The sequence below is a fragment of the Desulfobaculum senezii genome (assembly GCF_054657395.1).
Genome location: NZ_BAAHYU010000003.1, coordinates 922,745 through 1,037,345 on the forward strand (window position 1 = coordinate 922,745; position 114,601 = coordinate 1,037,345).

At 62.0% G+C, this 114,601-nt stretch carries 96 protein-coding genes and 1 tRNA gene; 50 read left to right on the top strand and 47 right to left on the bottom strand.

Going from position 1 to position 114,601, the window contains the following annotated elements:
* Window positions 1-16: 16 nt before the first annotated feature.
* From ACYQ2T_RS13075 to ACYQ2T_RS13085, 3 genes are read left to right on the top strand one after another with little or no spacing between them, the layout of a single operon-like run.
* Window positions 17-2,002 (top strand): TonB-dependent receptor plug domain-containing protein, encoded by a 1,986-nt coding sequence (locus ACYQ2T_RS13075; RefSeq protein WP_459901142.1) that lies wholly within the window; start codon window positions 17-19, stop codon window positions 2,000-2,002.
* 13 nt (window positions 2,003-2,015) lie between these two features.
* Window positions 2,016-3,374: an ABC transporter ATP-binding protein gene (locus ACYQ2T_RS13080; RefSeq protein ID WP_459901144.1), complete on the top strand. Its 1,359-nt coding sequence runs from the start codon at window positions 2,016-2,018 to the stop codon at window positions 3,372-3,374.
* On the top strand, window positions 3,364-4,023 hold the full coding sequence (locus ACYQ2T_RS13085) for an energy-coupling factor transporter transmembrane component T family protein (protein ID WP_459901146.1): 660 nt from the start codon (window positions 3,364-3,366) through the stop codon (window positions 4,021-4,023). Before ACYQ2T_RS13080 ends, ACYQ2T_RS13085 begins: the two co-directional genes overlap by 11 nt.
* Window positions 4,024-4,050: 27 nt before the next feature.
* On the opposite strand, the gene ACYQ2T_RS13090 is transcribed toward ACYQ2T_RS13085, so the two are convergent.
* A complete protein-coding gene (locus ACYQ2T_RS13090) occupies window positions 4,051-4,773 on the bottom strand; it encodes a hypothetical protein (protein WP_459901147.1) in 723 nt (240 codons plus the stop codon).
* Between the two features lie 142 nt (window positions 4,774-4,915).
* Here ACYQ2T_RS13090 and ACYQ2T_RS13095 point away from each other — a divergent pair, with 142 nt between their 5' ends.
* Window positions 4,916-5,485, top strand: coding sequence for a hypothetical protein (locus ACYQ2T_RS13095; protein WP_459901148.1), 570 nt, complete (start codon window positions 4,916-4,918; stop codon window positions 5,483-5,485).
* 67 nt (window positions 5,486-5,552) lie between these two features.
* Here the strand turns inward: ACYQ2T_RS13095 and ACYQ2T_RS13100 are convergent, their stop codons facing one another.
* The gene (locus tag ACYQ2T_RS13100) at window positions 5,553-6,536 is read right to left on the bottom strand and encodes a hypothetical protein (protein WP_459901150.1); all 984 of its coding nucleotides are present in this window, start codon (window positions 6,534-6,536) and stop codon (window positions 5,553-5,555) included.
* Window positions 6,537-6,659: 123 nt separating this feature from the next.
* Window positions 6,660-7,583: an ADP-ribosylglycohydrolase family protein gene (locus ACYQ2T_RS13105; RefSeq protein WP_459901151.1), complete on the bottom strand. Its 924-nt coding sequence runs from the start codon at window positions 7,581-7,583 to the stop codon at window positions 6,660-6,662.
* 400 nt (window positions 7,584-7,983) lie between these two features.
* On the opposite strand from ACYQ2T_RS13105, the gene ACYQ2T_RS13110 reads away from it, so the two are divergent.
* The gene (locus ACYQ2T_RS13110; protein WP_459901153.1) at window positions 7,984-8,361 is read left to right on the top strand and encodes a response regulator; all 378 of its coding nucleotides are present in this window, start codon (window positions 7,984-7,986) and stop codon (window positions 8,359-8,361) included.
* A 95-nt stretch (window positions 8,362-8,456) separates the two neighbouring features.
* Here ACYQ2T_RS13110 and ACYQ2T_RS13115 read toward each other — a convergent pair whose 3' ends face one another.
* Window positions 8,457-8,864 (bottom strand): response regulator, encoded by a 408-nt coding sequence (locus ACYQ2T_RS13115; protein WP_459901154.1) that lies wholly within the window; start codon window positions 8,862-8,864, stop codon window positions 8,457-8,459.
* A 202-nt stretch (window positions 8,865-9,066) separates the two neighbouring features.
* Here ACYQ2T_RS13115 and ACYQ2T_RS13120 point away from each other — a divergent pair, with 202 nt between their 5' ends.
* The 3 genes from ACYQ2T_RS13120 to ACYQ2T_RS13130 all read left to right on the top strand — a co-directional run bounded on the left by ACYQ2T_RS13120 (window position 9,067) and on the right by ACYQ2T_RS13130 (window position 12,035).
* Window positions 9,067-10,284 carry a cation diffusion facilitator family transporter gene (locus tag ACYQ2T_RS13120; RefSeq protein WP_459901156.1) on the top strand — a complete coding sequence of 406 codons (1,218 nt, stop codon included), beginning with the start codon at window positions 9,067-9,069 and terminating at the stop codon, window positions 10,282-10,284.
* Between the two features lie 87 nt (window positions 10,285-10,371).
* Window positions 10,372-11,214 (top strand): metal ABC transporter ATP-binding protein, encoded by an 843-nt coding sequence (locus ACYQ2T_RS13125; RefSeq protein WP_404843350.1) that lies wholly within the window; start codon window positions 10,372-10,374, stop codon window positions 11,212-11,214.
* Complete coding sequence (locus ACYQ2T_RS13130; RefSeq protein WP_459901158.1) at window positions 11,211-12,035, top strand: metal ABC transporter permease; 825 nt, start codon at window positions 11,211-11,213, stop codon at window positions 12,033-12,035. The genes ACYQ2T_RS13125 and ACYQ2T_RS13130 overlap by 4 nt, the downstream gene beginning before the upstream one ends.
* 85 nt (window positions 12,036-12,120) lie before the next feature.
* Here the strand turns inward: ACYQ2T_RS13130 and ACYQ2T_RS13135 are convergent, their stop codons facing one another.
* Both ACYQ2T_RS13135 and ACYQ2T_RS13140 read right to left on the bottom strand, forming a co-directional pair.
* On the bottom strand, window positions 12,121-13,299 hold the full coding sequence (locus tag ACYQ2T_RS13135; RefSeq protein ID WP_459901160.1) for a histidine kinase dimerization/phosphoacceptor domain -containing protein: 1,179 nt from the start codon (window positions 13,297-13,299) through the stop codon (window positions 12,121-12,123).
* Between the two features lie 149 nt (window positions 13,300-13,448).
* Complete coding sequence (locus ACYQ2T_RS13140; protein WP_459901161.1) at window positions 13,449-14,063, bottom strand: class I SAM-dependent methyltransferase; 615 nt, start codon at window positions 14,061-14,063, stop codon at window positions 13,449-13,451.
* A gap of 249 nt (window positions 14,064-14,312) precedes the next feature.
* Here ACYQ2T_RS13140 and ACYQ2T_RS13145 point away from each other — a divergent pair, with 249 nt between their 5' ends.
* From ACYQ2T_RS13145 to ACYQ2T_RS13160, 4 genes are all read left to right on the top strand, one after another.
* On the top strand, window positions 14,313-15,923 hold the full coding sequence (locus tag ACYQ2T_RS13145) for an alpha/beta hydrolase family protein (RefSeq protein ID WP_459901162.1): 1,611 nt from the start codon (window positions 14,313-14,315) through the stop codon (window positions 15,921-15,923).
* Between the two features lie 207 nt (window positions 15,924-16,130).
* Complete coding sequence (locus tag ACYQ2T_RS13150) at window positions 16,131-16,427, top strand: DUF5320 domain-containing protein (protein ID WP_459901164.1); 297 nt, start codon at window positions 16,131-16,133, stop codon at window positions 16,425-16,427.
* A 92-nt stretch (window positions 16,428-16,519) separates the two neighbouring features.
* Window positions 16,520-16,768 (top strand): FmdB family zinc ribbon protein, encoded by a 249-nt coding sequence (locus ACYQ2T_RS13155; protein WP_459901165.1) that lies wholly within the window; start codon window positions 16,520-16,522, stop codon window positions 16,766-16,768.
* A gap of 215 nt (window positions 16,769-16,983) precedes the next feature.
* Window positions 16,984-17,622, top strand: a complete 639-nt coding sequence (locus ACYQ2T_RS13160) for a nitrite/sulfite reductase domain-containing protein (RefSeq protein WP_459901166.1) — start codon at window positions 16,984-16,986, stop codon at window positions 17,620-17,622.
* An 83-nt stretch (window positions 17,623-17,705) separates the two neighbouring features.
* Here the strand turns inward: ACYQ2T_RS13160 and ACYQ2T_RS13165 are convergent, their stop codons facing one another.
* A complete protein-coding gene (locus ACYQ2T_RS13165; protein ID WP_459901167.1) occupies window positions 17,706-18,425 on the bottom strand; it encodes a methyltransferase domain-containing protein in 720 nt (239 codons plus the stop codon).
* Between the two features lie 373 nt (window positions 18,426-18,798).
* Window positions 18,799-19,380, bottom strand: coding sequence for a pentapeptide repeat-containing protein (locus tag ACYQ2T_RS13170; RefSeq protein ID WP_459901169.1), 582 nt, complete (start codon window positions 19,378-19,380; stop codon window positions 18,799-18,801).
* Between the two features lie 449 nt (window positions 19,381-19,829).
* On the opposite strand from ACYQ2T_RS13170, the gene ACYQ2T_RS13175 reads away from it, so the two are divergent.
* Window positions 19,830-20,465, top strand: a complete 636-nt coding sequence (locus ACYQ2T_RS13175; protein ID WP_459901170.1) for a nitrite/sulfite reductase domain-containing protein — start codon at window positions 19,830-19,832, stop codon at window positions 20,463-20,465.
* A 236-nt stretch (window positions 20,466-20,701) separates the two neighbouring features.
* Here ACYQ2T_RS13175 and ACYQ2T_RS13180 read toward each other — a convergent pair.
* A tRNA-Ala gene (locus ACYQ2T_RS13180) sits at window positions 20,702-20,777 on the bottom strand.
* A gap of 86 nt (window positions 20,778-20,863) precedes the next feature.
* Window positions 20,864-22,363: a glycosyltransferase family protein gene (locus tag ACYQ2T_RS13185; RefSeq protein WP_459901172.1), complete on the bottom strand. Its 1,500-nt coding sequence runs from the start codon at window positions 22,361-22,363 to the stop codon at window positions 20,864-20,866.
* Window positions 22,364-22,488: 125 nt separating this feature from the next.
* On the opposite strand from ACYQ2T_RS13185, the gene ACYQ2T_RS13190 reads away from it, so the two are divergent.
* The 8 genes from ACYQ2T_RS13190 (at window position 22,489) to dnaA (ending at window position 29,074) form a co-directional block, all read left to right on the top strand.
* Window positions 22,489-23,088 carry an RlmE family RNA methyltransferase gene (locus ACYQ2T_RS13190; RefSeq protein ID WP_459901173.1) on the top strand — a complete coding sequence of 200 codons (600 nt, stop codon included), beginning with the start codon at window positions 22,489-22,491 and terminating at the stop codon, window positions 23,086-23,088.
* A gap of 88 nt (window positions 23,089-23,176) precedes the next feature.
* Window positions 23,177-23,926, top strand: a complete 750-nt coding sequence (locus ACYQ2T_RS13195) for a YebC/PmpR family DNA-binding transcriptional regulator (RefSeq protein WP_459901175.1) — start codon at window positions 23,177-23,179, stop codon at window positions 23,924-23,926.
* 13 nt (window positions 23,927-23,939) lie between these two features.
* Window positions 23,940-24,452: a crossover junction endodeoxyribonuclease RuvC gene (gene ruvC, locus ACYQ2T_RS13200; RefSeq protein ID WP_459901176.1), complete on the top strand. Its 513-nt coding sequence runs from the start codon at window positions 23,940-23,942 to the stop codon at window positions 24,450-24,452.
* Between the two features lies 1 nt (window position 24,453).
* Complete coding sequence (gene ruvA, locus ACYQ2T_RS13205; protein WP_459901178.1) at window positions 24,454-25,068, top strand: Holliday junction branch migration protein RuvA; 615 nt, start codon at window positions 24,454-24,456, stop codon at window positions 25,066-25,068.
* Window positions 25,069-26,037 (top strand): Holliday junction branch migration DNA helicase RuvB, encoded by a 969-nt coding sequence (gene ruvB / locus ACYQ2T_RS13210; RefSeq protein WP_459901180.1) that lies wholly within the window; start codon window positions 25,069-25,071, stop codon window positions 26,035-26,037.
* A gap of 34 nt (window positions 26,038-26,071) precedes the next feature.
* The gene (gene thyX, locus ACYQ2T_RS13215; protein ID WP_459901181.1) at window positions 26,072-26,746 is read left to right on the top strand and encodes an FAD-dependent thymidylate synthase; all 675 of its coding nucleotides are present in this window, start codon (window positions 26,072-26,074) and stop codon (window positions 26,744-26,746) included.
* A gap of 8 nt (window positions 26,747-26,754) precedes the next feature.
* Window positions 26,755-26,982, top strand: coding sequence for a hypothetical protein (locus tag ACYQ2T_RS13220; protein ID WP_459901182.1), 228 nt, complete (start codon window positions 26,755-26,757; stop codon window positions 26,980-26,982).
* A gap of 559 nt (window positions 26,983-27,541) precedes the next feature.
* Window positions 27,542-29,074 carry a chromosomal replication initiator protein DnaA gene (dnaA, locus tag ACYQ2T_RS13225; RefSeq protein ID WP_459901184.1) on the top strand — a complete coding sequence of 511 codons (1,533 nt, stop codon included), beginning with the start codon at window positions 27,542-27,544 and terminating at the stop codon, window positions 29,072-29,074.
* 852 nt (window positions 29,075-29,926) lie between these two features.
* Here the strand turns inward: dnaA and rfaE2 are convergent.
* Both rfaE2 and ACYQ2T_RS13235 read right to left on the bottom strand, forming a co-directional pair.
* On the bottom strand, window positions 29,927-30,433 hold the full coding sequence (rfaE2, locus tag ACYQ2T_RS13230; protein WP_459901185.1) for a D-glycero-beta-D-manno-heptose 1-phosphate adenylyltransferase: 507 nt from the start codon (window positions 30,431-30,433) through the stop codon (window positions 29,927-29,929).
* A complete protein-coding gene (locus tag ACYQ2T_RS13235) occupies window positions 30,433-31,203 on the bottom strand; it encodes a YkgJ family cysteine cluster protein (protein ID WP_459901187.1) in 771 nt (256 codons plus the stop codon). The genes rfaE2 and ACYQ2T_RS13235 overlap by 1 nt, the downstream gene beginning before the upstream one ends.
* Before the next feature lie 131 nt (window positions 31,204-31,334).
* Between ACYQ2T_RS13235 and ACYQ2T_RS13240 the strand changes: the two genes are divergently transcribed.
* The 3 genes from ACYQ2T_RS13240 (at window position 31,335) to ACYQ2T_RS13250 (ending at window position 35,363) form a co-directional block, all read left to right on the top strand.
* Window positions 31,335-31,895, top strand: coding sequence for a hypothetical protein (locus ACYQ2T_RS13240; RefSeq protein WP_459901189.1), 561 nt, complete (start codon window positions 31,335-31,337; stop codon window positions 31,893-31,895).
* 304 nt (window positions 31,896-32,199) lie between these two features.
* Entirely contained in the window at window positions 32,200-34,704 is a 2,505-nt protein-coding gene (locus ACYQ2T_RS13245) for a glycogen/starch/alpha-glucan phosphorylase (protein ID WP_459901191.1), read from the top strand.
* Window positions 34,705-34,754: 50 nt separating this feature from the next.
* Window positions 34,755-35,363 (top strand): chemotaxis protein CheW, encoded by a 609-nt coding sequence (locus tag ACYQ2T_RS13250; RefSeq protein ID WP_404843327.1) that lies wholly within the window; start codon window positions 34,755-34,757, stop codon window positions 35,361-35,363.
* Window positions 35,364-35,372: 9 nt separating this feature from the next.
* Here the strand turns inward: ACYQ2T_RS13250 and ACYQ2T_RS13255 are convergent, their stop codons facing one another.
* From ACYQ2T_RS13255 to ACYQ2T_RS13265, 3 genes are read right to left on the bottom strand one after another with little or no spacing between them, the layout of a single operon-like run.
* Entirely contained in the window at window positions 35,373-36,344 is a 972-nt protein-coding gene (locus ACYQ2T_RS13255; protein WP_459901192.1) for a 4Fe-4S binding protein, read from the bottom strand.
* On the bottom strand, window positions 36,344-37,087 hold the full coding sequence (locus ACYQ2T_RS13260; RefSeq protein ID WP_459901193.1) for a DUF429 domain-containing protein: 744 nt from the start codon (window positions 37,085-37,087) through the stop codon (window positions 36,344-36,346). Before ACYQ2T_RS13260 ends, ACYQ2T_RS13255 begins: the two co-directional genes overlap by 1 nt.
* Window positions 37,084-37,578 (bottom strand): MarR family winged helix-turn-helix transcriptional regulator, encoded by a 495-nt coding sequence (locus ACYQ2T_RS13265; protein ID WP_459901195.1) that lies wholly within the window; start codon window positions 37,576-37,578, stop codon window positions 37,084-37,086. Before ACYQ2T_RS13265 ends, ACYQ2T_RS13260 begins: the two co-directional genes overlap by 4 nt.
* A 152-nt stretch (window positions 37,579-37,730) precedes the next feature.
* Here ACYQ2T_RS13265 and ACYQ2T_RS13270 point away from each other — a divergent pair, with 152 nt between their 5' ends.
* Both ACYQ2T_RS13270 and sucD read left to right on the top strand, forming a co-directional pair.
* Window positions 37,731-40,724: an NAD-glutamate dehydrogenase domain-containing protein gene (locus ACYQ2T_RS13270; protein ID WP_459901197.1), complete on the top strand. Its 2,994-nt coding sequence runs from the start codon at window positions 37,731-37,733 to the stop codon at window positions 40,722-40,724.
* A 248-nt stretch (window positions 40,725-40,972) separates the two neighbouring features.
* Window positions 40,973-43,063 (top strand): succinate--CoA ligase subunit alpha, encoded by a 2,091-nt coding sequence (sucD, locus tag ACYQ2T_RS13275; protein ID WP_459901198.1) that lies wholly within the window; start codon window positions 40,973-40,975, stop codon window positions 43,061-43,063.
* Window positions 43,064-43,781: 718 nt separating this feature from the next.
* On the opposite strand, the gene ACYQ2T_RS13280 is transcribed toward sucD, so the two are convergent.
* The 20 genes from ACYQ2T_RS13280 to ACYQ2T_RS13375 all read right to left on the bottom strand — a co-directional run bounded on the left by ACYQ2T_RS13280 (window position 43,782) and on the right by ACYQ2T_RS13375 (window position 63,198).
* Window positions 43,782-44,201: an acyl-CoA thioesterase gene (locus ACYQ2T_RS13280; RefSeq protein WP_459901200.1), complete on the bottom strand. Its 420-nt coding sequence runs from the start codon at window positions 44,199-44,201 to the stop codon at window positions 43,782-43,784.
* Window positions 44,198-45,400: a 2,3-bisphosphoglycerate-independent phosphoglycerate mutase gene (apgM, locus tag ACYQ2T_RS13285; protein ID WP_459901202.1), complete on the bottom strand. Its 1,203-nt coding sequence runs from the start codon at window positions 45,398-45,400 to the stop codon at window positions 44,198-44,200. Before apgM ends, ACYQ2T_RS13280 begins: the two co-directional genes overlap by 4 nt.
* Before the next feature lie 207 nt (window positions 45,401-45,607).
* Window positions 45,608-46,894: a homoserine dehydrogenase gene (locus ACYQ2T_RS13290; protein WP_404843319.1), complete on the bottom strand. Its 1,287-nt coding sequence runs from the start codon at window positions 46,892-46,894 to the stop codon at window positions 45,608-45,610.
* Complete coding sequence (locus tag ACYQ2T_RS13295) at window positions 46,888-48,075, bottom strand: aminotransferase class I/II-fold pyridoxal phosphate-dependent enzyme (RefSeq protein WP_404843318.1); 1,188 nt, start codon at window positions 48,073-48,075, stop codon at window positions 46,888-46,890. The genes ACYQ2T_RS13290 and ACYQ2T_RS13295 overlap by 7 nt, the downstream gene beginning before the upstream one ends.
* A gap of 192 nt (window positions 48,076-48,267) precedes the next feature.
* Window positions 48,268-48,753, bottom strand: a complete 486-nt coding sequence (locus ACYQ2T_RS13300; RefSeq protein WP_459901203.1) for a hypothetical protein — start codon at window positions 48,751-48,753, stop codon at window positions 48,268-48,270.
* Between the two features lie 52 nt (window positions 48,754-48,805).
* Entirely contained in the window at window positions 48,806-49,285 is a 480-nt protein-coding gene (locus ACYQ2T_RS13305) for a hypothetical protein (protein ID WP_404843316.1), read from the bottom strand.
* 75 nt (window positions 49,286-49,360) lie between these two features.
* Window positions 49,361-49,669 carry a late competence development ComFB family protein gene (locus ACYQ2T_RS13310; RefSeq protein WP_459901205.1) on the bottom strand — a complete coding sequence of 103 codons (309 nt, stop codon included), beginning with the start codon at window positions 49,667-49,669 and terminating at the stop codon, window positions 49,361-49,363.
* Between the two features lie 285 nt (window positions 49,670-49,954).
* Window positions 49,955-50,746: a tetratricopeptide repeat protein gene (locus tag ACYQ2T_RS13315; RefSeq protein ID WP_459901207.1), complete on the bottom strand. Its 792-nt coding sequence runs from the start codon at window positions 50,744-50,746 to the stop codon at window positions 49,955-49,957.
* Between the two features lie 185 nt (window positions 50,747-50,931).
* The gene (locus ACYQ2T_RS13320; RefSeq protein WP_459901208.1) at window positions 50,932-51,651 is read right to left on the bottom strand and encodes a hypothetical protein; all 720 of its coding nucleotides are present in this window, start codon (window positions 51,649-51,651) and stop codon (window positions 50,932-50,934) included.
* 71 nt (window positions 51,652-51,722) lie between these two features.
* Window positions 51,723-52,436, bottom strand: a complete 714-nt coding sequence (locus ACYQ2T_RS13325; RefSeq protein WP_459901210.1) for a phosphoribosylanthranilate isomerase — start codon at window positions 52,434-52,436, stop codon at window positions 51,723-51,725.
* A gap of 17 nt (window positions 52,437-52,453) precedes the next feature.
* Window positions 52,454-54,022 carry a hypothetical protein gene (locus ACYQ2T_RS13330; protein ID WP_459901212.1) on the bottom strand — a complete coding sequence of 523 codons (1,569 nt, stop codon included), beginning with the start codon at window positions 54,020-54,022 and terminating at the stop codon, window positions 52,454-52,456.
* 54 nt (window positions 54,023-54,076) lie between these two features.
* Window positions 54,077-55,588 carry an ATP-binding cassette domain-containing protein gene (locus ACYQ2T_RS13335; protein WP_459901214.1) on the bottom strand — a complete coding sequence of 504 codons (1,512 nt, stop codon included), beginning with the start codon at window positions 55,586-55,588 and terminating at the stop codon, window positions 54,077-54,079.
* Between the two features lie 111 nt (window positions 55,589-55,699).
* On the bottom strand, window positions 55,700-56,686 hold the full coding sequence (locus tag ACYQ2T_RS13340; protein ID WP_459901216.1) for a 4Fe-4S binding protein: 987 nt from the start codon (window positions 56,684-56,686) through the stop codon (window positions 55,700-55,702).
* A 195-nt stretch (window positions 56,687-56,881) separates the two neighbouring features.
* On the bottom strand, window positions 56,882-57,622 hold the full coding sequence (locus ACYQ2T_RS13345; protein ID WP_459901218.1) for an amino acid ABC transporter ATP-binding protein: 741 nt from the start codon (window positions 57,620-57,622) through the stop codon (window positions 56,882-56,884).
* Window positions 57,609-58,406 (bottom strand): amino acid ABC transporter permease, encoded by a 798-nt coding sequence (locus tag ACYQ2T_RS13350; RefSeq protein ID WP_459901220.1) that lies wholly within the window; start codon window positions 58,404-58,406, stop codon window positions 57,609-57,611. The genes ACYQ2T_RS13345 and ACYQ2T_RS13350 overlap by 14 nt, the downstream gene beginning before the upstream one ends.
* Before the next feature lie 80 nt (window positions 58,407-58,486).
* The gene (locus tag ACYQ2T_RS13355; protein ID WP_404843306.1) at window positions 58,487-59,227 is read right to left on the bottom strand and encodes a basic amino acid ABC transporter substrate-binding protein; all 741 of its coding nucleotides are present in this window, start codon (window positions 59,225-59,227) and stop codon (window positions 58,487-58,489) included.
* Window positions 59,228-59,533: 306 nt separating this feature from the next.
* Window positions 59,534-60,382, bottom strand: coding sequence for a TatD family hydrolase (locus ACYQ2T_RS13360; protein WP_459901222.1), 849 nt, complete (start codon window positions 60,380-60,382; stop codon window positions 59,534-59,536).
* An 81-nt stretch (window positions 60,383-60,463) separates the two neighbouring features.
* Entirely contained in the window at window positions 60,464-61,564 is a 1,101-nt protein-coding gene (locus tag ACYQ2T_RS13365) for a nicotinate phosphoribosyltransferase (protein ID WP_459901223.1), read from the bottom strand.
* Window positions 61,565-61,645: 81 nt separating this feature from the next.
* Window positions 61,646-62,668 (bottom strand): glycosyltransferase, encoded by a 1,023-nt coding sequence (locus ACYQ2T_RS13370; protein ID WP_459901225.1) that lies wholly within the window; start codon window positions 62,666-62,668, stop codon window positions 61,646-61,648.
* Entirely contained in the window at window positions 62,665-63,198 is a 534-nt protein-coding gene (locus ACYQ2T_RS13375) for a hypothetical protein (protein ID WP_459901227.1), read from the bottom strand. The genes ACYQ2T_RS13370 and ACYQ2T_RS13375 overlap by 4 nt, the downstream gene beginning before the upstream one ends.
* Window positions 63,199-63,589: 391 nt before the next feature.
* Between ACYQ2T_RS13375 and ACYQ2T_RS13380 the strand changes: the two genes are divergently transcribed.
* Window positions 63,590-64,765, top strand: a complete 1,176-nt coding sequence (locus tag ACYQ2T_RS13380; protein ID WP_459901229.1) for an amino acid permease — start codon at window positions 63,590-63,592, stop codon at window positions 64,763-64,765.
* A gap of 580 nt (window positions 64,766-65,345) precedes the next feature.
* On the top strand, window positions 65,346-66,521 hold the full coding sequence (locus ACYQ2T_RS13385; RefSeq protein ID WP_459901231.1) for an amino acid permease: 1,176 nt from the start codon (window positions 65,346-65,348) through the stop codon (window positions 66,519-66,521).
* 852 nt (window positions 66,522-67,373) lie between these two features.
* Here the strand turns inward: ACYQ2T_RS13385 and sat are convergent.
* A complete protein-coding gene (gene sat, locus ACYQ2T_RS13390) occupies window positions 67,374-68,657 on the bottom strand; it encodes a sulfate adenylyltransferase (protein WP_404843299.1) in 1,284 nt (427 codons plus the stop codon).
* Between the two features lie 897 nt (window positions 68,658-69,554).
* On the opposite strand from sat, the gene aprB reads away from it, so the two are divergent.
* The 11 genes from aprB to ACYQ2T_RS13445 all read left to right on the top strand — a co-directional run bounded on the left by aprB (window position 69,555) and on the right by ACYQ2T_RS13445 (window position 87,455).
* Window positions 69,555-70,040 (top strand): adenylyl-sulfate reductase subunit beta, encoded by a 486-nt coding sequence (gene aprB / locus ACYQ2T_RS13395; protein WP_404843298.1) that lies wholly within the window; start codon window positions 69,555-69,557, stop codon window positions 70,038-70,040.
* Window positions 70,041-70,103: 63 nt separating this feature from the next.
* Window positions 70,104-72,098 (top strand): adenylyl-sulfate reductase subunit alpha, encoded by a 1,995-nt coding sequence (gene aprA / locus ACYQ2T_RS13400; RefSeq protein WP_459901233.1) that lies wholly within the window; start codon window positions 70,104-70,106, stop codon window positions 72,096-72,098.
* A gap of 148 nt (window positions 72,099-72,246) precedes the next feature.
* Window positions 72,247-73,485 carry a CoB--CoM heterodisulfide reductase iron-sulfur subunit A family protein gene (locus tag ACYQ2T_RS13405; RefSeq protein ID WP_404843296.1) on the top strand — a complete coding sequence of 413 codons (1,239 nt, stop codon included), beginning with the start codon at window positions 72,247-72,249 and terminating at the stop codon, window positions 73,483-73,485.
* Window positions 73,486-73,491: 6 nt separating this feature from the next.
* The gene (locus tag ACYQ2T_RS13410; protein WP_459901235.1) at window positions 73,492-75,756 is read left to right on the top strand and encodes an FAD-dependent oxidoreductase; all 2,265 of its coding nucleotides are present in this window, start codon (window positions 73,492-73,494) and stop codon (window positions 75,754-75,756) included.
* A gap of 12 nt (window positions 75,757-75,768) precedes the next feature.
* A complete protein-coding gene (gene qmoC / locus ACYQ2T_RS13415; RefSeq protein ID WP_404843294.1) occupies window positions 75,769-76,944 on the top strand; it encodes a quinone-interacting membrane-bound oxidoreductase complex subunit QmoC in 1,176 nt (391 codons plus the stop codon).
* Window positions 76,945-77,004: 60 nt separating this feature from the next.
* On the top strand, window positions 77,005-77,682 hold the full coding sequence (locus ACYQ2T_RS13420; RefSeq protein ID WP_404843293.1) for a hypothetical protein: 678 nt from the start codon (window positions 77,005-77,007) through the stop codon (window positions 77,680-77,682).
* A 1,434-nt stretch (window positions 77,683-79,116) separates the two neighbouring features.
* The gene (locus ACYQ2T_RS13425) at window positions 79,117-80,241 is read left to right on the top strand and encodes an integrase core domain-containing protein (protein WP_459897495.1); all 1,125 of its coding nucleotides are present in this window, start codon (window positions 79,117-79,119) and stop codon (window positions 80,239-80,241) included.
* A gap of 1,389 nt (window positions 80,242-81,630) precedes the next feature.
* Entirely contained in the window at window positions 81,631-83,301 is a 1,671-nt protein-coding gene (locus ACYQ2T_RS13430; RefSeq protein ID WP_459901237.1) for a chorismate mutase, read from the top strand.
* The gene (locus ACYQ2T_RS13435) at window positions 83,264-83,533 is read left to right on the top strand and encodes a hypothetical protein (protein ID WP_404843291.1); all 270 of its coding nucleotides are present in this window, start codon (window positions 83,264-83,266) and stop codon (window positions 83,531-83,533) included. The genes ACYQ2T_RS13430 and ACYQ2T_RS13435 overlap by 38 nt, the downstream gene beginning before the upstream one ends.
* Window positions 83,534-83,589: 56 nt before the next feature.
* The gene (locus tag ACYQ2T_RS13440; RefSeq protein WP_459901238.1) at window positions 83,590-85,515 is read left to right on the top strand and encodes an aconitate hydratase; all 1,926 of its coding nucleotides are present in this window, start codon (window positions 83,590-83,592) and stop codon (window positions 85,513-85,515) included.
* 32 nt (window positions 85,516-85,547) lie between these two features.
* A complete protein-coding gene (locus tag ACYQ2T_RS13445) occupies window positions 85,548-87,455 on the top strand; it encodes a SurA N-terminal domain-containing protein (protein WP_459901240.1) in 1,908 nt (635 codons plus the stop codon).
* 719 nt (window positions 87,456-88,174) lie between these two features.
* Here ACYQ2T_RS13445 and ACYQ2T_RS13450 read toward each other — a convergent pair.
* The 9 genes from ACYQ2T_RS13450 to ACYQ2T_RS13490 all read right to left on the bottom strand — a co-directional run bounded on the left by ACYQ2T_RS13450 (window position 88,175) and on the right by ACYQ2T_RS13490 (window position 98,386).
* A complete protein-coding gene (locus tag ACYQ2T_RS13450; protein WP_459901241.1) occupies window positions 88,175-88,966 on the bottom strand; it encodes a DUF169 domain-containing protein in 792 nt (263 codons plus the stop codon).
* Window positions 88,967-89,439: 473 nt separating this feature from the next.
* Window positions 89,440-89,796, bottom strand: a complete 357-nt coding sequence (locus ACYQ2T_RS13455) for a hypothetical protein (protein WP_459901243.1) — start codon at window positions 89,794-89,796, stop codon at window positions 89,440-89,442.
* 84 nt (window positions 89,797-89,880) lie between these two features.
* Window positions 89,881-90,771 (bottom strand): DMT family transporter, encoded by an 891-nt coding sequence (locus ACYQ2T_RS13460; protein WP_459901245.1) that lies wholly within the window; start codon window positions 90,769-90,771, stop codon window positions 89,881-89,883.
* A gap of 129 nt (window positions 90,772-90,900) precedes the next feature.
* Window positions 90,901-91,989, bottom strand: coding sequence for a lytic transglycosylase domain-containing protein (locus ACYQ2T_RS13465; protein WP_459901247.1), 1,089 nt, complete (start codon window positions 91,987-91,989; stop codon window positions 90,901-90,903).
* A 115-nt stretch (window positions 91,990-92,104) separates the two neighbouring features.
* A complete protein-coding gene (hypF, locus tag ACYQ2T_RS13470; protein ID WP_459901248.1) occupies window positions 92,105-94,468 on the bottom strand; it encodes a carbamoyltransferase HypF in 2,364 nt (787 codons plus the stop codon).
* Between the two features lie 26 nt (window positions 94,469-94,494).
* Complete coding sequence (locus ACYQ2T_RS13475; RefSeq protein WP_459901249.1) at window positions 94,495-95,424, bottom strand: DUF362 domain-containing protein; 930 nt, start codon at window positions 95,422-95,424, stop codon at window positions 94,495-94,497.
* A 140-nt stretch (window positions 95,425-95,564) separates the two neighbouring features.
* Window positions 95,565-96,230 (bottom strand): LutC/YkgG family protein, encoded by a 666-nt coding sequence (locus ACYQ2T_RS13480; protein ID WP_459901250.1) that lies wholly within the window; start codon window positions 96,228-96,230, stop codon window positions 95,565-95,567.
* Window positions 96,223-97,644 (bottom strand): LutB/LldF family L-lactate oxidation iron-sulfur protein, encoded by a 1,422-nt coding sequence (locus ACYQ2T_RS13485; protein ID WP_459901251.1) that lies wholly within the window; start codon window positions 97,642-97,644, stop codon window positions 96,223-96,225. Before ACYQ2T_RS13485 ends, ACYQ2T_RS13480 begins: the two co-directional genes overlap by 8 nt.
* Window positions 97,637-98,386, bottom strand: a complete 750-nt coding sequence (locus ACYQ2T_RS13490; RefSeq protein ID WP_459901252.1) for a (Fe-S)-binding protein — start codon at window positions 98,384-98,386, stop codon at window positions 97,637-97,639. The genes ACYQ2T_RS13485 and ACYQ2T_RS13490 overlap by 8 nt, the downstream gene beginning before the upstream one ends.
* 739 nt (window positions 98,387-99,125) lie before the next feature.
* On the opposite strand from ACYQ2T_RS13490, the gene ACYQ2T_RS13495 reads away from it, so the two are divergent.
* The 3 genes from ACYQ2T_RS13495 (at window position 99,126) to ACYQ2T_RS13505 (ending at window position 100,984) form a co-directional block, all read left to right on the top strand.
* A complete protein-coding gene (locus tag ACYQ2T_RS13495) occupies window positions 99,126-99,665 on the top strand; it encodes a class I SAM-dependent methyltransferase (protein ID WP_459901254.1) in 540 nt (179 codons plus the stop codon).
* Window positions 99,662-100,291 carry a TetR/AcrR family transcriptional regulator gene (locus ACYQ2T_RS13500; RefSeq protein ID WP_459901255.1) on the top strand — a complete coding sequence of 210 codons (630 nt, stop codon included), beginning with the start codon at window positions 99,662-99,664 and terminating at the stop codon, window positions 100,289-100,291. Before ACYQ2T_RS13495 ends, ACYQ2T_RS13500 begins: the two co-directional genes overlap by 4 nt.
* Before the next feature lie 177 nt (window positions 100,292-100,468).
* Entirely contained in the window at window positions 100,469-100,984 is a 516-nt protein-coding gene (locus ACYQ2T_RS13505) for a hypothetical protein (RefSeq protein WP_459901257.1), read from the top strand.
* A gap of 67 nt (window positions 100,985-101,051) precedes the next feature.
* Here the strand turns inward: ACYQ2T_RS13505 and ACYQ2T_RS13510 are convergent, their stop codons facing one another.
* Together ACYQ2T_RS13510 and ACYQ2T_RS13515 are read right to left on the bottom strand one after the other, a co-directional pair.
* Window positions 101,052-102,362: a Y-family DNA polymerase gene (locus tag ACYQ2T_RS13510; protein WP_459901259.1), complete on the bottom strand. Its 1,311-nt coding sequence runs from the start codon at window positions 102,360-102,362 to the stop codon at window positions 101,052-101,054.
* Window positions 102,363-102,372: 10 nt separating this feature from the next.
* Window positions 102,373-102,849, bottom strand: coding sequence for a LexA family protein (locus tag ACYQ2T_RS13515; RefSeq protein ID WP_459901261.1), 477 nt, complete (start codon window positions 102,847-102,849; stop codon window positions 102,373-102,375).
* Window positions 102,850-103,070: 221 nt separating this feature from the next.
* On the opposite strand from ACYQ2T_RS13515, the gene ACYQ2T_RS13520 reads away from it, so the two are divergent.
* The 8 genes from ACYQ2T_RS13520 (at window position 103,071) to ACYQ2T_RS13555 (ending at window position 114,241) form a co-directional block, all read left to right on the top strand.
* A complete protein-coding gene (locus ACYQ2T_RS13520) occupies window positions 103,071-104,558 on the top strand; it encodes a sensor histidine kinase (RefSeq protein WP_459901263.1) in 1,488 nt (495 codons plus the stop codon).
* Window positions 104,540-105,973, top strand: a complete 1,434-nt coding sequence (locus ACYQ2T_RS13525; RefSeq protein ID WP_459901265.1) for a sigma-54-dependent transcriptional regulator — start codon at window positions 104,540-104,542, stop codon at window positions 105,971-105,973. Before ACYQ2T_RS13520 ends, ACYQ2T_RS13525 begins: the two co-directional genes overlap by 19 nt.
* Before the next feature lie 564 nt (window positions 105,974-106,537).
* Window positions 106,538-108,322 carry a sensor histidine kinase gene (locus tag ACYQ2T_RS13530; RefSeq protein WP_459901267.1) on the top strand — a complete coding sequence of 595 codons (1,785 nt, stop codon included), beginning with the start codon at window positions 106,538-106,540 and terminating at the stop codon, window positions 108,320-108,322.
* A 46-nt stretch (window positions 108,323-108,368) separates the two neighbouring features.
* The gene (locus ACYQ2T_RS13535; RefSeq protein WP_404843272.1) at window positions 108,369-108,809 is read left to right on the top strand and encodes a response regulator; all 441 of its coding nucleotides are present in this window, start codon (window positions 108,369-108,371) and stop codon (window positions 108,807-108,809) included.
* A gap of 9 nt (window positions 108,810-108,818) precedes the next feature.
* A complete protein-coding gene (locus tag ACYQ2T_RS13540; protein ID WP_459901268.1) occupies window positions 108,819-109,229 on the top strand; it encodes a response regulator in 411 nt (136 codons plus the stop codon).
* Window positions 109,230-109,377: 148 nt separating this feature from the next.
* Complete coding sequence (locus ACYQ2T_RS13545) at window positions 109,378-110,661, top strand: sulfite exporter TauE/SafE family protein (RefSeq protein WP_459901270.1); 1,284 nt, start codon at window positions 109,378-109,380, stop codon at window positions 110,659-110,661.
* A 2-nt stretch (window positions 110,662-110,663) separates the two neighbouring features.
* Entirely contained in the window at window positions 110,664-111,416 is a 753-nt protein-coding gene (locus ACYQ2T_RS13550) for a hypothetical protein (protein ID WP_459901272.1), read from the top strand.
* A 152-nt stretch (window positions 111,417-111,568) separates the two neighbouring features.
* Window positions 111,569-114,241, top strand: coding sequence for a PEP/pyruvate-binding domain-containing protein (locus ACYQ2T_RS13555; protein ID WP_459901274.1), 2,673 nt, complete (start codon window positions 111,569-111,571; stop codon window positions 114,239-114,241).
* The last annotated feature ends 360 nt before the right edge of the window (window positions 114,242-114,601 follow it).

The following is a 114,601-nucleotide window of genomic DNA, read 5'->3' on the forward strand; positions in this document are numbered from 1 at the left end:
AAGAGGGAGAGGACAGATGAGCGTAAGAAGAGCTGTGCTGTGCGCTGGGTTGTGCGCGCTGCTGGCGTGGTGTCCTGCCGCCTTTGCCGCAGATGATGCCGACACGCCGGTCTTTGAACTGGGCGAGGTTGTCGTCAGCGCCAAGGGACCCACTGGCGTGGAAAAGGTTACCAACGTCAGCGAAGTGACCGCGCAGGAAATCAAGGCCGCGGGCGTGACGTCCCTCACCGGAGCCATGCGCCTGTTGCCGGGGGTCTACATCCGTACCAGCACCGATGGCGCGGCGCGCGTTGATATGCGCGGCATGCGTACGCGGCAGGTCATCCTGCTGCTGAACGGCGTGCCCATGAACTCCACCTTTGACAATCAGTTCGACCCCGGCTTTGTTCCGGTGGAGAACATTGCCCGCATCAAGGTGACCAAGGGCGCAAGCTCCGTGTTGTATGGCTCCGGTGGCAATGCTGGCGTTATCAACATCATCACCAAGCGCGGCGGGAAAGACGCCGAGGGCAGCGTGACCGCCCGCATCGGCGATGGCAACGAGCGCTACGGGCAGGCCACCTTTGGCGGCAGCAATGACAACGTGAGCGTGTTCGCCTCCGGCAGTATCTATGACCGCGATGGCTACAACACGTCGGATTCCTTCGACGCCACGGACGAGTCGCTGGAAGACGGCGGCAGGCGCGAGAACTCCGACCGCAGCCGCCGCACCATGTTTGTGAACACCGTCATCACCCCGGAAGAGGGCACTTCCATCGGCCTCGCCCTCAACATGCATCAAGGCTCCTATGGCAAGCCCAATGTCGCCGACGCCAGTGGCGATTTTGCCAAAAAGGCGAAGTTCGAGCGCATGGACGATTCCGAGGGCTTTGGCGCACAGCTTGGGGTGACGCATGAGTTTGATATGCCCCTCACCGTCAAGGGCTGGGTGTATGCCAATATGCTGTCTGAGCTGGAAAAACGCTACGATGATTCGGATTACGACACGCAGGCAGGCAAAAAGGCCTACGATGCGGAGTCCGAGACCAAGCGTGTTGGCGGCGCTGTGCAGGCGCGGTACGACTTTGGCGCGCCCGGCGCGCTGACGGCGGCGCTGTCGGCGGAGCGGACGTCGTGGGATACCACCCTGACGGAGCGTCCTGATGACGCCTCCAAAAAGACCGTCACCGAAGACGACCGCGCCGTGGGGTACTGGAACGCCGCGCTGGAATACGAGGTCAGCCCCTTTGACCGCTTTGGCGTGGTGCTGGGCGCGGGCATGCATGGGCAAAACCGCTCCGACGAGACGGACTCCGACGACTGGAGCTGGCTTGTCGGCACGCATTATGACCTCTTCGACACCACCTCCCTGCGCGCCTCCGTGTCGCGCAAGGTGCGCTTTCCTTCCGTGAAGCAGCTGTACGACGTGGACTCCGGCAACAGCGACCTCGACGCGGAAAGCACCATGCACTACGAGGTTGGTGTGGATCAGGCCATCCCGGCCATCCAGACGGACCTGAGCCTCAGCCTGTTCCGCATCGACGCCGAAGACTTCATCGAAAAGGTCGGCACGGCCGATATCTACGAGAACAACGACAAGTACCGCTTTACGGGCGTGGAGGTCGCTGGCGAAAATACCACCATCGAGAATCTGCGTCTGCGTGCGGCCTACACCTACCTCGACGCGGAAAACCGCTCCGACGAGGCCGCGTTGGACGAGCTTCAGCACCGCCCCGAGCACAAGGTGACGGTGGAGGGCTGGTACGATCTGCCCATGGACTTCTCGGTCTATGCCTCGTGGATGTACGTGGGCCGGAGCTGGGCCTTCAATGGCGACGCAACGGAAAAGACGGCCATGAACATCTACAACGTGGTGGACCTGCGCGTGTCCAAGGGCTTCATGGACAATACCCTTGAGGTCTTTGCCGGTGCGGACAACCTCTTTGATGAGGATTACGAGGAGGGCTACGCCCTGCCGCGTCCCGGCCGTCAGGTCTATACGGGAGTGACATGGAACTTCTAACCGCAGCCCCGCGATGAGCGGGCAGCGGACTGTGCTGGAGGTGCGCGGCTACGCGCACCTCTTGCCGCACGGTGGCGGCAAGGCAGGGCGCCTTCCTGACTTTTCGGTGAAGTCGGGGGAGTGCGTTTTGCTGTGTGGGCCGTCCGGGTGCGGCAAAACCACCTTTTTGCTGGCGGCGGCCGGACTGATGGAGTCCGGCCGCGTCTGCGGCGAGATGAGGCGCTTTCCGTCCGCTCCGGAGCAGAATACGGCTCCGGGCCGGACGGGAATCGTGCTCCAGAATCCTGAAACGCAGCTTCTATGCGCCACGGTGCAGGAGGAGGCCGCCTTTGGCCCTCGCAACATGGGCCGAAGCGCCGCTGAGGCGTCGGCCGACGCCATGGCCGCCCTTGAGGCCGTGGGCCTAGCCGCCTGCGCCGAGCGGCCTGTGGAGGCGCTGTCCATGGGGCAGAAGCACCGCCTTGCCCTTGCGGCCACGCTGGCCCTGCGTCCGAACCTGCTCCTCTTGGATGAACCGTTCACCCAGCTGGACCCCGCCGGGCGAGAGCGCCTGACGGATATCGTCAGGAGCGTTATGGCGCGTGGCGGCGCTGTGGTGGTGAGCGAACATGTGCCGGGCTGGCTGGACGGTCTTGCCACCCGCCGTGTGGATTTTCCCGCTGATGACGCTCCGTGTGCGTGCGGGGGCTTTCCTGCCACAGCGCGCGGGGAGAGCGGCAATGACCCCGTGGTGGCCGTCAGCGCACTGGAAACCGGCTATAGCGCGCGCCCGGAGATTTTGCGCGGGGTGGATTTGGCGGTCCGTCCCGGTCGCAAGGTGCTGGTCAGCGGTGACAATGGCGGGGGCAAATCGACGCTGTTGGCCTGCCTTGTAGGCGCACTCACGCCGCGCGCCGGGTCGGTGCGCATTTGCGGGCTGGAGGCCCCGCGCCCGGCGGCCCTGTGCGGGCTGGTGGGGTACCTTGGGCAGAACCCGGAGCAACAGCTTTTTGAGGATACGGTGCTGGATGAGGTGGGCTTTTCCCTGCGCCGCCTTGGCAGGGACCGCGCCGCCGTGCAGGAGCAGGCCCGCGCCGTGCTGCGGTCGGTGGGGCTGGAGCACTTGGCCCCGGACGCGCCGCTGGCCTTGAGCTTTGGGCAGAAGCACCTTGTGGCGCTGGCGTCGGTGCTTGCGGCGGGGCCGCGCGTGGTGCTGCTTGATGAACCGTTTACCGGCCTTGCCGAAGGGGTGCGGGCTACTGTTTTGCACCTGCTGGACGACTACGTGCGCGCGACAGGCGCGGCGGTGGTGATGGTTTCGCACGACCCGCGTTGCCCCGGCTGGGCCGATGAGCATTATGTGATGCGCGGGGGGCGGTGCCATGCGGTCTAGATTGTTCGATATGGCCGACGGCTACCCCGGGCAGTATACGCCGGGCGACTCCCCGGTGCACGCCTGCCCGCCGGGCGTGAAGCTCCTTGCGGCCTTGGCGCTGTCCACCTGCGCCCTGTTTGCCCGCGACGGGCTGAGCGTTGGCGTCCTTGGCGCCGTGCATGTGGCGGCGTACCACGTTGCGGGGTTTCGCCTGCGCGATGTGTGGCGCGACGTGCGCCCGCTGCTGCTCCAGTTCCCTGTGGTGCTCGGGCTGTACCTGTTGCGCTTTGCGCCGGAGGTGGCGGCCTCGCGCGCGGTGGTGGTCAGCCTGCAACTGGCCTTTGCCCTGCTGCCGACACTGCTCCTACAGCGCACCACGCGTCCGGAACAGCTTATGCGAGGGCTTCGCGGCGTGCTGCCGGAGCGGCTGTCCTTCGTCCTTTTCACGTCCCTGCGTTTTGTGCCGCTGGTCATGCGCGAGACCAAGAGTATTTATCTGCATCAAGTCCTGCGCGGGGCGCGCATTACGCCAAAGCACCTCGCCAATCCTCTCAACTGGCGCGACCTTGTACGCTGTGTGATTGTACCGCTCATCATCCGCATGATGGCCGTGGCGCGCGATATTGCCGTCTCCGCCGCCTCTCGCGGTATGGGCGGCGGGGTGTGAAAAGGCCGCCCGGAGGCGGCCTTGTGCTTATTTTTTGTTTTTGGTGTGCATGGTGGTCCAGTGCCCCGGCGCGGTGGCGACCACGGGCAGGACCGGGCCATGGCCCCAGAGTTGCGGACGTATCCAGTCGTTATGGTGCAGCATGTGTTCCGGGGCGGGGACTGTGGCGTTGCGGTCCGTGGAGACCACGCGCACCCCGCGCGAGTGCAGCTTACTCACCGGGCACGGGTCGGGAAAGCCCCGCAGGTTGCCGAATTCAATAAACCGGCCGCACCAGCCCGCCACGGTCAGGCCGATGGCGGCGGTGGCGCCGATGATGCCGTCGTTGGTGCCGCCGAGGCCCACAAGAAAGACGCCGGAGGCCGCGTCCATGGCGTCCTGCTGGGTGACCGGGGTCACGGTGCAGCGCTGGCCAAAGGGGACAAGGGCGGAGAGGTCGTCGCGCTCGTCCGCGATGCACACGCCCGGGTCGCTGCCGTCGCTCATGTACTGGCGTACGTGGTCAACGGCGCGCTCCGTCATCAGGGCGCGGGTATCGTCCACGGCGTCGCCCGGCACGTCCACCACCACGCAGGCGGAACTGTTTTGCGAAGTGTAGGGGATGCCCTCGGCCACAAGTTGCTGGTGGCGCAGCACGCCCCAGATGGAGCAGTGCTCCGGCAGGGTGGCGGCGTACATCCGGGCCAGACGCCCCGTGCCGATGGGTGCGCCTGCAATGTCCGTATCGTCGAAGCTGGCGTAGATGCGCATGAATGGCTCCTTGTCGGTCTGGCGGCGGACGCCGGGCCGGGTGCGGTGTGAAAAACAGGTGGAATCTAAGCGATTTTTCGGCAAAAGTCATGGCGCGGGCGAAGCGGCGTCCGCCGGACCAGAATTCAAGGGAGAAACGCGCATGACTCGCGGTGACAAAACATTTTGGGGCGGGCTGGACCTGCGTGAAGGCATGCTGGCAGGGCTGTGCGCCGTGCTTATTGTGGTGTCCAAGCTGGCGTTTCGGATGCATCTGAAGATTCCGGGGCATTCCATGTTCTTTGTGATATTTTTTCTGCTGGTGGCGCGGGGGCTTATTGACCGCCGCTTCGTGGCCACGGCCACGGCGCTGCTGGCGGGGCTACTGGCCATCGCCCTTGCCGCTGGCAAGGGCGGCCCGCTAATGCTGGTCAAGTTCGTGCTGCCCGGGCTGGTCATTGACTGCGCGGTGCTGCTGGCTGGCGACGTGACGCGCTCCATGCTGCTGTGCGGTGGCGTTGGCGGACTGGCCGCGATGTGCCGCTTTCCGGGCGTGCTGCTTGTGGACTGGCTGGTGGGGATGGAGCTGGATGTGGCGCTGCCGCATGTGGCGCTGAAGTCTTTGGCCGGCGCGGCCTTTGGCTGCGCCGGGGCGCTGTTTGTGCCGGGGCTGGTGCGGCGGGTGCGCCGCGCCGGCGTGGTACGCGGCGGTCCTGCCTCACCAGCGGATTGAATGGTTGCGCTAAAAATGAAGCGGCGCGCTCCGGAACCTCCGGGGCGCGCCGCTTTGTTGTGTGCGGTTAGGCGGGCTGTTTATTTGGTGAGGAGTGCATGAACAGTTGCATAAAGCGCGAGTTGGACATGCGCGAGACAACCTGCACCAGTATCGCCATAAACAGCAGGCAGAAGACGAGGCGCCCCCAGAAGATGCCCGAAATATGCGCCCCCACCATCGTCATGAGCAAGGTATCCTCGATAAGGGCGTGCGCCATGCCCATGAGGGTCAGGGAATAGAACACGTCGCGGTCCGAGACCTTGCCGGAGCGGCTTTCGTGGATGATGAGGCCGCTGCCGTAGGCCATGCCGAGGGTGAGGCCCACAACGGTCAGCGTGGCGGCGGAGGGACCAATGCCAATGCGCCGCAGGATGGGGCGCAGCACCCAGTTGATGGCGTGGGTGATGCGCAGCTTGTCCAGAATCTTCATCATGAACATCAGCCCCACCACCAAACAGTAGATGGAGAAGAGGTTGCGCGCCTGATCAATGGCCCATTCAAGATGCGTTTCCGGCGGCGCGCCGGGCGTCCAGAAGATTTGCGCCGTTTCCTGCAGGGTGCCCGTGTTGGAATAGATGAGATGCAGCAGAAAACCGCACAGCAGGGCCGCCACAACGCGCAGCACCATCTGCCCGGTCAGGGACGGCCCGCATTTTTGGGCCACCTTGCACTCAATGGGCAGACCATGGGCGATGAGCAGCATGGTGCTGAGGGTGGTAATCTGCGCCACGGTCATGTGAACGTCCGCCGCGATGGAGACATACACAATAAGCGCGGAGTAGATATTGACCACAATGCCCGTGGCCCACACAAGGCCCATGCTGGCCGGCAGGCCCACCATCTCCATAATCGGGGACAGCGAAATGGCGAGGTAGCCTACAAGTTCAAGCTCCTGAAGAATCTTGACGGCGATGATGATGGGAACCATCACCTTGAACAGGTCAATGCTGGCGCGCGTGGCGTCGCGAAATGTTGCGCCTACGGAGCGCAGGAAGGGTGTCGTCGTCATGGCGTCCTGATGCGGTTAGCGGTGTGTGTGATGGGCACAGGGCTGGCACCCCTGCGAAAAGGCTAGCGCAGGTATACCAAGGCCGGTGGTGGTTGAAAACCCTACTTTAGTGGAAGGAAAAAGCTACGCGGTTATCGCGTCAAGGTGCCGCGCTATTTCCGGGCCGTGCGTGAGGCCGTCGCGCCAGTCAGCCGGGATGGCGTCCGGCGCGCCGCTGGCGCCAAGGATGGCCCCGGCCAGCATGCCGCGCGCGGCGCTGTCGCCGCCCGCCATTACGTTGGCGATAAGGGCCTCGCGCGGGTCATCGGCGTGGTGGAGCAGAATCTGCACCGTGGCGCGGAAGGCGCCTTCCACATTGCAGCTTTGCCCAAAGCGGGCCACAGCGGCTACAACATCCTGCGAGGCGTACTGGCGGGCTTCGTCGGTCCACGCGGCAATGGGCGCGCTGATGTAGTCAAACCCGGCGGCGTGGTCTACCGCGTCGGCAATGCTTGCTCCGCCAAGGGCGCAAAATGCCGCGCGGGCGAAGAATTCCGCCGCGTCCAGCACCTGCGCGGAGTTGTGGGTGACCTTGGTCTGTAGCCGCGCGGCCTGCACGAGGCCTTCCTCGTCATCCGGGAAAAGCGGCAGCAAGACGGGCAGGCGCGAGGCACCGGCAAGGTCCGTGGAGTTGGACCCCGACGTGTCCGGGCCTTCGCCAAAGTCGATGCGGGCGAGGGTGTTGCGCGTGGCGCCGTCCACATAGCCGTCGTAGTCCGCAAACAGCGCCTTCCAGCGCTCAAAGAAATCCAAAATGCTCAGCCCCTTCTCCGCCGCCACAGAGCGCAGCAGCACGAGGGCTTGGTCGCCGTAGTGCGTGAATTCCCCCGCTTTGCGGTTGGGATGAAAACGCGAAATAACGGGCGCGGCGAGGTTCTCCGGCCGTCCGATCTCTTTGGCGATGGCGGCGGTGTCGTACATCCAGTGGGCGGTGAGGGCCAGTGAATCTGCGGCGAACATGCCCCAAACGGCGTGTACGGCGCGCTGTGTGGCGGTGATGGACGACATGCGAACCCTCCGGCGTGTTGCAAGGACTGGCGGACAGGATGGACCGTCTTCTGCACTGGCAGTGTATGTGTTCGTCGATGCGAACGCAAGACAGAGCATGGGAGGAGTGCTGGCGCGGACGATGCGGGGCGCAGACGCGCGCTGAAGGCGGCGCAGTGTCATGGAACACCGGAGTATTGCAGGTGGGCGCGGCGGGCTACGATGCTGGTGCGCAATAAAAGCGTTCTTGTATCGATTCAGCTTTTCCGTGTATCGTACATGGGCGTGGCGGACGCGCCATGCTGTGGGGGATGCGACATACTGCTGTCACAAGACGTGAACACGCGACGGGCCGGATAGGACACTTCGGAAGACCGGAGAAAGTGAGAATGCTGTGGGACAGAGCGTGAAGGGGGAGCCAATGTGCCGAGTGCTGGTCGTGGAGGATGAAACCATTATCGCCATGGAGCTGACGTACAAGCTGCGGGCCATGGGCATCACGGCTGTGGATGTGGCGGACTGCGCGGGCAGTGCACTGAACTGCGTCCGGCAGCGGCCTGTGGATGTGGTGTTTATGGACGTTTACCTTGCCGGACGGCGCGACGGCATTGAGGCCGCGCAGGCCATTCGCGGCATTTGCCCGGTGCCTGTAGTCTTCGTGTCGGCCTCGTCGGATACGGTAACGGCGCAGCGCGCCAGCGAGGTCGGCGGGGTTGCCTTTTTGACCAAACCCGTGGAGGACGCGGACCTGCGCGAAGTGCTCAACCGCTTCTGCGCCAGCGTGTGTGTTTCGGCCTGATTTGCAGGGGGCGAGAGGGCCGGCGCACCGGCAGACACGTGCCACGCGCACGTCACGTCGCATCTGCTGATGCAGCGCGGCAGTGCGCCGCGTGGCTAGTCCGCGCGGGAGATGTGCCCGTGCCGGACAAGGGCGGAGATGAACGCCTTTTTGAAGGTGTCCGGGGTGAAGGGCTTGGTCACATAGGCGGAGACGCCAAACTTGCGCGCCTGCGCAAGGAATTCCGCGCCGCCCTTGGCAGTGACCATGATGAACGGGATGTTGCGGGTCCGGTTCATCCCGCGCAGATTGCGCAGAATGTCTATGCCCTTGATCTTGGGCAGATCCCAGCAGCAGACAATGCAGTCCACGTGCGAGGCCTTGAGCTGGTCTATAACCTCAAGGCCCGTGTCCGCGGTCACAACGTTTGGGTAGCCGTCGTCCTGCAGGATGCGGCGGATGTATTTTTGCATCAGCTCGGACCTGTCGGCCACAAGGATGCGTATATTTTTTTTATGCAGCATGGCGGAAACCGTCTTTTCTTGTGACGTCCGGAGGCCGACCCATCACAGCGGTGCGCCCTTCCGGCAGTGCGTGCATGCACGATTTGTCCCCCGTGGTCAACGCAGAAAGAGTGGTCCCGGCATTGACTCGGGGCGATTGGTCTGTAACGTGTCAGGAATATTATCGCATTGAATGCCCTTTGTGGGAAGTGGAGGAAATTTCGTGGAGATACAGGATGTTGCCCGCATGGAAATCAGCGCCGCACGGCGGCGCGCCCTTGCATCCGTTGCGCTGAACCTCGCTCTTGCCGTGGTCAAGGGCGTGGCGGGCGTGGCCTCCGGCAGTGCCGCCCTCATGGGCGACGCGCTGCATTCGGCCACGGATGTTTTGGCCTCCGCCGCCGCGTGGGTCGGGCTGTGGCTGGCGGGCAGGCGGCATCCGTCCTTCCCCTATGGGCTGTACAAGGCCGAAACCGTGGCGACCCTTGTTATTAGCATCGCCGTTATTCTTGCCGCCTATGAGATTGGGCGCTGGGTGATTTTTGGGACGCCGGGCGTGCCTGATGTGCAGGTGGCCCTGCCTGTTGCGGTGGGGTCCTTTGTGGTGGCGCTGGCCTTTGGTCTGTATCAGCTTGGGCAGGGCAAACGCCTTGGGTCCACTGCGCTGGTGGCGGATGCCCGGGACTATCTGGCGGACAGTCTGTCCACCCTTGTGGTTGTGGGCAGCCTTGTGGGGCAGGCCTATGGCCTGCATCTGGAGCGCTACGCCGCCGGGGCGGTGTCCCTGTTTGTTTTTTGGGCTGGCGGCTCACTCCTTTTCCGGACGCTCAAGGACCTGATGGACGCGGGCATGGACCCGTCCGTGCGCCGCGAGGTGGTGGACTTTGTGGAACGCCATCCGCAAGTGCGCTATGTTGAACGGTGTATCGGCAGGACCGCTGGCGGGCGCTTTATCATCAATTTGGATGTGGTGCTGCGCACGGCGTCGCACACCGTGGCGGACCGCGTGGCCGACCGGCTGGAGGAAGACCTGTACCGGCAATTTCCGCGCGTGGTCATGGCGCACATCCGTACCCACCATGACCATGGCAGCACCTTCCGCCGTATGACGCCCATGCCCGGTCCGGACCCGGAGGCGCCGGTGCACTTTGCTTCGGCCCCGTCCTTTTGCATTGAGGTGGTCGACGCGGAAACCGGCGAGGTGCAGGAGTCCGAAGTGGTGGAGAACCCCCACGCCGGGGCGGAGCGCGGCAAGGGGCTGCTTGTGGGGCGCTGGCTGTTGTCGTTTCGGCCCGACGAGGTTGTGGTGGCGCACGGCGCGGGGCGCACGGCCGCCTTTGTGCTGCGCGAGGCGGGCGTCCGGCTGGTGGACGCCAATGGCAGTGTGTGCGAGGCCGAACCCGAGGCGGAAGGCGCCCCGGAGGACACCGCAGGTGCTTGACAGAATTTGGACCGGGATTACAACACGTTCTTCCGTTGAATGATGATGGAGCGGTGCGTCCGCTCTTTTTTTCGCCGGAGGCGAACTGTGAACGATACTGTGATTGCAATGCAAGGCGTCAGCTTTGCCTATGACGGGGGCGGCCGTATTCTCGACGGCGTGGACCTTTCGGTCCAGCGTGGGGACTATTTGGCGGTGCTTGGTCCCAATGGCGGGGGCAAGAGCACGCTCCTGAAACTGCTGCTTGGCGCGTTGACGCCGGTCAGCGGCACCGTGCGCGTGCTGGGCGAAAGGCCGGGCCGCGTGGTTTCGCGCATTGGCTATATGCCGCAGCTGAATGAGGCCGCGCGCGACTTTCCCATCAATGTGGAGCGGGTGGCGCTCATGGGCCTTATCGGCCAGACCGGACGCGGGTGGTTCTTCTCGCGCGAGGAAAAGCGCCGCGCGCATGAGGCGCTGGACCGTGTGGGCATGCTGGAATACCGCACCCGGCGCATAGACCGCCTCTCCGGTGGCCAGCGCCAGCGCGTGTACATCGCCCGCGCCCTTGTGTCCGACCCGGAACTGCTCCTGCTTGATGAACCTACAGCCAGCGTGGACGCCGCGGGCCGCTCCGGCCTGCTGGAACTGTTGTCGGAGCTGAATGCGGATATGACCATCGTCCATGTGAGCCACGACCTCAGCATCGTAGCCGCAGGGGCGCATACCGTGGCCTGCGTGAACCGCACCCTGCATTTCCATGACCGGCCCGAGATTACGCGCGACATGCTCATGATGATGTATGGCAGTGAACCCGAGGGCTCGTGCCCGGTGGAGGTCTTTGCCCATGGGGACGTGCCGCACCGCGTTGTTGCGCCCTGCGAACACAGCGAGAACTGGGGCGTCACCGTGCCCGGCTCAGCCACAAAGGATGCCGGAGGCCGTGGATGATAGAAGCGCTGCAGTTTGAATTTATGCAAAACGCCCTGATGGCGGCCATGCTGGCCAGCATCGCTTGCGGGGTTATTGGCTCGCTTGTGGTGGTGAACCGCATTGTGTTTCTGTCCGGCGCTGTGGCCCATGCGGCATACGGCGGGCTGGGGCTTGCGTCGTTCATGGGCTGGCCCGTGTTGCCCTGCGCGGTGGGTTTTTCCGTGGCGGCCAGCGGGGCCATGGCCTCGGTGACTGCGCGCAATATGCAGCAGGCGGATAGCATCATTGGCGTGATGTGGGCCGGGGGCATGGCGCTGGGCATGATTTTGCTCGACTTCACCCCCGGGTACAACGTGGACCTGATGAGCTTTCTGTTCGGCAGCATCCTTGCCGTGCCCACGCAGGATTTATGGCTGATGGCGGGGCTGGACGTGCTGATTCTGTGCGTGACGCTGACGCTGTATAAGGACTTTGAGGCCATGTCCTATGATGGCGCGTTTGCGGGCGTTCGCGGCGTGCCGGTGGTGGCGCTGCATTTTGTTCTGCTGGCGATGATTGGCGCATCCGTGGTGATGGTCATCCGCGTGGTGGGGCTTATTCTTGTCATTGCGCTGTTGTCCATTCCGCCGGGCATTGTTGTGCACCGCGCGCCGTCGCTGTTCTCCATGATGTGGCGGGCGGCGCTGCTTGCGGCGGGCTTTTGCGTGGCGGGGCTGGCGCTGGCGTATGTGTTTGACCTGACCTCCGGCGCGGCGATTATTGCCGTGGCGGTGGTTGTCTACGCCGTGTGCGGCCTTGGCGCGCGCGTGCAAAAGCGCCGCGCCATGAAGCGCCTGTAGCGGGCGGCGGTACTGAAACGATGCGAAACGGGCCGGGAGGCAATGCCTCCCGGCCCGTTTTACGTTCTGTGGCGGAAGTGGCGGGCTACACGCCAAAGCTGATGATAAAGGCGGTTCCGCTCTCTGTGCGGACCGCAAACTCGCCGTGCAGCTGGGTGACGAGGTTGACCACCAGTTGCATGCCGAGGGTTTCGGAGTCCTCGGGCACAAAGCCGCTTGGCAGCCCCGCCCCGTCGTCGCTGACGCGCAGTTCCACGCGCGAGCCGTTGGAGGCCAGCGACACGGTAAGGGTGCCGGATTCATCCTCACCCCATGCGTACTTGAGGGCATTGGTGACCAGCTCATTGATGATGAGGCTGGTGGGGATGGCGCTGTCCACGGGCAAATAGACGTCGTCGACTTGCAGGTCCAGCTGAATGGTGCGCTGGGGCGAGTGGTAGGTCTGCATCAGGTAGCCGACGAAATTGACGAGATACTCGTGGTAGTCGATGCGGGCGAGGTCCTGCGACTGGTAGAGCTTTTCATGCACGAGGGCCATGGATTTCACGCGGCTGCGGCTTTCCGTAAACACGGCGCGGGCGTGGTCGTCCTCAATGTGCTGGGATTGCAGGTAGAGCAGGCTGGAGATGATTTGCAGGTTGTTTTTGACGCGGTGGTGGATTTCCTTGAGCAGGACTTCCTTTTCGCGCAGGGAATCGATGAGGCGCTGCTCGGCGCGTTCACGCTCGCGCATTTGTTCGTTGAGGCGGTGGTTGGCTTCCAGCAGTTCGCGGGTGCGCAGTTCCACGTCGCGCTCCAGCTCCTCGCGGTAGCGCACGCGGCGGTGCAGGTTTTTGGCACGGGTGAGCGCCTTGGTGACGGACCGCTCCAGAATGGACATGTCCTGAATGGGTTTGGTCACATAGTCCCACGCGCCAAGGCGCAGGGCTTCGATGGCGTCGTGCAGAATGCCCGTTCCGGAGACGACGATGACGGGCGTTAGCGGCGATTCACGCGTGACGCTGGCCAGCACGTCCAGTCCATCCACCTCCGGCATGCGCAGGTCCACCAAAATGAGGTCCGGCTGTTTATTGCGGAAGACGTCCAGACCAACGCGGCCGTTTTCGGCTTGCAGGACCTTGTATCCACAGTCCTCCAGAAAAGCCTGAATGCTTTCCCGGATCATGGCCTCGTCGTCAATGGTCAAAATGGTGATGCCCGCGGCCTGTTCAGGGGGGAAAATGTCGCTTGCGGGCGTGGTGGACGTCATATCGGAGTCGCTCATCCTGTGTGCTCCTTGCGCGGTTGAAGACGAAGAACCTCAAGCCGGACCACGGAGTTATATGCGCCAGAGTCTACTGCATAGTGAAGAATGGAGTCAAAGCGTTTGTGGATGGCGGGCCTTCTGGGGCGCGGCCGGGAGCATGCGGCGCCTTACGGCTCTACGCGCGTGATAAGGGCGTGCAGCCAGCGCTGGTGGCTGCGGCCGGGGCGCGTATCGGGCGTGGTCCACACCCGGTCAAGGCGCAGGGTGGGCTGGTCCTCCACAAGGCGGCGCATTCTGTCCTCGTCGCAGCGGGAGAAAAACAGCGTTCCGCCACGGGCCATGCCTTCGTCCGCGCCATATTTGAAGGAGACATACAGCGTGCCGCCAACAATAAGGGCGCGTCCCAGCCGCTCCAAGGCGGTGGGCAGGTCCGCATGGGGCACATGCAGCAACGAGGCATTGGCCCACACGCCGTCAAAGGCCTGCTGCCACGGAATGTCGTGAAAGGCGATGTGGTGCACCGGCAGGCCCGTGTGCGCGCGGGCTTCGGCCACCATGCGGGCGGAGGCGTCGCAGGCCGTGACATCATGTCCGCGCCGCAGGAAGACGAGGGCGTCGCGCCCGGAGCCGCATCCGGCGTCCAGTATGCGCGCTGGGCTTGGCAGGGCGGCGAGAAACGGCTCCCACGCGTGGGAGAGGTCAAGGTCTTTGGTCTCGGCCGTGAAGGTCTTGGCGTTGGCGTCGTAGTAGTCTGTGACGTTTTTGTGGATGCGGTGGTTCATTGGCGTCTCCTGCGGGTCAGCATAGTGGCCCGGATTTGGGGAGGCAAGGGCTGACTATGGCGTGCGCGGCGGCTGGGGAAGCTGGGCGCGGGTGGCCGCGAAGGGGCAGGATTTTCGCGGCGCGTGGCGCAACGGCGTGCAACATATGAAGATACTGCGCTTTATGCCGCTCTGGAACTGGTGTAGACTGGAGGGACCCGCGCCGGGTGCGGCATACCGCCGCGCCGCGCGCCGTGAAGGAGCGGCTGGATGCGTTGGCTTCGGATACTCTGCGCCGTGGCGTCCACGGCCCTGCATGTGACGGTGCTTGCCGCCGCCATCTGGCTCGCTGGCGTGGAGTTGCGGCTTATTCCCATGCGTCCGGACGTCTACACCGTGGACATTGTGGACCGCGTGCCGCCGCTGGTGGCCGAGGTCCAGCACCCTGCGACGCCGCCCGTTCCGCCGCCGCCAGAACCGCCTCAGGAGCAGACCACCGCCCATCCGGCGAAAAAACCCGTGACGGCGACGCCGCCACAGCCCCAGACACCGCCGCCCGCGCCGCGTCCGGCGGCGTCTTCCGAGCCCTCTGCGCCGCCATCCGCTCCGGCATCTGATCCCCCATCTGGCCCTCCAGCTGTTCTGCCGGATACGGGGCCGCCGCAGCCCAGCGCTCCCAAGGCCGTGAGCAGCCATGGCGCCGCGTCTGCACCTCCGCCACCAAAGCCCGCCCCTTCACAGCCCGCACCAGATGACGGGCCCGCCATGCCCGGCGCCTACACCGACGAGGATGGAACCGTGCATGTAGGCGGCCTGCGCGGGTTTGCGGGATTCGCCCAAACCTTTGCGCTGGAGCGCTGCGGCGCGGATACCTTTGTGCCCGGCGATTATTTCGGCCACTACCACATGGGCGGCGAGCGTTTCGTCAGCATCATTGACGGCCGCGACGCCTTTGACGCCTTCTTGTTCTACGACTCGCAAACCGGGCTCTTCAAGGCGCTGCGGCGCGATGGGGAAATGGTTTTTGCCTACGGGGCCGACTTTTTGCCCGAGGAACCTGTGGAAGGCGTCGTGACCATCCTGCCCAAGAAGGACAGGTACAACAATCCGCTCATCAAAAAGCCCGCCCAGCTGATGTGGATGCCGCCGGATCCGCCCATGGAATACGGCACACGCATTACCTTTACGGAGGAGCCAATCACCATCACCAATGAGGGAGTGCGGCTTCAGGGCACCATCGTGCGCAGGCCGGATGTGCCCATTCGCGCGGCGTTTGTGCTGGTGCACTGTGAGCATTGCACCCCGCAGGAATCGGCCCTGTCCATGGCGCGTCTGCTGGCCCTGCGTGGGTGCGCGGTGCTGGTGTACGACGGGCGTGGATGCGGCGGGTCGGACGTGGTGACGGGTCCGCTGACCCGGGCGCATCAGGTGAGCGACGCCCTCGCGGCGCACAGCGCCCTGCGCGCGGCGATGGAGTTGTCCGAATCCCGCGTCGGGCTGTGGGGTGACGAGGGCGGGGCCGAGCTGGCCCTGCTGGCGGCGAAGAAACTGGAGCAGGGCTTTTTGGTCTGCTCCCTTGTGACGCGCGGCCCAGCCCGCCGCACCGGGCAGGTGACATTGGCGCCGGAGGGGCTGAAGGTGCCGTCTTTGTGGCTTTGCGCCGGGCCGGACCCAGCGCAGTCGTGGCGGGAGTTGCGGCGGCGCCTTGGCGCGGTGGATGGGGCGTCGAGCCGTTTTGTTGCCCTTGGGGGGCTGCAGGATGCGGCGGCCCATCCGGAGACCGTGCTTCCTTTGCCCCTCCGGTATGGCGCGGCGTTTACCGGCTGGAGCGATAAGCAGGGCCTGCCGCGGCCCGTGTCGCGCCGGGTGCGCACCAAGTAAGGGGAGGGGCGCAGAGTACGCCGCCTTGAGGCTGGTGTAGGGCGAAAAATGCGCCTTGTCCTCGGGGTGAGGTGACTGTTGCTGCGCATAGTCGCCTTATATAATAGGAAAACATCCTGTGGCATGCCTTGTGCTGTGGAGACAGGAAGAAGAAGCGCATGGACGCGTTTCTTCCCCATGCAGTCACAACAGCAAAGGAGGAACGCTATGCCTGGGTTCGATGGAACAGGTCCTCTTGGTCAGGGACCGCGCACTGGCGGCGGTTTCGGGCGCTGTGGCTCGGCGGGGCCTGCTGGCCCTACGGGCGGCGCGCCTCGCGGTATGGGACGCGGCTGTGGCCGTGGTTTTCGTGGTGGCATGGGCGGCGGCCGCGCCATGGGGCGCGGGAGCGGTTGGGGCGGCGCTCCGGCAGGCTCGCGCGCCGCGCTGGAGCAGCGCCTGAGCGCGCTGGAAACCGAGGCCGCCACCCTGCGTCAGGCCCTGCGCCGCGAGGGCGACGACTAGCCCCCATCCCGCGCCGACGCGCGCGGGGAAACGTCTACACAATTCGCCCGGAAGCAGGTCCGCTTCCGGGCGCAGAGTTCAGGAGGGAAAGAATGCCGATTTATGAATACAAGTGCCCGTCGTGTGGCAAGGTCTATGAGGCATTGCAGATTGGGGACGCCCCGGTCCAGCCGTGCGAATTCTGCGGCGCTGAAGGCGGCGAGCGTCTGCTGTCCACCAGTGCCTCAAGCGTTGGGCGCAGCACATCCCGCACGCCGGATGCCGGCGGGCACGGGTGCTGTGGCAGTCGTCCTTCGGACAAGGGCTGCGTGCCCGGTTCCTGCTGCGGCAAGGTCCACTGACCAGCGGCGGCCATCATCTTTTGCGGCCCGGAGTCCTGCGGACTTCGGGCCGTTTGTGCGTCTGGATAGCCCTGTGCGAGGGGGGATTTGCGGTTGCAGTGCGCCGCGGTTTTGGGCAGAGTGCACAGCTCGGCGCGGCACTGCCGCGCCTTGGCAATTTCCCAGAACTCCATGCCCGCAAGCCCTGCGGGACACATATTTCAAGGAGAATCCAGATGTCTAACCTCCCCGCGAGCTGCATTGCGCAGCGCGATAAGGAGACCTACGCCGTGCGCATCACCCCGCGTTCCGGCGTGGTGACCCCCGATGAACTGGAAGCCGTGGCCAAGGTTGCCCGCGAGCATAATGTGCCGCTGGTGAAAATCACCTCTGGCCAGCGCTTTGCACTCATCGGCCTGAAGGAAGAAGCCGTTAATCCTGCCTGCGAGGCCCTGCCCTACAAGCTGGCGGGCCACTACGTGCAGGCTTGCCCCGGCAATGCATGGTGCAAGTTCGGCACGCAGGATTCCCTCGCCATGTCCGACGCCATCGACCAGCGCTTCTCCAGCGCCGCAGTGCCCGCCAAAATTAAGTTTGGCGTGTCCGGTTGCCCCATCTGCTGCGCCGAAAGCTATGTCCGTGACATTGGCCTTGTTGGCAGCCGTAAGGGCTGGACCATCGTCCTCGGTGGCAACTCCGGCAGCCGTGCCCGCATCGCCGACGTCCTCACCGAGGGCCTCAGCACCGAAGAGGCGCTGGACTGTATCGACCGTTTCCTCGACTACTACCGCGAGAACGGCAAAAAGAAGCAGCGCGTCGCCCGCTTCGTGGAAGCCCACGGCATTGACGCCATCCGCGAGGCCCTCGGCCTCTAGTCAGCCCCGCGCTGACCACCCCCGTATGAAAAAGGCGGGACCGCTCCTGAGCGGTCCCGCCTTTTGTTGTTGTGGTGGGGATGTTACGAATTGAAAGTCCCGCATGCTACAATACGAGAGCGTAACATTGGATGAAAACGACGAATGTACCACGAAATGTTATGAACAGTTTTGAATGAGTTGTCTTGAGTGCAGACAATCTCGTCAATAGATATGTTCGCGCGAGTCATGACTTTGGCAAGTGTGAATGGGGTGAACCAATACCTATGGTCTGTATTTATAGCTTCTGTACCTTTCCATGCGTTTCTAAAATTTTTATAGTGAAACGCATTAGGAACTGTAATGATGATTTTCTCTGCAATTGGGCCAATGCGATTTTTGAGTCGAGTCAAGAAAGACACGGGATCGTCGACATGCTCCAGGATTTCGCCAAGGATGATGTAGTCCCATTCCTCTTCAAAAAGAGCAGGAAAGTCATCAGTGAAAATGTCACCCGCATATATGTCTGAAATATTGTACTGGTCTTTGACAAATTCTGTCGCTTCTTCATTGATGTCGATTCCAATGCATCGGGTAGATACTTCGCATATATTTTTGTGAAGCCAGTTCCCTTTCTCCATTTTTTCTGTGATGACTTCTGCATTGTGGTCCGCAAAGCCTAAATGGATAACTTTTTTTCCTTTGGACTTTGAAAGAATATATCCGATACGAGTCTCTTTGCCTGCAGGAGAAGAATAAGCGAATTTTCGATGTGTTGCGAATTTCTCACCGCAAAGGTATTTAAAATCTTCTATAGAAAACATTGGTGTGTCCATTTGGTTTGGCAACGATGAATTGCGCGTTGTGAATTGGTAAAACGTGAAATATGTTGCGATGTTCAAGTATGGATTAGTTGTACAGAAAGCTTTCAATGGAAAGGGTCGTGGATGAGTTTTGTGCAGTGAGGCTAGAGCGTTTGAGTGAAAAGTGTAAAATTATAGCAAAAAAAAATAATAGGCGAGATGCGTTTTACTCGTCAAGCGCAATGGTCAAAAGCTAAATCAAATTTGTCTAGCAAATAGCCGTTGGTTGAAACTGTACGATGCAAATTCGTATGCTAGGGGAAGGAAGGTGTTTGTATAAAATTGAGAATGATTCACCGGGAGGAGTGAGAAAATGTTGCACATCAGGCCAAATCTACACAAGCGTAATGTCAAAGTTGCGCAGCAGAGAGACGGCCTCGGGGAGGGAGAATTTGGCTTTGGTGATGGTGTTGTCCTCGGCGCTGATGAAGTAGTTTCGGGCCGTGGTGAAGTCGGTTTTGTAGAGGTTGGCGTTACTAAAGCGGCAGCCCTCAAGGTCGCAGTCTTCGAAGCTGGCGAGGGAGAGGTTGGTATTGGAGAAGGTGCCGCCCCGGAAGGTTGAGCCTGTAAAGCGCATGCGTTGCAGGTTCATATTGGCGAAGGAGGCCTCGTCCAGCAGGCAGTCCGTAAAGCTGGCCCGGAAGAATCCGCCGCATTCCCCCCAGTTGATGCCAAGGAGCTTGCAGTCCTTGAACACGCCGTCCACCATCCGCGCCCCGCGAAATTCCGCCAGCGTCATGTTGCACCGCTCAAAGCGGCACTTCTCAAAAAAGCTGAACCGAAGGCTGGCCGTCTGGAGGACGCAGTCCGTAAAGGTGCAGTTGTAGAATTCGATTTCAGAAAGGTCCGCATCAGCGAAATCCTCACCCTTGAAGCGGGTGCCAACGTATTCGCCTTCGGGAAGTGCTGCGGGCATGCTGTGCTCCATGGCGCTGAGTGTCTGTGGGCGTGGCGAGTGAGGATACGTCCGCCGTCCGGGAAACTCAAGAGGCCACGGCGAAGTGGCGTGACGCCAGCGGCAGGTGGCGCGGCGGGGGAGTTGCCGGCGTTGGCGGCTGGGGATTGGCTGGTTGGTCTGCGTTGGTGGCCCGCAGGGCGAGGCCTGTAGGGCAAGCGCGGGAGGGCGATTTCGTATGTTTGGCTGTGGGCGCAGGGAGGCGCTAGGTCGCGTCGTTCCGGGCTCAGGGGGGGGGCGAAGCGAAAGGAATGTGTCTACTTTTTTACAGTTATTTAAGTGATATAGCCGTTGCTCTGATGCCTTGCCTTGGGCAGACTGTGTGGTCTGAGTGGAGAAGTCAGTGGGTGCCGAGAGGCATAACGTCCTATCCGCAGAAGGCTGCGGCAGACTGTTTCAAGGAGGCCAAAATGTTCGAACTCCCGAGCGGTTGTGTCAAACAGCGAGACAAGAAGACCTACGGTGTGCGGGTAACGCCGCCAGCGGGAATGCTCACCCCCGACGATTTGGAGACCGTGGCGCGGGTGGCCCGCAAGTATGCCGTCCCTGTCCTCAAAATTACCTCCGGCCAGCGCCTGACGCTTATCGGCCTCAAGGAGGACGACGTCGGCCCCGTGTGCGACGAGTTGCCCTTCAAGGTCGCAGGGCACTACGTTCAGGCCTGCCCCGGCAACCAGTGGTGCCAGTATGGCGTGCAGGACGCGCTGGAGATGGCGGCAGAAGTCGAAAAGCGTTTCTCCTGCGCCACGGTCCCGGCAAAGCTGAAGCTGGGCGTGTCCGGATGCTTTATCTGCTGCGCGGAAAGCTACGTCCGGGACCTTGGGCTGGTGGGCACCCGCAAGGGCTGGACCGTGCTCGTTGGCGGAAGCTCAGGATGCAGCGCGCGGGTTGCCGACGTGCTGGCGGAGGAACAATCCGCCGAGCAAGCCCTCGACCTCATCGCCCGATTCCTCGACTACTACCGCGAAAACGCCCTCACCATGCAGCGCGTGCCGCACTTCTTGGAGGAGCGCGGCATTGAAGCCGTCCGCCGGGCGCTGGTGTGATGGGGCCTGTGTTCGGTGCGTTGGCCGGTTCCCCAGACACGCGGGAGGGGATTCCATAAGTGCTGATGTCCGAACGCTACCACCTTGATCTGCAACTGCGAATGGTCAACGACGAAGGCATGGGTATTGCGATGTGTGACGGCTTGAAGGCGGTGAGCCTCGTGTAGTCGTACAGCGCATGTGCCCCAAAAAAGAAAAAGGGCCTAGAGGCATTGCCTCTAGGCCCTTGTCATTTCTGGTGGAGATGATGAGACTTGAACTCACGACCTACGCGTTGCGAACGCGCCGCTCTCCCAACTGAGCTACATCCCCATGTGGTGTTCCGTGGAACGGAAATGGATTTACGCTCCTTCGCAGCGGGATGCAAGGGGAAATTTTGTGTGGTGGTGGGGGCGGGGTTAGGGAATTGGGCTTGGGGTGGGGCTGGAATCGATGCCGAGGATATCCAGCACGCGGCGCACGCGGTGGCCGTAGGTGTGCTGGTCGAGGATATGGCGGTGCCATGCGGCGGTAAGGTCTTTGCGCAGGGTGGAGCCCGGGGCGAGGCGTTTGGCGAGCTTCGTGATGTCGCCGGGCGCGGCAAAGGTGATTTCGCGCGTGAGCTCCTCCGGGAAGATGTCCAGCCCCGGCGTGTCGTCCGTGAGCAGGAATCCGCCAGCCGCCCAGACGTCAAAGTGCCGCTGGGTCAGGCCTGCGGGCAGGAGCAGGCTTGTCACATTGAGGTTCCATGCGCTTTGGCGGTAAATGCCGGGGAGCTCCGTGTAATAGTCCACACCGGAGCGGATATCCGTGCCCTGCGGGAGGTGCTCCTTCCACGCGCTGTCGCCAAAGACCACGAGCGGTAGCCCCGTGGCCGCGTGTTGCAGGCTCATGATGCGCCGCTGGCGGCTGGCGGCTTCTGCGCCGAATCCGGCGTTTCGCACGGCGTTGCCGGGCCAGAGGGGTGAGGTTTTCGTCTGCTCAACCCACCATGAGAAATCTGGACGCTGGCCCGCGCAGAGCATGGCCTGCGCTGCGGCGCGGAGGTCGTCATCCACCCTGCATCCGGCGAAGAATTTGCCCTTGTTAGGGAACGCCGAGCGTCCCACAAAGGTGAGCCGGCCCTCTACGGCAAAGTTCGGGGCGGCGTCAGCGGTTGGGGCGGCGTGCTCCGGCCACGCCGCAAGGGGCAGGTGGAAGACCTGCTGCGCGCCGTGATCGTGCAGCAGCGGGATGAAGGAGGCGTCGGTGACAAAGATGGGCATCACGCGCCAGAAAGGCGAGCGCAGGCTGCTTATCAGGTGGAAGGGATTGTCCACGCACCATGTGGCGACAGGCACGTCCGCCGCGCGCAGCAGGTCATACAGCTCGCCGTACGGATCAAATCCGCTGAAATTGACGCTGAAGAACAGCGCCGGGCGCTCGCGTTGGAGCAGGTGGGGCATGAGCGAGCCCGCCTGCTTGGGGTGCACGCGCCGCGTTTTCAGGCCCGTACGCTCAAAGGCGTCAAGAAGTTCGGGGATGAGCAGGCTGTCTTCATTGCCGGGCAGGATGGCGTAGCGCCGCAGTTCCGGAATGCCGGAGTCCAAGGTCTTGAGCCAGCGGCACCGGGCGACAAGCGGGCCAAAAAAGGATGGAAAATGCCGCAAACCGGGGCGATAAAGAAAAATATCCGCGTCCCGCAGGGCGTCGTCGGTAAGCGAATCGGGAGCAATCTCCCGCCAGTGCGGGGGGATGGAGCGTTTTAGGTCCCCGGACATCTGCGACTTGAACAGATGGGCCTCAATGACGTATACGGCCTTTCCCGCCGGGAGCATCCCCGCAACAGTTGCCGGGTCCGGTCCGGCCCCGAGAATGAGCACGTCGCCCTTTCCGGGCAAGTGCGCGATATGCCGCGCCCCGTCAGGTGGCGTCTGCATTTTGCCGAGTTCCGTCTGGATGCGAGGACGCTTGGGGCGATGCGGCATGGGACTGTCGGCACTCCGTCGGCTTGTGCAGGGGCGCTGCCCCTGATAAAAGATGACACACTTCAGGCGATACCATCATGAAAAAGTACCGCGACCATTATTTCCTTAAAGCAAAAAAGGACAACTATCCCGCGCGCTCAGTCTATAAGCTCAAGGAGCTGGACAAGCGCTTTAAGCTGTTCAAACCCGGGCAGAAGGTCATGGACCTTGGCGCTGCCCCGGGGTCGTGGACGCTCTTCGCCGCCGAAAAGGTGGGGGAGAAGGGATACGTTCTTTCCGCCGACATTCAGAACACGGAAACGGCCTTCCCGCCCAATGTGGCCTTCCATCAGGAAGACGTTTTTGAACGCACGCCGGAGTTCGAAGCCGAGATTGAGGCCGTTGGCCCCTTCGATATGGTGATCTCCGACATGGCCCCGAAAACCACGGGGCATAAGTTCACCGACCAGGCGCGGTCCATGAATCTGGCTGAAGAAGCCCTTGCCGTGGCCTGTAAAACCTTGGTAAAGGGCGGGCACTTCGTGGTCAAGGTGTTTCAGGGGCCGGACGAAGCCGCCTACGGCAAGACGCTCCGCCTTTATTTTGACACCATGAAGACCTTCAAGCCCAAAAGCTCCCGTGCCGAATCCAAGGAAATCTTCTTCGTCGGCATGGGCTTCAAAGGACTGACCGAGTAAGGGACGCGCCGCCCGGCTCCTGCACGGGGTGGGCGGGTCGTGTCGTTTTTTCAAGACTACAATTTGGACAAAGGAGCCGGAGGACAATATGGCTGGACATAGTAAATGGCATAATATCATGCATCGCAAGGGCCGTCAGGACGCCAAGCGCGGCAAGGCCTTCACCAAGGCCGCCAAGGAAATCATCATCGCCGCCAAGGATGGCGGTGGCGACATTGAAACCAACGCCCGCCTCCGTGCTGCCGTGCAGGCCGCCAAGTCCGTGAACCTGCCCAAGGACAAGATCGAAAACGCCATCAAGAAGGGTACCGGCGAGCTTGATGGCGGCGAAATGTTTGAAGTGATGTACGAGGGCTACGGTCCCGGCGGCGTCGCTCTGCTCGTGGACGCCGCGACGGACAACAAGAACCGTACCGTTGCCGAAATCCGCCACATTCTCTCCCGCAACAACGGCAACATGGGCGAAGCTGGCTGTGTTGCGTGGATGTTTGAGAAGAAGGGCACCCTGTACTTCGATAAGGAAACCTACTCCGAAGAGCAGGTCATGGAAGTGGGCCTTGAGGCCGGCGCGGACGACATCCGCGACGACGATGACGCATGGGAAGTGCGCACCGCCCCCGAGGACTTCTCCGACGTGCAGTCCGGTTTTGAAACCGCAGGCATGACCCCCACCAGCGCCGAAGTCTCCATGATTGCCCAGAACAACATTGATCTGGACACCGCTCAGGGCGTGAAGCTCATCAAGATGCTGGAACTGCTGGAAGACCACGACGACGTCCAGAAGGTCCACCACAACGCCAACGTGCCCGACGAAGCCTTCGAGGAATACGCTGGCTAGTCAGGTGACGCATATGGGTGAAACATCCGGCGAGACCATCGTGCTCGGAATCGATCCGGGATCCCGCGTAACAGGCTACGGACTGGTACGCGAGATCTCGGGTTGCGCCCAGCTTATTGAAGCCGGAACCATACGCGTGGCTTCAGTGAAGGACCTTGGGGAGCGCCTTGGCCGCATCTACAGCGCCCTGGCCGGGCTCATCGAGACGCACCGCCCGCATGAGGCCGCCATTGAGAATGTGTTCGTCTCCAAGAACACCATGAGCGCCCTGAAGCTGGGGCAGGCGCGCGGAGCGGCCATCGCGGCATGCGCCGTGGGTGGACTGCCCGTCTCCGCCTACGAGCCGACCAAGGTTAAGCAGAGCCTTGTGGGCACCGGGCGCGCGGACAAGGCGCAGGTCGCCTTTATGGTGGCGCAGGTCCTTGGCGTGCGCAATCCCGGATGGGCGGAGGACGCAAGCGACGCCCTCGGCATTGCCATCTGTCATCTCAACATGCGCCGCATGCGGCGGCTGGCCGGAGTTTAGGATGATTGCATTCGTCAAGGGGACCATCGTCGCCAAGACCGACAGCGCCTGTGTGGTGCTGACCTCTGGCGGCGTGGGCTATCACATCGGCCTTACCGTTCCCGGCATTGCCGCTCTCGGGCCCACCGGCGCCGAGGTGGAGTTCTTCGTCCACACCATCGTGCGTGAGGACGCCATTGAGCTGTACGGCTTTGCCACGTGGGACGAAAAGACCACCTTTGAGACACTTCTTGGCATCACCAAGGTTGGCCCCAAGCTGGCACTGGCTATCCTCTCGCAGTACGGCCCGGACGACCTGCGGCGCATTGTCATCTCCGATGACTACACGCCCCTTGTCAACGTGCCCGGCATCGGCAAAAAGAGCGCCCAGCGCATTTTTGTGGAGCTGAAATACAAGCTGGAAGCCACAGCAGAGCTGGCTCAGACCATGCCCGACATGGACGGCCGCAGTGTTGCCGTGTTCCGTGACGCTCTGGCCGGATTGACCAATCTGGGGTATGAGGATGGCGAAGCACGCGAGGTGCTTGAACAAGTCTTTGCCGAGCAGCCGGGATTGGATGTCGGCGAGGCACTTCGCGAGGCGCTGAAGGCCATTTCTCAAAGCAAGGCGAACTAGATGTCTCAAGACCCATGCACCCTTGATGAAACCATCCGCCCACGGGGGATTGATGAATTTATCGGGCAGGAGGACCTGCGGGCCAACCTGCGCGTGTTCATCAGTGCCGCGCGAGAGCGTGGGCAGGCCATGGACCATACGCTGCTCTACGGCAGCCCCGGCCTTGGCAAGACGACCCTCGCGCAGATTATCGCGTCCGAACTTGGCGTGAACCTTGTCTCCACCTCCGGCCCCGTGCTGGAGCGCAGCGGCGATCTTGCGGCCATTCTGACCAATCTTGGCCGCTACGACATTTTGTTCATTGACGAAATTCACCGCATGCCCGCCACCGTGGAGGAAGTGCTCTATCCCGCCATGGAGGACTTTAAGCTGGACCTCGTTATCGGGCAGGGACCGGGCGCGCGGACGGTGAAGATTGACCTTGAGCCCTTCACCCTTGTAGGAGCGACCACGCGCATCGGTCTGCTGACGTCGCCCCTGCGTGACCGCTTTGGCGTCATCAACCGTCTGGAATTTTATTCGCCCGAGGAGCTGGCCCGCGTGGTGCAGCGCTCTGCGCGTATTCTGGGTGTTGGCATCTCCGAGGAGGGGGCCTATATCATCGGCCGCCGCTCCCGTGGCACGCCGCGTATCGCCAACCGTCTGCTGCGCCGCGTGCGCGACTTCGCCATGGTGGACGGCGGCGGCTCCATTGATACCGACATCGCCGAAAAAGCGCTGACCCGGATGGATGTGGACGAGCAGGGGCTGGACTACATGGACCGCAAAATCCTCTCGACCATTATCAACCATTACGGGGGCGGGCCCGTTGGCGTGAAGCCCCTTGCCGTGGCGTGTTCCGAAGAGGTGCGCACCATCGAGGACATCTACGAGCCGTATCTCATCCAGTGTGGCTTTTTGAAGCGGACCCCGCGCGGGCGTGTGGCCTCGGCCAAGGCCTACACGCACATGAAACTTTTCCAAAGCTAGAACGTTTTAACTTTACGATAGGACTCCCCGACGCATGAAGATCGTACGACCTTCCTTCGACATCATGTTCCTGCCCGACGGCGAGGAAATGATCCGCAACATCGAGGCCGCAGGGCGCACCTGCTACAAGTCCGAGGACAAGATTACCTCGGATTCCGCGCGCAAGTTCGTGCGGCGCATCATCGCCAGCGGGCACGAGAGCGTCATCGAGCACGGCTCGGCCACGGTGCGCTTTGTGTGCGACAGGGGCGTCACCCACGAGCTGGTGCGGCACCGCATCGCCGCATTCAGTCAGGAGAGCACGCGCTACGCCAACTACTCCAAGGATAAGTTCGGCAACGAAATTACCGTCGTAAAGCCCGTGTTTTGGGACGAGGACTCAGAAGCCTACCGCCTGTGGTACGAGGCCATGGAACAGGCCGAGCGCCTGTATCTGGACCTCATCGACAAGGGCGCCAAGGCGCAGGAGGCCCGCTCCGTCCTGCCCAACAGCCTCAAGACCGAAATCGTCATGACCGCAAACCTGCGCGAATGGCGCCACGTGTTCAAGCTGCGCTGCGATGGCGCCGCGCATCCGCAGATTCGCGAAGTTATGCTGCCGCTGCTGGACGAATTCGCACGGCGCGTGCCCGTCGTGTTCGATGACTTGCGGGAGAAATTTTCCCGTGATATCGACAAGTTCCGGCAATTGGCCGGAGACGTGGAGTAAAATAGACCATGACGACGGCTCACGAGACATCCGGGGGAGCAAAGCCCTACATCACCGATGAGGGCGCGCTCATCATCCCCCGGGACTGCGACGAGGCCTACCGCTGGTGGGCCGGCGGGCAGTCCATAGCGCAAACGCTCATCGAGCTTGGCGCACCCGAAACAGTGTGGAAGCTCTATTCGCATGAGGACTATCCGGACGAGTTGAAGGATACGCCGCAACCGGACGCCGGTTAAGGGCTCCGCCCTATTTTTCGCGTGAAATCGGGAACAACCGGACGCCCGGAACCCGAGGAGTCGCGCCACATCTGTGCTGAGGGGATTTGCCTGTGCAATTCCTCCCCTCAGCCGTGTTTTTGCTATGATTTCCGGTTGTCTTGCGGGGCATCAGGGTGTATCTTCGCCCGCCTGTTGACGAGGGCAAGGCTCCAGAAGGTCTCACGAAGGGGCTGGAGGGCGTTGTCAAGGAATTTTTTGGTGAAATGCTGACATTTTCACCGTAGCACCAGAGAAAAAGATTTAATTTCTGAGAAATTCGCCGGATAACGCAGAGCAGGGTGTGGAAAAAGTTTTCCACCGCTGTTGATAAAAAAGTGAAGTCATCTCTCGGTCCTTTATCCGCGCCGCCTCAAAAGAGGTGCCTGAAAACGGCCGATTCTGGTGGATTTCAAAATTTGTGAATATAAACGGCAACTTGGAAGAGGCAGTACGTGGGGAGAACATGCGTTGTCACTCAAGTGCAACGCGATAGTATCACTCGTTGCCGTTTTCTCGAAACCTGACTAGGACACAGTTCATGTCTGAAGCTTGGGCTCAAATAACTGATATACTCGCTAAAACGACCGGACCCGGCACGTTCAAGGTATGGATTAAACCCCTTGAAGCCGAGGTCTCCGATCGTGTTCTGACGTTGCTGGCGCCCAACAGCTTCGTGGCCTCCTGGATTGGGGACAGGCTGACCGACGTCATCGCAGACGCCGCCACTCAGGTCCTCGGGAGACGACCCAAAGTGGACATCAAAGTGCGCCAGAGGGACCGCCGCAAGAATCGCGACATCGTCGAGCACAGCGGAGTGCGCCCCGTCATGACGTCCCGAGGCGCGCCCTCCGAAGCCGCCGCCACCACCGTGGCCGCCGCCGTGTCCGCCGCCCAGTCGCAGCCGGAGCCAAAGCACGCACAGCCCCAGCAGCCGCAGCAGCATGCAGAACCGCAGCAGGCCCCGCAGAGGACCCCGCGCAAGGCGCCCGCTCGCCCCGTGCAGATTGGCCTGCCCAATCTCACACCGGCCGCGCCCAAACCCGTCAGTTTCAGCAACTGGCGCTTTCAGTTCAATGATTTTATCGTCGGCCCCTGTAATCAGCTGGCCTTTGCCGCCGCCAGCGGCATCTGCCGCGACCAGCTGGCCACGCATCAGCTGTTCCTGAACTCCGGCCCCGGCCTCGGCAAGACGCATCTGCTTCACGCCATCGGCTCGCAGGTCGCCGGACACTCCAACCGCGACAACGTGCGCATTGGCTACGCCACCGCCGAAGAGTTCACCAGACAGCTCATCCTTGCCATCAAGGCCAAGGAAGTCGAACGCTTTAAGAACCAGTACCGCGACAGCCTCGACGTCCTTCTGCTCGAAGACGTCCACTTTCTGCAGGGCCGTCAGGTGGCGCAGGATGAAATGCTCGCCACCCTCAATGCCCTCGAAAACCGCGGCTGTAAGGTCGTCATGTCCAGCTCCTTCCTCCCCCGTGAGCTGAAGGACGTGGACTCCCAGCTGGCCTCGCGTATGTGCGCCGGGTTCCTCGCAACCATCGACGCACCCGACTTCGACACCCGTCGCCGTATTCTCGACTCCAAAGCCCGCCTGCATCAGGTCGTGCTCCCCGGAGACGTGTCCGAATACCTCGCAGATAACCTCCGCGACGACGTGCGCCAGATCGAAAGCTGTATTCAGAACCTCGTGCTCAAAGCCCGGCTCCTCGGTGAACACATCACCATGGACCTCGCCGCCGAAGTGCTGCAGAACTACACGGTCACCAACGACTCCCGTTCCATCGGGCTTCAGAAGATCGTCAAGTACATCTGCTCCAGCTTCGACCTCACCAACGAGCAGCTCGCCTCCAAGAGCCGTAAGCGGAATATCGTCATGGCACGAAACACCGCCTTCTTCCTCGCAAGGAAGTACACCGACCTCGGTCTGAAGCAGATTGGCAGCCAGTTCAACCGCCGCCACTCCACCGTCCTCAAGGGCATCACCAACGTGGAACGCGAAATCTCCCTCCAGACCCCCCTCGGACGGCAGCTCGACACCGTGGTGGAACGCATTAAGTCGTTCTAAACACCACCCCCGTCCAACAACGCCACCCAAAAGGCCCGCTCATCGTAGCGGGCCTTTTTTTGGACATGCACTGTGGCGTTGGCGTAGGGCGGACAGGAGAAGAAGAGCGAAGAGAAGAGTTGCTCCGCAGGTTTAAGGGCCGTGGGCCCTTAAAAATCCCATGTGCGCACAGGCCGGGTGCTCTTGGCTGGGGCTGTCATCACCCCTGTATGGCTCCCGTCCGTGTGGATGGGGAGATTTTTGGGGGGCGTTGGTGGTGTGGGATGGGCGGTGAGAATCCCTGTTGTGGGGAAGATGGGGGACGTGGGGCTGATAGGTGGTGAGGTGTGGGGAGAGAGGGCGAAGAGAAGAGTTGCTCCGCAGGTTTAAGGGCCGTGGGCCCTTAAAAATCCCATTTGCGCACAGGCCGGGTGCTCTTGGCTGGGGCTGTCGTCACCCCTGTGTGGCTCCCGTCCGTGTGGATGGGGAGATTTTTGGGGGGCGTTGGCGGTGTGGAATGGGCGGTGAGGATCCCTGTTGAATGGGCTGACCCGCGTGCTTCTGCGAATTCTCCCTTTCTCCCAATACAAGCCCTTTTGTCCCGTAGCGCCAACCGGCTCGACCTCTTATCCATTGAACTCACCCATATTATTTGAACGGCTTCCGTTCAAAAAATCCTGGGGATTCTCAAGGGTATCATACCCTTGAGCAGCGCTGCTATCTTTATCTCTAAGGCCCTTCGTCCTTTCAGGCCGAACGACCTAAGAGCTAAAGCCGCCGGAGGCACTCTTCCTCTTCGCCTCTTCCTCTCTCCACGTCAAAAAAAGGCCGAAGCATTTCGCTTCGGCCTTTTTAGAATCGTTGTGGCGCCCTTTAGGCTTCGTCGGTGCAGGTGGTGAGGACTTTTTTGATGAGTCCTGTGGTTGAGAAGCCGGGTTTGAGGGGCAGGGAGAGGACGGTGCCGCCTGTAGCTTCGACGATATCGCGTCCGACGATGTTTTCCACGCTCCAGTCGCCGCCTTTGATGAGGATATTGGGTTGCACGTCCTGAATGAGGGTGTAGGGCGTATCCTCTGTGAAGGGCACGACGTAGTCCACGCATTCGAGTGAGGCGAGGACGAAGAGGCGGTCTTGGAGGGCGTTGAGGGGGCGCGTTGGTCCTTTGAGGCGCTGAATGGATTCGTCGGCATTGACGCCTACGACGAGAATATCGCCGTGTGCGCGTGCGCGAGCCAGCAGGTCGGCATGCCCGGCGTGCAGAATATCGAAGCAGCCGTTGGTGAAGACGATGCTTGCGGTATCGTGCAGGGGACGCAGGGCGTCCTGCACGCTGTCGCGGGCGAGAATTTTGCTGGAGACGGGGGTAACGGCGCGAATCATTAGCGGAGCACCTTCAGGGAGTCGTTTTCACCGAAGAGGACGAGTTCCAGCCAGTCTATGGCGAAGTGGAGTCGTGCTTCCTCGTCGGAGAGGATGGTCTGTTTGCGTTCGTCGTCCATGTCGAGGCGATCGAGGAGGCCGGTATCGGTGATGAAGCGCAGGAAGTTGTCCTGCTGATAGAGGGCGAGGGCGACCATATTGCTTTGCCCGGCCTGAATGGGCTCGGCTTTGTCCTTTTGGCGGGCGAGGAGCTTCATGTAGCGGTCGTTGTTCTCGTTGTAGGTGACGAGCCCTTGGTCGCTGAGCCATTCGCCGGAGACCCAGTTTTGTTCTTCCTGAAAGCCTTTGCAATGCGGCTCGCGAACGATGAAGAAGCGTTCGGAGATGGAGCCGTCGTCGCCGATGCGGGTCGCCCGTCCGAGGGGATAGGTGCGGCACGCGCCGGGGCGGTCCGGGTAGATGGAACAGCCTTCGGGGCGCACGAAGGGACAGCTCTTGCGGGAGTCGTCACACATACGCAGGCGGAAGAGGGGGAAGCCGGTGTCGGCGGCCATGGTAAAGACGGTGTAGTCCTGAATGAATTCCTGACTGCTGAGGCCGAGGGCGGTGCGCAGACGCAGAACGTCGTAGGGGGTGAGCATCAGGTTCAGGTCGCTGCAACAGGCGTTGAAGCAGGGGACGCCGGGATGGCAGGCAAAGGAGAACCGTTGCCCTTTTTTGAGTTCCGGAAGACTTTCGAGAAATTGCTGAGTTGCATCAAGATCGGACATTGCATTCTCCAGTTTGGCTGTTGCATGGGGGAATCCCACGCTGTGACGGCGATGTCAAGCAAGGTGCGGGGTTGCTCTTCGGCGGGCACTTGGCTAGCCTGCGGCAAACCTGAAAATACGGAGATAGACATATGTGGAATCGACTTGCGCGGTTGAGCGCGCTTGTGACTGTTGCGGCGATGCTTCTGCTTGCGGGATGCGCGGGCAGTGGTCCGGTGCGCCTTGGGTACGATGCAGACCGCTGGAGCCCGAAATGCGAGGGCGTTGTGGGCCTGCATGGCTTTGAGGACGCGCGTCCCACGTCCGCCTTTGTGCTGAAGGATGGCAAGGCGCTGGAAACCGACAAGGACGTGGCCCAGTGGGTGACGCAGGCGCTGTGCGACGAGCTTGAGGCGCGCAGCTTTACGGTGACGCAGGACGCCCCGGACTCGCCCTTTGCGCCGGAGGTGAACATTGGCGGCGAGGTGCTGCGCGCGGTGCTGGACGTGGACGGCGTGCACCATACGATGCAGATGACGCTCCACGTGGTGGTCCAGCGCGGCAAGGAAGTCGTCCTTGATAAAACCTACGCTGGCCAGTGGGACCGTCAGGACCTGCCGACGCGGGGGACCATTGAGGAGATGGCGTCGTCCGCGCTGGTGGATATGCTGTCCTCGGTGATGGCCGACATCCACGAGACCCTGCACGGGTAAGCGCCTCTGCACAGAGCTTGTGGCCTTTTTGAGCGCCGCCGGAGAAATCCGGCGGCGCTTTTGTGTGGGCGAAGGGCGGTGGAGCGCGGCGGAGAGAAAAGCAGATGGCTGGAGGGGTTGCGCAAGACGGGGCGGGCGGAACAGAGGCGGATGCTGTGGTTGGGGCCATGGTGGTGGGGCGGTGTATTCGACGCGGGGAAGGGTGGAAAACGCGGCGGAGGGGTTGCAGAAGTTCGCATGGCGGTGCACAAAGGAGAGTGGGAACCTGTTCGAGAAACAACCGTAGACCGCCAGTGGAGGCACTATGAGCTTGAAGCAGCCACAGGACCAGCCGGGGCACAAGCAGGCGTCCGAGAAGGACGTGTTTGACCTGCGGGAGGCCGTGCGCCGCTATATCGTCTGCTATACTGGAGCCGATGCGGACCGCGCCAATTCGCGCGATGTGTATAAGGGGATGGCCTTCGCACTGCGCGAGCGCCTTGCCGGGCAGTGGATTGCCACACAGCGGGCCTATTATGAAAGCGACGCCAAGCGTGTGTACTATTTGTCGCTGGAATTTCTGGTGGGCCGGTCGCTGAAGAATACGATTCTGTGCTTGGGGCTGGAGGACGAGGCCAAGGCTGTGGCCGATGATTACGGCTTGAGCATGGACGAATTGGAGGAAATGGAATGGGACGCCGGGCTGGGCAACGGCGGCCTTGGGCGGCTGGCCTCGTGCTTTATGGACTCGCTGGCGACCAAGGGCTACGCGGCGTACGGGTACGGCATCCGCTACGAATTTGGCATCTTTTGGCAGCTGATTGAAAACGGACGGCAAGTGGAGCGCCCGGACAACTGGATGCGCTTTGGCAGCCCGTGGATATTCGAGCGGGAAGAGTTCTTGTACCCGGTGCAGTTTGGCGGCTACGTGCGCGTGCTGACAGACGAGCAAGGGCACGAGCAACGCGTGTGGGTGGGCGCAGAGCATGTGCTGGCCGTGGCGTGCGATATGCTGGTTCCGGGGTACAAGAACGGTGTGGTCATCAATATGCGCTTGTGGGCGGCCAAGGCCAGCCGCGAGTTTGGCTTGGAGGACTTTCAGGCGGGCGACTATATTGGTTCTGTGCAGGACAAGGCCGTCAGCGAAAATATCTCCAAGGTGCTCTACCCCGACGACTCGCGCGTTGAGGGACAGGTGCTGCGGCTGAAGCAGCAGTATTTCTTTGTGGCCGCGACGATTAAAGACATCGTGCGGCGCTCGCGCAAGCAGGAGGGCGGCATTGCGGCCATGCCGCACCGGGTGGCCGTCCAGCTGAACGACACCCACCCCGCCATTGCCATCCCAGAGATGATGCGCGTGCTGGTGGATGAGGAAGGGTTGGACTGGGACGAAGCGTGGCGTGTGTGCGTGAGTACGTTCTCATACACCAACCACACCTTGCTGCCCGAGGCCTTAGAGCACTGGCCCGTGGAGACGCTGGAGCGCGTACTGCCCCGGCATATGGAAATCATCTACGAGATTAACGCGCGTTTCCTTGAAACCGTGCGTATCCAATACCCGGGCGATGACGATATGCTGGAGCGGATGTCGCTCATTGACGAACAGCATGGCCGCCGGGTGCGGATGGCGCACTTGGCCCTCGTGGGCAGCCACAAGGTCAACGGCGTCAGCGCCTTGCATACGGACCTGTTGCGCACGCGCGTGTTTAAGGACTTTTACCGGTTGTTCCCAAGGCGTTTTGTAAACATGACCAACGGCGTGACGCCGCGCCGGTGGGTGCGGCAGGCCAACCCGGATATGTCGGCGCTGATTACCGAGGCCATTGGTCCGGACTGGGTCACCAACCTTGGGAAGTTGGTGAAACTCAAACCCCTCGCCGAGGACGCGGAATTCCGCCGCCGCTGGTACGAGGTGAAACAGCGGAACAAGGAGCGCCTGTCGCGCTATATGCTGCCGCGCGCACGGGTGCTGGCGCCGCCGGAATTTTTGTTTGATGTGCACGTGAAGCGCATCCACGAATACAAGCGCCAACTGCTCAACGTGCTGCACGTCATTACGCTGTACAACACGCTGAAAAATACGCCGCCGAACGTGTGCCCGCTGGGATGCGTGCCGCGTATGGTCATCTTTGGTGGCAAGGCGGCTCCGGCGTACACCATGGCCAAGCTGACCATCCGCCTTATTCATGCGGTGGGAGCGGTGGTGAATAGCGACCCGGACACCAATTCCCTGCTGCGGGTAGGGTTTGTGCCGAACTACTGCGTTTCCAACGCGGAGAAGATTATTCCGGCCACGGATTTGTCCGAGCAGATATCCACTGCCGGGACCGAGGCATCGGGCACGGGCAATATGAAGTTCGCCCTCAATGGCGCGCTGACCATCGGCACCATGGACGGCGCAACCGTGGAGATGGCGCAGGAGATTGGCGAGGACTTGTTCTTCATATTCGGCATGCATACGCCGGAGGTCGCCGCGCTGGTGGAAAAAGGGTATACTCCCAGACGATACTATGAAGAGGATTCTCAGTTGCGCGAGGCCGTGAACATGATTCGCGACGGCTTCTTCTCCCCGCGCGAGAAGGACATCTTCCGGCCCATTACGGATTCATGGCTGGAGAATGGCGACAAGTACATGGTGATGGCGGACTACCGCTCCTATATCGACGCGCAAACCCGTGTGGCGGAGCTGTACATGGACCGGGAGGAGTGGACCCGGCGGTCCATCCTCAACGCGGCGGGCATGGGGCACTTTTCCAGCGATAGAACCATCCGCCAGTATGCAGAGGAAATTTGGCAAGCCCAGCCCGTGCAAAATGGCAAGCGGCGTTAACGGTTGCGACGAACCGTGACTTGGCGGCGGCAGCCGCCGGAGGGGGTTGTATGGCACAGCAGCAGGAACAGGGGGCTTCGGGCCAGTACCTGAGCTTTGTCTTGGCCGGGGAACTGTACGCCTTGGATATTTCCAAGGTGCGAGAGGTGCTGGAAGTGCAGGAGGTGACGCGCATTCCGCGGACGCCGGACTTCTTGAGCGGGGTCATTAACCTGCGCGGCAACGCGGTGCCGGTGGTGGATATGCGCCTGAAGTTTGGCATGTCCGCCACGGAATACACCGTGAATACCTGCATCATCATTATGGAAGTGCGCCTTGACGGGGACGAGCTTATCCTTGGCGCGCTGGCGGACTCCGTGCGCGAGGTCATTGAGCTGACGCCGGATGAAATCAAGGCGCCGCCGCGCATGGGGACGACCATAGACACCAATTTCATCAGCGGCATGTCCAAGCAGGATGAGCAGTTCATCATGCTGCTGGATATCGACACGGTGTTCTCCGCCGAGGAGTTGCAGGCGGTGCGCCTTGCCGACGCCACAGGCCCCATGGAGGCCGCGGCCGAGGCAACGCAAAAAGAAGAGACCCGGCCACTGGAAGCTCCGGCAGCCGAGTCTGAATCCGCAGGTGAGGGCGCTCAGGCGCAGACGCCCCAATCGTGACGCGCCGCCCTAATGCACGGGCGGCGCACTGTGGCGCGAGGCGTCGTGAAGCAACTGCTCAATCTTGAGCGGTTCTGGCTTGTCCTGCGCCTTGTGCAGGCTGAGGGCGTCCTTGGGGCATTTGCTGACGCAGACGCCGCAGCCCATGCACTTTTCGGCGTCCACATGGGCGGCCTTGTCCGCCACGGACAGAGCACTGAACTGGCAATAGTCGGTGCACAGCCCACATCCCACGCACGCCGCCGTGTCCACGGCGGCGAGAAATCCTGACGAACACAACATCTGAACGCCGTTGCGCTGGGCCTGCATGGCTCCGCAGCAGCAGCTGCAGCAGTTGCAGATGGCGTAATAGCGCTCCAGCATGGCTTCCTTAAAGAACACATGATGGACGTGCCCGCGCTCATCCTCGGCCCTGAGGATCTCCACGGCTTCGTCGGGCGTTATCCAGCGCGATTTGCTGGGGTGGTGCTCTGCGATAAAGCTGGCAAAGGGCTCGCCCACGATGAGGCACACATCAATGGGCGTGCACGGGTTCTCGCGCAGCTCGCGGCAGGGGCAATCAAGGGCGATGATGTGGTCCGGGTTGCGCAGAACGATGTCGCGCGCTTTGTTGTAGGGAATGACGTGCTCAAGGTCGCGGATTTCAATGTCGCGCCCCACCTGCACCAGCTTGACGGCATCATCCAGCGGCACGGCCTTGCCGTGGTAGGAGTCCGCCCACGAAAAGCGCGCGGACATGCCGGTGCCTTCCTCGGGGTGCAGGGGGTAGAGCTTGTCCATAAGCCAGACAAGCGGGCGCGCCAGTTTTGTCAGCGGGTGCTGGCCCGTGCCCACGCCTATGTAAAAATAGCACCACCGGCCATAGATGTAGCCGTGGAGTTTCTCCAGCCACGTATAGCCGGGGATGGTGTCGGCCTCCCGCAGGTAGGCGATGGTGGAGCGCCGTACCGGGAGCTTTTCAAGGAGTTCGGTAAAGGTCATCAGAACCAGATCTCCATTCGCAGGCCGCGTGCGTCGCGCGGGACGCTTTGAGAAGGGAGCCTGCGCGATTGAGGTGAAGAGATGTCTGCCTCCGTCGCCAGATAGGCGGCTGTGGACAGGCAGACGAGTGCGTCGAGTATGTCGTCGACCGTCGCGCTGCGAAAGGCGCCTGAAAGCGCGATGTCGTGAAATCCGGTAATGTGGCGGCTGAGCAGGGCCATGCGCTGCAAAACGCCGGGAGCCGCGTGTTTGGACGGCAGCACCTGCCCCGCAAGGCGCGCAAAGGCAAGCTCCGGGTGACACTCCACAATGCGGTCCTGCAGGGCGGGCTGGGCGCAGAGTGCTTCGTCGGCTTCAATGAGCTTGGGGACAATGCCCCAGACGGGAAGCCCCGCGCCAACGCCGCGGTGCTCGCGGTGCAGGGTCTGAAAGACCTTGGGGCTGCCTCCATGGCCGTAGACGGCCTCGCGCGGCGGGGCGAGAAAAACGCGGGAACCGGCCTTTACGTCCGGGCCGGAGCGGGCCGCAAGTTCCTTGCGCGCCAGCTCGTCGCACTGGCGGACGTCCCCGCGTGAGGGCAGGCCAAGGGGCATATCCACGGCCACGGCGTCGCAGTCCGCAGTGAGTGTGACCACCTCCGCAAAGGTTGCGGCAAGGTGCATGCTGGGTGCAGAGGGGCAGGGCCAGTCATCGGCGATGGCCACCACCCAGCCGTCCCGCGTGCCGTCCACGCCTGCAATCATGCTATGGCCTGACGCATGCGGGTGAGCAGCGTGGTCATGATGTCGCGGCGCGAAACGGGCAGGGCTTCGCCGATGGAGTCCATGAGTTCGTAGAGGTTTGGCAAGACGTCCATAAGGAATTGGTGCCCCGCCTGCGTTAGCTGCACGGTGAGCTTGCGGCGGTCGCCGGCGAATTTTTGGCGCATGACGTGGCCTTCGCGCTCCAGCCCATCCAGCAGGCCGGTCATGGTGGCGCGGGTGACTCCGGCACCGGAGGCCAGCTCCGATGGCGTCATGCCGCCATGTGGGGCATCAAAAAGCAGGGCGAGGACGGTGAAGCGCCCTTCGGAAATGGCACCCTTGAAAAAGCGGTCCTCAAGGCAGCGGGCCATGGCCGAGGCGGTTTCCATAAGTTCCACCACCGCCTGCACGGCGGCGGTATCCCGGCCGGGCAGCATGGCGAACAGCGACATCAGTGCGTCGAATTTTGTGGTTGCGTCGTAGTCGGACATGACAACTCCATCACGTGATTAGGATTGGCTATAATGTAAGGAGCCTAATGGTTTCCGTCAACAGCGCAGAGGTTGTTATTCCTGCTTTGATGTGAGAATACAATGAATGAATCCGGTCCCTTCCAATACCGCAAGACTCTGGAGGATGAGACGTGACTGACGCTTCTTCTGTTTCCGGTGTTACAGGTGGAGAGACGGGCGATATCGCGCAATTGGTAACACAGGGCCTCACGGAGCGCGCCCGGTCCATTGTGCCGTGGTTTCAGCAGAATATGCCGCACTACTACTTCCGCACGCACGACACGGCGGAGCAGATTCGGCACATTCAAGGCCTCATATCGGCGGATATCACCACCGATCGCCACGCCCTCGCCCTCAAGAGTCCCTGCGGGACGAAGGTGACGTACATCTCTCCGGGCGGCGAGCCCGCCAAGCTCATGGCCGCGCTGGATGAGCTGTCCGAGGAGACCATCCTCAACGCCCGCATGTATGCCAGCAAGGACGACCTGCTGCGGCTGGATACCTTCATCATGTCCCCCCAACAGACCGTGGACCGTCACGGCGCGGCCTTTGCCGCCGCCATGAATGAACTGCGCAAAGCAGGCCTGCTGCCGGAGGACGAGATTCCCGCCTTTGAGGACTTCCTTGCGACGGCCACGGGCGACTGCGTGGACAAATTTGAAGTGGACCGCGCCGTGCGGCACTTTCAGGTCTACAAGGATGTCAGCGATGGCGACAGGGTGCTGGTCTACCGCGAGGACGAAGTCTACTCCGGTGAAACGCGCATCATGGTTGCCATGACTTCACCGCCCAAACGCGGCATCATTCAGGAAATGGTGCGCCTTATGGTGCGCTGCGGCTGCAAAGTGGAGCGCGCCTACGGCGATATTTACGATACGCCGGTGGAGCCGTTTGGCATTTTCAGCTTTTATCTCACCGCGTGCGACAGCGCCCCCCTACACCACAAGGCCTCGTGGGAGGCGCTGGAAAGCCAGCTGAGCCGCGTAAAGTGGTACGCGGGCGGGCACGAATTGGAGTGGTTTGCAGACCAGCGCGGGTGGAGCATTTCGCAGGTGATGTTCCTGCACGCGGCAACGGAATTTGCGCACCAGTTTCTGCTGGGCAAGGACCTGTACGCCTACACCGCGCACAACATTATCCACAGCGTGCTGGCGCATCCCGATGCCGCCCAGCAGTTGCTGGACTGCTTCGAGGCCCGCTTCAATCCCGACGATACGGAACGCCTCGCCCACTGCGACGCACGCCTGACGGACCTGCACGCCTATCTGTCCGGCGTTTCGGACGAAGTGGTGCAGGACACCTTCCGGGTGATGGAACTCTTCATCACCTATACCCTGCGCACCAACTATTATCTGCCCAACCGGTTCGCGCTGTCCTTCCGCATGGACCCGGACATCCTCGATCATCTGCCGCCCCTGCGCGGTGTGGCGGAGAGCGATGACAAGCCCTACGGGTTCTTTTTCTTCCACGGCGCGCATTTTCAGGGCTTCCATGTCCGCTACCGCGAAATGGCGCGTGGCGGCGTGCGTGTGGTCACCACCCGCAGTCAGGAAAATTTCGAGCTGGAATCCAACCGCCTGTTTGCCGAAGTCACGGCCCTTGCGCGCTCGCAGCAGCACAAGAACAAGGACATCCCCGAGGGCGGATCAAAGGCTGTTTTGCTCCTTGGGCCGCGCGGCGACATTGACCTTGCGGTGAAGGCCGCGGTGGACGCCATGCTCGACATCATCGTCATGCCAGAGGACCCAGGCGAAGGCTCCTTCACCCTGCCCGGCGTGGTGGACTACTTGAGGCGCGGGGAGATTATCTACCTTGGCCCGGACGAGCACATCTCGCCCTCGCACATCGAGTGGATAGTCGCGCGCGCCCGCAAGCGCGGATTCCGCTGGCCAGCGGCGTTCATGAGCTCCAAGCCCTCGTCGGGCATCAACCACAAGGAATACGGCGTCACCTCTATTGGCGTCATCGTCTTTGCGGAGGAGATGCTGGGCGTTCTTGGCATTGACCCGCACCGCGACAGCTTCCGCGTGAAGTTTACAGGCGGCCCGCGCGGCGACGTGGCGGGCAACGCCATGCTGCTGCTGATGGACCAGTACGGCGAAAATGCCTGCATTGTGGGGGTAACGGACGGGCACGGCGCGGCCTTTGACCCCACAGGTCTGGACCACGGCGAACTTCGGCGGCTTATTGCCGAGAACCGGGGCATCCGCGAGTTCGACCCAGCTAAGCTGAAGGGCGGCAAGGCCGCCGTGGCCGGGACGGATACGCCCGAGGGCGTCCGCATGCGCGACAGCCTGCACAACACCGCCGAGGCAGATATATTCATCCCCTCCGGCGGCCGGCCGGATACCATCAACGACGCCAACTGGAACGAGTTCCTGCTGCCGGACGGGCGCCCCTCGGCCAAGGCCATCGTCGAGGGCGCGAACATCTTCCTCTCGCCCGGAGCGCGGGCGCATTTGCAGGACCATGGGGTGCTCATCATGCACGGGGCCAGCGCCAACAAGACCGGCGTTATCTGCTCGTCCTACGAGATTCTGGCCGGGCTGACCCTCAGCGAAGAGGAGTTCCTCGCCATCAAGGAAGAATACGTGCAGCAGGTGCTGGACATTCTGCGGCTGCGTGCCCGCAGCGAGGCGCGCATGATGCTGCGGGAGTACAAGCGCTGCGGCGCCTGCAAGCCCCTTACCGCGCTGACTATGGAGCTCTCCAAGGAAATCAACACCATTGCCGACCAGCTTGCCGCGGGCTTGCGCATGGGGCGCACCATTCACGCCGACCCGGAACTGCGCAAGCTGGTGCTGGAGTATTGCCCCGCCGTGCTTTCGCAGAAGTACGCGGACCGCATCTTCTCGCGCATACCCGAGGGGCATTTGCAGGCCATGGTGGCGGCGTATGCGGCATCGCGTATCGTCTACGCCGAGGGGCTGGGCTGGTTGCCGCGCATCAGCGAGATTCGCGACGTGGGCGAGGCCGTGCAGATTTATCTGCAGCAGGAGCGCCGGATGTATGAGCACATTCAGCATCTGGACCACGCCGCAGTGCAGGACCGCGAGGAACTTCGCGACATCGTCGCGCAGGCCGGGTGCCGCTACATGACGGAGCGGATGCTTGGACTGCACTAACGGGCGCTGCGCGTCAAAAACGGCCCGCATCAGCGGGATTCGGTGCGCCACACCGCATGCACCGCGAGTGATGCGGCCACCGGTATGAAAAAGAATGCACCGGAGGGTGGAATGGGCGTATTGTCTGTTCCCTCTCCGGTGCGTTATGTGTTACATGGCGTAATCATTGGTAGAAATCCCGCCGCATGGCGTGCCCGGCGCGGCCCGGCGGCACTGGCGCCAACCATCAAGACTGCAAGGCTCGACATATGCTGCTCAACGAACATCAAAGCAAGCGACTTTTTGCCGAGGCCGGGATAGCCGTGCCCGAAGGCGTGCTGGTCTCGGAAGCGAATCTTGAACGTGTGAAGCCGGAGTGGCCACTGCCGTGGTTCTTGAAGGCGCAGGTGCTGGCGGGGGGGCGCGGCAAGGCTGGCGGCATTTTGCGCATTGACGCGCCGGATGATTTTGTCCCCTACGCCCATAAGCTCCTTAGCATGAGCATTAAGGACAAGGACGTGCCGCTGCTGCGCCTTGAGCGTGCGTGCGACTATTCGCGGGAGTTTTACTGCTCGTTCGCCATCTCGCGCGAGAGGGGGTGCCTTGTGTTTACCGTTGGGCGGCAGGGTGGCATGGATGTGGAGAATCTGGACCTGCACAATCTGCTGGTGCAGCGCGTGGGCATGTCCAGCGGCCTCAAGAATTACCACATTCGCGCGGCATTCTTTCATCTGGGGATTGAGAAGCACCATTGGCCGGGCTTTTTCGAGTTTGTGCGCAACCTCTACAAGGCTGTGACGGATTTCAGCCTGCTTCTGGCGGAGGTGAACCCCCTCGTCATGAACGACAGCGGCGAGTGGACCGCCCTCGACGGCAAGGTGGAAGTGGACGACAACATGTTGCTGCAGCACTCCGACTTGGAGCGCTTCTACACGCCCGAACACGCCTCTCGCGAGGAGAACCGCGCCCGTGAAGCCGGGTTGTCCTTTCACACACTCTCCGGGCGTGTCGGCCTGATGGTCAACGGCGCAGGCCTTGCCATGGCCACCATGGACCTGCTGAATCTGTCCGGACTGCCCGCAGCGAACTTTATGGACCTCGGCGGCGCAGCTGACCTTGACCGCGTACGCACCGCCATGAAACTCCTGTTCGAGGACGCCGCCGTCGAGACCGTTTTCATCAACATTTTCGGCGGCGTTCTCTCGTGCGAGAAAGTCGCCCTCGCCCTGACCGAAGCCCTTGACGGGCAGCCCCCGGCCAAGCCCCTTGTTGTGCGGTTGTCCGGCAACCTTGCCGACAAGGGCCGCGCCCTTCTCGCCGAGCTTGGCGAGCCGAAACTCTACATCGTGTCCGAGATGCACGACGCCATCGCCACCCTCAAGGACCTTGACGGCTCCTCCTACGAGCCGCGCTCCAGTGGCGTTGTCACCAGCAGTTTGCCCGCATTTTCTCCGCAGCCCTTCCCCGCGTCTCTTCCCTTCGAAGAGGGCATGCAGGTACTGGTGCAGGGCATTACCGGGCGCACTGCGCAGTTCCACACCCGGCTCATGCGGGAATACGGCACCAAGATTGTTGCAGGCGTGACGCCCTTCAAGGGCGGGCAGTACGCGCAGGACGTCCCCGTTTTCAACAGCGTGGAAGAAGCCATGGAGCTGAACAACATTCGCGCCAGCATCATCTTCGTCCCCGCCGCCTTTGCCCCGGACGCCATCCTTGAGGCCGCGCAGAATGGCATAGAATGGGTGGTGTGCATCACCGACGGCATCACCCAACAGGATATGCTTATGGTGCGTGAGCAGCTACGCGGCACAGGCACCAAGCTCATCGGTCCCAACACCCCCGGCGTCATCGCCCCCGGACGCACCAAAATTGGCATCATGCCCAAGCATGCGTTCTCGTCCGGTCCCGTCGCCATTCTCTCCCGCAGCGGAACCCTCACCTACGAGGCCGCAGCGCGTCTTACCGGCGCAGGCATAGGCCAATCCCTCTGTCTCGGCATCGGCGGCGACCCCTTCGTGGGCACAACCTTCAAGGATATGCTCGCCCCCCTCGCCGAAGACCCCAACACCAAAGCCGTGGTCATTCTCGGTGAAATTGGTGGCCGCGCCGAAGAAGACCTCGCCGCCTACGTCAAGGAGACCGGCTTCAGCAAGCCCATCGTCGCCTTCATCGCCGGACAGACCGCGCCCCCCGGAAAGCGCCTCGGCCACGCCGGAGCTATTCTCGAATCCGGGCGCGGCGTCGAGGAAAAACTCGGCGCCATGGTCAAAGCCGGTTTCGTCATCTGTCCCGACCTCTCCAATCTGCCGCGACTCGTCGCCGAAGCGCTGGCGCAACAAGCTGAAGTCGCGTCAGTGTAACGAGCCGGGGGGGGCAACAGGAAGCGGCGGAAGAGTGAAGAGAGTGCTCCGCAGGCCAAAGGGCCGCGGGCCCTTTGGAATCCCATTTGCGCACATGCCGGTTGCCTTTGAAATGGCCGGTCGTCACCCCTGACGGCTCTCGTCCATGTGGCTGGGAAGATTTTTTGGTGGGGCGTTGGCGCTGTGTGAAGGGCGGCGAGAATCCCTGTTCGGGCACTGGAAAAAGAGGGAAAGCATAAAGCAGAAGACCCCGCCCGCCAACCTCTATTTTCAGGAGCGGCTTCCGCTCCTGAAAATCCTAAGGATTGTTAAGGAAATTATTTCCTTAACCCGCCGGAGGCCAAAAAGAGTGAAGAGAGTGCTCCGCAGGCCAAAAGGCCGTGGGCCCATTGGAATCCCATTTGCGCACGCGCCGGTTGCCTTTGGAAGGGCCGGTCGTCACCCCTGACGGCTCTCGTCTATGCGGATGGGAAGAGGTTTTGGGGGCGTTGGCGCTGTGTGATGGGCGGTGAGAATCCCTGTTCGGGCACTGGGAGAAAAGGGAAGGCATAAAGCAGAAGACCCCGCCCGCCAACCCTTATTTTCAGGAGCGGCTTCCGCTCCTGAAAATCCTGGGGATTCTCAAGGGAATCATTCCCTTGAGCCGCCGGAGGCATAAAAAAGTCAGTTATCACAGCCCCCACCTTGGTCCTCAGGACCTTGGTGGGGGCTGTGTGTTTTAGGCGTTGGTGGGGTGGTTTTGCATGAGGTCTTTGAGCCAGTCGGGCACGCGGGTGGGGCGGCCTTCTGGTGTGACGCAGGCGTGCTGTGTCATGCCGGTGGCGTGCAGGACGGAGTTGTCTTCGTTGTAGAGCTCGTAGGAGAAGGTGATGGAGGCGCGGCCCCATTCGGAGATGGTGGTGTAGACGTTGACGAGCTCGTCGTAGCGGATGGGGCGTTTGTAGCGGGCTTTGGCTTCCCGGACGGGCAGGAACAGGCCGCGTTGTTCCACGGTGTTGTAGCTCATGCCGAAGGAGCGGATGAGGTGGCTTCTAGCGCGTTCGAAAACGTGGAGATACTCGGCGTAGTAGAGCACCTGCATGGCGTCGGTCTCCCCGTAGGAGACGCGGTGCTGATAGCAAATGGGGGGCTGAGTCATTGGCGAAACCTCTGTATGACCCGGTGCAGAAGCGAATGTCCGGGGTTGATGTGGACGCCGGTCTGTGAGGCGTGGTGTTCGGAAAAAGCGGCAAGCTGATGCGGGCTGTGCGGATGCTGGGTCAGCATGAAGGGCGCGGGGGTATCGGTGTGCACCTTGAGGCCGACGGGCGTGTAGTGATCGCAGGCGATGAGTACGGCCGGGGCGATGTCCTGCGTGCTGGCCAGAAAAGGCCCAACGACGGCGCGGTCAAACAGTTCGATGGAGCGCACCTTGCTGGCGATGTCGCCGCGGTGGGCGCAGTCGTCGGGGGCTTCGACGTGCAGGAGGACGAAGTCGCCGCCGGAGCGGAGATGCTGGATGGCGGCTTGAACTTTGGCGGCGTAGTCGGTGGCGATGGTGCCTGTGGCTCCGGGAATGGACGGGACGTGCATCTCCGCGGCGTGGCCGAGACCTTTGAGCAGGTCCACGGCGGTGATGATGGCGCCGTTGTGCCCGGTGGCGGCGGTGAAATTGGGCAGGCGGAGCGGCGCGCCCTGACTCCACGGCCAGAGGGCGTTGGCGGCAATGCCGGGAAAGGTGGCGCGCAGTTCATGCTCCGCGTTAGCGAGAAAGGCGGCAAGGGGCGCGTGGTGTTGAAGCGTCGTGATGTCCGGGGCAATTGATTGACCGATGATGTCGTGCGGCGGGCGGATGCGGATGCTGGATGCTGGCCCGTTGGCGCCGCCGCGCTCTATGAGCAGATGCCGGTACCCAAGGCCGGGAACGAGGGTGAAGCGCGGATGCGGAAGGCGCGCGGCAAGGTGCGAGATGATGCGGGTGGCAAGGCGCGGGTCGCAGGCTCCGGCGGTGAAGTCGGCCATGCGGCGGTCGCTGAGGGGACCGGCGAGACTGACGAGATTGAGCCGCCAGACGATGTCATCTGGGCCAAGGTCGCAGTCGCGCGCGGCGGCTTCGATGGGGCCGCGTCCGGTGTGGTGCTGGCGCGGGTTGAAGCCGAGCAGACTCATGCAGGCGACGTCGGACCCGGCGGACATGCCGGTGGGGATGGTGGCGATGGTTCCGGCGCAGCACTGGGCGGCAAGGGCGTCCATGTGCGGCGTGTGCGCGGCTTCAAGGGGCGTGCGTCCGCCGAGGGCGGCGAGGGGATAGTCCGCCATGCCGTCGGCGATGAGAAAGGCAAGTGGTGCGTGCGCCATGGTGTGCAGTGCGTTGTGCGTGCGGTTTTACTGGTCTGTGTGCAGCCCGCGTTTGGGCAACCTTTGGGCAGCGTCTGGGCCGCAAGCGGCGCGGGCGTGTGCTTGCCACATGGGTGCATGATTGGCGCGGCTGCGTCAAATGCATGGGTGAAAAAAAGCGGCCCGCCAAAGTGGCGGGCCGCTTGCAGTGCGGATATGCCGCGCGGGCTACAGGATGCGGAAATGCATTGTCCTGTCGATGGTCAGGCCCATGGCGTCGATGTCGCGCATGGCGGCGTGAATGTCCCCGGCTTTGGCTTCGTGCGTCAGGAAGACCAGCGGCACGCCGCCGCCGTCGATGGACGGCTTTTGGGTGGCCTGCTGGATGCTGATGTTGCGGTCCGCCATGACTCCGGCGATGTCGCGCAGTACGCCTGCCCTGTCCGGCACGATAAAGCGTAGATAGTGCAGGGACACGGCGTCGTCCAGGTCCAGAATGTCGGCCTTTGGCAGGGCTGGGTCAACGAAACCGAGGTTGTTGGGCGCGGCGTCGCGGGCAATGGCCATGATGTCTGCCAGCACGGCGCTGCCTGTGGGCTTATCGCCGGCACCCTTGCCGTGGAGCACCACAGGGCCAGCGCCGCCCTCAAGGCGGATGGCGTTGTAGGCACCGGACACGGAGGCCAGCAGGTTATCCTCGGGCACGAGGGCGGGGTAGACGCCCGCCTCGACCTTGCCGTCCACAAGGCGCGCCTGCGCCAGCAGCTTGATGCGGTAGCCGAACTTCTGCGCAAAGCGGATGTCCATGGGCGTGACCACGGTGATGCCGGTGACGGGCAGGCTGGCAAAGGGATAGTTGCGGCCAAAGGCGAGGCGGATGAGCAGCGTCAGCTTGTGGGCTGCGTCAATGCCCTCGATGTCGAGCGTGGGGTCCGCTTCGGCGTAGCCTTTGTCCTGCGCGGCGGCGAGGGCTGTGTTGAAGTCCAGCCCTTTGTCGGTCATCTCTGTGAGGATGTAGTTCGCCGTGCCGTTGAGGATGCCGAGAATCTTGTGAATGCTGTTGCCAGCAAGGGATTCCTTCAGCGGGTCCACAACGGGGATGCCGCCGGCGACGCTGGCTTCAAAACCGAGATGGACGTTCTTTTCCGCCGCGAGGGCGAAGAGGTCCATGCCGTTTTCGGCCAGCAGAGCCTTATTGGCGGTCACGGCGTGCTTTCCGGCGGAGATGGCTTCTGTAATGAGCTGTTTGGGGAAGTCGATACCGCCGGTGAGCTCCACAACGATGTCGATGTCCGGGTCGTCGATAAGGGCGCGGTAATCCGTAACCGGAGTGGCGCCGATGGCTTCCACGCCGGGCCGTCTGTGCTCACTGCGGATGAGCACGGATTTGATGCGGATGTCCTTGCCGGTACGACGGTGGATGTCGTTGCGGCTTTCCTCAAGAACATCGGCAAGCCCCTGTCCGACGGTGCCGAACCCGGCAAGACCGATGTTGATGACCTGTTTGTCTAGCACGTCTTGGCTCCCTCCAGAACCTTCTTGATGCCACGAATGGCTTGCTGTGTGCGTTGTTTATTCTCAATGAGGGCGAAGCGTACATAGTCGTCGCCGTAGTTGCCGAAGCCAAGCCCCGGCGATACGGCCACGTGGCCCTCGGTGAGCATCATCTTCGAAAATTCCACGGAACCCATGTCGCGGAACTGTTCCGGGATTTTGGCCCACAGGAACATGGTTGCCTTGGGCGGGGTGACGTCCCAGCCGATGCGGTTCAGGCCGTCGCACAGAACGTCGCGGCGGTCCTTGTATACGTCCACAATCTCCTTCACGCACTCCTGCGGGCCGTTGAGGGCCACGGTGGCGGCGATCTGGATGGGCTGGAAGATACCGTAGTCGAGATAGCTCTTGATGCGGGTCAGCGCCTGCACCATGTCGCGGTTGCCGCAGCAAAAGCCCATACGCCAGCCGGCCATGGAATAGCTCTTGGACATGGAGAAGAACTCCACGCCGACTTCCTTGGCGCCCTTGGCCTGCAGGAAGCTGGGGGCCTCGTAGTCGTCGAAGGTGAAGTCCGCGTACGCCAAATCGTGGATGACGCGGATGTTGTTCTCCATGGCGAAGTCCACAATCTTCTGGTGGAAGGCCAGGTCCACAACTTCGGCAGTGGGGTTGTGCGGGTAGCAGTAGATGAGCAGTTTCGGCTTGGGCCATGTCTGGCTGACGGCCAGCTCAAGGTCCGCGATGAAGTCGCGCTCCGGCCCAATGGGAATACGGCGGACGTCAGCACCGGCAATGACGGCGGAATAGGGATGGATGGGATAGGCCGGGTCCTGCGTGAATACGACGTCACCGGGCTGGAGCATCGCTAAGGCAAGGTGAGCAAGGCCTTCCTTGGAGCCCATGGTTGCCACGCATTCCTGATCCGGGTCCAGATAGACGCCAAAGCGTCTGGCGTACCAATCGCCGATGGCGGCGCGCAGGTTCGGGATGCCACGGGATGCGGAATATCTGTGGTTGACCGGCTTTTGCGCCGCCTCGCACAGCTTGTCGACGATGTGCTGGGGCGTAGGCGTATCGGGGTTGCCCATGCCAAGGTCGACGATGTCGATGTTCTGCCGACGCAGCTTCATTTTCAGCTGGTTGACCACGGCGAACACGTACGGTGGCAGACGGTGCATTCTGGGGAAGTCATTGCTCATGCGACACTGCTCCTTAAAGTATAGACGGAAGGGCACGGAGACGACCGTGCCATGTGCCGGTATTCCAAGTGCCTTGCCACTTTAGGGAAGGTGGTGCTCCCTGTCAAAGCGGGATGCCTGAATATGAGCGGGGGGAGGGCGGCTCCGCCCGCTGGAAACAGGCTGGAACCGGAAATGGCCGGCAGGGCCTGCTTACTCGAACAAATAGGCGTACTGTGCCGCTACGGCATCGGTACGCCCTGCGAGGGCCTCTGCGGTTGCTGCCACATTGGCAGCGGTAACGATACCTGCCTCGGAGGCAAGGTAATGCGTCAAAACGTTATCATTGGACGAGAAAATCCACACCGCGCTGTAGGCGGAACCAATCTCGGGGCGAGAGGGGAACTCCTGCTTGGTCTTGATGACCAGCTTGATCTTTTTCTCATCCTTGGCGGAGAGGGTGAACAGCGAGGAGGAATTGAGGATTTCCTTAATCTGAAAAACGAGCCGGGTGCCGACGTTGTCCACGTCGTCATGCACCACGCTCACCGGGGTGACGCGCAGGGTATCCGGCGTAGCCGGAGTGTCGGGGATGTCCTGTGCGGGGGCGGCTTCCTGCGCAAGGGCGCAGGGCGCGGCCAGAAGGGCCACGAGGAGAGCCGAAAAGAGGATGGTGAGCAGGCGCTGTACCGATGCCATGAGTGCGCGTTTCCTTACTGTTTTCGAAAGGGGCGTAAGCCGTTACGAGGCATCAGGTTTGCGAGCTAAACGCCGTCTTGTCAAGAGAAGTCTTTTCCTTGAAGAAAGCGTCAACCAGCTCGCGGTCCTCTGCCAGAATGCGCAAATCCGCCACTGGCATGGGGTCCGGGCGGTTGCCGTGCATGCGCAGGGCGCGGTCCACAAAATCTGCCAGGATGAAGGACGCGCGGATGTGCTTGACGATGGGCTGTGGGCCCCACACCACATGCAGGTTTAGCACGGTTTGGCGCTCCTCGCCGCTGGCGATGAGGTTGCCGGTGTGCATGAGGGCCTCGCGCGCGGAGTGCGGAAACATGCCGGACCACTCGGCGACGCGGTTGATGAAGGCGGGCATCACCGCAATGTAATAGAGCGGATCGATTTTCACGGCGATGGACATGCCGGGGACGCCAAGAACCATGGGCGAACGCTGAAACGCCCGGCCAAGCCCCTTGCCGAGGCGGTGGATGGATTCCGAGTAATCCTTGAGCATGCGGCCTCCGTGACGGATGCCCGGACGCCCCTTCCGCTGGGGCCGGTGGCGGTGCGTCCGGCGTTGGTGGATGGCTTAGGCGTTGTAATTCGGCCTGTTTTGCACGGTGAGGACGGCGTCGCGCACAACTTCCTCAATCACTTCCTCGCGCACTGGCTCGCGCAGGACGATGCTGCCGCGCTGGATGTACCGGGCGGGAAGCGTGTTGAGGCTGAGGGCGTAGATGTCCTCAAGGTCCAGCTTATTGGGCTTGTAGCCGTCAAATTCCGGCAGGATGCGAATCATGGCTTCCACAACGCGTTGTTCATTCTTGTTGCGGATATGGGCCAGCGGTGTGCCCTGCACCTTGAGCGCGTCCAGCGCGTCTTGCGTCTTTTTGTCCATGCGACGCTCCTTGTGTTGTTCTGTATATCTAGCATGGGGACAGGGGGACTTCAATTGCCATGCGGCATCTGCGCGGGGACGTGCGGCAGGCGGTGAGGCGGCCTGCAGAGGGTGATGCCTGTTGCGGCAGAATCCATCAACGATGTTTGCTCCCGCAAGTGAATGTATTGCGTAGCCCAAGATATGGAAAAAGCGCAAGAAAAAGCGGCGCATCCGAAATGGATGCGCCGCTGTGATGCGTGGGCAGTGGCGCCGCGCAGTGGCGCGGGCGGTTGGTGCGCTGGCTTAAAAGTCCAGCCGGACGGGACCTGTGGCGTCGGGATGCTTGCGCTTAATCCAGCGCAGAAAACGCCGCGACATTTCGTGGTCCGGGTTGATGGCGAGGGACTTTTCAAGAAAGTGCACGGCCTTTTTGATGTCCTTTTTTTCGTAGTAGGCGCGGGCGATGTTGTGCATGAGGTTGTCGTCCCCGGCGGCGAGGTCAATGGCCCGCAGATAGTGCTTAATGGCGGTGTCGAAGAGGTTCTGCTTGCGCAGGGACACGCCGAAGTCGTTGAACATGTGCTTGTGCTCGGGCTTGAAGTCGCCCTCAACCTCGGCCAGCTGGTCAAACACGTCCTGCGCACGCTGGAGGTTGCCGCGCTTGAGGTAGGTGAGCGCTATGCCAAAGGTGGCGCGGGCGCTTTGCTCCATCTCCTCGGCGGAGCCGGAAATGTCGAACCCTTCGATGGATGTGGACGTGGGGGCGGCATCCGGCGTGGCGATGGGGTCGCGCAGGGGGATGGGGTCGTCCATGGCGACTTTGTCGCCGCCAAGGCCGGACTGGATGTAGAATTCCGGTTCCGGCTGGAAGCGCTCCAGCACGTCGTCGACGGAGACGGTGCGCTTTTTGCCGATGGGGATAAGGCTTTCGTTGATGGGCTGCACCTCGGCCTGCCCATCGCTCGTTTCATTGACCAGCCAGTATTGTTTGACGCGGGTTTTGCGCGTCGTTGCGCCTTGCCCGGTCCTTTTGAGTTCCATTGTCGAAAAGACGCCCTTGATTGGCGTGCGGTCGGACGTATCTGCTGCGGACATGTGAGCCTTGGCTGGCGGTGGTGATGTGCGCCGGTGATGCTCCCGCTGTTGAGCGCCACGGGCCGTGCCGTTTTCCGCGCCGTGATGGGGGCGCGATGCCGCGCTGTGGCGGCGCGGTCTGTCACACAGGGAAATAGCACGGAAGCCGCCCGCCCGCCAAGTCGCGGCAGGGCGCCCGGCGGGGCTTATTGCGCGGCGTCGATGAGCATAAGGATGAGCGCCATCAGCCCAACGCCGATGACGAACCAAAACAGCCGCCACGCTGCGGCGCTGATGCGTCCGTGACGTGGCGGGGCCACAAAGGCGTGGGCCTCGTCGTCCACAGGGGATTCGGGGGGAGAGGCGGGTGTGGGGGGAGAGGCAGGTGTGGGGGGAGACACTGGCGCGTTGGATGCTGCGGGAGTGGCGGCGGATGGCGCATCCGTACTGGGAGCCCTGGGCGGCGCGGGGCGTTGCTGGGTGTCCGGCGCCGGGGCGGCAGCGCGAGCGGAGGACGCAGGGGATGACGGCGCTGGCGCTGCGGCCTTGGCGGCGGAGCGGGGGGGCAGGTTGAGGCGTGTGGCGCGGAGCAGAGATTCCAGAAGCTGTTGCCGCCGGGCGCGGGATTGGAAGCTGACAAGGCCGTGGGTGTAAGTGGCGGCAACCTGCGTGCCGCCGTTCACGGAGGTGAGCGAAAAGGTAAACCGCCGCCCCACATTCAAAAAGGAAAAGGGCGGGCGGGCAATGAGCAGGCCGAAGGTCCGGTTCACCAGCGCCGAGGTGTGCCCCAGCTGTTGCAGGGCGTTGTAGATGGCAAGGAGCACCTCGCCCCGCGGGGCCGCAATGGTACAGACCATTTCGGTCTCCCGCGCGGAGAACGAGATGGAGTCGAGGGTATATCCCGGATGTCGGTCATGGCTTGCCACGGCACCTCCACGCCTGAGTCCAGTCCTCATTCTTAAATGCCTGAAACACGGCGCAAAGGCAAATGGATGTCTTACTCGTCCAGCGCGGCAAAGGCCTCCTGCGCGGCTGTAACGAAATGCGTGACCAGTGTGCGGGACTTTCGGCCGTTTGGCGCTTCCACGCCGGTGTGGGCATCCACGGCGGCGGGGCGTGCTGTGGCGATGGCCTCGGCCACGTTGCCGGGGTGCAGGCCGCCAGCAAGGATGACCGGACGCGGGGACAGACGCACCAGTTCGCGGTCCACGCGCCAGTCGTGCGGGTGCCCTGTTGCGCCGGTTGCGCCGGTTGCGGGGTCGAAGGAATCGGTCAGGAAGGCGTCGGCATGTTCGGCGTAGGCACGCACCTGCTGGGCCAACTGCACCATGGCGTCGGGGGTGACCTCCGGCGGGACGATGAGGCTTTTGATGATGCGCAGGTCCGGGCGGCGCTCCTTGAGGGTGGCAAGGAGTTGCGGCGGAACGTCGGCGTGGAGCTGTACGCGCGGGGTGCCCACGGTGTCGCACAGCTGAAGGATGGCGTCGGCGTCTGTCAGGTAGGTGATGACCACAGCGGCGACGTGCGGCGGCAGGTCCGTGACGATGGCCGCGGCCTCCTGTTCGGTGAGGTCTTCGGCGTGCACGGCAAGGCGCAGGGGAAAGCCGAGGCTGTCCACGCCAAGGTCGGTGAGCATTGCGGCCTCGGCGGCATCAATGACGCCCGCGATTTGGATGCGCGGACATACGGGGGCGGAATCGGTTCTGCTCATGGGGCGCTCCGTGGCGGTCAGGGGTGAAGCTCCGCGCGGCCAGCGGCGGTGCCAAGCGCGGCGCGGAGGCGCGATATCAGCGTGCGGCGCACGTCAGCCTCGGGCCGCGAGGTCAGGGCGAGGACGTCGAATCCCGGCGCGGGCGGCGCCGGGAAAAAGGCGGCAAGCCCGTGCTGGCGCGCCAGTGCATGCGCGTGGGCATATTCTCCGTTATCCCATGCTGTCAACGCTTGCGCAAGGGAGGGGAGCGCGGCGCGTGGCGGCATATCCGCCGCTGTAGGCAGTGCGCAGAGCTGCGCCCCGGTGGGCTGGAGCAGACGCGCGCAGGAGGCGGCAGCGGTGGAGGGCCAGAACTCGGGAGCCGCCGTCTGGAGGGTGAAGACAGATTCCATGCTCTGGCCGCCGCCATGGCGCAGGTCGCGGCGCAGGGCGGCACGCGCGTCCTCGGCCGCGAGGAGCTTGCGCCGCAGGTCGTTGGCGGCGCGGCGCAGGCGCTGGATGCGCTGTACGGCGGAGGCCGGGTCCAGACGGTAGGCCGCAACGCGGATGCCAACAAAGGAGCGCCGGAATTCGTTGAGGGCTGCGGTCTCCTTGGCAATGCGGGAGTTGGCCGCCTCATGCATGGGCACCAGCCGCGAGGCGGTGGCAAGGTCCCCTGCCGCGTTGGCGGCCATAATGTCGCGCTCCAGCGCACTGCGCCGGGTGATGAGGGCGTCGATGTGGGCAGAGCGCGTCATGGCGTCCAGCGTGCGGGAGCAGTCGTCCATGTGGGTCAGCAGGTGGTCAAGCTCACTGCGAAGGGCGGTGATGCGCTGGGTCTGGCGTTCAAGAGCATCCGCAAGGCGCCGCTGGCGCGCATCCGCAGGTTCCAGCCGCAGGCAGGTGATGGACGTGCGCATGCGACCCGGAGCGCCGGGAGCCGGGGTGATGCGTGGTATGAGCACTACTGCCGCACCCAAAAGGCGCGGGGCGAGGCGGGCGGCCTCCTGCGGGGGCAGGGCAAGGCCGCATTCCCGCTCGTAGGCGCGGACCAACGGCCATGGCAGAACGGTGAAGCCCGCGCCGGAAAGGGCGCGCGTGACGAGCAGGCGCAGGGCCGGGGCCTGTGCTTGCAGGGCAGGGGGACACCCTTCGGCAAACTGGATGGGCGCGACCACAATGCGTCCGGGGACAATGACAGGCACAAGGCCTGCTGCGGCCTCGGCCATGGCGCGTTGGGCGCGCAGGCGCGCGGCAAGAAGGTCAAGTTCCGTGGCGAGGGCGTGCAAGGCGGACGCGTTGGCCGATTCAGGAGCGTGGCGGCGCAGGGCATGGGAGGATGCATCGGCGTGGCCCTGAAACCAGCGGGCAAGGGCGAGCCAGCACGCGGCGTCCGGAGGCGTTCCAGCGTCCGTCGCTGCCGTAAAATGGCGGGCCGCGCTGTCCGCGTGCCCCCGCGTGAGGCAGGTCATCCCCTGCGCAAAGGGGGCGTCATTTGGGCGCGCCTCGGGCGCTGGCGTGTGCGCGGCGCAGGCGCACAGCACACAGGCAAGAAGCGCCGCAACAAGGAGCCGGACGAGGCGTGGGGAGGCTGATGGATACTGCACAGCCTGTGTATAGCAGACCCTGCCGCCCCGGGGAAGGTGCGGCGGCGCAGGAGGTTAGGGAAGTAGCGCGCGGGCGTCGCGCTCGCTGGTGACGGCGCGCCGGGTGGTGATGCGGCCGCCGTCCAGAACGAGGGCGTGAGTCAGCCCGGGCGGGAGCTCTTCCGCGCGGTGGGCCGTGAGGACGAGGCTGGCTCCGGCCTCGCACAGGTCAGCGATGATGGCGGCAAGGCGGGCGCGGCTTGGGGCGTCCAGCCCGGCGTACGGCTCATCCAAAAGCAGCAGGTCCGGACGCGGCGCAAGGGCGCGGGCGATGAGCAGGCGGCGCAACTGCCCGTAGGACAAACTGCGGATGCTCCGGCCGTTCATGCCTGCCATATCGACAAATTCCATAAGCCGCAGGGCGCGCTCCGTCTGCTCCGGCGATGGCGCGCGCCACAGGGACACGCTGGCAAAAAAGCCGCTCTGCACGAACTCCAGCGCGGTAACGTCGTAGCGGTAGTTGGCTTGAATTTCCGGGGAGACCATGCCGAGGCGGCGGCGAACGCTCCAGATATCCGTCGCCCCGCTGTGGCCGAACCATTCTACAGTGCCGGGCGCCGCGCTGCGGTATTCCGCCGTGACAAGGCGCAGGAGCGTGCTTTTGCCCGCGCCGTTGGATCCCAGCACGGCCCAGCGCTCTCCGGGGCGGATGGTCCAGTCTGCGCCGCTGACGAGGTCGCGCCCGTGACGGCGGACCGATGCTCCGCGCATACGGACCAGAAAGGGCGGCGCATCCGCACACTGCGGCGTGAGTGGGGGCGCGGGCGCGGCGCGGCGTTCGCAGTCCACGGCGGAGCTGTCCCTGATGGCGGCGAGTTCATCTGCGACCGGGCCGTGGCGCGTAATGCGTCCGTCCTCAATGAGCGCGACATGGGTAATGATGCGCGGCAGGTCTGCGCGGCGGTGGGAACAGAGCACAATGGAGGTGCTGGCCGCCGCATCGTCAAGTACGGCGCGCAGGTGCCCGCGTGCGGCGCGGTCCAGTCCGTCAAAGGCTTCATCAAGAAGGAGCACCGCCGGGGCTGTGGCGAGGGCCCGGATGATGAAGACAAGCCGCCCCTGCCCGCGCGAGAGGTCGCGCACGGCGCGCTGGGCAAGGTGCTTTGCGCCATGGGCGGCCAGCAGGGATTGGGCACTGTGCCGTTCATCATCCGTTGGCGGGGAAAAGAGCGCCATGGTGCGGCGTAGCCCGGTGATGATGAGTTCCTCGCCCGTCAGATTGAAGCCGGTGCGCAAAAAGGCGTCCTGCTCGTCTGGTGAGACAACGGCAATGCGGTCACGTGCGGCAAGGGCGTCTGCGGGGGCGCCGTCAAGGTGCCAATGGCAGGCCCCGCGCCCCTGCGCCGGATGCACTGCCCCGCGCAGCAGACGCAGAAATGTGGACTTGCCCGCACCGTTGCGGCCAAGAATGGCCCAGTGCGTTCCCGGAGCAAGGGACCATGTGACGCCGCGCAGGGCAAAGTCGGCTCCGGCGCGGACAAAGGCATTGTAGACGGTAATAATGGGCGTGGCGGCGTGTGCAGGCATGCCCTGTGCGTACACCGGAGGGGCCGGGTTTGGGAAGGGCGGGGTGTGTTTGAGGCAGGCCAACCAGGCAGACGGCGGCTAGAGCCGCCGTCTGCCTGGAACGGTCATAAATTAGCCCTTGAGGGCGAGGGAGTAGAAGTGCTTCAGCATTTCGCTTGGGGCGCGAATCTCCCAGTGCCCGGTGTACTGCGCCCAGCCGTAGAGAAGCAGCAAAACGCCAACGGCGAGAATCACTGGCAGGTAGGGGCTGACGCGGCCAACGCCCGGCGCGGCAGGGGCAAGGCAGTCCTTGACTGGGCAGACGTCCACGCACTTCATGCAGCCGATGCATTCCGGCGAGGTGACGCGGCGCTTTGTGTGCACATGGATGCCGCCCGGGCAGCTGCGGGTGCATTTGCCGCAGTCCACGCAGGCGTCCTCGTCACGGGTGACGGCTAGCGGTGAAAATTTGGAGCACAGGCCAAGCAGTGCGCCATACGGGCACAGGTAGCGGCACCAGAAGTAGGGCACCACAATGCCAAGCAGCCCCAGCACGGCAAAGACCACAACCGCCGTGCTGCTGGGGTGCAGGAAGAATTCCAGCATGCGCGCGTCGGCAGTGATGTTGTAGTTGGACTGCAAAAAGCTCTGGATGCCCCGCGGGCTCATGCGCAGGACGGACAGGGCGAAAAAGGCAAACAGCACGTACTTGATGCTGGAGAGAACCCAGTGCAGGGGGCGCGGCAGGTACAGATGCTTATCCAGCTTTCGGCCCAGCGCGGCCAGCAGGCGCGAGACCAGCCCAACCGGGCAGACGTAGCCGCAAAAGCCCTTGCGCGCCACGAAGGCAATAAGCATGGCGGCAATAAGGATGGTCAGCCCTGCCGGGTGGATACTGTCCCAAATGCCGGTGGTCACCAGCTGTTTGAGGGCAAGCAGGGCGCTGATGGGCAAAAAGGCCTCAACCGCTGGGGGGCGGGGAACAAAGGCCTCGGAGGCGCCGGACGCCCAGCTAAGAAAGAGCCAGAACCGCCACCCGACATACAGGCAAAACACCGCAAAGGCGGCCTGCACAATCAGGCGGACAGTGGAAGGGGATATGGGGTGGTTGCGCGGCATACGTCGTCCTTGTCTGTGGATGAGGAGTAGTGCGCCTGCAGCAGCGGCGCGTCCGCCCGTGGCTACTCCTTTCAGTGCCGCGCCGCAAGTTTGTGCACGTTGTGCAAAAGTGGCGCCCCGCCGACGCTGGGGCAAAAAAACGGCCCGAACGCAGTGCGTCCGGGCCGGTGGTGCTCGTGGTGCGGAGAGGGGAAGCTAGAGGATTTGCTGCATGAACAGCTTGGTGCGTTCATGCTGGGGGGACTCGAAGAAGTGCTCCGGCGTACCGACCTCGACAATGCGTCCGGCGTCCATGAAGACCACGCGGTCCGCCACCTCGCGGGCAAAGCCCATTTCGTGGGTGACCACGGCCATGGTCATGCCCTCGCGGGCCAGCTTGACCATAACGTCCAGCACTTCGCCGATCATTTCCGGGTCCAGCGCCGAGGTCGGCTCGTCAAAGAGCATGATCTTGGGCTTCATGGCCAGTGCGCGGGCAATGGCCACGCGCTGCTGCTGGCCGCCGGAAAGCATGGCCGGAAAGGCGTCGGCCTTATCCGGGATGCCCACCTTGTTCAGCAGGTGCATGGCGGTCTCTTCCGCCTCGGGCTGCGGCACCTTTTTGAGTTTCATGGGAGCCATGGTCAGGTTGTGCAGGACGGTCTTGTGCGGGAAGAGGTTGAAGCTCTGAAAGACCATGCCCAGTTCCTGACGGATGGCATTGATGTTGTTTTTGGGGTCGCAGACGTTTTGGCCGTCCACGGTAATGGTCCCGGCGTCGATGGTCTCCAGCCGGTTGATGGAGCGCAGCAGCGTGGACTTGCCCGAGCCGCTGGGACCGATGATGACGACCTTTTCGCCGCGCTCGATATCGAGGGAGACGTTGTCCAGCGCCCGCAGCGTGCCAAAGCACTTGCTCACGTTCTGGATGCGGATGATGGGGTCAGTCGCGGTCATAGTAGTTCAACCTTGTTTCCATGTTGCTGACGACCTTGGACAGCAGCAGCGTGATGACGAGGTACACAAGGGCGACCATGGTGTAGGCCTCGAAGTAGAAAAAGGACTCGCTGGCGAACTCGCGCCCGCGGCGCAGCAGGTCGGCCACGGCAAGGATGGAGACGAGGGAGGAGTCCTTGAGCAGGGCGATGAACTCATTGCCCACAGGGGGCAGGATGGTGCGCCATGCCTGCGGCAGTATGACCATAAACATGGTCTGGCGCCGGTCAAAGCCCAGCGAGCGGGCGGCCTCGGCCTGCCCCTTGTCGATGGCTTCGATGCCCGCGCGGAACACCTCGCCCATATAGGCGCCGTAGCAGATGCCCATGGCGAGGACGGCGGCGGCCAGCGGCGGCAGATTGCTGAAAATGGAAAGCCGGCCCAGCGCGTAATAGATGTAGAAGAGCTGGACCAGCAGGGGAATGCCGCGGACCACTTCCACATAGGTGGAGGCGATGAGGTTGAACACCCTGTTGCGCGAAAGCCGCCCAAGGCCGGTAATCAGCCCAATGACGAGGGACAGCAGGATGGAAAGGATGGTCACCTGAAAGGTGACGAGCACACCGTCGGGCACGAAACGGAGAATATCCAGATACGGGTCCGGCTTGGTGACGCAGAGATAGGTAATGATGGCGAGGGCACCAAGAAACGCCAGCCACCAGGCATTGAACAGCCCGATGTCTCGCTTTCTGGGGATAGCCGCGCCGTCGCCGATGTCGATAGTGACATGCTTGCGTTCAGCCATTTGATTGCCTTGAAGGGTCTTGAAACGGTCCGGGTGCTGGAGGGCGGCCCGGACCGTCGGTCACGATATGGCGCGGCCTGTTAATTGCTGGAGAACCACTTGGCGTAGATGCGGTCGTACTCGCCGTTTTCCTTCACAGCCTTGAGGGCGCTGTTGAGGATGGCGAGGGTGTCGCTGTCGCCCTTCTGCACGGCAAAGCCAAGGTATTCCGGCTCGTCCGGCACGATGAGGAAGGGCAGCGCAAGAGCGCCCTTGTAGTTGGGATTGGTCAGGGCGAAGCCCGCGGCTACGGCGTCGTCGCAGATGACGGCGTCCAGCCTGCCGTTGCGCAGGTCCTCAATGGCAAGGCCGACTTCGTCGTAGGATTTGCGCACGGCGTCGTCCACCTTCTTGGCGGCAAAGTAGCCCGTGGTGCCAATCTGCGCGCCAATGCGCTTGCCCACAAGGTCGGCCTCGGACGCGATGGCGGAACCCTTCTGCACCACCACGCCCTGCTTCACTTCAAAATAGGGATCGGAAAAGTCCATCACGCGCTTTCTCTTGTCGGTGATGGAAACGGACGACGCGATGACGTCGTAGCGGCCGTTGGCAAGTCCGGCAAAGATGCCGTCCCATGCGGTGTTTTTGATCTCGGCGGTAAAGCCGCCGGCTTTGGCCATGGCGCGCACGAGTTCGGGGCAGAAGCCGACGATGCTCTTGTCGGCGTCGACCATCTCCATAGGCGGCCACGTGGCGTCGGACGCAAAGGTGATGGTGCGGGCCTGTGCGGCACCAGCCATCAGGGCGATTGCGGCGACGGTTAAGACGAACTTCCTCAACATGCGAAACCTCCGGTCTGGGTGGGACTGGCGGACACCAATCCCGGATGACGTGGAAAAGAACAGTGCAGGGGTGGGAGTGTTGCGATTATACTGCCGTAAAACCCTCTGCATGATTATGGAATGGCATGACGTACTACGAATTGGCCGGAATTGACAAGTCTGTGATTGCGCAGATTCGCGATTTGTGGCCTGTTTTGCCAAAAATGAAAAACAGAGTGGTCGCTCAACCAGAAAAAAGGCCGCGCAGTGCGCGGCCTTGTGGCGAAAATGGTTGTCCCGCAGGCGTTCTGCGGGGACGGGAGCGGGCTAGTCGGCGACGCCACCCTCGCAGGTCTCGGCAAGGCCGAAGAAGCGGCGGGCGTTGTCGCCGGTAATGCGCCACAGTTCGGCGGGGTCCATGCCTTTGAGTTCCGCGATCTTTGCGGCGGTAAAGGCCACAAACGCGGGCTCGTTGCGCTTGCCGCGCCACGGTTCGGGCGCAAGGTAGGGGCAGTCCGTTTCGATGACCAGCCGGTCCAGCGGCAGGGCGGCAACGGCCTCCTGCACGGCCTCGTTCTTTTTGTAGGTGACCGGGCCGGGGACGGAGATGTGCCAGCCGTGGGACAACAGCTCCTCGGCAAGGTCGAGGCCACTGCCAAAGCAGTGCCACAGCACGGGGCGTCCATCAAAACCGGCTTCCAGCAGAATGCGCACGGCGTCCTCGTGGGCGTCGCGGGAGTGGATGACCACCGGCCGGTCCACGGCCTTGGCCAGCTCCAGCTGCGCGCGGAAGGCGTTGAACTGGACCTCGCGCGGGGAGAGCTCGTAGTAGTAATCCAGCCCGATTTCCCCAACGGCTTTCACGCGCGGGTCATCTGTAATGATGCGGCGCATGGCCTCAAGGCGCGCGTCGGTGAGGTCCTTGGCATCCTGCGGGTGGATGCCGAGGATGTAGAAAATTTCGGGGTGCGCGGCGAACAGGGGCGTATTCTGCTCGTAGGCTTCCGGGCTGAGAAAAACGTGGCCGATGGCGCTGACGCCACAGGCGCGGGCGCGGGCGATGACAGCTTCAAGGTCGTCCGCGAACTTTTCGGAATCAAGGTGGGCGTGCGTTTCCACGCCGCCGCAGGGGAGGCCGAGGGATTCGGGTTCGGCCCGGTGTTTCTTCTTTGCCATGGTGCGTCTCCTTCGGCTGGCGGTGGTAGCACCGGCGCGTGCGGATGACAACCGTTCGCGCCGGGGCCGCCGGGGGCGGCGCTACAGAACGCGTCGCAGGCGGGGATTGGGGCGTTCGGCGCGTCCGGCTTTGGCAAAGGGCAGGCCCTCCACCTGCACAATATCCGCTGTGGCGAAGTGCGCGGGGAACAGACTGCCAATGCCGATGGACTCAAACAGCCGCCCATACCGGGATTCGCCCTCGGTAAAGGCGCGGACCTTGTCCAGATTGCCAAAGCCGCTGGACAGAACGATGTTCACCCGCTCGTGCCCGGCCTCATCGAGCGTGCGGCGCATGTGGCGGATAAACTCCACGGTGACGCCTTTGCCGGTCCAGTAGTCGCGCCCGTCAAAGGGAACGCCGCCCTGACCGAGATTTTCACCGGGAGTGTCAAAACGTACGCCCCACAGGCGTTCGCCAAGGGCGTCCGCCGTAGCGATGGCGTCGTCGACCTCACGGTTAAAGGTATCCACAAGGGCCACGCGCGGGATGGCCGCGTCCATGTGGCGGTCGAAGGCCTTGGCGGCCTCCATGGTGCCGACCTCGCGTCCATGGGCGTGGGCTATGGCCAGAACAAGGGCGTGGGGAATGGTGCCGACACCGCCAGCAAGCCCTGCCGCTTCAGCGCCGGCATCCGTGGCGCAAGCGTCAAATCCGCCGTCGATGGCGGCTTTGCTGATGGCGGCGTCCATGGACCAGTGCCAATGGCGCGAGCCGAAATACATAAGGGACTTGCCTGGCAGCAGCTCGCGGATGGCGGCGGCTTGCCGGGTGATGGCCGCAAGATCCGGCTCCGGGCCGCCATTATGCACGGATGTAGCCGAGGTGATGGCCCCCAGATAGAGCGTTTCCAGCTCAATAAAATCCTGCAGCGGGCCTTCGATGCGCAGCAGTGTTTCCTTCGGGGCGTAGGATGCACCCTCTGGCAGGGCATGGACCGTCAGGTTGGCCCCGCGCTGCGCGCTAAAAGCCTCAATCATGGCGACGGCTTCGTCGATGCCGTACACATGCCCCGGGCCTTTGCGGATAAAGATCTGCATAACCACGCGGGGACTGAGTCCCTCGCGCTCAAGGATGGTTTTGGAGCGCAGGAAGTAGGCGTCAGTATATGGAACATGGCTTCCGGGCAGCCTGTGACACATGGTGTGGTCCTTTTGGATATTGAGTGGCGGTAGGCCGTTTCGTCGTTGCGGGCATGCCGCATGGTTCGTTACGGGTGCGGCTTAGTGGGTAAGGCGCTCCCAGATGCGCCGGACGCTCTGGCGCTGGTTGTCCACGCTGTAGTGCCGGGCCGTGGCAAGCGCTGCGTCCCGTACTGTGCGGGAGAATGCCGTCCCCCCGGCAGCGTGCTCCACGGCCTGCTCCAGCGCCAGCGCGGCGGCGGTGACGTCGGCGTCGGCAACAAACAGGCCGTTGCCGCCCCAGGGCGTGTCGCGCAGGGGGAACCATGGGCGGTATGCGCCGGGGTGGTCGGCGGCTTGCCGCATATAGTCGAAACCGCCCAGACCTGCAAACCCCACACAGAACGCGCCACTCGCCATGGCCTCCAGCGGGGGGAGGGGGCAGCCCTCGGGGTACCCCGTTGCCAGAAAAATATCGCTCCGCCGCAGGTGCTCCGCCACCTGCGTGGGCGGCAGGCCGTCAATGGCGTCCCACTCGATGGTTGGGCCGCCGCGCCGCGCTGTGCGGGCGGTGACAATGTCCTTGATGGCGCGGGCGTGGGCTTTGTTCTTGCGCGGCATGTAGGCGACACGCACCGCGTTGCTGCTCCCGCGCGGTTCGTCTTGTTCGCTTAGGGCTGGGTGGAACAGGTCAAGATCGATGCCCGGACGCAGGACTGGTGCGGCCGCGCCAACACTCTCCTGAATGAACCATGCCACAGGGTCGGAGACCGCAAGAAACGACACAGGCAGCCGGTCCCACGTTACGCCGCTTGGCAGGGACGAAAATAGATACGCCCAGTTTTGCACGTAGACCATGCACCGCGCTCCGGCGTTCAGGCCCGGGGCAAGGCTGTTGACCCAGCCCTCCGGCACCAGCCAGATGTCCTCTTTCCGCAGCGCCACGTCGTCAAGCAGCGTCACCGGCACATTTTGCGAGATGGGCGGAGACCAGAATTCCGTACTGCGCGGCACCAGCGAAACGGCAAACCCCTGCTCATGCAGGTGGGCGGCCAGCTGGTGCAGGACGGCAAGGCCGCCAGTTGGCTTGGACAGCGGAGGCAGAAAGATGAACGTTGTGGTCATGCGGCGTCCTTGGCTGTGGTGGCGTGAGGGAGAGCACTGCGCAGGAGTCGTCGTACCGCGAAAAGCCCAAGGATGGGAAGCACCACGGAAAGCATGGCGCTCTCGCGCAGCAGGTACGATACATACACAAGGTTAATGGCGATGAGCGTGGTGCACAGGTGGGCCTTATCGAGGCATGGGGCGCCGTCTTCGGGACTACGGCGGCAGGGCAGGGCGAATTGGGTCGCGGCCACCAGCGCCACACAGCCCATTACCGCCGCGCCGCGCAGTTGCATGAAAAGGCCCAGCAGGTCGTACTGCTTAAGCCCGAAGGCCGCCGCACCAAGGAGAAAATATCCGTTCACACCCAGCAGGATGCCGTCTGGCCTTGTCCGCAGCAGGAAGGCCGCAGCGGTGACCGCCACGCCCGCGCCGCCCGCGGCAAAATACACCGTCCGCCAGTCGGTCCCGCCGGGACCATAGCGCAGCAGGAGCGCGGCAAAGATGAGGGCGGGGCACAGTTGCAGGAGAAAGGCAATTCGATTTCGCATCGGTGCGACATACCCCGTCCCTTTCGGTGGCGCAAGGCGTCTCTCCCGCCGGGGCCGTGTACGTGGGGTGGGCCCTGCGTTTCCCGCCGCCGTCAGCGCAACTGCCCCAATTCCTTTGTAAAGCTCTCGGCGTGGAATTGTATGCTGCGGGATGCAGTAGAGTGCTATAATAAAGTCGGACCGCCCGATAGCCGTAACCCACTGTTATCAGGACACTATCATTTGCTTGACGCACAACAGGCCTCAGCATATCGTCCCCCATTCATTTCATAGAACGAGGCTGATGTTTCGACGGAGGAGCAGGTGTGAAGCCGCAGTGGATCAGGGGAGTGTTCCACGGCGGTGTGCTTGCGCCTATGCGGAGACAGCCGCATCCAATGCGTAGGGAGCGATGCAGATACCGACATCACGAGAAATCGGCGCCATCAGTGTGGTGGCAGGAACGGCTATTGGCGCGGGCATGCTTGGCTTGCCCATGGTCATTGGCAAGCTGGGATTCGTCCCGGCAACCGTAATCATGCTCGTCATCTGGGGCCTTGCGGTGTATTCCGCGTTGCTGCTGCTTGAGGTGAACCTGCGCATCGGTGCGGGGAAGAACTTCAACGATATGGCACGCACCGTGCTCGGCCGTGGCGGCCAGGTTGTTGCCACCGGCAGCATGATCTTTTTGCAGTTTGCCCTGCTGGTCGCCTATCTGACCGGATTTGGCGAGCTGATTGCCCAGACCGTGACCACGCAAGGGCTGGAACTGTCCGCCCAGAGCGGCGCGCTGTATTTTGCCGTGGCCGCCTATGTCATTGTCTTCATCGGCACACAGATGATTGTCCGCGTGAACCAACTGCTCTTTTTCGCCATGATTGCCGCCATGGTTACCGCCCTGTTTAGCCTTGTGCCCGGAGTGGACGTTGGCAACCTGCAAAGTGGCAGCGTGGAGCAGGGCATCATCGTGGCGAGCCTGCCCGTGCTGTTTACGTCTTTTGGCTTTCACGCCAGCATCCCCAGCATTATCAAGTATCTGGATGCGCCGGTGCGCAAGCTGCGCCTTGTCACTGTCGTTGGCAGTGCTTTGCCGCTTGTGTGCTACCTCTTTTGGATTTTCGTCTCCATCGGCGGCACCACGCCCGAGAGCCTGCTCGCCATGAGCAGTGTGGATTCCCTCGTAGCAACCCTCGCCGCCGGGTCCGGCTGGTTGCAGACCATTCTCTCCGCCTTTGCCTCCCTTGCGCTGCTCACGTCTTTCTTCGGTGTGGCGCTCGCCATGTACGACCTGCTGGCCGAAGTCTGCAAAATGCGCGAAACCGTCCTGCACCGCGCCATCACCACCATGATGGTTTTTCTGCCGCCCCTCGTTGCGGCCCTGCTGTGTCCCGGCCGGTTCATTCAGGCCCTCGCCCATGCTGGCGCGGCCCTCGCCATTCTTGCCATCTTCCTGCCATGCGCCATGGCGTGGAAGCTGCGGCATCAGGATAAAGCCCAGACGCGCGTCTATCAGGTGCCCGGAGGAACTCCGGCCCTTGTGCTCGCCGTCCTTTTCGGGCTGGTTATCGTCACGGCAAACTACGTCTAGTAACGACTCTCCGGGCCGTCGCGTCATCGCGGCGGCCCGGTTTGCTTTTGGTCTCCGCACGCGAGTGTGGCGGAGCGTGCGCTGGTTTTCGCAGTATCCCAGCCACGCCGTCATGTTCGTGGCAGGGCGGCCAAAGCTGTGCAAGGCGCAAAGCGCCGCGCATGACAGCGTACCGGCCTGCGCCCGCAGCGGCCTGTGTTTCGTGTACTGCGCTGCAACAGGCCCGTGCTGAGTGAGTATTTGCTCATGCCGTTGTCTGTATCGTGTGGCGCCGCGCATTGAAGAAGGCAGGAAGGCCACTGTAGCGCCTCATCCCGCGTGCTGAGTATTGCGTGAGTTCATACAAACGCGGGATGGCTGTAAATCGGCCAATGGCGCGGATTTTTGGCCTTGACGGTCAGGAATTGGCGGGCATATGGTCCTGCGTCCGCTTTGCAAGTGGAAAGTCGCAGACGCGCGAGAGCACCAGAATGTGTCGCTCACCGGGCTTTTGGGGAAAAGCAGGCCGGTGGGGGGCACCCATAGGTGCAACGCTTCCCGCGCTCTTTTATATCACTATATTCCAAACGCATAGGGTATCATGAACGCTTCAACATCACGACAAATAGGGGCCATCAGTGTGGTGGCCGGGACCGCCATTGGCGCAGGCATGCTCGGCCTGCCCATGGTCATTGGCAAGCTGGGGTTCACAACCGCCGTTGGGGTGATGGTCGCCGTCTGGCTGCTGGCTGTGTATTCGGCATTTCTTCTCCTTGAGGTGAATCTCAAGGTCGGCCCCGGCGAGAATTTTAACAACATGGCCAAGAAGGTTCTCGGGCCCGGTGGGCAGATTGTCGCTACCGGCAGTATGATGTTTTTGCAGTACGCGCTGCTGGTCGCCTATCTCACCGGTGTTGGCGAACTCATCGCCCGCACGGCCGCTTCCGTGGACCTCGTCCTCACCCCGCAAGCCGGCGCCATTTACTTCAGCATATTCGGCGCCTTCATCGTTTTTCTCGGCACCAACATCATCGTGCGCGTCAATCAGTTCCTCTTTTTTGTCATGATTGCCGCTATGCTCACCGCCCTGTTCAGTCTCGCCCCAGAAGTTGAGGTGCAGAACCTCACCGGCGGCAATCCGGACAGCGCGCTCATCTTCGCCAGTATTCCCGTGCTGTTTACGTCCTTTGGCTTTCACACGGGTATTCCCAGCGTCATTCGCTATCTCGATGTGCCGGTGCGCAAGCTCCGTCTCGTCACGCTGGTCGGCAGCTCGCTCCCCTTTGTCTGCTATCTCTTCTGGGTCTACGTCTCCATCGGTGGCACCAGCCCCGAGAAGATGGTCGCCATGCAGAACGTCGACATGCTCGTGCACACGTTGTCCAACGGCTCCAGCTGGCTCAACACCGTGGTCTCGTCCTTCGCCTCGCTGGCGCTTTTGACCTCCTTCCTCGGTGTGTCCCTCGCGCTGTTCGACCTGCAGGCCGAAGTGTTCAAGCTGTCCGACTCCTTCAAGCACCGCGCCCTGACGACCCTCATCGTCTTTGTGCCGCCCCTCGTTGCGTCCTCGCTCTGTCCCGGCCGCTTTATTCAGGCCCTCGCACACGCAGGGGCAGCCCTCGCCATTCTGGCCATCTTCCTGCCCTGTCTCATGGTGTGGAAGCTCCGGCAGGCCAAGGTTAAACGCCCCGTCGACTATCAGGTTCCCGGCGGGACCCCCGCCCTCGTCGCCGCGTTCGTCTTCGGCCTCGTTATCGTTTCAGCAAGCTACATCTAACGCCATCACGCCACGCAGAGCGCGGCGTGTCAGGTTGCGCTTTGGGCGGCACTCCTTCGGGGTGCCGCCTTTTTTCTTATGGCTGGGCGGGTCGTAACGTGAGGTTCAAGAGAGGTGCCTCCGGCGGCTCAAGGGGTGCGACCCTTGAGAATCCCGAGTGCGGTCATGGCGGGTGCGGGTGGAAGGGGCGGTCGTCACCCCTGTGTGGCTCTCGTCCGTGTGGATGGGAGAATTTTGGGGGGGCGTTGGTGGTAGGGAAGGGCGGTGAGAATCCCCGTTTGGACGGGGTGGGAAATGGGGTATGTGACGGTGGCGAGTTATGCGCGGTACTTCTTGGGGAGGCGCGTTTTTCTTGTGGAGAGGCGGGTCGTAACGCGAGGTTCAAGAGGGTGCCTCCGGCGGCTTGAGCTCTTAGGTCGTTCGGCCTGAAAGGACGAAGGGCCTTAGAGATAAAGATAGCAGAGCTGCTCAAGGGGGGCGACCCCTTGAGAATCCCGAGTGCGCACAGGCCGGGTGCGTGTGGATTGGACAGTCGTCACCCCTGACGGCTCTCGTCCGTGTGGATGGAGAATTTTTTGGGGGGCGTTGGTGGTAGGGAAGGGCGGTGAGAATTCCTGATGAGCGTTTGCAACGGGGAAAGAGGGGCAAAGGAATCCTGCCCACCTTTTCGTATTTTCTGGAGCGGCTTCCGCTCCAGAAAATCCTAAGGATTGTTAAGGAAATTATTTCCTTAACCCGCCGGAGGCATTCTTTTTCTTCGGTTTTTGATTCGGAAAGGAGGGAGGCTGGGGGGCAAAAAAAGGGAGGCCCTGAGCGGGCCTCCCTGAGAGTACAGATCGGAGAAGGCGGATGCTATTTCATCTGGTCGCCGGAAGCGGCGCCCTGCATCTTGACTTCCACCTTTTCGGTGAGGCCTTCGTAGTACTCGCGCAGCTGTGCGAGGACTTCGTCGCGGCCGAAGTGATCCGGAACCTCGGCGCCTTCGGAGAGGGCCTTGCGGAGCTTGGTGCCGGACAGGATGACGCGGTCTTCCTTGCCGTGCGGGCAGGTACGCAGGGAAGCCATGCCGTCGCACTTGAAGCAGTAGAAGGTCCAGTCGATCTTCATGGGCTTGCAGAGCAGAGCCTTACCGGGCACTTCGCAGGCTTCTTCGAAGGTCGCGTAGGGGATCTGGTCGAAGATTTCCTGAGCCTCGAACAGGCCGTAGAAGTCGCCAACGCCAGCGTGGTCGCGGCCGATGATCATGTGGGACACGCCGTAGTTCTGGCGGAAGGTCGCGTGGAGCAGGGCTTCACGGGGACCGGCGTAGCGCATGTCGAGGGGGTAGCCACCGTTGATGACGTTTTCTTTCACGAAGTACTGGTCGATCAGCGTCTGGATGCACTGGATGCGGACGTCAGCCGGGATGTCGCCGGGCTTCAGGTTACCGATCAGGGAGTGGATGATGACGCCGTCGCAGACTTCCACAGCGATCTTCGCGAGGAATTCGTGGGAGCGGTGCATGGGGTTACGCAGCTGCAGGGCAGCAACACGGCTCCAGCCGCGCTCTTCGAACATTTCGCGGGTCTCGGCGGGGGTCAGGTACACGCCGGGGAAGCGGTCGCGGTAGTCGCCCTCGGAGAGGACTTTCACGGAACCGGCGAGGTTGAACTTGCCCTGAGACATAACCATCTTGACGCCGGGGTGGTCTTCGAGAGCGAGGTCCCAGAAGCGCTCGGAATCTTCGCCGTGGCCCTTGAAGACCAGCTCGCATTCCCACTTCTTTTCGTCGTCGGACAGCTCGTACTTTTCTTCGACCTTCATGGTGGCGTAGACGACGCCGTCTTTCACGAGGGCGATTTCGTCGCCAGCGGCAACGTTTTCGTCGTTGGTGTCACACACGACGGGAACGGGCCAGAAGGTGCCGTCGGAGAGGGTCATCTTTTCGCAGACGCTCTTCCAGTCGGCCTTGCCCATGAAGCCGTCGAGGGGAGAGAAGCCGCCGATTCCCAGCATGATCAGGTCGCCCTTCACGCGGTTGGAGATCTCGACTTTCTTGAGGCCTTCGGCCTTCTTCATCTCGGCTTCGAGTTCAGCGCCTTCCAGCAGGCAGCAAACCAGGCCCTTACCACCATGAGGGGGGAGCAGTTTGGACATCTCGGGACTCCTTTACGAATAGTTAGTAGAAAATTTCACAATCCCAGCCTTAGTCTTCAAGCGGTCGTCCCTGTTTTCCACCCGTCAGCCGGGAGACACAACCGTGTACAGGGCGGCCGGACTTTCCAAAAAGCTTTGCATGAAGCCCGTTCGTTGGGGTTTGTGAAAAAAATGCGCAAATGTCAAGTACCCCCTAACGAGGAGAATCGATCTTTTTGCAGTTCAAAGGGGCTAAAACGCCACACAGGCGCCATTTTGCCCTTTTTTCAGCTTCTTGGAGTTTTAATCCGGGGTTGCTGAAAACGATGGGCATACGCTAAGTGTTTTTTTCACGAATGGCGATGAAAAAATTTCGATATAGCCGAAACGAACGGATCTCGGCTCAGGTCAGTCGTTGTTCTCTTATAGAAATAGGCCACGATAGCTTGCAATGAAAAATCAATAAATGTATAGCTTTCGATGCCTTTACAAATTCCCCTGTATCCTCATTGGGAAGAGGGGAAGAAGGCAGGGAAGGTCGCCGATTTAGGCACCAATGGCCGAGCTTGATATATAATTCACTTTCGTCTTGACAGGGGGTAGCCCCCTTGCTAGACAGACCTTGCTTGTTCATTCCATCACAAGCACCGGAAAAGGCTCTGATCCCCGGCGTTTGGACAAAGGTGGAAGCCCCGAAGGGCGCAGGCTTGAGACGCGAAAGCGCCCCACCACACGAGTGGGATGGCTCTCTGAATTTGCTCGGCACCATACGCGGTTTATCCCGCGAAAAAGGTGTCAAGATACCGAAAAAAACGAGACGGCTTGGTGTCATCTCGGTTTTTCATTCTCCATCTGCTCGTGGTGGGGATGTTTTTGGAATGGTTGTTGTTTCAACCCTAATTTGTTGGAGGATTCACTATGCCTACTTATGTTGATCCCTCAAAGTGCGATGGATGCAAGGGCGGCGAAAAGACCGCGTGCATGTACATCTGCCCCAACGACCTGATGATCCTCGATCCCGAGGAGATGAAGGCCTTCAACCAGGAACCCGAAGCCTGCTGGGAGTGCTACTCCTGTGTGAAGATTTGCCCCCAGGGCGCTATCACCGCACGTCCCTACGCTGACTTTGCTCCCATGGGCGGTACCTCCATTCCGCTGCGTTCCTCCGAGGACATCATGTGGACCATTAAGTTCCGTAATGGTTCCGTGAAGCGCTTCAAATTCCCCATCCGTACCACTCCTGAAGGCTCCATCAAGCCCTTCGAAGGCAAGCCTGAGCCCGGCGACCTGGACAGCGAGCTGCTCTTCACCGAGACGGAACTCGTTGCCCCCAAGGAAGCCCTCGGCAAGAAGTTCGACGTGGCTGATGCTGACAAGACTTGGACCGTCAAGGACGTCCTGTAGTCTGATTCAAGTGCGTTACGCGCTGTCTCACGCATTAAGACATTAAGCTTAAGGAGCACGACAATGCCGATGATTCCCAGTAAAGAAGAGCCTCGTGGTATCGCTCTGGCCGAGCCGACCATTGAGGAACATGATGTAGATATTCTCCTCGTTGGTGGTGGTATGGGCAACTGCGGTGTTGCTTGGGAAGCCGTTGCTTGGGCTAACAAGTACGCCCCCGAAGCCAAGATCCTGCTGCTGGACAAAGCCTCCCTCGAGCGTTCCGGCGCCGTTGCGCAGGGCCTGTCCGCTATCAATACCTACCTCGGCGAGAACGACGCTGACGACTACGTCCGCATGGTCCGTACCGACCTGATGGGCCTGGTCCGCGAAGACCTGATCTTCGACCTCGGCCGCCACGTTGACGACTCCGTCCACCACTTCGAAGAGTGGGGCCTGCCCGTATGGTGCAAGGACGACAACGACAAGAACCTTGACGGCGCTGCCGCCAAGGCCGCTGGCAAGTCCCTGCGTACCGGCGCTAAGCCCGTGCGTTCCGGCCGCTGGCAGATGATGATCAACGGTGAGTCCTACAAGTGCATCGTTGCTGAAGCTGCCAAGAATGCCCTCGGCGAAGAGCGCTACATGGAGCGTATCTTTGTTGTTAAGATGCTCCTCGACGCTAATGAGCCCAACCGCATCGCCGGTGCTGTTGCTCTGGACGCTCGTGACAACAAGGTGCACATCTTCAAGTGCAACGCTGCTGTTGTTGCTTGTGGCGGCGCGGTGAACATCTACCGCCCCCGCTCCACTGGTGAAGGCATGGGCCGTGCTTGGTACCCCGTCTGGAATGCTGGCTCCACCTACACCATGTGTGCTCAGGTTGGCGCTGAAATGACCATGATGGAAAACCGCTTCGTCCCCGCCCGCTTCAAGGACGGTTACGGTCCGGTTGGCGCTTGGTTCCTGCTCTTCAAGGCGAAGGCCACCAACTACAAGGGCGAAGACTACTGCGAAACCAACCGCGCCATGCTGAAGCCCTACGAGGATCGCGGCTACGCCAAGGGCCATGTCATCCCGACTTGCCTGCGTAACCACATGATGCTCCGCGAGATGCGTGAAGGCCGCGGCCCGATCTTCATGGACACGAAGACTGCCCTGCAGAACTCCTTCGCGACCATGTCCCCGGCCGAGCAGAAGCACCTCGAAGCTGAAGCTTGGGAAGACTTCCTCGACATGTGCGTTGGTCAGGCCAACCTCTGGGCTGCCATGAACTGCGCTCCTGAGGAACGCGGCTCCGAGATCATGCCCACCGAGCCTTACCTGCTCGGCTCCCACTCCGGTTGCTGCGGCATCTGGACTTCCGGCCCCGACGAAGAATGGGTGCCCGAGGACTACAAGGTCCGCGCCGACAACGGCAAGGTCTACAACCGTATGACGACCGTCAACGGCCTGTTCACCTGCGCTGACGGCGTTGGCGCCTCCGGTCACAAGTTCTCCTCCGGTGCTCACGCTGAAGGCCGCATCGTCGGTAAGCAGATGGTTCGCTGGTACCTCGATCACAAGGACTTCAAGCCCACCATCAAGGAGAGCTCTGAAGACCTGAAGAAGGAGATCTACCGCCCGTACTACAACTACGAGGCTGGCAAGGGCGCTTCCACCGACCCGGTTGTGAACCCCGAGTACATCTCCCCCAAGAACTTCATGATGCGCCTCGTCAAGGCCACCGACGAGTACGGCGGCGGTGTGGGCACCTACTACACCACCTCCGAGGCTCTTCTCGACACCGGCTTCTGGCTGCTCGAGATGATGGAAGAAGACTCCATGAAGCTGGCTGCTCGTGACCTCCACGAACTGCTCCGCTGCTGGGAGAACTACCACCGCCTGTGGACCGTCCGTCTGCACATGCAGCACATCCGGTTCCGCGAAGAAACCCGCTACCCCGGTTTCTACTACCGCGGCGACTTCCTGGGCCTGGACGATGGCAAGTGGAAGTGCTTCGTGAACTCCAAGTACGATCCTGAGAAGAAGGAAACGACTGTGTTCAAGAAGCCCTACTACCAGATCATCCCCGACTAAACACTACTGAAACGGCGGCCGCAGGTACTGCCTGCGGCCGCCTGCTCAGAAAAATGGTCTAAGCCTGAGCAGCAGTGAAAGAGTTCATTGTTCAGGGTTAGGCCATTTTTCAAACTGGCCCGAACCTGATTTCGTAGGGAGGATTGAAATGCCAAACAACAGCGTGCTCGTTGTCGGTGGCGGGTTCAGCGGCATAACGGCCGCCCTTGAAGCCGCAGAAGTCGGCCACGAGGTCTTTCTTGTAGAGAAGACGCCGTTCCTGGGCGGACGCGTTTCTCAGCTCAACAAGTACTTTCCCAAGCTCTGCCCGCCTTCCTGCGGGCTGGAAATTCAGTTCCAGCGCATCAAGAAAAACCCCTTGGTCAATATTTTTACTCTGGCGGAAGTGGTTTCCGTTACTGGCTCCAAGGGTGACTACAAAGTCACGTTGAAGATCAAGCCCCGTTACACGACCCCCAATAGTGTCGATCTTACGGCGGCCGCCAAGGAACTGTCCGGATCCACCGAAAGCGAATTCGAGTTCGGCATGGGCAACCGCAAGGCTCTGCACATTGACATGCCCTTCGCCTACCCCAGCCGCTACGTCCTGGAAAAGGACGAGTGCTCGAGTAACGAGCTGAAAGAACTTGCTGATGTTGAAGGTGTAAACTTGGACGATGCCGAGAAGACCGTCGAAATTAGCGTCGGTTCCATCGTTGTCGCCACCGGTTGGAAGCCCTACGACGTGACCAACTTGACCAACCTCGGCGCCGGGGAGATCACCAACTGCGTATCCAACATGCAGATGGAACGTCTCGCCTCTCCCAACGGCCCGACCTCCGGCCAGATTGTCCGTCCTTCCGACGGCAAGGCGCCCAAACGCATCGCGTTTGTCCAGTGCGCCGGTTCCCGCGACGAGAACCACCTCAACTACTGTTCCTACATTTGCTGCATGGCGTCCCTGAAGCAGGCGACCTATGTCCGCGACACGAACCCGGACTGCGAAGTCTTTATCTATTACATCGACCTTCGTACCCCTGACCGTTATCAGAAATTCCGCGACCGCGTGATGCAGGATGAGCACATCCACACCATCAAGGGCAAAGTCGCCGAAGCTGCCGACGGTGAAAATGGTTCCGTGGTGCTGACTGTGGAAAATGCCATCGCCGGCACCAAGACCCGCGAAGAATTCGACATGGTCGTACTGGCAACCGGCATGCAGCCCACCCTGTCCGAGGAGCAGCTGCCCTTTGATGTTTCCGTTGACGAAGACGGCTTTGCCTCTGGCAATGCAGAAAAAGGCATCTTCGTTGCCGGCTGCGCCAAAAAGCCGCTTGACGTCATGAAATCTGCTCAGTCTGGAACCGGGGCCGCGATGAAGGCGATCCAGACGGTGAGAGGGAGGTAGTATACAATGGCCGAAAAAATTGGAGTCTATTTCGACGAATCCAGCGTCGGACCATACCTCAACATTGAGGAGCTGGTCGAGTACGTGAAGACCCGCTGGAGTACCCAGTGTCCTGTCGTCGCCGCTCACCCGGTTCTGCCCGGTGAAGAAGGCGTCAAGATGATCAAGTCCGACATCGACGCCGGGACCATCGACTCCGTTCTGATCTGCGGTTCGTCCCCCCGAGTTGACTGGGAATTCTTTGACTTTGGCAAAAATGTGCTGGTCGAGCGCGTCAACCTCCGCGAGCAGTGCGGCATGTGCTGCCCCGATGATGCGGAGGCCGACGCCAAGTCCCTCATGGCCAAAGACTACATCAATATGGGTGTCATCAAGCTCCAGAAGACCACTATTCCTGAGCCTGAAATGATTGACACCGTGAAGACCGTTCTCGTCGTTGGTGGCGGTTGGACTGGCCTGAACGCCGCGCTGCACGCAGCCCGTTCCGGCTACGACACCGTGCTCATCGAAAAAGAGAGCGAGTTGGGTGGTCACGCGGCCAAGCTGCACAAGACCATCCCCCTGATGCACCCCTACACCGAAGCGCACGACACCGGCATTGAAAAGCTCATCGCCGATGTGCAGGCCGAGAGCCGCATCAAGGTGCTGACCGGCACCACGCTGGCCTCCCTTGAAGGTGCGCCCGGTGCCTACACCGCCAAGTTCACCGGCGGCAAGGAAGAGAAGATCGGCGCCGTTGTCCTGGCCGCTGGCTGGGTGCCGCAGGATCCTTCCATCCTCGCTCCCCTCGGCTACGGCACCTTCACCAACGTGGTCACCACGTGGGACGTGGAAGAAATGGCCAAGAAGGGCCAGCTCCTGCGCCCTTCCGACGGCAAGCCCGCCAAGCGTGTGGCTTTCCTGCTGAACACCGAGAAGGCCGAGCCCGAGACCCTCTATCAGCCCAAGACGGAAGAAGACATTCAGGCTGAAGCCGCAGCTGCGGAAGAGGGTGAAGAAGCCGATCCCGCCGTCATCGTCCACAAGGACCTCGAAAGCGACCGCCATCTGCCGTACTCCAGCGCCGTCAACTCCGTTGTGGCTCTGAAGGAAGCTGGCTACGTCACCGAGCAGTATGAAGACGGTCAGGCCTACATCATCTACAAGGACATGATGGTTCAGGGTATCCACGAGAAGTACTACAAGGCTGCTCAGGATAACCCCGGTGTGATGATGACTAAGGGCGGCATCTCTTCCGTCAAGGAAGACGCCGACGGCAGCCTGCTCATCACCGTGACCAACAACCTGCTTGGCTACGACTTCGAAGTGAAAGCCGACATGGTCGTCGTGCCCACCGGCATCGTCCCGACCACGGCCAAAGATCCCATCATGCAGTTCGCCTACCGTCAGGGTCCGGCGTTCCCGGATCTGGACCTCTTCGACGGCTTCTGCGACTCCAACTACATCTGCTTCCCGTACGAGACCCGCCGTACCGGTGTGTACGCCGCTGGTAGCGTCCGTCAGCCCATGCTTATGGATACCGCAGAAGAAGATGCCGCGGGCGCAGCCCTCAAGGCCATCCAGTGCATCGAATCCGTGAATCACGGCGTGTCCGTGCATCCGCGCTCCGGTGACTTGACGTACCCCGTCTTCAACTTCGTGCGCTGCACCCAGTGCAAACGCTGCACGGAAGAGTGCCCCTTCGGCGCCCTTGACGACGACGAAACCGGTACGCCGAAGCCGAATCCCACGCGTTGCCGCCGTTGCGGTACCTGCATGGGTGCCTGCCCCGAGCGCGTTATCAGCTTCGACAACTACAACATCGACCAGATTGGTTCCATGATTAAGGCCATCAACGTGCCTGACGACATGGAAGCTGACGGTCCCCGCATCGTTGTGCTCGCCTGTGAGAACGACGCCTACCCGGCGCTCGACATGGCGGCCATGCGCGGCAAGAAGTGGAGCCAGTACGTTCGCATCCTTCCCGTGCGCTGCCTCGGTTCCGTCAACGCGATTTGGGTGGCGGATGCCATGTCCAAGGGCGTGGACGGCGTGATGATGCTGGGCTGCAAGTACGGTGACGACTACCAGTGCCACTTCGTGAAAGGCTCGGAGATCTGCAATCGCCGTAAGGAAAACATCGCCGAGACCCTTGAGCGCCTTGGTGTTGAGCCGGACCGCGTCGAGCAGTATCAGGTCGCCATCGACGAGTACGATCAGGTGCCTGGAATGATCGAAGAATTCCAGAACATGATTCTGGAGAAGGGCCCCAACCCGTTCAAGGGCTTCTAGGAGGAGATAGTCATGTCGAAAGCTGTTCGGATTGAACCCGATGTGCAGTTCATTAAAGAACTGCAGTCGGTAGGGGGAGACACCCTCAAGAAGTGCTATCAGTGCGCCACATGCTCAGTGGCCTGCCCGCTGGCGCCCGCAGATGCGCCATACCCGCGCAAGGAAATGGTGTGGGCACAGTGGGGCCTCAAGGACAAGCTGGTCAACGACATCGACATCTGGCTCTGCCATAACTGCGGCACCTGTTCCGACCTGTGCCCCCGTGGCGCAAAGCCGGGCGACCTGCTTTCCGCCCTGCGCAACATGGCATACAAGAACCTTGTCGAGCCCAAGATCATCGGCACCTGGATGAGCTCCTCCAAGTACCTGCCCATCCTCATCGCCATCCCGGCCCTGCTGTGGCTGTTCGTGTGGTCCCTGACCACCGGCCTCAGCATTCCCAGCGGTGAGATCGTCTTTGGTAAGGTCTTCCCCGGAGACTACACCATCGACCCCATCATGGCGTTGACCTTCTTCTTTATGGTCTTCAGCTTTGTGATTGGCAGTTCCAAGCTCATCAAGTCCTTCCAGTCGACGCCAGGTACCCTCTTTGTCGGCCAGTATGACAAGCCCAGCGTGTGGGCGTGCATCAAGGACGTTCTCGTGAACGAGATCGGCCAGCACTCCAACTTCACCAGCTGCGGCGAAGAAACCGAGGCCGATAAGGAAAAGTTCAAGGGCCATCTGCTGCTGTTCTACAGCTTCGTTGCCCTCGCTATCGTTACCGGTATCATCGCGTTCTGCCACTGGGGTGGCAAGGTCGTTGAGTTCATCGCTCCCGCCGGTCATACGCCGCTGCCGCTGTGGGCTCCGCATAAACTGCTGGCCAACGTTGGCGCCGTGATGATGATCGTCGGCCTGACGCTCCTGACCCGTCGCCGCATGAACCAGAACGAGGAGACGACCAAGTCGTCCTACTATGACTGGTTCCTGCTGGGTGTCATCTGGGCCGTAGGCCTCACCGGCATCTTCAGCGAACTGCTCAGGCTGGCCGACGTGGCGTCCCTCGCTTACCCGATGTATTACTTGCATCTGGTGTCCGTGTGGATGCTCTTCGCCTACTTGCCCTGGTCCAAACTGGGTCACGTCGTGTACCGCTCCGTGGCTCTCGTGTACGCCAGGTACATCGGTCGAGTGCCCCTGAGCTAAGCTCGGTGCAAAACAGGACTTAACCCAGAAAGACGACTTTCCTCACATAAGGAGGCTATCATGGCTGAGAGCGTAGACCGCAAGGTTTTCCCCATGTCCACCTTCGCCGCGTACCTCACCGGTGAAGAGTATGATGCCAATCGTGCCGGCATCCGTGAAATGCTGGCGTACATGACCCAGATGGATATCGATCCCACGTCCGAGCCGTTCGCCGCGGCCATTGCCAAAGCGTGGATCTACGAGCAGAACCCCGAACTGACCGGCATTAAAGGCAATGCCGAAAAGTTTGGCGCTCACGTGTCCCTGCTGCCCCTGCCGGAAGAGACCTCCAACATGCTCTCTTCCGTCGTCAGCCAGCTCAAGGACACCCAGGAGAAGAACAAGGAGCAGGCCTCCAAGATCTCCTCGCTGGAAAAAGAACTCGCCGAGACCAAGGCCAAGCTGAAAGACGCCGAAGCCAAGGTCACCACCTACGAGGCTCAGCTTGGTGAAGGCGAAAAGAAACTGCAGGTTTCCGAAGGCAAAATCGATTCCTACACCGGCAAGGTCGACGACCTGCTGGCTAAGATCGAAGAAGTCATCAAGCACGGTGTGGTCACCGCTGCCGCTGGTGAAGGCGCAGCCGCTGCCGCCGACGCCGGTGCAGACGCTGGCGCAACCGATTCCCCCGGTGAAGTCTCCGCCGACTTCGGCTTCGGCACCGACTCCTCCGACGACGGTGGCGGCTTCGGTTTCTAAACCGGACCCCATCACGCAGAAATGCACCCAAGCCCGGACCGCTCGCGGTCCGGGCTTTTTCTATGGCAGAGTGGGCCCTGCGCTGGAAGGAGGAGGTGACCTCACTCGGAGCTGTCTCGTGGCCTGTTTGGGAGGAGCAGGGCGGGGAGCCAGAGGGTGCAGGGAACAGGGCGTGCGTTGCCGGGTGGGGGAGTGGAGTGGTTGTGTCTCCGACGGCTCAAGGGCCGAGGGCCCTTGAGAATCCCATGAGCGCACAGGCCGGATGCCCTTTTAGGGGGCAGTCGTCACCCCTGACAACTCCCGCGTCTTGAGATGGGTGAAGAATGGTTTTTGGGGGAGGGAGTAGGGACCACTACAGGAAGTGTGTTGGGTGAAGCGCATGAGCTAGTTATTCGAGACGAAGAAATTGTATTGGCGGAGACCTTGCGAAAGTGTGCGTGCGTTGCCGGCGGGGGAGCGGAGAGGTTGTGTCTCCGACGGCTCAAGGGCCGCGGGCCCTTGAGAATCCCATGAGCGCACAGGCCGGATGCCATTTAAGGGGGCAGTCGTCACCCCTGACAACTCCCGCGTTTTGAGATGGGGCGAAGAATGGTTTTGGGGGAGGGAGCAGGGGCCTCTTCACGAAGTGCGTTGGGTGAAGCGCATGAGCTAGTTATTCGAGGCGAAGAAATTGTATCGGCGGAGACCTTCGTTCGAAACCCTGCCGTTTATTAGACCCTCAGCAATAATTCCAACCACCACCCTTAGCGCGAAGCACAGAAGCACCAAAGCCTTCGGACGCTTCCAAGCGTCCAGAGCGGCCTAGCCCGTGCCGCGCTCTGCCATACGCCAACCGTCAATTCCCGCGCAAGCCACCCGGTTAGCCCGCCCACACTTCTCAAACCCTCCTCCGTCAGCCCAACACTCCCCAACCACCATCCCCCCGCGCGAAGCACAGAAGCACCAAAGCCTTCGGACGCTTCCAAGCGTCCAGAGCGGCCTAGCCCGTGCCGCGCTCTGCCATGCGCCAACCGCCAATCCCCGCGCAAAGCACCCGGTCAGCCCGCCCACACTTCTCAAACCCTCTCCCGTTAGCCCAAAACTCCCCAACCACCATCCCCCCGCGCGAAGCACCGAATCCCAGAGCCTTCGGACGCTTCCAAGCGTCCAGAGCGGCCCAGCCCGTGCCGCGCTCCACCATGCGCCAACCGCCAACTTCCGCGCAAAGCACCCGGTCAGCCCGCCCAACCACAGCCTAAAAACCACGCCCGAGACCGCTCCGCACCCACCACTTCCAACAATCTGGCTCGGGCTGGAGGGGGACGGGTGTCCAGAGGGTGCGGGGGGAATGGTACAGTCCGGGTACATAGGTAACAGATTAGTCCGGGAACATGGGTAACACTTCAGGCATAGTCTGCCTGGAGGTAGCGTATGCCCTGGACAGAGGTAAGACCTATGGATGAACGGATTCGATTTGTTGTAGAGGCTGGGTCAGGAGCTGAGAACATGTCTTGGCTTTGTAGAAAATATGGCATTAGCCGAAAAACTGGCTATAAATGGCTCAATCGCGCACAAATGCATGGAATATTTGCTTTAAGCGAACACAGTCGAGCTCCGCGAAATTGTCCGCATCGCACGCCAATCGAGATGCGAGAGGCCCTCATTGCTTTGCGCAAAGCAAATCCAAGTTGGGGGCCAAAGAAAATAGCATCTGAAGTAAGCGATCGCTTTGGCCTAAGGCCTCCGGCGCCAAGTACGATTGCTTTGATTTTCCAAAAGGAAGGACTTAGCAAGCCCCGCAGACGCCGTAATGTTGTTATCCGCAACTGGCCCAACAAGCTCACTGAAGCAAGGCATCCTAATCATGTATGGACAATGGACTATAAAGGTTGGTTTGAGTTGCCCAATCGTAAGAAATGCTGGCCCTTCACTGTAATGGATCTGCACAGCCGTTACGTTTTGGCTTGTGATCCACTTGCCCAACCAGCCTTGGCCCCAACACAAGAAGCCTGTGACCGTGTTTTTTCCTACTTCGGCTTACCTCAAATTATCAGGGTGGATAATGGAATTCCCTTTGCGAGCTGTGCGGCCGGAGGAATATCGCGCCTTAGCGCCCAGTGGCTTCGCCTCGGAATAACCGTGGAATTCATTGAACCGGGAAAGCCTCAACAAAATGGTGCGCACGAACGAATGCACCGCTCTTTAAAGCGAGAACTTCGTAGAGCAGACACTCTTCGCCGCCAAAGACGCAGGTGTCAGACATGGCGGAGGATTTACAACCATAGCCGCGGTCATGAAGCTTTAGGCATGCGAACGCCTGCTGCTCTTTATGCGCCATCAAGCAGACGCCCACCAAGAATCCTTCCAGATTTCGTATACCCCCCTGAGTATATTCTGAGGCGAGTGAAGCGAAGCGGCTCCATACAATGGAGGGGACATCACAGATTTATCAGTCAAAGCCTGCACCGATGCACAGTGGGCCTTTTGCCAAACCAAAAGGGCGGTATGAATATCTATGCTGGATCAATCTTTTTAGGAGTACTGAATGATTCAGACACAAAAGGCTTAGTCAGGCCCTAGGGGCAACCTGTACCGCCAGAACCTGTTACCTATGTTCCCGGACAGAAGTGTTACCCATGTTCCGGGTTGTACAAATCCTGCAAGGTTCCCCCATCACCCTTTGGCCGTCGGAGACACGGCGACAAAATGCTGAAATCCCAGCGAAAGCACCTCTTGGCCCCGCCAACATAACGCACAACCAGCCCCGCCGTTTGTCCCATACCAACGCACTTCTCGGCACCGCCAACAGAAGCCCACCACCAACCCCCCCCCGCGAAGCACCGAATCCCAGAGCCTTCGGACGCTTCCAAGCGTCCAGAGCGGCCCAGCCCGTGCCGCGCTCCGCCATGCGCCAACCGTCAACTCCCGCGCAAGGCACCCAGTTAGCCCGCCCACACTTCTCAAACCCTCCTCCGTCAGCCCAACACTCCCCAACCACCATCCCCCCGCGCGAAGCACCGAATCCCAGAGCCTTCGGACGCTTCCAAGCGTCCAGAGCGGCCTAGCCCGTGCCGTGCTCTGCCATGCGCCAACCGCCAACTCCTGCGCAAAGCACTCGGTCAGCCCGCCCAACCACAGCCTAAAAACCACGCCCGAGACCGCTCCGCACCCACCACTTCCAACAATCTGGCTCGGGCTGGAGGGGGACGGGTGTCCAGAGGGTGCGGGGGGGAATCCTGCAAGGTTCCCCCATAACCCTTTGGCCGTCGGAGACACGGCGACAACGTGCTGAAATCCCAGCGAAAGCACCTCTTGCTCCCGCCAACATAACGCACAACCAGCCCCCGCCGTTCCTCCTATACCAACGTGCCTCTTGGCCCCGCCAACACAACTCCCAACTAGCCCCGCCATATTCCCCATACCAACGTACTTCTCAGCCCCCGCCAACACAACCCCACCACCAACCACGGCCTTCCCCACATACCTGTGCACCCCTCACCTCCGCGCCACAACAACCACCAACCCCACACTCCCGCCCTTCCATCCTCCCTCCCTATGCCGCCACATCTTCCACCTTCCCTGATCCCCGCCCCCATCCCTACAACAACTCCATCTCTCCAATTCGCCGCCACTCACCCCCACCACCCCCCTCATACACCGCCACCAAATTTTCCACTTTTTTTCCGTCTTCTTTCCGCCTCGCTTCCCCATACATCCCACACCACCCCAACAAACCTTGAAGGGCAGTGCGTGACGCGTATACTGCAGGGACGGTTTGAAGGCGGGGTGTGGGTACTGGTGCAACTGGTACAGCGCTGGAGGAGGTTAGCGCTCTTGAGTGTGTCGCGGGTGGCTCTGACGGGGTGCATTTTTGTGGCGTAAGCCTTGATACGGCTTGCTCTGCACTTGCTCCCCGGTTGGAGTTAGGATAGATAGGTGGACTTCCTTTCTGCATACCGGAAAAAATTTATGAGTAATTATACGAACGACAAGAAATTCACGAAACGTGACGGGAAGCGCTTTGAGCGCGGCCCTCAGGATAGGGACAAGCGCTCCATTACGGATGAGCTGGTTGACCTCGATCACCAGCTGACCAGCCTTTTGGCCCGCCGTACGCGGCTTTTGGCCAAGGCTGCCGGAACGCGCAAGCGCAAGGGCAAGGCCCTTGTGGACCCGACGCAGGAAAAGCGCATGCGCCGCGCGTGGGATGGCCTTGTCTCCAGACATGGCTTTGACACGGCAACCATGCGGAAACTGTTTAACTTGGCCAATGGGCTTGCGTATTCCTTTGCGCAGGGTGGCGAAGAGGGCGAGCAGACGTTTACCATGCGTCCCCGCCGCGCGCCGCTGGACCTGACCATGCCCGGTCCCTCCGCTCTGGAGGAATCCCGCATGTGGACGGCCATTGCTGGCGCGACGGGCGCAACGTGCGAAATTGCCCCCATCGTTCTGAATGACCCGCTTGTGGAGCTGGTGAAGGGCCTGAACGGCGCTGGCGCATCCATGTCGCGTGAAAAGGGCAAGGTGACCGCAGCCGGTCAGAAGCCTGATTTCCACGGCAAGACGGTGTTTGCCGGTGGCGATCCCCTGAACTTTTTCATGCTGCTTGCCATGGCGCTGCCTGAACCGGGCATCTCCATGTTCAGTGGCGGCACCGCGCTGAAGGTGATGGACCTGCGCCCCGTGGCGCATGTGCTCTCTGGCCTTGGCGTGCGTCTGACCTCGCTGGAGCCGCACTCCAACGGTGTGCCGGTGCGCATGGAAAGTGGTGGCATGACCACCAACCGCTTCCGCATTCCCGAGAATTTCCCGGCTGAAGCCGCTGCGGCAATCGCGCTGTTTGGCCCCACCTACCCGGACGGCATCGCCTTCACGTGGGATGAGGAATTCGACGACAAGGGGCTTCTGGCCCGTGTTGCCGCCATCCTCAAGGATTGCGGCGTGCCGTGTTCGTTGACGGACGACTCCTTCTCCGTGGACCGCGCAAACTTGGCCATGCCCCAGAGCGTAACCTTCCCGCTGGATCCTGTGCTGTGCACGTCGCTTTTGGCTGCGCCGCATTTTGGCAGCGGACGCGTGCACCTCGACGGCGCATGGCCCAAGAAGGACGTCGACGCTGAAAGCGCTGTGACGTTGCTGGAAAGCCTTGGCCTTGAGGTGAAGGTTTCCAAGAGCGGCATCACGGCGGAGCTTGGCGAGCGCCCGGAAGAGATCGACCTGGACGTGACGGAGTGCCCGATTTTTGCGCCGCTGGCCCTTGCTGCCGGTTTGGCGTCGCACTCTGGCGCGCGCATTCGCGTTGCGGATGATTTTGACGGCACGTCGGCCATGGAACTTGGTGACCGTCTGGGCCGTTTTGTCCGCGTGAAGCCGAACAAGGTGGTTGTTGCCGCATCCCCCAAGGGGAGCACGTGGGACGAGAGCGCCGAGGCGTGGGTGAGCCCCGCACCGGAGTGGACCATGGGTCTTGCTTTGGCCTCGTACGCCGCCCCGGGCATCAAGCTGGCGAATCCCGGCGGGCTTTCCGCTGTTTGGCCGGAGTTTTGGCAGCTCTATGTCAACGGCTTTGAGCCGCAAACGGACAAGAAGGAGCCTGAAGACGATGGACGAAAGAAAGGACGACGTGTGCGAATCGGCTGATATGGAACAGCTGTCTCAGGAGTTTGACCAGTTCAAGCTCGAAAAGGAGACGGTTGAAGCACAGATTCGCAAGCTCCGCAGCGAAGAGGACTTCGAGAAGGGAGTCTTCTTCGCACAGGATATTCACAGACTGCAGCAGGACAAACTGCGCCTTGATACGGAAATGGAAATCCGCAAGCGCCGCATGAATAGACTGCGCATGGCAGTGGCCGAGAACGGGGTTCTTCACTAGGAACCGGTATTCCGTGCGGCCCATCCGGGTCGCGCTCCAGCCCGAGAGGTAGACGCATGCCCCAGAATCTGACCCAGAAGATCATCGCCGCGCACCGTGTGGATGGCGATATGACGCCCGGCGCCGAGGTTGGTCTGCGCATCGACCAGACGCTGACGCAGGACGCCACCGGTACGATGGCGCATTTGCAGTTTGAAGCCATGGGCCTTGACCGCGTCAAGACCCAGCTCTCCGTGAGCTATGTGGATCATAACACCCTGCAAATGGGCTTTCGAAATCCGGATGACCATAGGTATCTGCGAACCGTAGCGGCCAGATTCGGCATTGTGTTCTCGCCTCCGGGAACGGGCATCTGCCATCAGCTGCACCTTGAGAACTTCGCCGTTCCGGGTGCCACTCTCATCGGCTCCGACAGCCATACGCCAACGGCTGGCGGCCTTGGCAGCTTGGCCATGGGGGCGGGCGGCCTTTCCGTTGCCCTCGCCATGGCCGGCGAGCCATACTACATCGCCATGCCGCGCGTGGTGCGGGTGTACTTGACCGGTCAGCTTACGGGCTGGGCTTCGGCCAAGGACGTCATCCTGCACGTGCTCGGCCAGCTGTCCGTCAAGGGCGGCGTGGGCAAGGTGATGGAATATTGCGGTCCCGGCGTTGCCTCGCTGTCGGTGCCGGAACGCGCCACCATTACCAACATGGGGGCAGAGCTGGGCGCAACCACGTCCATCTTCCCCTCCGACGACGTCACCCGCCAATTCCTCGCCGCCATGGGGCGTGAGCAGGATTGGCGCGAGTGCGTCGCCGACGCGGACGCCACCTACGACGAAACAGTGGAAGTCAACCTGTCCGAACTGGAACCCCTTGTCGCCCAGCCGCACATGCCGGACCGCGTGGTCCCCGTGCGCGAGCTGGCCGGGATGCGGGTGGATCAGGCGGCCATAGGCTCCTGCACGAACTCCTCGTACGCGGATCTTAAGACCGTGGCGCTGATGCTGCAGGGCAAGCAGGCCGCCCGCGAGACGGACCTGCTCATTTCGCCCGGCTCCAAGCAGGTGCTCAACATGCTGGCGGCGGAAGGGCTTATTGCGCCCCTCGTCACCGCCGGTGCGCGTCTTTTGGAGTGTACGTGCGGCCCTTGCATCGGTATGGGCGGTTCGCCTGTCAGCGCGGGGGTGTCCGTCAGGACGTTCAATCGCAATTTCGAGGGCCGAAGCGGCACGCAGGACGCGCAGGTGTACCTTGCCAGCCCGCAGACCGCGGCCATGGCTGCGCTGAACGGCGCATTCACGGACCCGGCCGAGTGGGGCGAGGCCCCGGCGAAGCCTGAACTGCCCGCGGGAACGCCCGATATTCGGCATCTGTTCATCTTCCCGCCCGAGGATGGCAGCGACGTAACCATCGAGCGCGGGCCGAACATCGTGCCGCTGGAGCAGTTTGAGACATTGCCGCAGGCACTGGAAACCGGCGTGCAGCTCAAGGTCGGTGACGACATCACCACGGACCATATTTTGCCCGCAGGCCCGCAGATTACGGCGCTGCGCTCTAACATTCCCGCCATCAGCGAGTATATTTTCTCCCGCACGGACAAGGGCTTTGTTGAGCGTATGCACGGCGCTGGGCACGGCGTCATCGTTGCGGGTGAAAACTACGGGCAGGGGTCCAGCCGCGAGCATGCCGCCCTCGGACCGCGCCATCTGGGTGTGCGGGCGGTCATCGCCAAGTCGCTGGCCCGCATTCACCGCGCCAACCTCGTCAACTTCGGCATTCTGCCGTTGGTGTTCGTGGACAAGGCGGATTACGACCGCATCGGTGAAGGGGGCGCAATTTCACTGGACACCACAGGCATCACCCCCGGTGAGGCTGCGGAAGTGACGGTGAATGGTTCGCAACGCCTTTTTGTTACAAATGATTTGACGGAAAAAGAGCTGGCTATTATTCAGGCAGGTGGCCTGCTGAATGCTGTGCGCCAGTCTCTTGCACGCTAACGCTATACACTACGACTCTATCGGGAGAATCTATGCTCGACGGAATGCGACAGAATGCCGGATCGTGGATTGTGAAGATCCTGTTCGGCATTATCATCGTTGTCTTCGTCTTTGCCTTCGGCTCAGGGACGATGAGCAACCGGGGCAAGGGCGGCACAGTCCTCGCTTATGTGGACGAAACGCCCATCCTTATCCGCGACTTCGAGATGGCCTACCAGCGGGCCGCAGAAAATTACCGTGGGCAGAATCCCGGCGTCAGCGCCGAGGAGATTCAGACCCCTGCCTTTAAGCAGAGCGTCTTTAACTCCATGGTCAATGACGTGCTCGTGAACAACGAAGCCCAGAAGCTTGGCATCACCGCCAGCGAAGAGGAAGTCCGCGCGCACATTCTCGACATCCCCGCGTTCCGCAACAAGGACAATGCCTTTGACAACGCCGTCTATCAGGCCGTGTTGCGTGGCAGCCATCTGCGCCCCGGAGAGTTTGAGGCCGACGTTGAGCGTGGCATCCGCGAGCAGAAGCTCCGCAAGCATCTCTCCCTCGCCGTCAACGTGACCGAGCAGGAAGCCCGCGACCTGTTCCGCTACGCCGGTGAGCAGGCGCGTCTGGAATACCAGCTCTTCCCCTGGCAGGACTACACCGCCAGCGTCACCCCCACCGACGCCGAAATTGACGCCTACTACAAGGCCAACGAGGAACGCTTCCGCCGTCCCGCCACTGTGAGCCTTGCGACGCTGACCTTTACCCCCGAGGCGCTCGCCTCCGGGCAGGACGTCAGCGCCGAGGAAATCGCCCAGTACTACGAGGCGAATACCTCCATGTTCAAGCGCCCCGAAATGGTGTCCGCACGCCATATTCTCGTGAAGCTCAGCCCCAACGCGCCCAAAGACGCCGTCAAGGCCGCGCGCAGGAAGCTGGCAACCGTGAAGGCCAAGCTCGCCAAGGGTGCCAAGTTCTCCGATCTGGCCGAGGAATACTCCGAAGGTCCCAGCGCTGTTCGCGGTGGCGACCTTGGGTACTTCCCCCGCAGCTCCATGGTGAAGCCCTTCGAAGATGTGGCCTTCTCCCTGAAGCCCGGTCAGGTTTCCGACCCCGTGCGCACCCAGTTCGGCCTGCATCTTATCAAGGTTGACGACAAGCGCGCCGCAGGCGTCAAGTCCCTCGATGAGGCGCGCTCCGAGATTCGCCGCATCATCGCCGAGGAAAAGGCCACCAGCGCCATGTCCGACAAGCTCGATCAGGCCCTTGAGCAGATTCTTGTCGACGACAGCGCCGAAAAAATCGCCAGCGACCTCGGTATGAAACTCCAGCAGACCGGCCCCATGTCCAAGCAGACCCTCGTGTCCGCCCTTGGCATCAGCGAAGAGGACGCCGACCTGCTGTTTGACCTGCCGCTCAGCACCGCCACCGACTCGCCTTTGAATGTGAAGGACGGCTACATCCTCGCCTTTAAGCAGGATTCCGAGCCCTCCACCATCGCGCCGCTGGACGCCGTGAAGGAACAGATTGTGGAAGCCCTCAAGCGCAAGGGCGCAATGGCTCTCGCGCAGGAAGCCGCCCAGTCCTCCCTCAAGGGCCTGACCGCTGAAGGCAACATCAAGAAGGCCGAAGCCCTCTTCGAAAAAGCCTCCAAGGTCACCAGTTCCTTCGGCCGTCAGGGCTTCATTCCTGGCCTCGGCATGAACCCCGATCTCGTCGAGACCGTGTTCACCACCAAGGAAGGCGAATGGCTGCCGCAGACCTACTCCGTGCAGAACGGAGTGCTCATCGCCCGGGTGCAGGACCGCATTGAGCCCAGCGAAGAGCTGTGGGAGCAGCAGAAGCAGCTTGTGCTCGATACCCTCACCCGCACCAAGCAGCGTGAAGTGTATCTCGCCTACCTGAACTCCCTCAGGGATAAAGCCAAGACCGAAATCGTCGAGCCCCGCGTGCTGCAATAAGCATCGCGGTCACCAACGATCACTTCAAGCGGCCTGCCGGACCACCGGCAGGCCGCTTTTTTCGTGCTGTAGCATTGGCGAGGTGGTGGCGTGCGGTGCATGGCTTTTTTGTGCTCCGCAGGCCAAAGGGCCGTGGGCCCTTTGGAATCCCATTTGCGCACGTGCCGGGTGCCTTTGTATGGAGCGGTCGTGACCCCTGTGTGGCTCTCGTCCGTGTGGGCGGAGAGTTTTTTTGGGGGGGAGGCATTGGCGAGGTGGTGGCGTGTGGAGCGTGGCTTTTTTGTGCTCCGCAGGCCAAAGGGCCGTGGGCCCTTTGGAATCCCATTTGCGCACGTGCCGGGTGCCTTTGTAAGGGGCTGTCGTCACCCCTGTGGGGCTCTCGTCCGTGTGGATGGAGAGGTTTTGGGGTGACGTTGGCGTTGTGAGAAGGGCGGTGAGAATCCCTGTTGAGGGTGTCTGGCGACGGCTGGTTATGAAAGCGGGTGAGTGCTGTGCTTCAGTGTCCACCCTTATTTTCAGGAGCGGCTTCCGCTCCTGAAAATCCTAAGGATTGTTAAGGAAATTATTTCCTTAACCCGCCGGAGGCCCTCTTTTCTTCCTCTTCGCTTCCGTCTTCCTTGTGGCGAGCGTGTGTGCCAAAAGAAAACGCCCCGCAGGGGCGAGACTGCGGGGCGTGTGGTCACACGGACAGGCGCTATGAGGAGGCCTATCGCGCGGAATTATTTCTGCTTTTTGAAGATGATGAGTGGGCAGTTTTTGCAGACGTCTGCGCCGGGGAAGTTGTCACCGGGGCGGGTGATGGACGCGGAGCCGTGCTGTTCCTTACGGGAGAGCAGGCGGTCGATGGTCGGGCCGATGTGTTCACCGGGGATAACGACGTTGATTTCACCGCGTTCGGTCTTACCGGCGTTGTAGCTGCCGCTGCAGGCGGGGAGCATGTTGAACTTCTTCTCATTGAAGGAGTAGACGTTGCCACCGCATGCGGAGGAGTTGATGGTGATATTGGTCTGGATGGGGTGCACATCCATGGCGGCGGCGTAGTCCACGGCGAGGTGGTAGGCCTGCATGTTGTCGCAGTAGAAGTGCACGGTATCCGGATCGAAGAAGGTATCGGCCAGCGGGGACACGACGATGGCGAGCAGCTTGTCTTCGGGCAGGCGGGACTTCGTCTTGATGAAGCGTTCGGCCTGATCTGCGTCCACGCAGTACTTCTTGTGGCTCTTGATTTCGGCTTCGTCCATGGGCTTCCAGCCGAGGCAGAAGCGTGCGTTGGAGCAGCCCTGGTCATCCTTGAAGGCGAGAACGGTCTGTCCCTTCATGCGTGCGGCAAGCTCCCACTGACAGAAGGTCATGGGCTTGACGGGACAGAAGTATTCTTCGCAGTTTTCCTGAAAGTCCTTCAGTTCCTCTTCGTCAAAGATGTACTTGACGGCGATGGGGTAATGCATGAGGCGCAGGTCGTCCATGAGGGTCTTCTGAATGGACGCATAATCGCGGCTGAGCTTGGCCATGTGTTCTACCTCCGAAAAGATGAATACGACAGGGCGAAAGCGGTCTCGCCCGGGCATGTGTCATAAGACGCGCTTCGCTGAAAATTCCCACCACGGAAGCGCGAGATTGGGGTGTAGCGTTATTCGAAAGCTGCGAAAAGAGAAAAGAGGGGAGGGGTTCTTTTTTTCACAAGGTTCGGATTTTTGCGGATATTGGGGAGTTTTGCCGATTGGGCAATGACTGGCGGTGGGGAGGGGAAGTGATGCGGGAAATGGCGGAAAGGTTTGAGGCTGGGAATGGTGCACGCTGCGCTGTGGGACGGTGGACACTTGAGGAGGCACAATGAGCGTGTGGCTCGTGGGCCGTTCCGGGGCGGTGGTGAATGGGAGAAGCGCCGGCGGGGGCGCCTGTGTAGACATTGGGGCGCGTTGCGGAGGCGCTGCGCTGATGAAGCGAGGGGCAGCGCTGACGGGCGTGATGGGACGGGCTGGGGTTACAGCCGGTCCATGGGGCGGAAAAGTTGGCGGCAGATTTCTGTGGTGAAGACGGCGAGCTTCATGGGCACATAGACGTAGGTGACAATCATGATAAGGGCGTAGATATAGCCCCCGTTCCATGGGTTGTGCTTGTAGTAGGAATATGCGGGATGGTTCCAGATGATGAAGAAGGTAAAGCAGCCGCCGACGATGTGGATGAGGGCCCCAAAGCGCGAGCCACGGCGGAAGTAGGCGGCGTAGATGATGCCCATGATGAGGACATAGAGCGCGATGGATACAGGGGTCATGAGGTCGACGGAGACTTCAAGCCCCCGCCTGATGATGACGAGAATAATGGTGAGGTATTCTTCCACGCGGGTAAGCCTCCATTGTTCTTTGCATAACGCATATCACATATGCGCTGCATTGCAATGGAGGCCTGCCAGCGGAAATGGGCGTTAAGCCGCGTGGGTCGGGGTCATCTCGCGATGCAGAAGTTTTCTGTTTGGCCAGATAACGCCGCAGATAACCAGCGCCGCGCCCACAAACTGCCACATGGCGACGGGTTCGCCCAGCAGAATCCAGGCGGCAAAGACCGTGGTCACCGGTTCGATGCAGGAGAAAATGGACGTATACGTGCCGCCGATGTGCTCGATGGCGAGGTACATGAACAGGATGGCGAATACCGTGGGCACAAGGCCAATGCCGAGGGCAAGGGCGAGGCCCCGTCCGTTCAGGTCCAAAATGGTGGCCGGACCGCCAGCCATGGCGGAGAAGAAAAGAGCCGCAAAGAACAGGACGTACAACGTCACGGACTGTGCGTTTTCTCCCTTTAGCAGCACCTGCGAGAGAATCATATTCCCCGCGATGCCCACCATGCACCCAACGGCCAGCAAAACGCCGCGGATGTCGGCCTCGTGCAGGAAGGCGTCGTAAAAGACGAGGGCGCATCCTGCAAAGATGAGCACCAGCGATGTGGTCAGGCTTTTGGTTATGGGTTGCTTGAAGAAGACAGCGGACAGAATGGTCACCAGCGCCGGATAGCCGTAAATGATGAGCGACGTCGTGGACGCCGGGATATACTTGACGGCACCGATGAATCCTGTGCTCTGCACCGGGTAGACAAGAAGGCCGAGCATGGCGGCCTTCATAAGCGCCCGTGGACTGATGCGCAGCAGGCTCGGCCGGGTGACGGCAAAAAACAGCGCCAGCATCAGCGAGCCAAAGATAAAGCGGTATTGCAGGATCTCGAAGGTATCCATACCGCATTCGAAACCGAATTTTCCCATGATAGGGAGAATTCCGAAACTGCACGCCGAAATAAGGGCGTACATCACACCACGAAACATGACATTCCTCCGGTACGAAATATCGTAGGGCAAGGATGTCTAACGCCGCCCGCATGGGACTGCAAGAGAATTCGGCGCAAGTTGAAAAAAGTTTTTCACATGCGCCGAATTGCTTGGAATAGTGGTGCGTTATGAGATTCTTGAGACTATCTCGTGATGATTAATGAACACGCGGCTGACGTAGGTCACCGTTTCGGAGAAGGTGGGCAGTCGGCCATAGCGGGAGTAGATGCGCTCCGAGGTGCGGGTGTTCTTGAGTCCGGCGTTGTAGCCGGCGGTGGCGGCGATGATATTGCCGCTGCGGGCGCGCAGGTGCCGCGCCAGCATGAGCACCATGGCGGGGATGGGTTTGCTGTAGACCACGCGCTGGTCAAAGTTCATCAAAAAGTCGAAATCGCGCGAGTTGAAAATGTCGCGCCCTTCAAGGTTGGCCTGCATGTAGGTGCGAAAGCGCGAGCGGGCCTCCTTCATTTGGTCGTAGAGGTCTTGGGCAAGGTCATCCACGCGCAGATATTTGTCTGCCATGTCGAGGCGCTTGCCGTCGCGGGCGGCGGTGAGGGCGGTGCGGAGCAGCTCCCCCCGGTCCCCGCCGATTTTTGTGCGCAGACGGCGGGCGCGTTTCCACTTGCTGCGCAGGTCGTAGTAGCGGGCGAGTTCCCCGGCGTACTCCGGGTGCTTGTAGGGCGCGTGGGCGTGGGCGGAGCGGTCCGTAGCGCAGAGCATGTCGTAGCGGCTGGCCGTGGAGCCGATGAACTGGCAGGGACCAACGGCAAAGGCCCATGAGACGGCAAATTCGTAGAAGAATGATTCCGCCATAATCTGCCCAGCCACCCATGCCGGGTCGACGGGGTAGATGTCCTTGGCCTCGCGCACGCCCTCGACAATCCAATAGCAGATGTTGGTGATGCGCTTTTCCAGATCAATGTCTTCAAAGCGGCGCTTCCAGATGGGCAGTTTGCGCCCGGCGTAGTTGTCCTCGATAAAGTCGAGCACGGCCTTGGCGAGGCGCCACGAGTAGCGCCCGGCGTCTTCGCCCTCCACGGGCGGCGCGTAGCAGGAGGGGACGATGATGTTGACTGCCGGGTCCACGGCTGGCGCGGCTTCGGCAGGGGACGGACGGGCGACGGCTGTGCCCACAAGGGGCAAAAGCGACGCTGCCATAAGCGATTTCAGCGCCTTGCGGCGCGAGGTATCGTGAAGAGAGTGCTGAGTGCGCATAATCCAACCTGTACCAGATGAAGTGGGAGAAGGTGAAGCAGAAGTCAATGTCGGTTGGGTGAAATTCGTTGGGGCGCTGGCACCGGGGGATGGCCTCCGGTGCCAGCAGAGTGCGCTATCGCCCGCCACGGCGCGCCAGCAGGCGTGAGCCGTAGGCGGCTTGCCCAAGAGATATGCAGGCGTCGCCGGGGGGCGTCTGCGTGTGCAGCAGAACCTGCATGCCGTGTTCGGTCAAAAGGCGCGGCAGGCCTTCGGCAAGGGTGCGGTTCAGCATCACGCCGCCGCTGAGGCCGATGGTGCCGACGCCATGGGCGCGGGCGAGGGTGGCCGCGGCGTCCGCGAGGCCCGACATGAGGCCAAGGTGGAATTTGCGGCTGATGACGGCGGGTGAAGTGCCCTGCGCCCAGTCCTGCGCCACGCGCTGAAAGAGCGCGTCCGTGCGCAGAATGGCGGGGCCGCTCTCCTGCTGGGCAAGGGCGGGGGCGTCGTATCCTTCTGTGACGGCATGGTCCTGCGCGGCTTCAAGGCGGATGGCGGCCTGCGCCTCGTAGTCAATGCTGGTGCACAGGCCGAGCATGGCGCTGACGGCGTCGAACAGTCGCCCGCAACTGGTGGTGACGGGGCTGTTGATGTTTTTGGTGAGCATGTTGGCGCACAGGGTGGTGGCGTCGGCATGTTCTGGCAGCCACGGCGCGTCTGTGGGTGTGGGCAGGCCAAGGTCGTGCAGGCAGGCGAGGGCGATGCGCCATGGCTGGGTGATGGCCGCTTCGCCGCCGGGCAGGCGCATGGGCGCAAAGTGGGCAAGGCGCTCATGCGTCAGGGACTCGTTGTCCACCAGCAGGAATTCACCGCCCCACAGGGTCTTGTCTTCGCCGTAGCCCGTGCCGTCCAGCGCAAGGACGAGGGCACGGCCTTCAAAGGCGTTGTCCGCCATCACCGCGTGGGCGTGGGCAACGTGGTGCTGCAGGGTGATGGTGGGCAGGCCGGATTCCGCCTGCGCCCAGTCCGTGGTCATGTAGTTGGGGTGCAGGTCGTGGACCACGGCCTCCGGCGCGGTTTGGAGGATGTCCACCAAATGCGCCGCGATTTCCTTGTAAAAGTCGAAAGTTTCAAGATTCTCCATGGTGCCGATGTGCTGGCTGACAAAGGCTTGGTCCTTTTTGGTGACGCACAGCGTGGCCTTCAGCTCCGGTCCGGTGCCAAGAACGCTTGGCCCGTCGGCAGGCAAAAAGACCGGCCGGGGCGTGAAGCCGCGGGCGCGGCGCAGGAATTGCGTGGCCGGGCCGTCCGGGGTGTCCACCACGCGGACCACGGAATCGTCGCAGCGGATAAGGATGTCCCGGTTGTGGAAGACAAAGCCGTCCACAATGTGCGCAAGGCGGGAGAGCGCCTCGCGGTTGCCGATGCTGATGGGCTCGGAACTCATGTTGCCGGAGGTCGCCACAAGAATGGCGGGGTGTCCGTCGCCACGGCATGCGGCGTAGTGGCGCAGCAAAACGTGGTGCAGTGGCGTGTAGGGGAGCATGACGCCGATGTCGCGGGTATCCGGCGAAAGCCCCGGAGCAAGGACCGACGCGCCGTGGCGCTGGCGCAGGATAACGATGGGGCGTTCACGGCCTTCCAGAAGCTCGGCTTCGGCGTCCGTCACGTCGGCAATGGCCCGCACGGTGGGCATATCCGGAGCCATCACCGCGAGGGGCTTGCCGTAGCGGTTCTTGCGTTGGCGCAGAGTGGCAACGGCGCGGGCGTTGGTGGCGTCGCACACCAGATGGAATCCGCCAAGGCCCTTCACGGCGAGTATTTTCCCGTTCGCAAGGGCGCGGGCCGCATCCTCAAGGGCCTGTGGGCCTTGCGCGCCGGACGCGCCGGATGCGTCGGCCATCCAGACCTTGGGACCGCACTCGGGGCAGGCGTTGGGCTGGGCGTGGAAGCGGCGGTCCAGCGGGTTGTCGTACTCGCTCTGGCACATCTCGCACATGGGGAAGCAGGCCATGGAGGTCTTGTCCCTGTCGTAGGGGATGGAGCGGGTGATGGTGTAGCGCGGGCCGCAGTTGGTGCAGTTAGTGAAGGGGTAGAGATAGCGCGTGTTGTCCGGGTCCAGCATATCATTCAGGCAGTCGTCGCAGGTGGCGACGTCCGGGCTGATGAGCACGGAGTGCCCTTCGCCGCCGGTGGAAAGATGGATTTCAAAGGCGCTCTCGTCGTCAGCCGGGGACAGGGGCTGTGTGTCGCAGGTGACGATTTGCGCCAGCGGGGGCAGCTGGTGGTGCAGGTCGTGGTCAAAGGCGTCCAGCTGCGAGGCCGCGCCTTGCAGTTCGATGACGACGCCTTCTGGGGTATTGCGCACGTGGCCGGTCAGGCTGTGGTCAAGGGCGATGCGGTAAATGAAGGGGCGAAAGCCCACGCCCTGCACCGCGCCGGTGATGGTGTAGCGAATCCGGGACTGAGCCGAAGAGGTCTGGGAGGTCGTATCGAGCATAGGCACCGTGTGGGTTGACGGTTTGGTCAGCGGATTCTGGCAAGCAGACGCTTCATGGCGCTTTTGGCAAGGCGCGATGGGCGAAAGCTTACCGGGACGAGAGCCTCAGGAACAACGAAATGTGCGGCGTCGAACGCCTGTGGCGGCTGGAGAGGGTAGCTGATGTCCTGCGGGCGGCAGCCGGGCAGGTCGCGGCGGATGGCCTCGCGCCACAGGGCAATGTCGTCTGGCGTTTGGCTGAGCAGGGTGTACAGGGCGGTGTCCAGTGCAACGGGGCCGGGCGATGCGGCCAGAAGGCCCATGTGCAGGGCCTCGCCGTCCGTGGGACCGCTGACGTGCATGGCCGTGACGGCGTCAAGGAGCGTATCCACCTGCGGCAGGGCGGCACAGACGTCAAGAATCAGCGCCTCGAAGCGGTTGCCGCGTTCGCCAAAGCGGGTGTGGGCGATGGCCTTGCGCATGCCGCACACACAGCCAAAGAGGTTCTTGACCGAGGCCGTCAGGCGCATTTGGCAGTGGGCCTTGAGGCGGGGCAGATTGAGGATGCGGTCGGCCTCCAGAGCCTGCGCGGCAATGCCTACCTGCGCGGGAAAGGAGAGGGCCAGCGGGCGCGGATCGCGCAGGGTGGTCACGGAAAGGCCAAGGGGAGCGAGGGCGTCCACAAGGCCGCATTTGCGCGCCACACTCTCGGCGGAGCCGAAGGCCGGGGAATCCGCCACGGTGATGCGTACTCCGCAGTCCAGCAGATACTGGCAGGCTGCGGCGGCCACGGCGGGGTCCGTACAGCCCAGGGGGTTCTTGGCCGCAACAAGGTTCGGCTTGACCAGAACGCGCTCGCCGGGGCGATACGTGATGCCGCAGGCGGCAAACAGCTGGGGAATGCACTCCGCAAGCATGCTGGATGTGGTCTGCGGGCAGTGGGCCATGGCCACGGGAACCGGGAGAGCAACAGACATGGCGGGTACCGTATAATGCCTGCTGCGCACTGGCAAGCGCGGAGCCGCAGGCGCACGCAGGAGAAAACCACAACGCGCCCGCATCCCTTGGCGGAATGCGGGCGCGAAGACGACTGGGCGGCGAAAAGTGCGCAAGCGCGCTATTCGCGGATGATGACGATAAGCTCCTTGGGTCCGTGAACACCGATGGTCAGCTGCATTTCGATGTCCGCGGTGCGCGAGGGGCCGGAAACAAGCAGGGCGTTGGTGGGCATGCCTGCGCCCCAGCGCTGTTTCTCCATAAGCTGCGGGAAGTTGGCGTGAATGTCTGCGGCGTCCAGCACGGCGATATGCACGGCTGGCACCAGCGACATCAGGCGCGGTTCTTCCGGCGTCGGCCACATGGCAAGGGCTCCCTGTTCGGCCACGGCCCCCACCGTGCCCGTGATGGAGGCGTCCACCTCAAACAGGCGCTCCTTGTACTCCTCAATGGGACCGGACCATGTTTCCAGCGGCGGCAGGTCGGCGTCGTCGCCTTTCCACGCCTTGGCGACGTCCTTGCCCACATCGGTGCCCGGGGCGTGGAGCAGGGCGTTCCACCCGCGTCCGGCGATGGTCTTTTTCAGCTCGTCCGTCCACTTGGCCTTGGGGCAGACGATAACCTCGGCGCTGGAGGCGGTGAGCAGCTTGCGCATGCGCTCCACGCGCTGTTTGGTATTCCACGTGGGCACAGGCATGGCCTGAACCTCTCCCACATATCCGGCGGCCTTGCGGTTGGCGAGGACAAGCCGGTTCAAAATGCGCTCGCGCGCGGATTCGCTAGACATTGTCCACTCCTTGTTCCTTGCACATCTGATGCAGACTCTTCTTGGCCAGCTTGGGCCGGGTACGCACACTCATCCACGCGCCAAGGGGGCCTGCGGGCGGCAGTTTGTCGCCCAGCGCCCCGGCAATGCGGGTGACCACGGCGTTGAGCGCCGGGGTGGTGTTTACCAGCTGCCAGCCCTTCCAGACAAAGGCCTCGGTGGGCTTGCGCTTGCTGCCGTGCCCCTTGACCGAGCCGGTGCCCTTGCGGGCGTTGTTCTCCTGCCGCAGGGCGCGCAGGATGTCCGGAATGGGGATGCGCGCGGGGCAGACCTCTTCGCAGGCATTACACAGGCTGGAGGCCGTCGCCAGCACGCCGGATTCCTCAAGGCCTGTCATCTGCGGGGTGAGAATCTTGCCGATGGGGCCGGGGTAGACGTGCCCATAGGCGTGCCCGCCAATGCGTGTGTACACAGGACAGTGGTTCAGGCACGAGCCGCAGCGGATGCACTGCAGGGTCTCGCGCATGAGCGGTTCGGCAAGAATGGTGCTGCGGCCATTATCCAGAATGACCAGATGCACCTCATCCGGGCCGTCCATCTCGCCCTTTTTGCGGGGCGAGGTGATCATGTTGAAATAGGTGGTGATGAGCTGCCCGGTGGCGGACGCGGTGAGCAGGCGGTACACCGGGTGGATGTCCGACAGCCGTTCCACGACCTTCTCAAGCCCCATCACGGCAATGTGCAGGGGCGGGGCGGTGGTGCACATGCGCCCGTTGCCCTCGTTTTCCACAAGGCACAGGGTGCCGGTTTCCGCCACGGCGAAGTTGACGCCGGAGATGCCCGCGTCGGCTTCCTTGTACTTGTTGCGCAGGGTGCGGCGGGCGGTGGCGTTCAGCTCCGGGATGTCCTCGGTATAGGGCACGCCGAGGTGCTCCTCGAAGATGCGGCCCACCTGTTGGCGGTTTTTGTGCACGGCAGGAACGATGATGTGTGAGGGCGGCTCGCCCGCAAGCTGGATGATGAACTCGCCAAGGTCGGTTTCCGTGACCTCCATGCCGTTCTTTTCCAGATGCGTGTTGAGGTGCATTTCCTCGGACACCATGGACTTGCCCTTGACCACGCGGGTGGCGTCGTGCTGGAGCAGGATGCTGAGCACGATGTCGTTGGCCTCGTGCGTGGTTTCGGCCCAGTGGACGTGGATGCCGTTTTTCGCGCAGTTGGCTTCCAGCTGTTCCAACAGCTCCGGAAGTTTGGCCAAGGTGCGGCGGCGGACCATGGAGCACGCATCGCGCAGGCTCTCGCGCTCCTCGGCGTCGGAGAGCAGGTTGCGGCGCTTGATGATAAAGCCGCCCATGGCGGTGGCGAAGTTCTGCCGAAGCTGGGCATCGGCAAGGGCTTCCACGACATTCTTTTTGAAATTGAACGCCTTAGCCATTGGCTCTCTCCCACAGGAAGTCGGCGATGTGTTTGCCGGTCATGGCAATGTTCATCTTTTCCATCGCGCCGGTGATGTTCATGATGCAGCCGCAGTCGCCACTGAGGAGGATGGTTGCTCCGGTGTCGGCGGCGCTTTGGGCCTTGTCCTTGACCATGGCGGCGGAGATTTCCGGCTGTTTCACCGAGAAGGTGCCGCCGAAGCCACAGCATTCGTATTCGCGTTCCAGCTCGATGAGGGTCACATTCTCCAGCTGGCTGACGAGGTTTTTGCAGGTTTCGGTGACGCCCATCTCGCGCATGGCGTGGCAGGAGGAGTGCCACGTGACGGTGACGGGCTGGCCCTTGTCTGTGTAGGTGGCCCCGCAGACGTTCACCAGGAATTCCGTCAGCTCAAACACGCGGTCGGCAAAGGCCTTGGCGCGCAGCTCGTCGGGGTCGCCCTCAAAGAGCTTGGGGTAGTGGCGGTGCATCATTCCGGCGCAGGAGCCGGAGGGCACCACGATGGGCCAGTCCTCGGGAAAGGCGTCCAGCTGTTTACGGGCGACCTCGCGGGCCTCGTCCATATAGCCGGAGTTGTAGGCGGGCTGGCCGCAACAGCTTTGGTCCTGCGGATACACAACCCGCAGCCCTTCGCGCTGGAGCAGGCGTATGCCGGACATTCCGGTATCAGGATAGGCCATATCCACAAGGCATGTTCCAAAATAATAGACGTTTTTCGGTTTCCGCGGATAGATGCGCATTTCGCCTCCGGATGCTTTCCAATCAATTGTGCCGCTAGGCGTGAAATATTGCGGATACTGTACCACGCTCCCGGTGTGCTGTCAGGCCTCCTGTGCTGGGCCGTTGCCGGATGCGCCGCAGTTGCCGGGGGATGCGGCAATTCGAGCGCGCCGCTATGAATTCTTACTGCGAATAGGAACTGTTATTGACTTCTTTTTGCTTGACATGAACGTGAACTCAGGTTCATGTTTTCCAAAAAGAGGACGAAAGGAGAGTCATATGCGGAAAGGTCAGATGCCGACTGGGGCTCCATGTGCGGAGAATGGCGGCAGGAGTGTGGGAGCGGTGGCTCCCGGAGCGCCGGAGCGCGTCGTGGATGGACCATGCGGCGTGCGGGATGCGGCGGTAGTGAATGGCGCGATGTCGCCACGCGGCGAGGTGGACGCAAGGCGTCAGGGAAGAGCCCCGGCATGCGGCGGAGCGGATGGACAGGGGCTGGACGCGGCGGCGGGGATTCATACTCAGGGCGCGGCGTCTCTCTGCGGAGTGGTGCAGGATGGTGCGCAGGGTGCGGCGTTGCCACAGTGCGCGGCGCAGGCAGGTGGTGCGCAAGCGGCGTCACATGCTACCGTAGCAGATGCCGTCCGCCGGGATGCGCCGGATATTGGCGGCGCCGGGCAGGTGAGGCAACCCGGGAAGGCGGCCGGACAGCCACGCGGGGATGACGCCAAACATGCGGGGAAGATTTGCCCGTGGTGGGTGGCCTATACTTTTGACAATCCCCTGCGCCAGCTCATGCATCCGCCGCAGAAGCTGCTTGGGCAGTATGTTGGCGAGGGGATGCGTGTGGTGGATATCGGTTGCGGGCTGGGGCACTTTTCCCTTGGCATGGCGCGGATGGTCGGGCCGGGCGGCGTGGTCTATGCCGTGGACGTGCAGGAGGGCGCGCTGAAGGTGCTGCGCCGCCGCGCGCGCCGTGCTGGCCTTATGGGACGGGTGATTCCTGTCCTGTGCCCGCCCCGCGTCATTCCCGTCAAGACGCCTGTGGACTTTATCCTTGCCTGCAATGTCCTGCATGAACTCCCGGACCCGGGGGCCGCGCTGGCGCAGGCCGCCACCATCCTGCGTCCGGGCGGACGGCTGTACATCATGGAGCCTCTGGGGCATGTTGGGGCCGAGCGCTTTGAACAGGAAGTGACGATGGCGCAGGAGGCTGGATTGATACTGGAATCCCGCCCAAAGGTTTTACGTGAGCGCTCGGCCATCGTCCGTAAAGAGGAGACAGACCAAACCGCATGACATGGACCAACGGGGAATACGCACCCAAACAGCGCCGCGCCGAGGAAAAGAAGGAGCGGCTTATGGACGCCGCCCTCAAGCGCTTTTCTCAGGACGGCTACCACGGAGCCACGGCCAAGGCCATTGCCGCCGATGCCGGAGTGGCGACCGGTTCCTTCTACCGCTATTTCAAAGACAAGAAGGCGCTCTTTCTGGCCGTGTGCATGCGGCTGGAGGAAGGCATTATGCAGGGCATCTTCGAAACGGGGGAGCGCCTGCGCCGTGAAGGGGCGGGCCCGCGTGAAGTCATTGAAACGCTGGTGTCCTTTTCCATTGCCTCGCACCGTCCCAACCGCGACTTCCACCGCGAGGTGCTGGCTATGCAGATGCAGGACGAGGACGTGGCCGCCTACATCCGTGGCGGTGAGGACCGCGTGCGTCAGCGCCTGCGTGACTTTTTGAGTGCGATGCGCGCCGCGCTGCGGGTGGAGGATATGGACGCCGCTGTGGAGCTGACGCACGTTGTGGTGGAGGAAGTGGCCCACCGCAGTGTGCTGATGGAGTCGCCCCTCGGGGCGGAGCGTATGTCCGGCGCGGCGGTGGATCTGCTGGGGCGGTACCTGTTGCGTGACGGGGAGGGCGACTGATTCGCGCGGCGTTTCCTGTGAAGAATATTTCTGAGTCGGTTTTCAACTACACCCCGGTGGCGTACACTCCACTGGGGTATTTTTGTATGCGTGGCCGTGCTGCGGAGGATTTGCGCAGCGATGGGCCTTCTTTTGGGCCGCGCGCACCCCGGCACCAAGCAGAAGAGGAGAAAGTGTATGCCACATGGATTGACCCGCCGCCGGATGTTGCGGCTGCTCGTTGGTGTTCCTGCCGCGTTGGCGGCCACGGTGACGGCGCAGGACGCCTTGGCGCAGGATGGCATGCTGACGCCGAAGCGGCGCAATGCGCAGCGGCGTGAGGACGATGCCCGCTGGCGCGAAATGCGCCGTGAGGACGACGCCAACAGGCGCGCTATGGACAAGCTGGAGCGCGAAAGAATGCGAGATGAGCGCAAGGACTGGCAGCAGCGCCGCAAGGACGACATGCGCCGCGAGCGTGACATGCGCAAAGACGAGTACCGCGACAGGCGCGAGGATTGGCGCGGCCCGGATGGGCGTCCCGGCCGGTATATGGATGAGGACCACGTACCCGGCCAGCATATGAATGACGGGCGTATGCCCGGCAGACACATGGACGACGGCATGATGGATGGGCGCCACATGAACGGTGGCCATATGGACGACTGGCAGGACCGGGACCAGCCCGGACGCGGCCGCGGCCGCAGGAAGTAGGGCGGGGTTCCCTTCTTGGAAAAGCGCAGGGCGTGACGCGTTGGGGTGACGGGCTGGCGCGGGCGCGCTAGCCCATTTTCACCACGGGCAGTTCGTTCCAGCTGGTGGTGTAGCGCGGGGATTTGTGGTTCTGGCGCATGCTCCACGGCTTGCCAAGGCCCGTGGCCGCGTACTGTACCGTGTCGCGGCCCCATTTGGCGTTGATGCCGTCAAGGGTCTCCATCAGTGCGTCTTGCCGTGGGTCCTGCGTCAGGAGCGGGTCCGGCGGCAGGGTGAGCAGGCTGAGTTGGCGCGAGTCCTCGCGCTCCAGCCCTGCAACCATCACCCCGGCCTTGCAGTAGCGGTAGCCCGTGCGGAAGATGGCGCGGAGGAGCGTTTGAGCGGCCTTGATGAGGGTTGGCGTGTGCGCGCTGGCTACGGGCAGCTGCATGGTGCGCGTTGCGGAGTATTGCGGGTCTTCTGGCTTGTGGTGGTTGGTCTTGATGAAGACCATGACGCTGGAGGCCACGCTCCCTTGCCTGCGGAGCTTTTCCGCCGTGCGCGCCGTGTAGGCGGAGACGGCTTCAAGCATCTCGTCCCATGTGGTGACGGGGCGGCCAAAACTGCGCGAGGACATAATGGATTTATGGGGCTGGGGAGCGTCCTCAATGGGAATGCAGGGCTGACCGCGCAGTTCCTTCACGGTCATGAGACCCTTGATGGTCAGGCGGCGTTGGACCCAGTGGTCCGGGCGGTCCTTCAGTTGCCGCGCGGTATGCACCCCAAGGCGGTGGAGCTTGTCCGCGTAGCGCCGCCCAATGCCCCACACCTCGCCAACGTCAATGCGTTCCAGCAGGGCGTCCACATCGGCGCAGGCGGCGCAGTCGAATACGCCGGATGCGGTGTGCTTCTTGGCCCAGTGGTTGGCCAGCTTGGCAAGGGTCTTGGTGGGAGCCAGCCCAACGGAGACGGGAATTCCCGTCCATTGGCGCACGGTGCGCCGCATCTCGCTGGCAAGGTCCGTCAGGCTGCGGCCCGTGAGGGGCTTAAGGCGCAGGAAGGCTTCGTCAATGGAGTAGATTTCCATATCCGGCGAAAAGGTGCCGAGGATGTCCATCACCCGCCGCGACATGTCGCCATACAGCGCGTAGTTGGACGAGAACACCCGCACGCCGTGCTGGCGGAAGAAGCCGTCGCGCTTGAAGGCGGGTTCCGCCATGCCAATGCCAAGGGCCTTGGCCTCCGGACTGCGGGCGATGACGCAGCCGTCGTTGTTGGAGAGGACCACCGTTGGCGTGGTGCGGATGGACGGGTCAAAGGCCCGCTCGCACGAGACGTAGAAGTTGTTGCAGTCCACCAGTGCATAGACCGGGGCCGCTGCGGCGCAGGGCTGTGGCATGGCGCGCTCCCTACAGCGAATGGATGACGTGGGTGACCACGCCCCAGATTTCAAGGCCCTGTTCCGGGTGCACCTCAATGGGTGGATACTCGGGATTCTCGGGCATCAGCCACAGGCCTTCCGCCGTGCGGCGGATGCGCTTGACCGTGAGCTCGCCATCCAGCGCGGCCACCACCACCTGATTGTTGCGCGGGGTTTCCGCGCGGTCCACGATGAGTATGTCTCCGTCGTGCAGGCGTGCATCGCGCATGGAATCGCCGCAGACGCGGACGAAGAATGTGGCGGCGGGGTGCCGCACAAGGTGCTCGTTCAGGTCGAGGGTCTTGTCGATGTAGTCGTCCGCCGGGGAGGGAAAGCCCGCCTGAACGGCGCACAGATGCAGCGGAAGCTCCATATGCGATCGCGGCTCAAAGCCGATGACCTCAAGGCGCGGGTGCGGGCGGCGCTTTGGCGCGCCAGACGGCGTGTGGGGAGTATGTTCGTTCATGTCGCCTGGAAAATAGCACAGCCCTGCCCCCTTGAAAACTCCGCACCGCCCAATCGCCAGAACGCATCGAACAGCGCGGATTTCCATGTGAATTCTATCATTGCAGGAGGATATGCGAGGAATTTTTGTCTTGCCCAAAGCCCGCCGCATCGGTTCTCATATCCCTTTGACGCATGGAGAAAATCCTTAGCCGCATCCCGGGGCGAAGCCCGGGCCACGATATGCTGAACCGTCTTTCCCTGCGGGGACAAATACTCTTCACCCTGTTCGTCATGGTCATTGTGACCTTGTGCGTTGGGCTTGTGGGCATCTGGTACGCCCTGCGCGTGGACGGCATCATGAACACCGCCGTTGGCCGCAGCTACGCCGGAACCCGCGCCGCCGAGGAACTCACCATAGCCCTTGTCACCCAAAAGGGGCTGACCACCTACTACGTGCAGGACCACGACCCCGGCTGGCTGGACCGGCTGGAAGAAAAGCACGGCAACTTTGAGCATTGGCTGGCCGCCGCGCGCGAAAATCCGCTCCCGCCCGAGGCCGAAGCCATCCTGCGCGATATTGAGGAGCGCTACGTCCTCTACGTGGCGACCCGCGCGCAGGTGCTCGACTATTACAAGCACGACCGCTTCGCCGACGGCGCGGCCCTGCACAAGGACATCCGCCAGCAGTTTCATGAACTGCTGGATCTGTGCCAGCGCTACCGGCGCTTTCATGAAAACACTATCGCCACTTCCAATGCGGAGATTGCCGAGCGTCTGGACGACCTGCGCAATGCCTCCATCGCGGCCATGCCGCTTGTCATTGGCCTTGGCGTGTTTTTGGCGTGGTTCCTCATCCGGCATGTGCTCCAGCCCATCCGGCGCATGGCCGAGGAAATGGGCTACGACCGCAGCGGCCCCCTGCGCCCGGACGAACTCACCACCCTTGGCTCGCGCGTGCGCTCCCTGCTGGAGGATGTGGACGTCACCCACTCCAAGCTCCGCCGCAGCCGCGAGCATCTGAAACAATCCGAAAAATGGGCGCTGACGGGCAAGCTGGCCGCCGGTGTGGCCCACAGCATCCGCAATCCCCTTACGTCGGTAAAGATTCGCCTGTTCTCCCTTGGCCGCAGCCTGTCCCTGACCGAGGACCAAAAGGAGGACTTTGAGGTCATCACCGAGGAGATTGCGCACATTGATTCCATTGCGCGCAACTTTTTGGAGTTCTCACGCCCGCCCAAACTGCGTATGCAGACCGTCTCGCCAACGGACGTGGTCACCAGCGCCCTGCGGCTGTTGAAGCACCGCTTGGAGTCGTACGAGGTGCAGGTGGAGCACAGCCCCGGCGCGGCCCTGCGCGAAGTGCAGGCCGACCCGGAACAGCTCAAGGAAGTGCTGGTGAACATCATCGTCAACGCGTGCGACGCCATGGGACGCGGCGGGCGCATCGCCATCACCGAGGAGGAAGGCTACGTCAATCCCCTTGGCGAGGTGGTCACCATCCGCATTACGGACAGCGGCCCCGGCATCCCCGCCAGCCGCCGCAATATGATTTTTCAGCCGTTCTACTCCTTTAAGGAGGAAGGCACCGGCCTCGGTCTGTCCATTGCCAAGCGCATTGTGGAGGACCACGGGGGCTGGATTAACGTGACATCGCGTCCCGGTGAAGGAGCGACGTTCACCATCACCCTGCCCGTACGGGAGGAGGGAAAATGGCTTCGATCCTCATAGTGGACGATGACGCCCAACTGCGGCAGAGCTTTGGGCGGCTTTTGGAACAGGAAGGGTACGAGGTGCGCACCGCCCAGTCCGCGGAGACGGGCATTGAGGAAGTGCGGCGGCAGTGCCCGGACCTTGTCATCATGGACGTGCGCCTGCCCGGCATGACCGGGCTGGAAGGCTTTCAGGCCATGCATACCTTTGAGCCAAAGCTTCCGGTCATTGTCATGACCGCCTTTGGCACCACGGAAACCGCCATCGAGGCCACCAAGCTGGGCGCGTTTGACTACGTGCTCAAGCCCTTTGACATCCCCGACATTCTGACGCTGATTGAGCAGGGGCTGGACGCGGGGCGGTTTATGCGCTCGCGCGTGGATGTGGACGCCGCGCCCGAGAGCGAGGCTTCCGACGCCCTTGTGGGGCGCAGCCCCGCCATGCAGGACGTGTACAAGTCCATTGGCCGTGTGTCCCCAACCGACGCCACCGTGCTGGTGCGCGGCGAATCCGGTACCGGCAAGGAACTGGTGGCGCGCTCGGTGTACCAGCACAGCCTGCGCACGGAGAAGCCGTTCATTGTCATCAACTGCGTGGCCATTCCGGAAACACTGCTGGAGAGCGAGCTGTTCGGCTACGAAAAGGGCGCGTTTACCGGCGCTGTGTCGCGGCGCGTGGGCAAGATTGAACAGGCCGACGGCGGGACCATTTTCCTCGACGAAATCGGCGATATGCCGCTGAGCATTCAGGCCAAGCTCCTGCGCCTGCTGGAGGAGCGCAGTGTGGAGCGCCTCGGCGGCGGTGCGGCCCGGCCCGTGGACGTGCGCATCATCGCGGCCACCAATCGCGACTTGGAACAGGCCGTGAGTGAGGGGCGTTTTCGCGAGGACCTGTACTACCGCCTGAAGGTCGTTACCCTGCTGCTGCCGCCCCTGCGCGAGCGCGGTGACGACGCGGTGCTGCTGGCCGAACATTTTCTGGGCAAGTACGCCCGGCGCATGGGCAAGCCTTCGCCGGGATTCACCGACGGGGCGCGGCAGGTGGTGCGCTCCCACAACTGGCCGGGCAACGTGCGCGAGCTGTCCAACGCTGTGCAAAAGGCCATGATTTTCTCCCGCGAGTGCCCGGTAACGCAGGAGAACATGCAGCACGCCGTGTTTGGCGAACGCACCCTGCGCCCCGCACGCGGCGACTCCATGGACGACGTGGCCGCGCGCTGGATGCGGCGGCGGCTTGCGTCCTCGGAGACGGACCGCGCCTTTGAGGAGATTCAGGACCACTTCGGCGCCATTGCCGTGACCGAGGCGCTGAAGCTGACGGGCGGCAACAGGGCGCAGGCGGCCAAGCTCCTTGGCATGTCGCGGCCCACACTCCTCTCGCGTATTGAGCGCTATGGCATTCAGGTGGACGCCCTGATTTCCCAACAGCGGTAGCGTGGGGGCTGGCGGCCCAGCGGCTGGCCCGGATCTTTGGCCAAAGGGCTTCTTCACCGTGCCCGTGTGGCACCAGGTTGTGACGGCGGCGTATGCAGACAGCATGCGCCGCCGTTTTGCGTGGGGCGTAAAGAATCCTGACAGCGGGGGTGTCGAGATTCTTTACACCCTGTAAAGCGCGCCGACACCAGCAGGCCGGAAGGGGGACGCGCGGCCCGCATGTCTTGTGGGGCTTTTCACATGCCGGGCGGGGGCTGCGGGGCAAGTTTGGCGGTGGTGCAAGAATTGGCACGTCAGTTGCTCAACAGGGGGTATGGAAAACACCACTATGGCACCGCGGGCCACAACACCGCGCATCATACAGCTCCCCCCCCGCATCGCTTCCGACAGCGATAGCGTCCATCCGTCAGGAGTCTACCGGGGCACTCCGGTAGACTCCCTTCGGACGCTGCGGCGCGGGCTGTGCGCCATGGTTTCCGAAGGGCCGGTGCGGTCTGCTGCCGCGCCCATGGTGTTCCCTCCCTCCTTTGCCACGCAGGGGACATCCCGCAAGGCAGGTGCGGTATGAATATCGACGACCTGCACACCGGGCGCTACTACCGCACCCTCACCAAGTCGATGGCGGCCCTCGTCATCTTCGTTTCCGTGACGCCGCTCTTGCTCATCAGCGCGGTGAGTTCCTATCAGTTCCATTATTCCTTCAAGGCCAAGGTGGAAGCCCATCTCAAGGAGATGGTGCAGAAGCACCAGCAGACCATTGACCTCTTTCTGAGTGAAAAGCTCGGCGAACTGCGCCTTGTGGCGCGGACGCGGGGCTTTGCGGACCTCAGCGACAACGCCCGCCTCTCCGAGGAACTGCGATACCTGCAAGAAGAGTTTAGCGGTGCGTTCGTGGATATAGGCCTCATCAACGAGGACGGCACCCAGCAGGCCTATGCAGGCCCCTACCCCCTTGCCAATGCCGACTACTCTGGCGCGGACTGGTTCCAGAGCGCCATGGAAAGCGAGTTCTACATCAGTGATGTGTTCCTCGGCCTGCGTGGGGTGCCGCATTTCATCATTGCCGTGCGCCGCAACTGGAACGGCAAGCAGTGGATTCTGCGCGCCACCATCGATTTTATGGCCTTTAACTCCCTAGTGGAGAACATCCGCATAGGCCGCACGGGCAACGCCTTTATCATCAACAACGCCGGGACGTTCCAGACCGGACCGCCCCGCGATGCCTCCCTCGACACCGGGTGGTTGCTGGACGCCATGAACGCCCAGACCGACGCCCTCGCCATTGGCGAGGTGCCACAGGCGCCGCACCACCCGGTGCGTTCCTATTGGGCCTCGGCCATCATGCCGGGCAAGGTGTCCGTCTATCGCCACACGGATACCGACGGCGTGGATGCCATCTACGTGTCCACGCGCCTCAAGGGCGGGGACTGGATTCTCGTCTACCGGCAGGACGTGGCCGACGCTTTTTCCGACCTCTACCAGACCCGCAACATCGTCGTGTTCATCGTGCTGGTGGGCACCGTGGCTATTGTGCTGATGGCGGTGCTGCTGTCGCGGCGCATCGTGAAGCGCATTGAGCAGGCGGACCATGAAAAGGAAGTTATGAACGATCAGGTCATAGAGGCGGGCAAGTTGGCGTCCATCGGTGAGCTGGCGGCGGGGATTGCCCACGAAATCAATAATCCCGTAGCCATCATGGTGGAGGAGGCCGGGTGGATTGGCGACCTTGTGAGCGACGACGACCCAACGCAGGAGGACCGCGAGGAAATCCGCTCCTCTCTGGTGCAGATTCGCACGCAGGGCGCGCGGTGCAAGGAAATCACCCACAAGCTGTTGTCCTTTGCCCGCAAGATAGACCCCACCGTGCATGAGGTGAACCTCAACGACCTTATCCGCGAGGTGGTCAGCCTGTCCGACCAGCGGACGCGCTACGGCAATATTGACCTCAGGCTGGACCTGCAGGACGGGCTGCCCGCAGTGGAAGGCTCGCCGTCGGAGCTGCAGCAGGTGCTGCTCAATCTCATCAACAACGCCATCGACGCCCTTGGCACCAAGGGCGGGCACATCGGCGTGTCCACCTGCCTTGAGAACGGCGCCATTGTCGTCACGGTGCAGGATGACGGGGAGGGCATCCCCAAGGCGAACCTGCCCCGCATTTTTGATCCGTTCTTCACCACCAAGCCGGTGGGCAAGGGGACGGGCCTTGGGCTGTCCATCATCTACGGCATTGTGAAGAAGATGGGCGGCGATATCAGCGTCGACAGCGAACAGCACGTCGGCACGGTGTTCCGCGTGATTTTGCCCGCTATGGGCGAGCATCCCGAGCCGGGATGCGAGATACCGTCATAAGCGCCCGCCTGCGGCGCGGCCAACAGCATGAACATGGAGGTGCACTATGTCCACTCTCACCACAACCATACTGATCGTCGATGATGAACGGGCGTTTGTGGACGCCGTGAGCAAGCGGCTGAAGAAGCGTGGCTTTGAAATGCTGGCCGCCTATTCCGGCGACGAAGCCCTCACCGTGCTGACAGAGCACGACAAGGTGGACGTTGTGATTCTGGACGTGAAGATGCCCGGCATGGACGGCATTGAAACGCTCAAGGAAATCAAGCGGCAGTACCCCCTTGTGGAGGTGGTCATGCTCACCGGGCACGGCACGGTGGAGTCTGCCATCGAGGGCATGAAGCTGGGCGCGTATGACTTCCTGCTCAAGCCCAGCGACATTGAGGACCTGGCCGCCAAGGTGGAGGCCGCCAAAGCGAAGAAGGCCGAGCACGAGGACAAGATTCTGGAAGCCGAAAGCATGGACATTGTCCTGCGCAAGGGCGTCTAGGAGACCACCATGACCAGCGATGCCGACAGAGAACTCCGGATTCTGCTCGTGGACGACGAGAAGGGCTACGTGGACGTCCTGACCAAGCGCCTGAAGCGGCGCGGCATGGACGTGACGGGCGCGCTGTCGGGCACGGAGGCGCTGCGCCTCATGCGGGGGAACGACTTCGACGTTGCCGTGCTGGACCTGAAGATGGAGGACATGGACGGCATTGAAGTGCTGGATGTGTTCAAGCGTATGGCTCCGGAGATGCCGGTCATCATGCTGACGGGGCACGGGTCGCGGCAGGCGGCGCGGCAGGGCATGGCCCGGGGCGCGTTCGACTACCTCACCAAGCCCTGCGAGCTGGAAAAACTGGTGGAAAAAATACGCGAGGCCGTGGCCGGGGGCAGCGCCCCGCCGCCAAACGGCGCGTCATAGAAATTTGGCAATCCCCTTACAGGGGCGCGAGAGGGCAGCCCGCGATATGGCGGCCCCGCCCGGACCGACGGGTGCGACACAGGACGATTCCGCGATGCGCGGAGGCGATAGTGAACATGGAATGTGCTGAAAACGGAGGAAACCACTCATGAACGTTGGACGAAGGCTCTACAGAACCCTACTGGAAGGCTCAATGGCCTATGCGAAGTGGGACCTTGAGACATCCCGCAACATCTTGAAAAGCCGCAAGAAGATGTGGATTCTGGCCGCAATGGTCGTGCCCATCCTTATTGGCTCCGTGGCTATTGCCGCACCGGAACTGCCGGAGATTTTGGGCGGACACAAGGCGTATTCGCCTGCCTACTACACGCCTGTTATCTTTGGCGTCTCCATCCTTATTGGTCTGTGCGCCGGGCTTATCACCGGCTGCATCGGCGCTGGCGGCGGCTTTATCATCACTCCGGCGCTCATGAGCGCGGGCGTGAAAGGCATCCTCGCCGTTGGTACCGACCTGTTCCACATCTTTGCCAAGGCCATCATGGGGACGGCTATCCACAAGAAGCTGGGTAACGTGTCCGTCGGCCTTGCCGTGGCGTTTCTCGTCGGTTCCGGCGTGGGCGTGACTGGTGGCGGCGTCATCAACCGCGCCCTGTACGAGATGAACCCCCTGCTGTCGGATACCTTCATCAGCGTCATCTACGTGGTGCTGCTTGGGTTCCTTGGCATCTACGCGCTGATTGACTTTCTGCGCCTGCGCAACGCCGGTGGCGGCGTGGACGCCCACGGCGGCGGCGATACGACCAGCGCGGCGTCCGACTCCGGCAAGAAGAGCCTGCCCGAGCGCCTGCAGGCCAGCCGCATTCCGCCGCTGATCACCTTTGACGAAGACCTGACCCCCGGCGGCAAGAAGATTCCGGCCCTGTTTGTGGCCCTGTGCGGCGGCGTGGTTGGCTTTGCTGCGGCAATCATGGGCGTTGGCGGCGGGTTCCTGACCTTCCCCATGTTCGTGTACATCCTTGGCGTGTCCTCCTTCACCACCGTTGGCACGGACATTTTGCAGATTATCTTCACCGCCGGGTATGCGTCCATCGCGCAGTACGCCATCTACGGCTTTATCTTCTACACGCTGGCCATGGGCATGCTCATCGGCTCGCTGCTGGGCATTCAGATTGGCGCGCTGACTACCAAGGTGGTCAAGGGCATCTACATCCGCGGTTTCTACGCCACGGCCATCATTGCTGGCTTCGTGAACCGCCTGTTCGCGCTGCCGGGCAAGCTCAGCGAGATGAAGATTATCACCCTGTCGGCTGAGACCTCGCACCTGCTGACGAATATTGGCAACGTATTGTTCTTTATCGCCATCGGCATCTTTGCCGTATGGGTCATTGGGAAGTTCCTCGGCAGCATGAAGCTGCTCAGGGAGGAGGCGTAGTCATGACTGACAACAGAAAGCATCTTCTGCTCGGATTGGTGATGAGCGTTGGGTTCTTTGCCGTGCTCATCGTGATGTTCTCGCCCATCTTCGGACACGGCGTGAACGCGCTGAAATACTCGGACCAGCTCTTTAACTCCATCGCCAAGGGCTCTACGGAGTATATCCCCTCGTTGCAGTCGCAGGCGGCGGACTTTGAGGGCAAACGCTATGACGTGACCCTGACCTTCCACAGCGGCAGCTCCGAAGCCTACGAAGGCGTGCACGTGAAGGCCGATGAGGTGGCCGCCCGCGTGGCCGCCATGATGGGCACCGTGGCCGAAGTGAAGCTGGAGGGCGACTCCGTGGCCGTGCGCGGCGACATGGGACGCCTGATGACCGTGGTCCTTGAGGACGCAAGCCTGATGTTCAACAACGACGGAGCCACCGTGCGCGACAAGTACGGCATGGACGAGCGTATGGCGATGTTCATGTGGTGGCACGGCCTGTCCCAGCTGGACAAGGAACTCAAGATTCAGGGCGGCGCGCAGAATGTGGCGATGTCCAAGTTCGTGGACACCTGCATCAAGAAGGGTGTGGAAGTGGGGTACAACTTCTACGGCATTGCGCCGGAGAAGGCCTCGGACCGCGCCGGCATTCTGTCCTTCTCGCTCATCTTCTACGTTGTCTACACCCTGTGGTGGGGCATGGCCATCTTCTACATCTTTGAGGGATGTGGCCTGGCCATGAGCGCCGGCAACAAGAAGGAAGTGTAAACGAAATCGGGCCACGAGGCCTTTGACCGGGGTGGGCCGGGCAGGGTACCCTGTCCGTCCACCCCACAGCCAAAGTGGGGGAGTGTATCGGAGTGGTACGCTCCTTTTTTGGCTTTGAAAAATGACAACAATCCCTAACGGAAAGAGTGCAGATGGCTTGGCTTCGCAAGGTGATTGACCGTCTCGTCGGCATTAAGCGCGACGAAGGCCCAACCCCGGAACAGCTGGAGGAACTGCGCGCCGCGTGTAGTGCCCAGCACCACCATTTCCGCATGCTGCTTTCGGCTAACTCCAAGGCCCTTGAGCTCATGAGCGAAATGGAGGACCTGCTCCGCGGCGGGCGCGTGTTCGGCACGTCGTTTATCCGTTCGTCCTGCTCGGCGGTGCTGGTGAATGTGTACGGCATTATTCAGCATCTCGACGGCATCGCCCCGGGCAAGTACGCTCGCCTCTTCGAGCGCTTTGAGGAGATTCAAAGCGCCGTCAATGCCTTGCTCGACTCCTCCAAGGAGCGCCCGGACACGCCCCTTGTCATCCCCCTCTACGAGGTAGACAAGTCCTTCGCCGACGCCGTGGGCAGCAAGATGGCCAACATCGGCGAGATGAAGTCGCGCATCGGTCTGCCCGTTCCGCCGGGCTTTGTCGCCACCACCCGCGCCTTTGACAGCTTTATGGCGCAGGATGGCCTTTTGGACGACATCAACCGTATGCTCACCTCCACAGACGTCGACGACATGAGCCAGCGCTTTGAACTGTCCGCGTCCATTCAGCAAAAAATTCAGGAAACTCCGGTCCCGCAGGACCTTGCTGACGCCCTCCTGCGTGAGTACGACCGCCTGCAGGCGGACTACGGCGCGCGGGTGCATGTGTCCCTCAGGTCCAGCGCGCTGGGCGAGGACGCCACGGGGACGTCCTTTGCCGGGCAGTTCCGCACGATTCTCAACGTGGACCGGGAGTACCTCCCCGAGGCCTACAAGGAAGTCGTCGCCAGCCTCTACGGTTTGCCCGCGCTGACCTATCGACTGACGCGCGGCATCCCCGACGATGATGTTGCCATGTGCGTTGGCGGTATGGTCATGGTGGAATCCGTGGCCGGCGGCGTCATGTATTCCCGCAGTCCCGTCAACGTGCGCGACGACGCCGTGGTCATCAACTCCGTCTGGGGACTGCCCAAGCTTGTTGTGGATGGCGGCGGCACGCCGGACCGCTTCGTTGTGGCCCGTGACCGAAGCCGCGACATCAGCAAGATGACCGTGCGCGAAAGCTGGGTGGCCCGGAAGCCGGAGCTGTATATCTCTCGCAAGGATGAAGGCGTTGTGCTCATGGAGCAGGACCCCGAAAAGGCCGACCAGCCTTCCATCACCAACGAGCAGGCCCTCAAGCTTGCCGCCATGGCCGTACAGTTGGAGCGCTATTACGGTGGCCCGCAGGACATTGAGTGGGCGCTGGACAAGCAGGGCGACCTGTACATTTTGCAGTGCCGGCCCCTTGCCCGCCGCGATATCGGCGAGCCGCCCGCCAAGGATGAATCCGGTCGCTATGGCGACCCCATTGCCTACGGCGGCGCAACCGCCAGCCCCGGTGTGGGCTGCGGCCCGGTGTTCGTCGTGGAGCGCGACGCCGACGCCCTCCAGTTTCCGCCCGGCTCCGTGCTTGTCACGCGCCTCTCCCTGCCCAAGTGGGCGTCACTGCTCAATTGGTGTTCCGCCGTCGTGACGGAGCAGGGCAGTGTGACCGGGCATCTCGCCAACGTCGCGCGCGAGTTTGGCGTCCCGGCCATCACCGGAATCACCGGCGCCCTGGAGAGTTTGCCCGCCGGGCAAGTGGTCACCGTGGACGCCGACGCCTGCGTCGTCTACCCCGGCTGCGTCGAAGAGCTTGTGTCCCGCGGACAGCCGCGTCCAGACCTTATGGAAGGCAGCCCCGTGCGCGAGCTTCTTGAAGGCGCAAGCCGCCACATTTGCCCCCTCAACCTTTTGGACCCCGACGCACCGGGCTTTCGCATTCGCAACATCGAAACGCTGCACGATATCACCCGCTACTGTCACGAAAAGGGCGTGCAGGAGATGTTCGACCTCAACCTCAACCGCGACTTTCGTGAGTGCGGCAGCATGCAGCTCGTCAGCCGCGGCGCGCCCACGCAGTTTTGGGTGGTTGATCTTGAGGACGGCCTTCTCCGTGAGGAAAAAAGTCCCTTTGTGCGCATCGGCAACATTGCCTCCGTGCCCATGCTCGCGCTGTGGGAGGGCATCAGCGCCATACCGTGGGAAGGCCCCCCGAAAATCAACGCCAAGGGCTTCATGTCCATCGTGGCCGAAGCCACAACCAATCCTGCCCTGCATCCGGCGCTGCAATCCAAGTTCGCCAACCGCAACTACTTCCTCATCTCCAAGGAGTATTGCAATCTGCAATCGCGCTTCGGCTTCCATTTCTCCACCGTCGAAGCCCTCGTCAGCGACCATCCCGAGCGCAACTACGTCAATTTCCGCTTCGCCGGAGGCGCCGCCGACTTCGAGCGTCGCCGCCGCCGCGCCGTCTTCATTGGCGGCATTCTCGAAGAAATCGGGTTCTACGTGAACGTTCGCGGCGACAGTGTCTTTGCCCGCTTCGAGGGCTTCCCAAGGCCCGCCATGTGCGAGCGCCTTAAAGTCATGGGCTATCTCACCATGCACACCCGTCAACTCGATATGATCATGGCCGACCAAGCCGCTACGTGGCAGCACCGCACACGCATCATGGCCGATATCGAAGCCCTCATCGGTGAAGGCAGCGAATGCCGCAATCCCGAAGAAGGGGAGGAGCTGTCGGGAGAGGCCGGGTCGTGATGCTGGGGTCAAGAGGATACCTTCGGTGACTTAAGGGCCGCGGGCCCTTAAGAATCCCGAGGTTTTTCGGTCTGGGGACAGACCGAAAAAAGGGCGGTGGGGCTGTGCTGAAAGGTCTGGGCAGTTGCCCGCGTGGGTGTGGCTCCAGTGCCGGGGCCAGAGAGAGGCCGTACGTCTGGAACGATAAACTGGCGTATAAATGGGATCGTTAAGGGCCCACGGCCCTTAACCCTGCGGAGCATTATCTTTTTTTGCTGGGCCGGGTCGTAACGCAGGAGGCAAGAGGATAGCTTAAGAATCCCGAGGTTTTTCGGTCTGGGGACAGACCGAAAAAAGGGCGGTGGGTCTGTGCTGAAGGGG

Excerpts from the sequence above, each read along its gene's own strand:
- ACYQ2T_RS13190 (WP_459901173.1), top strand. The coding sequence starts at position 22,489 with ATGAAAAAGTACCGCGACCATTATTTCCTTAAAGCAAAAAAGGACAAC.
- ruvB (WP_459901180.1), top strand. The coding sequence starts at position 25,069 with ATGTCTCAAGACCCATGCACCCTTGATGAAACCATCCGCCCACGGGGG.
- ACYQ2T_RS13545 (WP_459901270.1), top strand. The coding sequence starts at position 109,378 with ATGAACGTTGGACGAAGGCTCTACAGAACCCTACTGGAAGGCTCAATG.
- ACYQ2T_RS13345 (WP_459901218.1), bottom strand. The coding sequence starts at position 57,622 with ATGACCGCGACTGACCCCATCATCCGCATCCAGAACGTGAGCAAGTGC.
- ACYQ2T_RS13305 (WP_404843316.1), bottom strand. The coding sequence starts at position 49,285 with ATGCTCAAGGATTACTCGGAATCCATCCACCGCCTCGGCAAGGGGCTT.
- ACYQ2T_RS13510 (WP_459901259.1), bottom strand. The coding sequence starts at position 102,362 with ATGCCACAGCCCTGCGCCGCAGCGGCCCCGGTCTATGCACTGGTGGAC.
- ACYQ2T_RS13105 (WP_459901151.1), bottom strand. The coding sequence starts at position 7,583 with ATGTCGTCCATCACCGCCACACAGCGCGCCGTACACGCCGTTTGGGGC.
- ACYQ2T_RS13315 (WP_459901207.1), bottom strand. The coding sequence starts at position 50,746 with ATGTCCGCAGCAGATACGTCCGACCGCACGCCAATCAAGGGCGTCTTT.
- hypF (WP_459901248.1), bottom strand. The coding sequence starts at position 94,468 with ATGCTCGATACGACCTCCCAGACCTCTTCGGCTCAGTCCCGGATTCGC.
- ACYQ2T_RS13515 (WP_459901261.1), bottom strand. The coding sequence starts at position 102,849 with ATGAACGAACATACTCCCCACACGCCGTCTGGCGCGCCAAAGCGCCGC.
- ACYQ2T_RS13115 (WP_459901154.1), bottom strand. The coding sequence starts at position 8,864 with ATGCTGCATAAAAAAAATATACGCATCCTTGTGGCCGACAGGTCCGAG.
- ACYQ2T_RS13375 (WP_459901227.1), bottom strand. The coding sequence starts at position 63,198 with ATGCGAAATCGAATTGCCTTTCTCCTGCAACTGTGCCCCGCCCTCATC.
- ACYQ2T_RS13080 (WP_459901144.1), top strand. The coding sequence starts at position 2,016 with ATGAGCGGGCAGCGGACTGTGCTGGAGGTGCGCGGCTACGCGCACCTC.
- ACYQ2T_RS13505 (WP_459901257.1), top strand. The coding sequence starts at position 100,469 with ATGCCACATGGATTGACCCGCCGCCGGATGTTGCGGCTGCTCGTTGGT.
- thyX (WP_459901181.1), top strand. The coding sequence starts at position 26,072 with ATGAAGATCGTACGACCTTCCTTCGACATCATGTTCCTGCCCGACGGC.
- ACYQ2T_RS13365 (WP_459901223.1), bottom strand. The coding sequence starts at position 61,564 with ATGTGTCACAGGCTGCCCGGAAGCCATGTTCCATATACTGACGCCTAC.
- ACYQ2T_RS13555 (WP_459901274.1), top strand. The coding sequence starts at position 111,569 with ATGGCTTGGCTTCGCAAGGTGATTGACCGTCTCGTCGGCATTAAGCGC.
- ACYQ2T_RS13350 (WP_459901220.1), bottom strand. The coding sequence starts at position 58,406 with ATGGCTGAACGCAAGCATGTCACTATCGACATCGGCGACGGCGCGGCT.
- ACYQ2T_RS13530 (WP_459901267.1), top strand. The coding sequence starts at position 106,538 with ATGAATATCGACGACCTGCACACCGGGCGCTACTACCGCACCCTCACC.
- ACYQ2T_RS13360 (WP_459901222.1), bottom strand. The coding sequence starts at position 60,382 with ATGGCAAAGAAGAAACACCGGGCCGAACCCGAATCCCTCGGCCTCCCC.
- ACYQ2T_RS13255 (WP_459901192.1), bottom strand. The coding sequence starts at position 36,344 with ATGACCTTTACCGAACTCCTTGAAAAGCTCCCGGTACGGCGCTCCACC.
- ACYQ2T_RS13095 (WP_459901148.1), top strand. The coding sequence starts at position 4,916 with ATGACTCGCGGTGACAAAACATTTTGGGGCGGGCTGGACCTGCGTGAA.
- ACYQ2T_RS13175 (WP_459901170.1), top strand. The coding sequence starts at position 19,830 with ATGTTCGAACTCCCGAGCGGTTGTGTCAAACAGCGAGACAAGAAGACC.
- ruvA (WP_459901178.1), top strand. The coding sequence starts at position 24,454 with ATGATTGCATTCGTCAAGGGGACCATCGTCGCCAAGACCGACAGCGCC.
- ACYQ2T_RS13110 (WP_459901153.1), top strand. The coding sequence starts at position 7,984 with ATGTGCCGAGTGCTGGTCGTGGAGGATGAAACCATTATCGCCATGGAG.
- ACYQ2T_RS13250 (WP_404843327.1), top strand. The coding sequence starts at position 34,755 with ATGGCACAGCAGCAGGAACAGGGGGCTTCGGGCCAGTACCTGAGCTTT.
- ACYQ2T_RS13260 (WP_459901193.1), bottom strand. The coding sequence starts at position 37,087 with ATGATTGCAGGCGTGGACGGCACGCGGGACGGCTGGGTGGTGGCCATC.
- ACYQ2T_RS13090 (WP_459901147.1), bottom strand. The coding sequence starts at position 4,773 with ATGCGCATCTACGCCAGCTTCGACGATACGGACATTGCAGGCGCACCC.
- ACYQ2T_RS13430 (WP_459901237.1), top strand. The coding sequence starts at position 81,631 with ATGAGTAATTATACGAACGACAAGAAATTCACGAAACGTGACGGGAAG.
- ACYQ2T_RS13475 (WP_459901249.1), bottom strand. The coding sequence starts at position 95,424 with ATGTCTGTTGCTCTCCCGGTTCCCGTGGCCATGGCCCACTGCCCGCAG.
- ACYQ2T_RS13240 (WP_459901189.1), top strand. The coding sequence starts at position 31,335 with ATGTGGAATCGACTTGCGCGGTTGAGCGCGCTTGTGACTGTTGCGGCG.
- ACYQ2T_RS13420 (WP_404843293.1), top strand. The coding sequence starts at position 77,005 with ATGGCTGAGAGCGTAGACCGCAAGGTTTTCCCCATGTCCACCTTCGCC.
- ACYQ2T_RS13155 (WP_459901165.1), top strand. The coding sequence starts at position 16,520 with ATGCCGATTTATGAATACAAGTGCCCGTCGTGTGGCAAGGTCTATGAG.
- ACYQ2T_RS13265 (WP_459901195.1), bottom strand. The coding sequence starts at position 37,578 with ATGTCCGACTACGACGCAACCACAAAATTCGACGCACTGATGTCGCTG.
- ACYQ2T_RS13145 (WP_459901162.1), top strand. The coding sequence starts at position 14,313 with ATGCGTTGGCTTCGGATACTCTGCGCCGTGGCGTCCACGGCCCTGCAT.
- ACYQ2T_RS13100 (WP_459901150.1), bottom strand. The coding sequence starts at position 6,536 with ATGACGACGACACCCTTCCTGCGCTCCGTAGGCGCAACATTTCGCGAC.
- ruvC (WP_459901176.1), top strand. The coding sequence starts at position 23,940 with ATGGGTGAAACATCCGGCGAGACCATCGTGCTCGGAATCGATCCGGGA.
- ACYQ2T_RS13525 (WP_459901265.1), top strand. The coding sequence starts at position 104,540 with ATGGCTTCGATCCTCATAGTGGACGATGACGCCCAACTGCGGCAGAGC.
- ACYQ2T_RS13355 (WP_404843306.1), bottom strand. The coding sequence starts at position 59,227 with ATGTTGAGGAAGTTCGTCTTAACCGTCGCCGCAATCGCCCTGATGGCT.
- ACYQ2T_RS13385 (WP_459901231.1), top strand. The coding sequence starts at position 65,346 with ATGAACGCTTCAACATCACGACAAATAGGGGCCATCAGTGTGGTGGCC.
- ACYQ2T_RS13310 (WP_459901205.1), bottom strand. The coding sequence starts at position 49,669 with ATGGACAAAAAGACGCAAGACGCGCTGGACGCGCTCAAGGTGCAGGGC.
- ACYQ2T_RS13170 (WP_459901169.1), bottom strand. The coding sequence starts at position 19,380 with ATGCCCGCAGCACTTCCCGAAGGCGAATACGTTGGCACCCGCTTCAAG.
- ACYQ2T_RS13160 (WP_459901166.1), top strand. The coding sequence starts at position 16,984 with ATGTCTAACCTCCCCGCGAGCTGCATTGCGCAGCGCGATAAGGAGACC.
- ACYQ2T_RS13480 (WP_459901250.1), bottom strand. The coding sequence starts at position 96,230 with ATGTCTAGCGAATCCGCGCGCGAGCGCATTTTGAACCGGCTTGTCCTC.
- ACYQ2T_RS13295 (WP_404843318.1), bottom strand. The coding sequence starts at position 48,075 with ATGAGCAATGACTTCCCCAGAATGCACCGTCTGCCACCGTACGTGTTC.
- aprA (WP_459901233.1), top strand. The coding sequence starts at position 70,104 with ATGCCGATGATTCCCAGTAAAGAAGAGCCTCGTGGTATCGCTCTGGCC.
- apgM (WP_459901202.1), bottom strand. The coding sequence starts at position 45,400 with ATGGCGCACGCACCACTTGCCTTTCTCATCGCCGACGGCATGGCGGAC.
- ACYQ2T_RS13370 (WP_459901225.1), bottom strand. The coding sequence starts at position 62,668 with ATGACCACAACGTTCATCTTTCTGCCTCCGCTGTCCAAGCCAACTGGC.
- ACYQ2T_RS13150 (WP_459901164.1), top strand. The coding sequence starts at position 16,131 with ATGCCTGGGTTCGATGGAACAGGTCCTCTTGGTCAGGGACCGCGCACT.
- ACYQ2T_RS13460 (WP_459901245.1), bottom strand. The coding sequence starts at position 90,771 with ATGTTTCGTGGTGTGATGTACGCCCTTATTTCGGCGTGCAGTTTCGGA.
- ACYQ2T_RS13380 (WP_459901229.1), top strand. The coding sequence starts at position 63,590 with ATGCAGATACCGACATCACGAGAAATCGGCGCCATCAGTGTGGTGGCA.
- ACYQ2T_RS13450 (WP_459901241.1), bottom strand. The coding sequence starts at position 88,966 with ATGGCCAAGCTCAGCCGCGATTATGCGTCCATTCAGAAGACCCTCATG.
- ACYQ2T_RS13300 (WP_459901203.1), bottom strand. The coding sequence starts at position 48,753 with ATGGCATCGGTACAGCGCCTGCTCACCATCCTCTTTTCGGCTCTCCTC.
- ACYQ2T_RS13335 (WP_459901214.1), bottom strand. The coding sequence starts at position 55,588 with ATGCCTGCACACGCCGCCACGCCCATTATTACCGTCTACAATGCCTTT.
- aprB (WP_404843298.1), top strand. The coding sequence starts at position 69,555 with ATGCCTACTTATGTTGATCCCTCAAAGTGCGATGGATGCAAGGGCGGC.
- ACYQ2T_RS13130 (WP_459901158.1), top strand. The coding sequence starts at position 11,211 with ATGATAGAAGCGCTGCAGTTTGAATTTATGCAAAACGCCCTGATGGCG.
- ACYQ2T_RS13135 (WP_459901160.1), bottom strand. The coding sequence starts at position 13,299 with ATGAGCGACTCCGATATGACGTCCACCACGCCCGCAAGCGACATTTTC.
- ACYQ2T_RS13185 (WP_459901172.1), bottom strand. The coding sequence starts at position 22,363 with ATGCAGACGCCACCTGACGGGGCGCGGCATATCGCGCACTTGCCCGGA.
- ACYQ2T_RS13405 (WP_404843296.1), top strand. The coding sequence starts at position 72,247 with ATGCCAAACAACAGCGTGCTCGTTGTCGGTGGCGGGTTCAGCGGCATA.
- ACYQ2T_RS13520 (WP_459901263.1), top strand. The coding sequence starts at position 103,071 with ATGCTGAACCGTCTTTCCCTGCGGGGACAAATACTCTTCACCCTGTTC.
- ACYQ2T_RS13410 (WP_459901235.1), top strand. The coding sequence starts at position 73,492 with ATGGCCGAAAAAATTGGAGTCTATTTCGACGAATCCAGCGTCGGACCA.
- ACYQ2T_RS13485 (WP_459901251.1), bottom strand. The coding sequence starts at position 97,644 with ATGGCTAAGGCGTTCAATTTCAAAAAGAATGTCGTGGAAGCCCTTGCC.
- ACYQ2T_RS13140 (WP_459901161.1), bottom strand. The coding sequence starts at position 14,063 with ATGAACCACCGCATCCACAAAAACGTCACAGACTACTACGACGCCAAC.
- ACYQ2T_RS13220 (WP_459901182.1), top strand. The coding sequence starts at position 26,755 with ATGACGACGGCTCACGAGACATCCGGGGGAGCAAAGCCCTACATCACC.
- ACYQ2T_RS13535 (WP_404843272.1), top strand. The coding sequence starts at position 108,369 with ATGTCCACTCTCACCACAACCATACTGATCGTCGATGATGAACGGGCG.
- ACYQ2T_RS13075 (WP_459901142.1), top strand. The coding sequence starts at position 17 with ATGAGCGTAAGAAGAGCTGTGCTGTGCGCTGGGTTGTGCGCGCTGCTG.
- ACYQ2T_RS13440 (WP_459901238.1), top strand. The coding sequence starts at position 83,590 with ATGCCCCAGAATCTGACCCAGAAGATCATCGCCGCGCACCGTGTGGAT.
- dnaA (WP_459901184.1), top strand. The coding sequence starts at position 27,542 with ATGTCTGAAGCTTGGGCTCAAATAACTGATATACTCGCTAAAACGACC.
- ACYQ2T_RS13500 (WP_459901255.1), top strand. The coding sequence starts at position 99,662 with ATGACATGGACCAACGGGGAATACGCACCCAAACAGCGCCGCGCCGAG.
- ACYQ2T_RS13550 (WP_459901272.1), top strand. The coding sequence starts at position 110,664 with ATGACTGACAACAGAAAGCATCTTCTGCTCGGATTGGTGATGAGCGTT.
- ACYQ2T_RS13085 (WP_459901146.1), top strand. The coding sequence starts at position 3,364 with ATGCGGTCTAGATTGTTCGATATGGCCGACGGCTACCCCGGGCAGTAT.
- ACYQ2T_RS13435 (WP_404843291.1), top strand. The coding sequence starts at position 83,264 with ATGGACGAAAGAAAGGACGACGTGTGCGAATCGGCTGATATGGAACAG.
- ACYQ2T_RS13195 (WP_459901175.1), top strand. The coding sequence starts at position 23,177 with ATGGCTGGACATAGTAAATGGCATAATATCATGCATCGCAAGGGCCGT.
- ACYQ2T_RS13425 (WP_459897495.1), top strand. The coding sequence starts at position 79,117 with ATGGATGAACGGATTCGATTTGTTGTAGAGGCTGGGTCAGGAGCTGAG.
- ACYQ2T_RS13465 (WP_459901247.1), bottom strand. The coding sequence starts at position 91,989 with ATGCGCACTCAGCACTCTCTTCACGATACCTCGCGCCGCAAGGCGCTG.
- ACYQ2T_RS13490 (WP_459901252.1), bottom strand. The coding sequence starts at position 98,386 with ATGCGCATCTATCCGCGGAAACCGAAAAACGTCTATTATTTTGGAACA.
- ACYQ2T_RS13245 (WP_459901191.1), top strand. The coding sequence starts at position 32,200 with ATGAGCTTGAAGCAGCCACAGGACCAGCCGGGGCACAAGCAGGCGTCC.
- qmoC (WP_404843294.1), top strand. The coding sequence starts at position 75,769 with ATGTCGAAAGCTGTTCGGATTGAACCCGATGTGCAGTTCATTAAAGAA.
- ACYQ2T_RS13325 (WP_459901210.1), bottom strand. The coding sequence starts at position 52,436 with ATGAGCAGAACCGATTCCGCCCCCGTATGTCCGCGCATCCAAATCGCG.
- ACYQ2T_RS13280 (WP_459901200.1), bottom strand. The coding sequence starts at position 44,201 with ATGACTCAGCCCCCCATTTGCTATCAGCACCGCGTCTCCTACGGGGAG.
- ACYQ2T_RS13540 (WP_459901268.1), top strand. The coding sequence starts at position 108,819 with ATGACCAGCGATGCCGACAGAGAACTCCGGATTCTGCTCGTGGACGAC.
- ACYQ2T_RS13445 (WP_459901240.1), top strand. The coding sequence starts at position 85,548 with ATGCTCGACGGAATGCGACAGAATGCCGGATCGTGGATTGTGAAGATC.
- ACYQ2T_RS13165 (WP_459901167.1), bottom strand. The coding sequence starts at position 18,425 with ATGTTTTCTATAGAAGATTTTAAATACCTTTGCGGTGAGAAATTCGCA.
- ACYQ2T_RS13235 (WP_459901187.1), bottom strand. The coding sequence starts at position 31,203 with ATGTCCGATCTTGATGCAACTCAGCAATTTCTCGAAAGTCTTCCGGAA.
- rfaE2 (WP_459901185.1), bottom strand. The coding sequence starts at position 30,433 with ATGATTCGCGCCGTTACCCCCGTCTCCAGCAAAATTCTCGCCCGCGAC.
- sat (WP_404843299.1), bottom strand. The coding sequence starts at position 68,657 with ATGTCCAAACTGCTCCCCCCTCATGGTGGTAAGGGCCTGGTTTGCTGC.
- ACYQ2T_RS13340 (WP_459901216.1), bottom strand. The coding sequence starts at position 56,686 with ATGCCGCGCAACCACCCCATATCCCCTTCCACTGTCCGCCTGATTGTG.
- sucD (WP_459901198.1), top strand. The coding sequence starts at position 40,973 with ATGCTGCTCAACGAACATCAAAGCAAGCGACTTTTTGCCGAGGCCGGG.